Source organism: Polaromonas sp. YR568, assembly GCF_943369675.1.
Taxonomy (GTDB): Bacteria; Pseudomonadota; Gammaproteobacteria; order Burkholderiales; family Burkholderiaceae_C; genus Polaromonas.
Map to the genome: position 1 here is coordinate 1 of NZ_CALROB020000020.1, position 96348 is coordinate 96348.

Here is a 96348-nt window from a genome sequence, read left to right on the forward strand (position 1 = left end):
AAGTGGTGGATGCAGGGGCCGTCGCCGGCCGCGGTGGATTCGGCCGAGGTGGCGTCGTCGTCATAGGTCAGCAGCGTGAAATCGATCTCGCCGTCCGTCATGTGGCGCGAGGTGTGGTCGCGCGTCTTCTTGGTCACGGCGTCCTGGAAGTTGAACATCTTCTGGTAGAAGTCACCGGTTTTCTGGATGTCGTCGACCTTCAGCGACAGATGGACTATTCGGCTCATGGATATCTCCTTTTATGGGGGAGGGGCCGCAGGAGCCCCTTCCAGGTGTTTTTAGGGTGGCAGCAGTCCGGCGGCTTCGGCTCATGGCCGACGGACAGCTTCCGAAAATGGTTTCATGCCTCACCGGAGTTGTCTCACCGCGGGAGATTCCGGCACCTTCGCCGCCCCCGGTGTGCTGTGGCGCATGCGCATGCGGGCAGCAACTTCGGAAACGGCATGCACGAATGATGGGCCAAGACTATTGCTCTGTAAAATGCAATCTTTCTTATGATTAATGCGTGGCACACATGAATTTCGATTTACCCGATTTGCGCGCCTTTGTGGCGGTGGCCAAGCTGGGCAGCTTTCGCGCCGCCGCCGAGGAACTGCACCTGTCCCAGCCCGCGCTGTCGCGGCGGATTGAAAAGCTCGAGGGCGCCCTGGGCGTGCGCCTGTTCCACCGCACCACCCGCAAGGTGGACATGACGACGGTGGGCCGCGAGTTCTCGCACCGGGCCAACGAGCTGCTGAGCAACCTCGAGCAGTCGCTGATGGGCATACGCGACGTGGCCACGCACGTGAGCGGCGAAGTCACCATCGCCTGCATCCCCTCGGCCGTGCGTTACTTCCTGCCCGGCATCCTCAAGGCCTACCATGAGCGCTACCCGCAGATCATGGTGCGCATCATCGACCAGGGCGCCAACGAGGTGCTGACGACATTGCTGCGCAACGAGGCGGATTTCGGGCTCAACTACATCGGCACGCAGGAGCCCGACCTGGAGTTCGAGCCCATTTTGAAAGAACCCTTTGTGGTGGCCTGCCGTGCAGAGCACCCGCTGGCGCGCAAGAAAAAAGTCACCTGGGCAGACCTCACCTCGCATGAATACATGTCGGTCACCAAGAACAGCGGCAACCGTTTTTTGCTGGACCTGGCGCTCAGTGAAAACGCCAACCGGCCGCGCTGGTACTGCGAGGCGCAGCACGTCTCCACCCTGGTCAGCCTGGTGGAAGCCGGCATGGGCGTGGCCGCCGTGCCGCGCCTGTCCATGCCGCCCGACGGCCACCCCATCCTGGTCAGCGTGCCACTGGTGGAGCCGGTGATTTCGCGCACCGTGGGCCTGATACGCCGGCGCGGCCGCCCGCTGTCGTCGGCGGCGCAGCAGCTGTATGACCAGATGTCCGCGCTGGCGCCCAAGGCCAAGCGCAAAAAAGCCGTGCGCTGACTAAGACGCCGTCATCGAGAGCGCATGCGCGCTGTGCAGTTCGAAGACGGCGCCCATCTTCTCCAGCAGCGCCAGCTCGCGGCCAACCGGCGTCAGGTCCTTGACGAGGGCCGCTTTTGTCTTTTGCCAGGCCGGCAAAATGTCCTGCGCCATTTTCCGGAAGCCCTTCAAGGTCTCGGGCAGGCGGAACCCGCAATCCTTGCAGAGGGCTTCCCATGAATGGACGCCCACCGCGTCGAAGTTGTCCTCGTCGCCGATGTACAGCGCCAGGCCGGTGTCGCCGCAAGCGCGCACGCACAGCAGGTCGTAAAACGGCGCCAGGCGGAAACCCTTTTCGTCGACCAGCACCGACAGGTTTTTGGCATGCGCGTCGGCATTGCCGATCAGGTAATTGAACATGACCCACTGCTGCAGCTTGAGCAGTTCGCTGCCGCGCACCGGTAGAGCGCGCAAGGCGGCCACCAGTTTGGGAATGCTTGCCAGGCCGCCCTGCCGCTCGTATTTCCAGCCGGAGCCGTGGCCCAGCAACTGGCAGCCATCGAACTGGTGCAGGCCGACAATGTTGCCGGCCAGGTTAACACGGTCGTAACGCTCGACCAGGTAAACCGGCTCGGGCACACGCAGGAATGCAACCTCATTCACGGGCAGCTTCAAGGCCTTTGCCAGCTTCATGCAGGCATATTCGTTGAGCGCGCTGGGCTGGTAGCGCAGCTGGCGTGTATCGGGCTTGAGGATGTGGGTGGTGGGTGAGGCGCCCACGCTTTCGGACAGCAGCTTCGAGCGTTTGTCGAAGCGCAAGCCCATCTTCTCCTGCGCGCCGGCCAGCGACATGGTGCCCTGTTCGTTGGACACCAGCAGCGGCTTCAGGCTGCGTATGCGCCCGCTCAGTTCTTCATAGGGGAGTGGACGGTATTGCTGGAGCATGGCCGGCTGCGCCTCTTCAGGCAGCAGGGACAACACGCCCGGCAATTCCTTGCCAAGTTGGCCCAGCAGTTCAAACGGCGAAGGGTCGCGCAAGGCCAGCGCGGCGATGACGTCGTCCAGCGCCGTGCCTTCCGGCAGCAGGTTTTCAAAAAAACTGCGGACCAGCGGCCCCGCGAAGCGGATATCCGCCAGCGGGAATTGCGGCGCCAGCACATAGCCGCCGGGCTGCTGCAGCCACTGCGCGTCGTATTCAAAGAAATAGTCGCCGGCCTCATGGCCGAACCAGCCCATGGGCCTGACGTTGGCCCAGACGCGCAGGCGGATCATGCGGCGCGGGCTTTTGCAGGAGCGCCGGCATCGCCGGCGGCTTCCTCAAGCTGCCAGCCCGTCAGCGTGAACGTCAGCCCCATGCCATAGGTCAGCTGCAATAACTTTGCCAGCGAACAGCTGCCGGGGTCGCTTTCAGCGTCGCGAATAAAGGATTCACTCACATTGCAGACCGCGGCGGCCTGCTCGCGCGACAAACCTTGGCGCCTCCGCTCAGCCACAAGCGCTTGCGCCAATCCGGGAAGAGTTTGAGGTTCGAGTTGCATTTTTTTGACCTTATAGGGTCACTTTACTGCAAAACGTCCCTCTTTGTCGTCAATTTGTCCTTAAAAGAACAATTTTTGACATTTAGCTCTCAGGGAGAAGATATTTGTTCTCAAGAGAACAAATAACGCTAAATTACCTGAAATTTAGAGGGATTTGTCCCTATAGGAACAACTATTTAAACCAGCAGCGCATTCACCCGCCGCACATAAGCCGCCGGGTCGTTCGGCATGCCGCCTTCGGCCAGCAAGGCCTGGTCGAACAGGATGTGGGCCAGGTCGTCGAAGTGTTCGCCGCTTTCGAGCTTTTTGACCAGCGGATGCTGGGCGTTGACTTCGAGGATGGGCTTGGATTCGGGCACGGCTTGGCCGGCCCGTTTGAGCATGCGGGCCAGCTGGGTCGACATGTCGCCGTCCTGCACCACCAGGCAGGCCGGTGAGTCGACCAAGCGCGTGGTGGCGCGCACGTCCTTGGCCTTGTCCTTGAGCGCTTCTTTCAGCTTGTCGAGGATGGGCTTGAACTGGGTTTGCGCCTCTTCGGCGGCTTTCTTCTCGTCCTCGTCCTGCAGCTTGCCCAGGTCCACCGCGCCCTTGGCGACGGACTGCAGCGGCGTGCCGTCGAATTCGTTCAGGTAGTTGAGCGCCCATTCGTCGACGCGGTCGGCCATCAGCAGCACTTCAATGCCCTTCTTGCGAAAGATCTCCAGCTGCGGGCTGTTCTTCGCGGCGGCCAGCGTGTCGGCGGTGATGTAGTAGATCGCGTCCTGGCCTTCCTTCATGCGGGCCTTGTAGTCGGCAAAACCCACGCTCACGGTGTCGGTGGTCGATGAGGCGAAGCGCAGCAACTTGGCCAGGCGGTCGCGGTTGGCGAAGTCCTCGCCCAGGCCTTCCTTGAGCACGGCGCCGAACTCGGCGTAAAAGGTCTTGAACTTGTCGGCGTCGTTGGCGGCCAGGTCTTCGATCATGCCCAGCACGCGCTTGGTGCAGCCTTCGCGGATGGCCTTGACGGCGCGGCTTTCCTGCAGCAACTCGCGCGAGACGTTGAGCGGCAGGTCGGACGAGTCCACCACGCCCTTGACGAAGCGCAAATAGGTGGGCATCAGCGCCTGGGCGTCGTCCATGATGAAGACGCGCTTGACGTAGAGCTTCACGCCCGCGGCCTTGTCGCGGTTGAACATGTCCATGGGCGCCTTGGACGGGATGAACAGCAGCTGCGTGTATTCCGTCGAGCCTTCGACGCGGTTGTGCGTGGTGGCCAGCGGCGCTTCGTTGTCGTAGCTGAGCTGGCGGTAGAACTCGTCGTACTGGTCCTGCGTGATGTCTTTCTTGGTGCGCGTCCACAGGGCCGCCGCCTGGTTGACGGTCTCCCACTCGCCGGTGGCCACCATCTCGCCGGGCTGGTCGTTTTCGCCCTCTTTCCATTCCTCTTTGGCCATCAGGATGGGCAGCGAGATGTGGTCGGAATATTTGTTGACGATGCCCTTGAGCTTCCAGGCGTTGAGGTAGTCGAGCGCGTCTTCCTTCAGGTGCAGGATGATGCTGGTGCCGCGTTCCGCGCGCTCAATCTCGCTGACCTCGAACTCGCCGGTGCCGTCGCTGCTCCAGCGCACGCCCTGGCCGGCGGGCAGGCCCGCGCGGCGGCTTTCCACCGTGATCTTGTCGGCCACGATAAAGCCCGAATAAAAACCCACGCCGAACTGGCCTATCAGCTGCGCGTCGTTTTTCTGGTCGCCGGAAAGTTTGGCCATGAAGTCGCGCGTGCCGCTCTTGGCGATGGTGCCCAGGTTGTCGATGGCTTCCTGCTGCGACAGGCCTATGCCGTTGTCGGTGATGGTCAGCGTATTGGCGGCCTTGTCGAAGCTCAGCTTCACCTTGAGTTCGGCGTCGTTTTCGTAGAGCGAGGCCTCGTTCAGCGCCTCGAAGCGCAGCTTGTCGCAGGCGTCCGAGGCGTTGGAAATCAGCTCGCGCAGAAAGATTTCGGGGTTGGAGTACAGGGAGTGCGTGACCAGCTTGAGCAGCTGGGCGACTTCGGCCTGGAAGGAAAGCGTTTGTTTGGACATCGTCTGAGTCTGGATGAGGAAATACAGGGTTGGAAAAAAGGCGGGGCGGGCCGGCGGGAGCCCTGGACGGGCTGCCGCCGGCCTGCAGGTGCGTCATGTTACGTCAAGCGCCGCGCCGGCTTTGCTGCACAGCACATAGGCGCAAAAACCGGATTTTCAACCGAGTTTTCCACGGCGGCGCGCCGCCCGGCGCCTCAATACGTCAGCGTGACGGTGATGGTGTCGGAATAGGCGCCGGTGCGCGTGCCCGGCTGGGCCGGCACCCGGCCGTAGACGCTTTGCGCCACCGGGGTGGACTCGCCCTGGCCGGTGCCGCTGGAGGTGTCGGTGCCGACGGCGTTGCCCCAGCGCTGGGTGCGCACGCTGTCGCGGTAGAGCTCGTAGGTGACGTAGTTGCCCGCCGCATTGCGCATGCGCCGCACCGTGCCGACGGCGTTGCTGCCGTTGCTCAGGCCCAGGCGCCAGGTGGTGCCGGTGGGGCAGCGCACCATGATGGTCGAGGTCTGCTCCCGGGCAACCGTCAGCGCGCCGGTATTGCCGAAGTCGAGGTCCGTCGCCAGCGTGATGCGGCAGGCATTGGAAACGCTGGCCGTGACGCCCTGGTAAAAAGTCGCGTTGCCGGTGCCGCCCGCGCCGCTGTTGCAGTTGGCCGGGTAGCCGGCGTTGCTCCAGCTCCAGTAAATCGTGCCGCCGCCTATCTGCGCCTGGAAGGCGTTGCCGGCCGGCAGGCTCTGGCCCGCGGGCACGCGGGCATAGATGGGCGCCGTGTTCTGCTGTTGCGTGTAGCCGCCGGGCACCACGGCGGTGAAGGTATAGAGGGGAAAGCCGTTGCCGTTGGGCGGCGGGCCGATGATCTGCGTGCGCGCGGCGTCGGAGTACAGGTCGTACTGCATTTCGGCGCCGTTGTAGTTGGTCATGCGCCGCGGGTTGACGCCGGGAATCGGCGCCCCCTCGGGGATGAACATGCAGACGCGGAAGTAAGTGGTGTTTGCGTTGGACTGGCAGGTGTACGGCAGGTTGTTCTGCGTGTCGGTGTTGGCGTCGGGGCTGACGGTGCCCAGCGCAATGCTGCCGGCGTTGCCGATGTAGCAGCTTTGCGCCGCCGCCGGCGCTGCGGGCAGCAACTGCAGCAGCAGCGCGCAGGCGGCCGCCAGCAAGGCGCCGTACAGGCGCCGCGGCGCGAAAAAGGCGGGGGTCATCAGTGGCATGGCGAGTCTTTCATTGACAGGTTAGCACGCCGAGGTCCATCAGACCGCTGGCTTGCAGGCCGGCGGGCAAAGCGGCCCGGCAGCTGCCGCCGGCGAGTTGCACGCGCAGCACGGCGCCCTCGGGCGGGTCTTCAAGGTAGGCCAGGCCGTCGTAGCCGACCACGGTGGCGGCCTTTCCCGTCTCTTTCGTCTCTTTCGCGTCCTTTTCCACAAAAACCTGGCTGCCCGGGGGCAGCCATTCCCCGTCGGCGGCGCGCAGGCTGAACTGAAGCGCCAGGATGCGCCGCATGCTGAAGCGGGCCAGCATGCCGCTGCGGCCTTCGGGCACCGCCTCCAGGGACTCGCGCGAGATGCGCATGTCGCCCGGCAGTTCCAGCGTGTCTATGCTCAGGCGGTTCTTCTGGTAGGCGTTGAGCTGCGTGACGAAGAGCATGCCCTTGGCGTCGGTTTCGCCGACGACGCGGTTTTCCAGCCGCACCGGCACGCCGGCCACGCCGCTGGTGGAAACCAGCGCGAAGGCATCGTCCACCCGGCGCGAAGGGTAGACGCCGCCCTCCATCCAGACGAGGCCGCCGTTGGCGCTGCCGTAGAGCGAGCGGCTGGACGGCGCGCCGTCCTGGCCGCCCAGCTGGCTGATGCCGCCCATCCATTGCCCGTACTTGCCGAACTGGCTGACCTGCCCCTGCGCGCTGTTGCTGTCCCCCAGCCCGGCCTGCACGCGCCAGCCCCAGCCGCCGGCGTCGCCGGGCGGCGTGCGCGCGGCATCCAGCGCCAGGCTGTTGGCGCCGCCGGCGTGGCGCGCGGTGGTGGAGACGTTCAGGTTGCGCTCCAGCGGCATGGACCAGGAGAGGTAGAGGCTGGAACCGTTCGGGTCGTCGAGGTTGCGGTTGAGGCTGAGATTGAGGTTGGCATTGCCCGGCAAGGCGTAAGACCAGCCGATACCGGCAAAACGCACCGGCGGCGCGTTGAAGTACGACTGGCGGATGGCGCTGAAACCAAACTGGCCCCAGCGGGCGGTGCTGACGCCGAAATAGGCCGAGTCGCTGCCGCGCGCCGGCACTTCGCCGGCCTGGCCGGCCACGTCCCGAAAGCCCATGCTTCGCCGCAGCGTGTTGAGCGACAGCGAAAAGCGCTGCGAATTCCACTGGTAGCCGGCCGCATGCTGTTCGCCGCTTGCCGGCGCATTCACCCCCGCGGCCGAAACCGCCGACTGGTGGCTGGCCGCCACCGAAGCGCTGAACAAGCCTGCCTGCGCGCCCAGCAGCCAGACGCCGCCCGCGCCGCCCTGCACCACCCCGGAGCCGGCCTCGGCATGGGCCTCCAGCGTGGTGCTTTCGCTCAGGCCGTAACGCCCGCTGGCGCTGGCCAGCGCGCCGCCGTAGCTGAAGGAGTCGATGCCGTAGTTGCGCCTGACCGTGCCCAGGTCAAGCGACCAGTCGGCCACGCCGGCGGCCAGCAACTGCGGCGCGCCGTACAGGTCGAAACTCACGGTGCGGCTCTGGCCGTTGATGTCGGTGATCACCATCTGCGCCTGGCCCGTGCCGCCCAGCGAGGGAATGCCGCTCAGCTGGAACTGGCCGGGCTGCACGGTTTGTGTCGATTGCTTGAGGCCGTTGACGAACAGGTCCACGGTGGAAGGCAGCACGGCCGAGCCTTCAAACGACGCCAGCGGCGTGGTCACGCGGTAAGGCTGCAGGGCAAAGTTGGTGGACAGGCGCACGCCGGCGACACGCGTGGGGCGCGACCAGGACAGCGAGCCCGTCGTCAGGTCGCCCACCGTCAGCGACCGGGCATCGTCGGGGAAGTTGCGCTGCCAGTAGGTGTCGAGCCGGATGTTGCGGTGCCGGGTGGCGCCCAGCGCGCTTTCGGCGCGGCTGATCATGGTGTTGCTGTAGACGCCTTCGCCCACGCCGAAGAGCCGGGCCTCGGTGAAGGCGCTCACGGATTTCTGGCCGCTGCTTTCCTGCGCGAAAAGGTCGTAGTTGACCACCAGGCCCGGCACCCGGGTGGCCGGGTCGACGACGGCCCGCGGGTCCAGTTGCGCGCCGAAACGGGTCACGGGGCGGTCCAGCAGTTCGATGGGCGCAAGCAGCTCAAGCCGCAGCGCCGTGGCGTCGAAGTGGGTCTTGAGCCCTTGCAGCCCGGCCAGGGCGACCAGGCCGTCGGCGTCGCCGCGGGCCGGCGCCTTGAGGCCGATTTCCTTGAGGGTTTCGGCGCTGGCAAACAGCGCGTTGCCGCGCCGCACGAAGCGCGCCAGCCGGCCCGTGGCCAGGCTGTTGAGGGTGATTTCGAGATAGAGCTCCTCCTCGGGCGCGCCGGCCAGCGCGGCGCCGGCGGGCTTGCCGGGCTCAGGTTGCGCATGGGCGCTGCCGCAGGCCGCGAGGGCCCCCGCGACACTAAGGAAGACGAGTGACCAGCGGCAGCGTTTGCTCTTCCAGGTCCGCATTGAATTTAGCCTTGAGCGTGCCGGCGCCCGGCTCGCCCTGCAGTGTGGAAAGGTTCAGGGGCCACTGCATCTGTTGCCCTGCCAGTACATAACCCAGCAGTCCCGAGGCGAGCGGCGTGCGTTTGCCGGCGGCATCGACATGGACCAGCTGGCTGATCTTGACACGTTTGCGGCCGGTATTTTTGACCGTCAGCGTGGCCGGCTGCGCGGCGGCCTGCAGGCTGGCCGCCAGCTGGGAGATGTCGCTGGGTTTGCCGGTCGCGGGCGCGGGGTCTTCCACCCCGATGAACACCGGCACCGAATAACGCAGCAGGAACTGCAGGCCAGGCGGCATCGAGCCGTCGGCGGTGGCGGCCGGCAGCTCGTCGATGATGAGGCGGTAGGTCTGCTCCAGCGCGGGTTGCGCCGGTTGCAGGCGGATGATGCGGACCAGTTGCTTCTCGCCGGGCGGGATATCGACCGCGGGCGGGCTGGCGGCGAGCTCGCGCGTGGCGGCCAGCTGGTCCTGGTTGTCCGTTTGGCTCCACTGCTGCACACGCACCTGGGCGCGCAGCGGCGTGGTGCCGGAATTGCTGAGCCATATCCCCTGCGCCTGTTCGCGCGGGGAAAACTCGAGTGAAATGGGCGAGACCTGCAGGTTGGCGGCCGTAGCGGAACCGCTGTAGCCGGCCAGCAGGCCGCATGCCGTGGCCATGCCCAAAACGGCCCGGCGCCAGGTGGAAAGCCCACGCGGCGGGGGTGTCTTGCGCATGCTGTTCATCGTCGCGCTATTTTATTAGTAGGTGACCGTGGCGGTCACGGTGTCTTCGTACGCGCCGGCGGGCACGTTGGCGGAGGTCACGCGGCCATACACAGGCACGGCCACTGATGCGCCGGTACCGGTGCCGGTCAGGGTGCTGGTGCCGATGGTGTTGCCCCAGAACGTGGTGCGGGCGGCATTGGAGTACAGCTCGTAAGGCACGTAGTTGGTGGTGGCGCCCAGGCGCATGCGGCGGTTGCCGGCCACAGGAGCGGCGGTGCCGGCGGGAATGGTGGCGTTCAGGCCGCCGTTCAGGCCGATGTTGTAAGCGGTGCCAACCGTGCAGTTCACGTTCAGTTGGCCTGCGGCGTCCAGCGTCAGGGCGGCGGCGGTGCGGGCCTGGTTGGCGAAGCTCACGTCGGTGGGCAGGGTTGCGCCGATCAGGCAGGATTCGGTCACGGTCAGCTTGACCTTGAAGGTGGTGGTGTCGGTAGCGGCTTGCGCAGCACCCATGGCGGCGACAGCGGCAACAGACAGCAGGGCGGCGCGGGCCATACCCAGTTTGGTGCTTCCAGAAGTTACAGATTTGGACATGGTGCTCTCGAAAGTTAAGTGGAAAGACCGCAATTTTAGGTCGCAGGATTCCAACTTGTGACAACACGTTACCAATAATCAGTTTTAGCGTGAGGAATGCCCGCTTTTGGGGCTCAAATCGGTACAAATTCACATAAGTGGGCGACGTCTTGTTGCAATTGAGCTGATTTGTAGGCGCATACCCCGGCGGCCTGTCAGGTTTTAGCCCGGCAACTTCCGGGTGCGGACCAGGGTCTGTAACAGGCCCTAGGCGGCGCGCAGCCAGCGCAGCAACTGCTGAGTCACCTCGGGCCGCCTGAGCAGCTCCATGTGGTTCATGCCCTGCGCGATCCACTGGTTTTCCGGGGAAAAGGCCAGGCAGCGGCCCGGTTCCGCATGCTGGCCCAGCGCGCTTTCCAGCGACACCAGGCCGTCACCCACCATCTTGCGGGCCAGCGCCTCGCGCAGCGCCGGCAGCGGGCCGTTGCCCGGCGCCAGCGTGGTGGCCGCCACGGCGAAACAATCCACGCCGGCCGGAAGGGGCACGGGCTGCCGCGCATCGGGGCCGCGCTCAAAGCGCCCGGCGTCGTGCCAGTCGGCATGCAGCACATTGCCGTGGCGCAGGTCGGTGATGCCGGCGCTGCGCAGCTGGCCGATTTTCGCGAAGGGTTTGGTCACGATGTTGCCGCCCAGCACGCCGTCCACCCAGCTGCCCAGGCGCTCCAGCGGCGCGCCGTGGTGCGGCGTTCCCAGGAACACCAGGGCCTTGAGCTGCGCCGGCCAGCTGTAGCCGGCCTCGGCCGCCTGGTGGCAGGCGCTGCGCGCGACCAGGCCGCCCATGCTGTGCGCCAGCAGCGTGATGGTTTCCACCGGCCGCGGCCAGGCCTTTACCAGTTGCTGCAACAGGCCGGCCAGCTGCTCGCCGTTGGCCGAGGTATGCAGGCCCGTGTTGTAGTGCAGGTAAATGGGGGTGTAGCCCAGTTCGCGCGCGAGTTGCTCGCCGTGGCCCCTGAACGCGCCGGTTGCACTGTTCCATTGCAGGTCGTTCATGCACAGGCCGTGCAGCATCACCAGCAGCTTGCCCGTCGCGCCCGGCAGCCGTGCCGCCAGCGCCTGCGGCTCCAGCGGCAGCGGCAGCGGCAGGCCTTGCGAGCGCAGCCGCATGGAAATCGCCAGCGGGTTGGCCGTCTCCGCCAGCCGGTCGCCGAGCACGCCGTTGAGCGCCGACAGCATGGCCTCGCGCTGCGGTGTCGAGGGCCGCGTATCCGGCCTGGCCGCCGCGCGCGACAGCAGCGCATTGGCCGTGCCGCCGGCCAGCCGTGTCACGCCCCTGATGCCGCCGTAGACCAGGCCGGTGATGCCCAGCGAACGCACGCCGCTGCCGCCCGGCTTGCGGTCAATGAATTTCGCGCCCAGCGGGCCGAAGGGCGCGGCGACGGCCTTGTAGACATTGCCCTGCACGTTTTCGGCCAGGCCCGTGACGCCCAGCGTGGCCTGGGTAGCGAGCTGCGCCAGGCCCTGGATGTCCGAGACATGCAGCCAGGTAGGCAGCAGGCCCGGCGAAAACAGGCCCGGCTTTTCGGGTGGGTCTGGCTGTTCGGGTGGGGTCATGCCCCATTGTGGAGGCGAAGCCGCGCATGCACCAGCTATTTGCAGAGGCTCAACAACTCCGTCGGCGGGGTGGGTTCGATGATGCCGCCGCTGGGCGGCAGCAGCGGCACGGGCTCGGGCACGCCCGGGTTGAGCACGTTGTGGATGCGCGCCGCCAGCACAAAGCGCGGGTAGGCCGCATCGCCGATCGTGTTGCTGCCGTTGGCCAGCAGGACCACGTCGTAGCCGCTGCCGTAGCTCGCGTTGGCGGCCGCGAAGCTGACCGTCTGCCCCGCCGCGCCGTAGCTGCCCGGCCCGCCCAGCGCCGCCAGCCCCATGCCGATGGGCGCCGATTTCCCGCCGGCCAGCGCGGCCGGCGTGCGCATGCGCGCCAGGCTGGCCGCCGAGATCACGGCCCCGCCCTTGAGCGCGCCGTCCCAGCGCACCATGTCGGACGCGGTGGACACCACGCCGCCTGTCGCGTCAAAGCCCGAGTTGAGGTCGGGGCAGACCCGCCAGGCGTCACCCGGCTTCACGCGGTAATGGCCGACGGCGGCGCCGGGCCGGGGCTGCTGCCCCAGCATGTAAGAAGCCGTCATGCCCGCGGGCCTGAACAGCAGTTGTGTGAAGGCCGCCTCCAGCGGCTGCCCGCCGGCGCGCTCGATGACACGGCCCAGCACGATGTAACCGGCGTTCGAATAATCGTAGGCCGTGCCCGGCGGCGCGAACAGGCCGCGCGCCTGCAGGTTGGCAAACAGCTTTTCCCGGGCAATCGGCGGCTCCTGCAGCACGGCCGGCACGCTGCCCAGCAGCACATCGTCGGGGTCTTGCTCGGCGCCGGGAATGCCCGCCACCATGCCCATGACCTGGGCGATCGTCGGGTCCGGCTGGTAGCGCACCTCGGGAATCCAGCGCGACAACGGATCCGACAGCGAAAGTTTGCCCTGCTCCTGCAGCTTCAGCAACGTGGCCGCCGTAAGCTGCTTGGTGACCGAGCCTATCTTCACCGGCGTGGAGGGCGTCATCGCCACGCCGGCGCGCACATCGGCCGCGCCATAGCCGCGCGCATACAGCACCGTGCCGCCCTTGCCGACTGCGAGTTGCAAGCCGGGCAAAGCGCTGGGAACGTATTCGGCCACCAGCGCGTCGATCTGTGCGGCCACGGCGGACGGGATTTGCGCGGGCGCTTCCTGGGCATGGGCGGCGCAGGCGGCCAGCGCGAGGCAGCAGGCCACAGTGAGGCGATAAAGCGGGCGTGTTGAAAAGTCCCTGGCAGGATGGCAAGCATGCATCGTTGATCCCTCCGTGATTGACCAGAGGGCAGCTTACTTTCCGGGGGGCCGCTTGTGCAACACCCAAAGGCCTGTGCGCCCGTTGCAAATGAAATATGGCGGAACGGCCCGGGAGGCTGTTCAACAGGCAAAAAAGGCGGATGAACCCGCGGCGCCTCAGGAACCCGAAGGGGTCCCGCGCCGCGCCTGCGCGGCATGCGCTTCCCGATTCCGTGCGACCGCCGCGCGCTGCGCCTGCTGGTTGGCTGGTTTTCCTTCCTGGGCCGTCTGTTCCGCGCAATAGGCGAACAGGCCGTCCAGCTCGCTGGATTTGTCGAACACCGCGTCGGCGCCCAGGTCCATGGCGCGGCGGCGGATCTCATCGGTGGCGTAATTCGTGAGCACCACCACCTTCTGGTAGGGTTCGCGCTTGCGGCAACCGGCCAGCACGCCCAACCCGCTGCCCTCTTTCAAAAACAGGTCGACGATGGCCAAATGCCATTCACCGTCATGCATGCGCAGCCACTGGCTGGCCTCGGCCTGCGTGGCGCTGTGCCCCGTGATCTCGACAGCGGCGATCTCCTGGAGCGCCTCGACGAGGTTGTCCAGAACGATCTTGTTGTCTTCGACGAGGTAGGTAATGAGTGCCATACGACCTACTTTAGGCCGCGGCAAGGCATTAGCTGCCATCCGTTCGCCTGCATCCGGGTAGGACAGTGCACTACCTGCCGCCCTGAAGGCCATGGGATTAAACCGGCTTCAGAAGTGCTCGTGCGGCGCCAGGTAACGCCATTGGCCTACCGGCAAATGGCCCAGGTTGACCTGGCCTATGCGCACGCGCTTGAGCCCCGTCACAAACAAGCCCACCTGCTCGCACATGCGGCGGATCTGGCGTTTTTTGCCCTCCTTGAGCACAAAACGCAGCTGCTCGGGGTTTTGCCACGATACCTTGGCGGGCCGCAGCGCCTGGCCGTCCAGGCTCAGGCCGTGGTTCAGCAGGGCCAGCTTTTCGGGCGGGAACACCGACTGCACGTCGACCGTTTCCGGGCCGTAGCTAACGCGCACCAAATACTCTTTTTCGATGTCGGAGTCTTCGCCGATCAACTGGCGCGCCACGCGCCCGTCCTGGGTCAGCACCAAGAGGCCAATGGAATCAATGTCCAGCCGCCCCGCCGGCGCCAGGCCGCGCAACTGCTCATGGCCCCAGCGCATGCGGCTGTTGCATTCGCGCCAGCGGTTCTGCGGCTGCACCAGCACCACGGCCGGCTCGTGGCCGTCTTCGGCCTGGCCGCTGACGTAGCCCACCGGCTTGTTGATCAGGATGGTGACCTGCTGGCGCTGCTGCTGCTCGGCCTGGCGGTCGATTTCGATGCGCGCGTCCGGGGCCACCGGCTGGCCCATCACGGCCGGCGCGCCGTTCACACGCACCCAGCCGCGCGCGATCCAGTCGTCGGCCTCGCGGCGCGAACACAGGCCCAGCTCGGCCATGCGTTTGTTCAGCCGCACGGTGGGCGCGGGCGCGCCCGGTGCGGCCGCCGGCGCGGCGGGTTTGGGGATGCGGACGGCGGCGCCCGCGGGTTTGGGGCCGGGTTTGAGGGGGTCTTGCATGGGCGGGGTACTTGATCGAGCTGGGTGCCCGGCTGTTCGGGCGCTATGGTGGCTATTGTCCCACCCAGAGCCGGTAACCGACCCCGGTTTCGGTCAGCAGGTGCTGGGGCTGGGCCGGGTCGGCCTCGAGCTTCTGGCGCAAATGGCCCATGTAGATGCGCAAATAGTGGTTTTGCTCCGCGTGCGACGGGCCCCAGACTTCGCGCAGCAATTGACGGTGCGTCAGCACCCGGCCGGCGTGGCTGGCCAGCACATTGAGCAGGCGGTATTCAATGGGCGTGAGGTGCACCTCCACGCCGGCGCGCCGCACCAGCCGCGCCTGGCGGTCCACCTGCACCTCGCCGAAGCTGAACACCGGCTCCTCGGGCGCGCCGTCGGCGCCGGCCGCGCGCGGACGGCGCAGGTTGGCGCGCACCCGGGCCAGCAGCTCGCCCACGCCGAAGGGTTTGGTCAGGTAGTCGTCGGCGCCGGCGTCCAGCGCGGCGATCTTGTCGGCCTCGTCCACGCGCGCCGACAGCACCACAATCGGCACGGCCGACCAGCCGCGCACGTCGCGGATCACGTCCAGCCCGTCGCCGTCGGGCAGGCCCAGGTCCAGCACCAGCAAATCGGGCTTGCGCGTGCCCGCCTCGATCAACCCGCGCTGGGCGGTGTCTGCCTCGAACACCTGCCAGCCTTCGGCCTCCAGCGCCGCGCGCACAAAGCGGCGTATCTGCGGCTCGTCTTCAATGACGACGGCGACGGGTGCGGACTGTGACATGGCTAAAGAGGAAGGACGTCAGGCGGTTTCGGGCAGGCCCCGGGGCGGCGCGCGCCGCGGCAGGGTGATGCTGAATTCTGCACCACCGCCCGCGGCATTGCTTGCCGTGATCTGCCCACGGTGCGCCTGCACCACCGCCTGGCAGATCGCCAGGCCCAGGCCCACGCCCGGCGTGGCCGACTCGGCCGCGCCGCGCGTGAATTTTTCAAACAGCTCGTGTTCCCGGCCTTTCAGCGCGGCCGGCAGCCCGGGTCCGTGGTCGCGCACCGTGAGCAGCAGCGCCGTGTCCGTCACCTGCGCGCTGATTTCAATCGGCGGCTTGCCGTACTTGGCTGCGTTCTCCAGCAGGTTGACCAGCACGCGTTCCATCAGCACCGCGTCAAATTCGACCAGCGGCAGGTCGGCGGGCAGCGCCGTCACCACGGCCCGGCCGGCCAGCGCGTGCTGCGACTGGCGTATCGCCGAGCCGACGATTTCCTCGACCGACTGCCAGTCGCTGCGCAAATTCACCGCGCCGCTTTGCAGCCGTGCCATGTCCAGCAGGTTGTTGACCAGCGCGCTCAGGTGGCGCGCCTCGCCGGCGATGGCGCGCGCCGCCTGCGACTGCTCGTCGCTCAGCGGCGGCGCCGTGCGCTGCAGGGAATCGGCCAAGCCTATCAGCGCCGTCAACGGCGTGCGCACGTCATGCGAAATCGCCGCCAGCAGCATGTTGCGCAGTTTTTCGGATTCCATCTGCACCACCGCCTGCTGGGCCACCTCCACATAGTGCACGCGTTCCTGCGCAATCGCGATCTGCCGTGCCAGCGTGTCAAGCTGCTGCATCTGCTCCGGAATCAGCAGCCAGCGCGCCTGCGCAGGCTTCACGGCCAGCACGCCGCGCACCCGCATGGGCGCCCTGAGCGGCAGGTAATGCCAGGCCTGGGCCGACAAGGTGGCCGTCGCGAGCCCGGCAGGCTGCTCGTTGCGGAACACCCAGTCGGCCACGCTGGCATCGAAGTCCTCGGGCGGTTTGGCCGGTGGCAGCAGCTGGTCATGGCTGTCGGTCACCATCACCAGCGCCTGCCCGCCGAAGTTGCGCTGCGCCGCCGCCTCGCCGAGTTCCATGACCTGCTCGCTGAGCAGCGCGGCCGACAAATCGCGTGTGAGTTCGAACAGCGACTGCGCGCGGCGCTCGCGGCTGGCCGCGATGCGCGCCTGGAAACGCAGGCCCGCCGTGAGCTGGCCGGTCAACAGGCCCACCACCAGCATCACGCAAAAGGTCACCAGGTACTGCACGTCGCTGACGGCGAACGAAAGCCGCGGCGCCACAAAGAAGTAGTCAAAGGCCGCGACATTCAGGAAAGCCGCCAGCGCCGCGGGCCCGCGCCCGAACTTCAGCGCCACCAGCACCGTGCCCAGCAGGAAGAGCATGACGATGTTGGCCAGGTCGAAGTAGGCCAGCAGCGGCAGCGTCAGCAGCGTGACGGCCGCGCTGCCGGCCGCCGCCCAGGCATAACCCGGCAGCTTGCCGCGCCAGGCCGCAGCCTCGTCGTCTTCGGCCGAACGCTGCACAGCGCGCGCCAGCCGCCGCGCGCTGTCGGCATGGCCCACCTCGACGATGTCCAGCGTGGGCGCCAGCGTCGCGAGGCGGCGCGTCATCGTCGTGCCGGCCCACAGCGCGCGCCAGCCCTGCAACTGCGGGCGGCCCACCACCAGCGTTGCGCAATTGAGCTGCTGGGCCTGCGCCACGAGTTCGGCCGCGGCGTCACTGCCGGTCAGCACCGCCGTGGCCGCGCCCAGTTCCTCGGCCAGCTGGATCACGGCCAGGATGCGGTCGCGCTGCGCGACCTCCAGCAACTGCAGGCGCGGCGTTTCCACATAAGCCGCATGCCAGCGCACATTGAGCTGGCCGGCCAGGCGCGCCGCCGTGCGCACCGTCTGCTCGGCGCCCTCGCGCGGGCCTATGCAGGCCAGGATGGCGCCTTCGGTGTTCCAGACCGGGGCGATGGATTTTTCGACGCGGTAGCTGCGCACGTCGTCTTCCACGTGCTCGGCCGTGCGCCTGAGCGCAATCTCGCGCAGCGCGATCAGGTTGCCCTTGCGGAAAAAATTCTGCGCCGCACGCTCGGCCTGCTGCGGCATGTAGACCTTGCCGGCTTTCAGGCGCGCCATCAGCTCGTCGGGCGTGACGTCGACCAGGATGATTTCATCGGCGCCGTCCAGCACCGTGTCCGGCACGGTTTCATGCACGCGTATGCCGGTGATGGCGCCCACCGTGCCGTTGAGGCTTTCCAGGTGCTGCACGTTGACGGCCGACCAGACGTCGATGCCGGCCTCCAGCAGCTCATGCACGTCCTGCCAGCGCTTGGCGTGGCGCGAGCCTTCGACATTGCTGTGCGCGAGTTCGTCGACCAGCAGCAGCGCCGGCTTGCGCGCCAGCGCCGCGTCCAGGTCGAATTCTTTCAGCGTGTGCCCGCGGTAGGCCACCTCGTGCAAAGGCAGTTGCTCCAGCCCGGCCAGCAGTTCCATGGTTTCGCTGCGGCCGTGGGTTTCGACCACACCGACCAGCACGTCCCGCCCGGCCTTGCGTTCACGCTGCGCGGCGCTCAGCATGGCGTAGGTTTTTCCCACGCCGGCGCTGGCGCCGAAGTAGATGCGCAGGCGGCCGCGGCGCGCTTTTTCTTCCTCGCCGCGCAGGCGATCAAGAAGCTGGTCGGGGTCGGGACGGGCGTCTGGGGAGATGGCCATGCGGCTGCGTTGTTGCTGTGGTTTCAAAAGGCTCAAAGGTCGCTGCGCAAAGGGTAACACCGGGGAGGTTCCGGCTGTGCGTCCGCTCCGTCCTCTTTCTGCGCTGCGGGCCTTTCGTCGCGGCCCGCGATCCACCAGGCCACGGCAAGTGGAATAACGAAGGCGGCCAGCGCGCACAGGGCGTGCAGCAGATCAGCGTCCATGGCTCAGCCCGTGCCGCTGCAGGTGGCGGCACCACGAAATCAGCGGGCCGATCATGCCGCCGGGCACACAGCCCATCACGCAGTCCATCACCTCGGCCGCGCTGTGCGACGGCAGCCGGATCTCCAGCCGCACCTGGTGCTCGTCGAGTTGGGGAATGCAGCGCAGGATGCCGACGCCCTCGCAGTTCACCAGCGCACGCCGCACCCAGATGGCATCGCGGCTTGGCACGGTGAGGTCCATCACGACCCACTTCACCGCGGCGGGACGCGGCACGACAAGAGCAGGAACCAGACCAAACGAATCACAGTAAGCGGCATAGGCCATAACAGGTTCTCAACGAAGAGCCTCCAAAGCAAGATTGAGTTGCAGCACGTTGACGCGGGCCTCGCCCAGGACGGCCAGCAAGGGGCGTTCGGTGCGCTGCTCGACCAGGCTTTGAACTTTCTCCACCGGCAAGTTGCGCGCCTTCGCCACCCGCGCCACCTGGTAGCGCGCCGCGGCCGGGCTGATGTGCGGGTCCAGCCCGCTGGCGGACGCCGTGACCAGGTCCACCGGCACCTGCGCCGTGTTGCCTGGGTCGGCCGCCCTGAGGGCTTCGATACGGCCCTTCACCGCATCCACCAGCGCGGGATTGAGCGGTCCCTGGTTGGCGCCGCTGGAGGCCGCGGCGTTGTAAGGCATGGGACCGGTGGCCGAGGGGCGGCCCCAGAAATGCCCGGGGTCGCTGAAGTTCTGGCCTATCAGCGCGGAGCCGACGGGCTTGCCGTCACGCTGTATCAGGCTGCCACCGGCCTGCGCCGGGAACAGCGATTGCGCGGCGCCTGTCACCACCAGCGGGTAGGCCACGCCGGTGACCAGGGTCAGCACGGTGAACATCACGAGTGCGGGGCGAAGAATGGTTTTCATGAGATTTCCTTGGGATCAGTTCGCGAGGTTGAGGGCGACCAACAACAGGTCAATCGCCTTGATGCCGATAAAGGGCACGATCAGGCCGCCCAGCCCGTAAATCAGCAGGTTGCGGCGCAGCAAGGTGGCGGCGCCCACGGCGCGGTACTTCACGCCCTTGAGCGCCAGCGGGATCAGAAACATGATGATCAGCGCGTTGAAAATCACCGCCGACAAAATCGCCGACGAGGGGCTGCCCAGGCGCATCACATTGAGCGCGGCCAGCTGCGGGTAGGTGCTCACGAAGATGGCCGGAATGATGGCGAAGTACTTGGCCACGTCGTTGGCGATCGAGAACGTGGTGAGCGAGCCGCGTGTCATCAGCAAGGCCTTGCCGGTCTCCACGATCTCCAGCAGCTTGGTGGGGTTGGAATCCAGGTCCACCATGTTGCCGGCCTCCTTGGCGGCTTGCGTGCCGCTGTTCATGGCCACCGCCACGTCGGCCTGGGCCAGGGCAGGCGCGTCGTTGGTGCCGTCGCCCGTCATCGCCACCAGCCGGCCTTCGGCCTGGTACTGGCGTATCAATTTCAGCTTGTCTTCAGGCGTGGCCTCGGCCAGGAAGTCGTCGACACCGGCCTCGGCGGCAATCGCGGCGGCCGTGAGCTTGTTGTCGCCGGTGATCATCACCGTCTTGATGCCCATGCGGCGCAGTTCGCCGAAGCGCTCCTTGATGCCGGCCTTGACGATGTCTTTCAGCTCGACGATGCCCAGCACGATGTTGCCGTCGGCCACCGCCAGCGGCGTGCTGCCGCGGCGCGACACTTCGTCCGACGCGCGCAGCACCTCGGCCGGCACGCTGCCGCCCAGCGCCTCCACATGTTTGCGGATCGCATCGACCGCGCCCTTGCGCAGCTGGCGTGTGCTGCCGTCGGGGCGCTGCACGTCGATGCCGCTCATGCGCGTCTGCGCGGTAAACGGCACTTCATGGCTTTCACCCACCAGGGCCTCGGCGGCGCCCAGGCGCTGGGCCAGCGTGACGATGCTGCGGCCCTCGGGGGTTTCATCGGCCATCGAAGCCTGCATGGCGGCGACGGCCAGTTTGGCACCGGTCACGCCGGGCGCCGGCAAAAAGGTGGACGCCTGGCGGTTGCCGTGGGTGATGGTGCCGGTCTTGTCCAGCAGCAGCACGTCCACGTCGCCGGCGGCTTCCACCGCGCGGCCCGAGGTGGCGATGACATTGGCCTGCATCATGCGGCTCATGCCGGCCACGCCCACGGCCGACAGCAGGCCGCCAATCGTGGTCGGGATCAGGCAAACCAGCAAGGCCACCAGCGCGGTGATGCTGACCACCGTGCCGGCGCCGGCCGCGCCCACGCTGAACATCGAGAAAGGCAGCAGCGTGACCGTGACCACCAGGAAAACGATGGTCAGCGCCACCAGCAAAATCGTCAGCGCGATTTCATTGGGCGTCTTCTGGCGCTTGGCGCCCTCGACCATGCTGATCATGCGGTCCAGGAAGGACTCGCCGGGGTTCACCACGATGCGCACCACCAGCCAGTCGGACAGCACACGCGTGCCGCCGGTCACAGCCGAGAAGTCGCCGCCCGATTCGCGCACCACCGGCGCCGACTCGCCGGTGATGGCGCTCTCGTCGACCGAAGCCACGCCTTCAATCACCTCGCCGTCCAGCGGGATCATGTCGCCGGCCTCGACGAACACCACCGCGCCCTTGCGCAGGTTCTCGGCTTGTTCAGGCAGCCAGGCCGTGCCGTGGAAGAGCTTGCCGTTGGGCGCCTGGAATTTCTTGGCCCAGGTGCTCTTTTTCAGGCTGCGCAGCGACGCGGCTTGCGCCTTGCTGCGGCCTTCGGCCAGCGCTTCCGCGAAGTTCGCAAACAGCACGGTGAACCACAGCCACACAGCCACGGCCAGGATAAAACCCGCGGGCGCCTCACCCTGCCCCTGCAAGGCCTGCAGGCCCAGCAGGGTGGTCAGTATGCTGCCGATGTAGACGACAAACATCACGGGGTTGCGCCACTGCACGCGCGGGCTCAGCTTGGTGAAGGACGCCGCGATCGCGGGTTTGAGCAAAGCGGGGTCCAGCAGCACAAAAGGTTTTTGGGTATTCATATCGATTTCTCTTTGAGCCTCGCGTTTATTGGCCGGGCCAGAGCATCAGGTGCTCGACCACAGGGCCCAGCGCCAGGGCGGGCACGTAATTGAGCAGGCCCACCAGCAGCACCGTGCCTATCAGCAGCGTCACGAACAGCGGGCCGTGCGTGGGCATGGTGCCGGCCGTCACCGGCAGGCGCTTCTTGGCGGCCAGCGCGCCGGCAATCGCCAGCACCGGCACGATGACGCCGAAGCGGCCCAGCCACATGGTGATGCCCAGCAGCGTGTTGTAGAAGGGCGTGTTGGCCGACAGGCCCGCGAAGGCGCTGCCGTTGTTGTTGCCGGCCGAGGTCAGCGCATAGAGGATTTCCGAAAAGCCATGCGCACCGGGGTTGGCGATGCCGGCCTTGCCGGCGCCTGCCAGCACCGCGACGGCCGTGCCGGCCAGCACCAGGATGGGCGTGACCAGGATGGCGATCGAGGTCAGCTTCATCTCATGCGCCTCTATCTTCTTGCCCAGGTATTCCGGCGTGCGGCCTATCATCAGGCCGGCGATGAACACCGCGAGGATGGCGAAGATCAGCATGCCGTAAAGCCCGGTGCCGACACCGCCGAACACCACCTCGCCGAGCTGCATCATCACCATGGGCACCATGCCGCCCAGCGGCGTGAAGGAGTCGTGCATGGCGATGACCGCGCCGCAGGATGCTGCCGTCGTGATGACCGCGAACAGGCTGGAGGCGTCGATGCCGAAGCGGGTTTCCTTGCCTTCCATATTGCCGCCGGCCTGCAGCAAGCTCGCCGTCTGGTCCACCCCCAGGGGCGGCAGCAGCGGGTTGCCGGCGTGTTCGGCCGGCGTGATGGCCACCACGGCGACCACAAACAGCACCGTCATCGCGGCCAGCACGGCCCAGCCCTGGCGCTGGTCGCCCACCGCGCGGCCAAAGGCAAAGCACAGCGCCGCGGGGATCAGGAAGATGGAGAGCATCTGGAAGAAGTTGCTCAGCGCCGTCGGGTTCTCATAAGGGTGGGCCGAGTTGGCGTTGAAGAAACCGCCGCCGTTGGTGCCCAGCATCTTGATGGCCTCCTGCGACGCGACCGGGCCCATGGCCAGGGTCTGCGTGGCAGTCTTCGCGTCTTCCATCACGGCGTTGCCCTTGTCGTCTTTGAGGGCCTGGCCGTCGGCGCCGGTCTTGGCCACTTGGTAAGCCGTGGTCTCCAGCGTCGCGACGTCCTTGTAGCCGTCGAAGTTCTGTATCACGCCCTGCCCCACGAGGAAGATCGCAAACACCAGCGACAGCGGCAGCAGCAGCCAGGCCGTGATGCGCGTGACGTCCACCCAGAAGTTGCCGATGGCGCCCGTGGCCCGCGCGGCAAAGCCGCGGAACAAGGCGAATACCACGGCGATGCCGGTGGCGGCGGAGAAGAAATTCTGCACCGCCAGCGCCAGCATCTGCGTGAGGTAGCTCATGGTCGATTCACCGGCATAACCCTGCCAGTTGGTGTTCGAAACAAAGCTGATGGCGGTGTTGAAAGCCGAATCAGGCGAAATGGCCGCCATGCCGGCCGGGTTCAGCGGCAGCCACACCTGCAGGCGCTGCAAGGCATAGACCGCGACCACACCCAGCGCATTGAAAGCCAGCAAGGCCAGCGCGTACTGCGACCATTTCATGCTGGTATCGGCCGAAGTGCCGGCCAGGCGGTACAGCGGCGCTTCTACGTTGTGCATCCATTTCGGCAGCTGGCCGGCATAGAGGCGAGCAAGCCAGATGCCCAGCGGCCAGGCGGTGACCAGCAGCGCAGCGAGGAAAAGGGCCAGCAGGCCCCATGAAGAATGGCTCATCAGAACTCCTCGGCGCAGATCAGCGCATACACGAGGTAGGTGAGCAGCAAGACGGCGCAGATGCCGCCAAAGCCGTACAGGACGTCAAGGCTGATCATGAGCGGCCTCCTTCAGGCTTTTCAAGCTTCTTGAAGCCCCACACCAGCAAAACCATCACGCCCCACAGGGAGGCGGCACCGAGAATAAACGCAAGATCCATGACTTTCTCCAGCTGACAAACGATGGGAGAAGTTTCGGATTCGGTGCGTAAAAACGGGGATGAAAGACCGGTGGCCGGTATAAAGAAAGCGTAAAAATGCGGGTTTTTGGGCCTGTTCAGGGCAGCACGTGAGGCCGCGTCACGACGCGCAGGTGCAGGGCGCGCAGGGCGTCAATGTCGTCCAGCAGGGACGCGGCCTCGGGCAGCAGAAGATCGCCGGCCTCCTCCAGCCGCAAGGCCAGGCATGCGGCCTTGGCATGAAGCGCCTCCAGGGCCTGCGACACCTCGGCCTGGGTTTCCATTGCCCTAGTGCATTGCGCCGCGCGCCACCATGTAAACGCCGATCAGCAGCAGGCCCGCGAAAAACAGGCGCTTGAAGCCCTTCTCACCCACACGCCCGCGCAACACCTGGCCGGCGGCCATACCCAGCAGTGCGGCCGGCAAGGGCAGCAGCAGGCTCCAGCCGCCGGGCAATTGACCCATGGCAAAAGAGCCCTCCATCACCAGGCGCAAAAACAGCGCAACGGTGGACACCGTGAACGACAGACCCAGCGCCTGCACCAGCTCGTTCTTCCTGAGCGCCAAAGCCTGCAGGTAAGGCACGGCCGGGAACACAAACACGCCGGTGGCCGAGGTGATGGCGCCCGTGAGCAGTCCGGTGACGAAGGAAGAAGCCCGCTCGCCTCGCTGCGGCACCGCCAGCGGCATCGCAAACAGCCCCAGCAGCGCATAGACGATCAGCGCCGCACCCAGGCCCATCGAGGCCAGCCCCGCATTGAGCGTGACCAGGCTGACCGGCGCCCACAGCGTCCCGGCGACCACGCCCAGTTGCAGCGGCCACAGCCGCCGCAGCAGACTGGCCAGCGCGGCCCCGTCCCACATCTGCCAGGCGTTCGTCAGCAACGAAGGCAGGATCAGCAGCACCGCCGCTTGCGCCGGCGGCATCACGCCGGCCAGCAAGCCCATGGACAGCGTCGGCAGCCCCAGCCCGACCACGCCCTTGACCAGGCCGGCCAGCAGGAATACACCGGCGACGATGGCCATCAAGACGGTGTCGTGGCCCGCGCCCATAAAGTTGTTGATCGGGTTCATGCGGCCGATTCTGCGCAACGGCGCGCCGGCGCTCAAGCGGTAATATGCGCTGGCAGCCTTCGTCCTTGCCGAAGCCTCCCACCTCACCATGCCCGCCACCCTCCGCTTTGACCTGATCGACCTGCGGCTCTTCCTGCACGTCATCGACACCGGCAGCATCACGGCCGGCAGCAAGCTGTCGCACCTAGCGCTCGCCTCGGCCAGCGCGCGAATACGCGGCATGGAAGATGGCCTGGGCGTGCCGCTGCTGGAGCGCCTGCGGGCAGGCGTCAAACCGACCAAGGCGGGACTCGCCGTGGCCCACCATGCGCGCCTGGTGCTGCAGCAGATTGATCGCATGCACGGCGAGATTGACGACTATGCCGGCGGCCTGGCCGGCAAGGTGCGCCTGCTGTCCAACACCGCCGCCATCACCGACTACCTGCCGCAAGCGCTCGCGGCCTTCCTCAATGCACACCCCGGCATCGACGTCGAGCTCGAAGAGCGCCCCAGCCACCTGATCGTCTCGCAGCTGCTGGCCCAGGTGGCCGACCTCGGCATCGTGGCCGACTCCGCCGATGTTTCCAGCCTTGAATCCAAACCCTTCCGGCGCGACCAGTTGGCCCTCATCGTTCCGCGATCCATGAGTTTCGGCCGGCAACGCCAGATGGCCTTCGCCCAGGCGCTGGCCCACGACTTTGTCGGCCTGGACGAAGACAGCGCGCTGCACCAGCACCTGGCCCTGCAGGCCGAACGCCTGGGGCTGCGCATGCGCACGCGCATACGGCTGCGCAGTTTCGATGCCGTCTGCCGCATGGTCGAGGCCGGCGTCGGCGTGGCCGTGGTGCCGGCTGTCGCGGCCGAGCGCCATGCCGGTGCGGGCAAGCTGCGCATGCTCACACTGACTGACGCCTGGGCCGACCGGCAGTTGCTGGTCTGCGCGCGCCGCTTCGACCAGCTGTCGGTGCCCGCCCTCAAACTGGTGGAGGCGCTGTGCGCACCCATCGCCGAACCCGCCATCAAAAAACCAAAGCGATAAAGTCATGCCCATGGACACCCCCAACGCACAAACCGACCCCCATGCCGTCACCAGCCTGCCGCAACTGGAGTCGCTGTTCGGCGCCGTCGCCGCACCGTCCTTCCAGAAAGAGGTGGACTACCTGCACCCGGCCTACCAGGCGCTGATCCAGGCCTCGCCTTTCGCGGTGCTGGCGACGTCCGGCCCGGGCGGGCTGGATGCCTCACCGCGCGGAGACCCGCCGGGTTTTGTCGCCATCCAGGACGACAAAACCCTGCTGCTGCCCGAGCGCCGCGGCAACAACCGCATCGACAGCCTGCGCAACCTGCTGGCCGACCCGCGCGTGGCGCTGCTCTTTTTGATTCCCGGCGCAGGCGAGACCCTGCGCGTGAACGGCAGGGCCAGCATCACCACCGCGCCCGACCTGCTGCAACGCTTCGCCGTGGAAGGAAAGCTGCCGCATTGCGTCATCGTGATCCATGTCGAGGCTGTGTTCTTCCAGTGCGCGCGCGCCATCCAGCGCTCACAACTCTGGCAGGCCGCGGCGCAGGGCCGGCCCGACATTCCCACGCCAGGCGCCATGCTGCAGGCGCTGACGGCGGCGGCCGTAGACGGCGACAAATACGACCGTGAACTGCCCGCGCGGCAGAAATCCACGCTGTACTGAAACTACGGGCGCGCCGGCGGCGCACCCTCATCCTTGCCCCCAAACACGCTGGAGCGCAGCGCCTCCAGGTCCAGCACACGCAGGCCGCCGTATTCGATGCGAATAAAACCCCGGGCCTGCAGCGCGCTGAGTGCCTCGTTCACGCGCTGGCGCGACAGGCCCACGAGGTAAGCCATCTCCTGCTGCGTGATGCGCAGGATCTGGCCCACACCCGGGTAGAGCACCGGGTTGAACAGCGCGGCCAGGCTGCGCGCCACGCGGATGTCGGGGTTGTTCATGCGGTCGATTTCGCGCGCGACGATGAACTGGCCCAGGCGTTCGTTGAGCTGGTTCATCACAAAGCGGTTAAAGCCGATGGAGTGGTCCAGCAGCCAGTGGAAGTCTTCGACCGGCAGCCCGGCCACCACCGTCTTGCGCAGCGCCTGGATGTTGTAGCGGTAGGGCTCGCGCTTGAGCACCGTGCCTTCGCCGAACCAGGCGCCCGGCGGCAGGCCGGTGAAGGTCATGGTCGCGCCCTGCTCGCTGTCGGTGCTCATCTTGAGCAGGCCCTCGACCACACCGAACCAGTAGGTCACCGGCTTGCCGACGCGGCAGACGTAGTCGCCGATGTTGGCGTCGCCCACGCGCACGCTGGCCACGGCGCGCTCGCGCTCGGCCGGCTGCAGCTCGGTGAGCCAGTGGATGCCGGCGAGTTCCTGCTCGTCCGGCATGCGGGCGCGGATCTGCATGGACTGGCCGGTCATCGCCGCCATGCGCGCACCTCAGCAAGGCCTAGGGGAAAGTCCGGGGGAGTAATCACCCTTGAATTGTCGTCCGAACGACAAGTTAACGTCAAACACCTGCCTACCATGCACCCAAGAGACAACTTTCGGGCTATGACCCGGAAGCCCAAAAGACGGCGAGACAAGGAATATGCAAACCACGTTCCCGAGACTGTTGCTGAAACATGCGGCCGAGCGCCCCGGCGCCGCCGCCATGCGTGAAAAGGAATACGGCATCTGGCAGGCGCACAGCTGGGCCGCCATGGCGCAGCTGGTGGAACACATCGCCTGCGGCATGCACCAGGCCGGGCTGCAGCGCGGCGAGCACATGGTCATCATCGGCGCCAACCGGCCGCGCCTGTACGCCACCATGCTGGCCGCGCAGGCGCTGGGCGCGGTGCCGATCCCGCTGTACCAGGACGCCGTGGGCGCCGAATGCGTCTTCCCGATCAACAACGCCGACGTGCGCTTCGCGCTGGTGGAAGACCAGGAGCAGGTCGACAAGCTGCTGGAAATACGCGGCCAGTGCCCGCAGCTGTCGCAAGTCATTTATGACGACCCGCGCGGCCTGCGCAACTATGCCGAGCCCGGCCTGCAGTCGCTCGACGCGCTGCTGGAAACGGGCCGCGCCTTTGCCGCCGCGCAGCCGGGCTTCTTCCAGGGCGAAGTCGACAAGGCCCACCCCGACGACGTGGCCGCGATGTTTTTCACCTCGGGCACCACGGGCAACCCCAAGGGCGTGGTCCACACCCACAACACCATGCTGGACCGCGCCAAGGCCGGCGCCGATTTCGACAAGCTGACCTCGGCCGAGGAAGTGCTGGCCTACCTGCCGCCGGCCTGGATAGGCCAGAACATCTTCAGCTACGCGCAGTGGCTGGCCTGCGGCTATGTCGTCAATTGCCCCGAAAGCGCGAGCACGGTGACGATTGACCTCAAGGAAGTCGGGCCGACCTATTACTTCGCGCCGCCGCGCATCTTTGAAGGCCTGCTGACCACGGTGATGATCCGCATGGAAGACGCGGGCCGCATCAAGCGCGGCATGTTCAACTATTTCATGGGCGTGGCCAAACGTGCCGGCCCCGCGCTGATGGACGGCAAGCCCGTGGGCGCGCTGGACCGCGCGCTGTACGCGCTGGGCACCCTGATGGTCTACGGCCCGCTGCGCAACACCCTGGGCTTTTCGCGCGTGCGCGTGGCCTACACCGCCGGTGAAGCCATCGGCCCCGACCTCTTTACCTTTTACCGCTCCATCGGCATCAACCTCAAGCAGCTTTACGGCTCGACCGAGACCGCCGTCTTCGTCTGCCTTCAGCCCGACAACCAGGCGCGCGCCGACACCGTGGGCGTGCCGATCGCGGGCGTGGAGATCAGGGTGGCCGAGAACGGCGAAATCCTCGTGAAGTCGCCCGGCCTGCTCAAGGAATACTACAAAAACCCCACGGCCACCGCCGAGGTGCTGAGCGCCGGCGGCTGGTACCACACCAGCGACGCCGGCTTCCTGGACGCCGCCGGCCACCTGAAGATCATCGACCGCGTGAAAGACGTGGGCCGCATCAAGGGCGGCGCCAACGACGGCGCCATGTTCGCGCCCAAGTATGTGGAAAACAAGCTCAAGTTCTTCCCGCACATCAAGGAAGCCGTGGCCTACGGCGACGGCCGCGAGAAATGCTGCGTCATGATCAACATCGACTTCGACGCCGTGGGCAACTGGGCCGAGCGCCGCAACCTGCCTTACGCCGGCTACACCGACCTGGCGCAAAAGCCCGAGGTCTACCAGCTCATCAAGGAATGCGTCGAGAAGGTCAACGCCGACCTCAGCGTGGACGCCCTGCTGGCCGGCTCGCAGGTCAGCCGCTTCCTGGTGCTGCACAAGGAGCTGGACGCCGACGACGGCGAGCTCACGCGGACCAACAAGGTGCGGCGCGGTTTTATCGCCGAGAAATACCTGCCGCTGGTCGACGCGCTGTACGACGGCAAGACCGAGCAGTTCATCGAAACCGTCGTGAAGTTCGAGGACGGCCGCAGCGGCAGCGTGAGCGCGACGCTCAAGATCGGCGACACCCAGACGTTTGCGCCCGTGAAGGCAGCAGCATGACGAAAAAAATCGGCGACGTCATCCTCGACGTCAAGAACATCTCGCTGAACTTCGGCGGCGTCAAAGCCCTGTCCGACATCTCCTTCAACGTCAAGGAACACGAGATACGCGCCATCATCGGCCCCAACGGCGCCGGCAAAAGCTCCATGCTCAACTGCATCAACGGGGTGTATGCGCCGCAGCAGGGCTCCATCACCTTTCGCGGCCAGACCTTCAAGCACATGAACAGCCACCAGGTGGCGGTGATGGGCGTGGCGCGCACCTTCCAGAACCTGGCGCTGTTCAAGGGCATGAGCGTGCTCGACAACATCATGTCGGGCCGCAACCTGAAGATCAAAAGCAATTTGCTGCTGCAGGCGCTGCGCATAGGCCCGGCGGAAAAAGAAGAAATCAAACACCGCGAGGCGGTCGAAAAAATCATCGACTTCCTGGAAATCCAGGCCTACCGCAAGACACCCGTGGGCCAGCTGCCCTACGGCCTGCAAAAGCGCGTCGACCTGGGCCGCGCGCTGGCGATGGAGCCGCAGGTGCTGCTGCTCGATGAACCCATGGCCGGCATGAACGTCGAGGAAAAGCAGGACATGTGCCGCTTTGTGCTCGACGTCAACGACGAGTTCGGCACCACGGTGGTGCTGATCGAGCACGACATGGGCGTGGTGATGGACATCTCCGACCGCGTGGTGGTGCTGGACTACGGCAAGAAGATTGGCGACGGCACGCCCGACGAAGTACGCAACAACGAAGACGTGATCCGGGCCTATCTGGGCACCAGTCATTAAGCGGCAGGACTAACAAGATGGCTTTTTTCTTAGAGACTCTTCTTGGCGGCCTGATGGCCGGCATGCTGTATTCGCTGGTGGCGCTGGGCTTTGTGCTGATCTTCAAGGCCTCCGGCGTCTTCAACTTCGCGCAGGGCGCGATGGTGCTGTTCGCCGCGCTGGCGATGGCGCGCTTTTCGGAATGGATCCCGCAGTGGACGGGCATCAACAGCCTGCTGCTGGCCAACGTCGCGGCCTTTGTGATTGCCGGCGCCATCATGTTTGTGGTGGCCTGGCTGATCGAGTTCCTGGTGCTGCGCCACCTGGTCAACCAGGAGGGCGCGACCCTGTTGATGGCCACGCTGGGCATTGCCTACTTCCTCGAAGGCCTGGGCCAGACCCTGTTCGGCAGCAGCATCTACAAGATCGACATCGGCATGCCCAAGGAACCCATCTTTGTGCTGGAGTCCGCCTTCCAGGGCGGCGTGCTGATCAACAAGGAAGACCTCTACGCCGCGCTGATCGCCGCGGTGCTGGTGGCCGCGCTCAGCGTGTTCTTCCAGAAGACGGCCATAGGCCGGGCGCTGCGCGCCGTGGCCGACGACCATCAGGCCGCGCAATCCATCGGCATTCCGCTGAACCGCATCTGGGTCATCGTCTGGTGCGTGGCCGGTGTGGTGGCGCTGGTGGCCGGGATGATCTGGGGCAGCAAGCTGGGCGTGCAGTTCTCGCTGGCCACCGTGGCGCTGCGCGCGCTGCCGGTGGTGATCCTGGGCGGGCTGACGTCGGTGCCGGGCGCGATTATTGGCGGGCTGATTATTGGCGTCGGTGAAAAGCTGTCGGAGGTTTATCTGGGGCCGTTTGTTGGTGGAGGTATCGAGATCTGGTTTGCTTATGTGTTGGCCCTCGGCTTCTTGTTGTTTCGCCCCCAAGGTCTCTTTGGCGAAAAAATCATCGATCGCGTATGAAATACGCGATCAACACGCTTGCGGGTTCTTCGCCGGATACGGCGAAGGATGATTTTTCGGTGAAGGCTCACTTGCGCAGCAAGTTAAGCGCAGCGTGCCGTAACCAAAAGATCATCGACCGCGTCTGAACGGAAAAGAACAACATGCTCTACAGAGAAAACGGCCAGTTCAAAACCACCTACCGGGCGGACCAGCAGATCTTCCCCATCCTGCAGGACCGCGTCTTTGTCGGCCTCTTCCTGCTGTTCGCTTTTGTGGCCGTGCCCCTGCTGGCCAGCGACTATTTGTTCCGCGCCATCCTGATTCCGTTTTTGATCATCTCGCTGGCCGCGCTGGGCGTGAACATCCTGGTCGGCTACTGCGGGCAGATCTCGCTGGGCTCGGGCGCCTTCATGGCCGTGGGCGCGTACGGCGCCTACAACTTCTTTGTGCGCATCCCCAACATGCCGCTGATCCCGGCGCTCATCCTGGGCGGCCTGTGCGCGACGGCCTTCGGCATCCTGTTCGGCTTGCCGAGCTTGCGTGTCAAGGGCCTGTACCTGGCGGTCGCCACGCTGGCGGCGCAGTTCTTCAGCGACTGGATGTTTTTGCGCATCAAGTGGTTCACCAACGACTCGCCCTCGGGCTCGGTGTCGGTCAACGGCCTGCAGGTCTTCGGCCTGCCGATTGACAGCGCGGTCTCCAAATACCTGCTGTGCCTGGGCCTGCTGGTGGTGATCGCGCTGCTGGCCAAAAACCTGGTGCGCGGCGCCATAGGCCGCGAATGGATGGCGATACGCGACATGGACGTGGCGGCCGCCGTCATCGGCATACGCCCCATGTACGCCAAGCTCAGCGCCTTCGCGGTCAGCTCTTTCATCATCGGCGTGGCCGGCGCGCTCTGGGCCTTTGTGCACCTGGGCTCGTGGGAGCCTGCCGCCTTCTCGGTGGAGTTCTCCTTCCGGCTGCTGTTCATGGTGATCATCGGCGGCCTGGGCTCCATCCTGGGCGGCTTCCTGGGTGCGGCCTTCATCACCATCCTGCCCATCGTGCTGAGCCAGGCGCTGCCGGCCGTGACACGGCTCTTTGGCTACGAGATGGGCACGGCCGGCGTGTCGCATGCCGAGCTCATGATTTTTGGCGGCCTGATCGTCTGGTTCCTGATTGTGGAACCGCACGGCCTGGCGAAGTTGTGGTCGATCGGCAAACAGAAGTTACGCCTGTGGCCTTTCCCGCATTGAGGTATCCGTTTTCCGGTGTGTTTTGTCAGGTGCTTTGCTTTTAATTCTCAGGAGACAACAATGAAGATTCGCAGTTTGATTCTGGCGGTGGCGGCCATCGCCGCCGGCGCTTCGTCCCTGGTGGCGACCAGCGCTTACGCGCAAGCGAAAGAGCAGTTCTTTCCGCTGCTGTCTTACCGCACCGGCCCCTACGCGCCCAACGGCGTGCCATGGGCCAACGGCAAGCAGGACTACCTCAAGATGGTGAACGCCCGCGACGGCGGCATCAACGGCGTGAAGCTCACGTACGAAGAATGCGAAACCGGCTACGCCACCGACCGCGGCGTGGAATGTTATGAGCGCCTGAAGGGCCGGCCCGGCGTCGCAATTTTCGACCCGCAGGCCACCGGCATCACCTTCGCGCTGACCGAAAAAGTCCCCACCGACAAGGTGCCGCTCATCACGCTGGGCTACGGCCTCTCGGTTGCGCAGGACGGCCAGGCCTTCAAGTGGAACTTCCCGCTGATGGGCAGCTACTGGACGGGCGCCGACATCCTGATCCAGCACATCGGCAAGAAGGAAGGCGGCCTGGACAAGCTCAAGGGCAAGAAGATCGCGCTGGTCTACCACGACTCGCCTTTCGGCAAGGAACCGATCCCGCTGCTGCAGGAACGCGCCCGCATGCACGGCTTTGACCTGCAGCTGATCCCCGTGACCGCGCCCGGCGTCGAGCAGAAATCGGCCTGGCTGCAGGTGCGCCAGACGCGGCCTGACTTTGTGCTGCTGTGGGGCTGGGGCGTGATGAACTCCACCGCCCTGAAGGAAGCGCAAGCCACCGGCTACCCGCGCGACAAGATGTACGGCGTGTGGTGGGCCGGCGCAGAGCCTGACGTGAAAGACGTGGGCGAAGGCGCCAAGGGCTACAACGCGCTGGCGCTGAACACCTCGGGCACGCAGCCCAAGGTCATCCAGGACATCCTCAAGTACGTGCACGAGAAGGGCCAGGGAACCGGCCCGAAAGACGAAGTCGGCCAGGTGCTGTACACCCGCGGCGTGATCATCCAGATGCTGAGCATCGAGGCCGTGCGCCGCGCGCAGGAGCGTTTCGGCAAGGGCAAGGTCATGACCGGCGAGCAGGTGCGCTGGGGCATGGAAAACCTCGCACTGGACCAGAAGCGCCTGGACGCGCTGGGCTTTGCCGGCGTGATGCGGCCCATCAGCACCTCGTGCTCGGACCACATGGGCTCGACCGCCGCGCGCGTGCAGACCTGGACCGGCAGCAAGTGGGAGTTCAGCTCCGACTTCATCCAGGCCGACGAGCAGATCCTGAAACCCATGATCAAGGCCGGCGCCGACAAGTACCTCGCCGACAAGAAGATGACGCGCCGCACCGCGGCTGATTGCCAGTCCTGAAATTGGCTTCGTGAACACCTCCCGCCACGGCGGGAGGGCGGCGGCTCCCCGGAGGAGCCGCCAATTGAAAGGGTCGGCATCCCGGTTCTTTCAATTGGCTTATTAAGGTTTCCATTCATCACGACCTATCTTCACTACCGTTCGCCCTGAGCTTGTCGAATGGCTTCGACAGGGCCTGTCCTGAGCCTGTCGAAGGGCTCAGCCCGAACGGTGTGGTGTCCTGAGTTACGAACATAAATAACGCAATGAATCACACGGATACAAACAATGAGTGACACACCCAACATCGTTCTCAACGTCAACGGCATCGAGGTCATCTACAACCACGTGATCCTGGTGCTCAAGGGCGTCTCGCTGCAGGTCCCGCAGGGCCGCATCGTGGCCATCCTGGGCGGCAACGGCGCGGGCAAGACGACCACGCTGCGCGCGATTTCCAACCTGCTGCGCGGCGAGCGCGGCGAGGTCACCAAGGGCTCCATCGAGCTGCGCGGCGAACGCATCGAAAACCTCTCGCCGGCCGACCTGGTGCAACGCGGCGTGGTGCAGGTGATGGAAGGCCGGCATTGCTTCGCCCACCTGACCATCGAGGAAAACCTGCTGACCGGCGCCTACACGCGCAGCAGCAAGGCCGAAGTCGCCGCCAACCTCGAGAAGGTCTACAACTACTTCCCGCGCCTCAAAACCCGGCGCACCTCCCAGGCAGCCTACACCTCGGGCGGCGAGCAGCAGATGTGCGCCATAGGCCGCGCGCTGATGGCCAGCCCCACCATGGTGCTGCTGGACGAGCCCTCCATGGGCCTGGCGCCGCAAATCGTCGAGGAGGTCTTCAACATCGTCAAAGACCTGAACCAGAAGGAGCAGGTCACCTTCCTGCTGGCCGAGCAGAACACCAACATGGCGCTGAAGTACGCCGACTACGGCTACATCATGGAAAGCGGCCGCGTGGTGATGGACGGCGCCGCCGCAGACCTGGCCAACAACGAGGATGTGAAAGAGTTTTACCTGGGTGTGGGTGGCGGCGAACGCAAGAGTTTTAAAGACGTCAAAAGTTACAAGCGTCGCAAGCGCTGGCTGGCCTGAGGTAGGGACATGAACAATTTCTTCGACACCCTGGAACACCGGCCGCACGCCAGCCGCGAAGCCGCCCAGCTGGCCGCGCTGCCGCAGCAGATCGCGCATGCGCAGTCCCGTGCGCCGGCCTTTGCCGGCATCCTCAAAGGCATCAACGGCGCCGATGTGGCCTCGCGCGCCGCGCTGGCGCGCCTGCCCGTCACCCGCAAATACGAGTTGCTGGCACTTCAGCAGGCCGCGCGCCAGGCCGGCGGCGACCCCTTTGGCGGCTTCAGCGCGCTGCGCTACGGCGCCGCCATGCCGCGCGTGTTTGCCAGCCCCGGCACGATTTACGAACCCGACAGCACCCGCAAGGACTACTGGCGCCTGGCGCGCGCCCTGCACGCGGCCGGCTTCCGGCCCGGCCAGCTGGTGCACAACTGCTTCAGTTACCACTTCGTGCCGGCCGGCGCCATGATGGAAAGCGGCGCTCATGCGCTGGGCTGCACCGTCTTCCCCGGCGGCACCGGCCAGACCGAGCAGCAGGTGCAGGCCATGGCCGAGCTCCAGCCCGCGGGCTACGTCGGCACGCCCAGCTTCCTCAAAATCATCGTCGACAAGGCCGCCGAGATGAAGGTCGCGCTGCCCACGGTGACGCGCGCCATGGTCTCGGGCGAGGCCTTTCCGCCCAGCCTGCGCGACTGGCTGGCCGAGCGCGGCATCAGCGCCTACCAGTGTTATGCCTCGGCCGACCTGGGCCTGATCGCCTATGAAACCGAGGCCCGCGAAGGCCTGGTGCTGGACGAAGGCGTGATCGTGGAGATCGTGCGCCCCGGCACCGGCGACCCGGTGGCCGAAGGCGAGGTCGGCGAGCTGGTCGTCACCACGCTGAACCCCGACTACCCGCTGATCCGCTTCGGCACCGGCGACCTGTCGGCCGTGCTGCCCGGCCACTGCCCCACCGGCCGCACCAACACCCGCATCAAGGGCTGGATGGGCCGGGCCGACCAGACCGTCAAGGTGCGCGGCATGTTTGTGCACCCGGGCCAGGTGGCAGACATCGCCAGGCGCTTCCCCGAGGTGATCAAGGCCAGGCTGGTCGTGAGCGGCGAGATGGCCAACGACAGCATGCACTTCCAGGTCGAGACGGCGACCAGCCCCGACGGGCTGGACCAGCGCATAGGCGAGGTGATACGCGACGTGACCAAGCTGCGCGGCACGGTGCAGCTGGTGGCGCCCGGCAGTCTCCCCAATGACGGCAAGGTCATTGAGGACGCGAGGAGTTACAAGTAAGCGCGGCTCACGCCCCCCCCGGGGCGGCTCTTACTCCTTCCCCCTCTGGGGGAAGGCTGGGATGGGGGCCGGCGGCGGCGGAATTTGCCGTCTCCATGCACAGGCCGCGGCCCCCACCCCAACCCTCCCCCAGCGGGGGAGGGAGCAAAACCGCCTGGCGTTGTAGCGCCACCTGGCCAGGATCGCTTCGCCGGGTTTTGTGAACAGCTCCGGGCACCTATAAGTTAAAAGTCGTCGGCAAACACCGACAACCTGGGGCAATGACGGGATAGCCCTTACGTAGTTCCCGCGATGTTGACGCGGCAAGGCGACCTTAAACTTGGCCCGTTCAATCACAAGGAGACGCTCATGAAACGCCTGTTAGTCCTCGCTGCCGCCGCGGCCACCATTTTTGCTGCCCACGCGCAAGCCCCCGCCTTCCCAGGTTCCAAGCCCGTCACCTTTGTGGTGCCCTTCGCCGCCGGCGGCCCGACCGACCGCGTGGCGCGCGATCTGGCCGAGGCCATGCGCAAATCCATGGGTGGCGGCGCCAACTTCGTCGTTGAAAACGTCAACGGCGCCGGCGGCACGATCGGCGCGGCCAAGGTCGCCCGCGCCACACCGGACGGCCACACCCTGCTGCTGCACCACATCGGCATGGCCGCGGCCCCCGGCCTGTACCGCAAGCTGCCTTACAAGGTGCTGGAAGACTTCGAATTCCTGGGCATGATCAATGAAGTGCCCATGACCATCATCGGCAAGCCCCAGCTGCCCGCCAACAACTACCGCGACTTCGAGAACTACATCCGCGCCAACGCCGGCAAGCTCAACATCGCCCACGCCGGCCTGGGTTCCGCCTCGCACCTGTGCGGCCTGATGTGGCAAGCGGCCATCAACGCCAAGGACGCGATGACCACCATTCCTTTCGGCGGCACGGCCCCCGCGATGAATGCGCTGGTCGGCGGCCAGGTCGACATGATGTGCGACCAGACCACCAACACCACCGGCCAGATCGAAGCCGGCCGCGTCAAGGCCTTTGCCGTGACCACCGCCAAGCCGCTGTCCAGCAACAAGCTGCTCAAGGACTACCCGACGCTGCAGGAAATGGGCCTGAAAGGCTTTGACCTGACCATCTGGCACGGCCTCTACGCGCCCAAGGGCACGCCGCCCGCCGTGCTCACCCAGATCAACAACGCGCTGAAGATCGCCCTCAAGGACCCTGAATTCATCAAGAAACAGGAAGGCCTGGGCGCCGTCGTGGTGACCGACAAGCGCGTCGACCCCGTCGCCCACAAAGCCTTTGTGGCCGCCGAAATCGCCAAGCTCAAGCCTGTGATCGAAGCTGCCGGCAAGTTCGCCGACTGAACTCTTTACGTTTTTTGATTGCCAGGCCGCCCGGTTCGCCGGGCGGCTTTTTTTATGGGCCGCCGGGTTTTACCCTCTTGAAGGGTGTGCCTTCGCACGCTATGTTCGTGTGACCCCCGGCCGCCTGCCGGCCAGCCATCCCCTGGAGACACCCTTGATGAACAACAACAAACCCATTCTTTCGCCCCGCTACGGCGCCCTCTTCGCCACCGCGCTGACGGCCTTCAGCACCTTCATGGCCACGCCCTCGGCCTGGGCCCAGAGCGCCAGCTGGCCCACCAAGCCCGTGAAAATCGTCGTGCCCTTCGCACCCGGCGGCACCACCGACATCCTGGCCCGCGCCATGGCGCCTGAACTCTCCAAAGCCTTCGGCCAGTCCTTCATCGTCGAAAACCGCGCCGGCGCCGGCGGCAACATAGGCGCCGACATCGTCGCCAAATCCGCGCCCGACGGCTACACGCTGCTGATGGGCACCGTCGGCACCCACGGCATCAACAAGGCCCTCTACTCAAAGATGGCCTACGACCCGCAAAAAGACTTCGCGCCCATCACCCTGGTGGCCGGCGTGCCCAACGTCATGGTCGTCAACACCGACAAAGCCAAAGCCGCCGGCATCAACAACGTCACCGACTTCATACGCGCGGCCAAAGCCAAACCCGGCACCTTCAACATGGCCTCCAGCGGCAACGGCACCTCGATTCACCTGGCAGGCGAGCTCTTCAAAACCATGAGCGGCACCTACATGACCCACTTCCCCTACAGCGGCTCCAGCCCCGCGCTGCTCGCCCTGATGAGCGGCGACATGGACGTCATGTTCGACAACCTGCCCTCCTCGATGGCCCTCATCAAATCCGGCAGGCTCAAAGCACTCGCCGTCACCAGCGCAGAACGCTCAGCCGCCCTGCCCGACGTCCCCACCATAGAACAAGCCGGCGGCCCCGCCATGAAAGGTTTTGAAGCCAGCTCCTGGTTCGGCCTGCTCGCCCCCGCCGGCACCCCACCCGACATCGTCAACCGCATCCAGCAGGAAACCGCCAAAGCGCTGGGCACGCCGGCGATGAAGGAAAAACTGCTGGCGCAGGGCGCGATCCCGAGTGGGAATACGCCCGCACAGTTCACCACCTTTATCAACGCCGAGCACAAGAAGTGGGCGCAGGTGGTGAAGGCTTCTGGGGCGAAGGTGGATTAAGGGGGTTAATGAAGGCCGTCCAGTTTTCGCCAAGACGTCCCGTCATCATTGCTGCTGCGCAAGCTCCCCAAAACGCTGGACGCGAGCTTGATAAGCTAATCTGAGGCACTCGATCGATTTGCATTCATCTCTGACGGTTTTACGCCAATGACTTTGGTCGGAGTCCATGGCCGCCCCGAATTTTGCACGCAAGGCGTTCAAATCTTGAAGCACACGAAGCTCCGAGGTAGCGAGACCCGAATCGCCGCAAATTTGCCTCTCGACCCAGGTCTTCGCACCAGAACACCAAGCCGGTACGTCCGCGCCGGCAAAGGCAACAGGTTCGCCACCCCGGCGACGCAAAATCAACTTGCCTTTAGGGCTGACTGAAGCCAAGCCATCCACAACGCTTACCCACCCATACGCAACAAGAATCCTGTTGAAAACGGTGTCAAATGAGTCCGTACCCTGAAGTCTGGCGCCCCACCGTTCGTTAAACGCAGTCACACCAACGCGATAATTTCTAAGAGCGGAAAGATCCCTGAGCATCTCGGCGGACTGTGGGAGTCCTTGCTCAAAGTACAGGAATTGCCACGCCGCCAGATCCGCCTCGATCTGCCCCAATTTTTGATTGGCATCCTGAAGTGAAGTTGCCTGTTCATAAATTTTGACAGCCTGGTTCTCAACCCTGGCCAGCAAAAGAGGATCTGACCTGGATGGCTCGTTGTACACACGGGCGTCGATATTGAGAGGCGGAAGCGCGGTGCTGGCAGGTATGTCAATGCGAATCTGCCCCGCTCTGCCATCGATTGAGACATGTTGCCGGCCCGCGTAATACCAGGCGCTCAAAGCAGCAAGCCCCAGCCCAAGACTGACAACCAAAAACCACTTCAGAAGAGATGGTGCGTGCACTTTCGATACGAAGGGAATTTTTTCGAGCATCACCTTTGAAATACCGTACATCGTCAGAAAAATAATCGCGCCGGCAGAACCTGCAACTCCAACCGCTTTGAGCACTACTTGACTGTCCATTTATAGCTTTCCCACAATGTCGTGAAAGGTTTGATCAAAGGTTCTCATGCTAATGAATCAAATCCAGTCGAGCGACTTGGTGGAAACCAGGAAATCACTCCAGCGTGCGCCGTTCTTGCCCGAAATCAAGATGTCGTCCAAAATTCCGGGTACCGTCAAGGCGCGCCCGTCGCCGGCCACACCATCACCTTGGCCTTCTCCGGCCCCATCGGCATCAGCTGGCGCACCACCTGTCCGGCAAACACTTTCTCACGCAGGTTCTGGAGCACCTCCTGCGCGCCGCCGTAAGGCGTGAATACGTCAATCAACCAGATCTGGTCGCCTGAGGCCCAGTCGGCCAAGGTGAACTGGTGCGGCGTGGCCTGATAGCGCTGCGCCACTTCCTCACCGAGTTTGGCCCAGGAGACAAACGCCATCGGAGCCTCCTCCTTTAAATACAGCTTGGCTTGATTCAACACCAGCGCCGGCATCACACGCCACTCCAGTTCACTGAGGAGGGTATGCCGATTGGCGGCCTGCTGCAGCATCAGCCAGGTCACAGCACCGAGCATCGGGACCTTGCCCAGCACCTTGCGTGCCTGCTCCTTGGCCAGGGCGGCCAGCTCCGCCAATTCTTCTGGCGGCAAAGGCCCATTGCCCGGCAGGCCGGCATCTGCCGGCGCGAGCGCGGATGCAGATGCAGCTGGCTTGGTTGCCTTGGTTGTTTTGGAGGGGGTAGATGGTTTGGTCATGGTTGTGCTCCGGTTTCGAGCATGTTGTTGATAGCGCTTAAATCTGCTTCGGCCAGAGTGGCATTTGCGGCCTTGAGGCGCAGGCCTTGCATCAGGGTATCGGCCCGCGCCTTGTGCCAGTCACGCTCGGCCGTGTAGAGCTGCTGCTCGGCATTGAGCACGTCGATGTTGATGCGCGAGCCGACACGAAAGCCGATCTTGTTGGAGTCGACCGAGCTTTTGCTGGAGGCAATGGCCGAAGCCAGGGCCTGGACTTGCACCGCGCCGCTAACCACCCCGGTAAAGGCCTGGCTGGCCAGCGCGGCGGCTTGCCGGCGTGCCGCTTCCAGGTCGTCCGCGGCCTTGTCTTTCAAGGCCAGGGCCTCGCGCACGCGGGCCTGCGCACCGCCGCCGGCAAAGAGCGGGATATTCAGGTTCAAGCCGACCTGGCTGGAGCGGGAGCGCACCGAAATATCGGCCGGCGAAGTGATGCTGCCGGATGTGTAGTTGGTGCCGTAGCCTGCCGTCAGGTCCAGGGTCGGGGAATGCGCCGCCCGGCTTTTGGCAATCTCCCGGTCCGCCACATCCAGCATGGCCTGGGCGACGCGTACCGAAATGGACTGTTCGCGAGCGCTGTCCAGCCAGGGCTGTTCATCGTCGGGCTGAATGGTCGGCAAGAGGCTATCCGCGCGCAGGCGGGCCAGATTGGCTTGAGGCTCGCCAAGAATGCGCGTCAGTTCGGCGCGTTTGTTCTTCAGCTCACTGCCCGCCGCAACCGCTTGGGACTGCGACAGATCCAGCCGGGCTTGGGCCTCATGCACGTCCGTCACGATCCCGGTGCCGACCTCAAAATTACGCCGCGCCAGTTCCAACTGCTGGATCACGGCGCCAACCTGCAAACGCGCCACGCGCTGGGCCTCCTGTGCCACCAGCACATCCAGATAGGCCTGCGCGGTGCGCAGGATCAACTCCTGCTCGGCCTGCCGGAACTGCGCCTCGGCAAGCAGCTCCTGCTGCTCGGCCTGGTCCAGCGCCGCCCAGCTGGCCGCGCGCCAGAGCGGCTGTGTCAGTTGCAGGTTCCAGCTGCGATTGCGCACATTCCGGTCTACATACGGTGCTTCGCTGAATGAAGCTTGCCCGGACTGCTGGCTGGTGGCCCCAACCAGGCTTACGGCGGGCAACAGCCCGGCTCGCGCCTGGGGAACCCGCTCACGCGCCGCGCGCAGCGTATTGACTGCGCCGCGGTATGTGGCGTCGCGTTCCTGCGCCTTGCGGTATACATCAAGCAGCGTGTCGGCCTGCGTCCCAAACGACGCCAGCAATAAGGGCAAGCCAAACCACCATAAGCGTCCTTTCCTGCATGGAGGGTTAGCGTTATCGTTCACGCAAAGCCTCCTGCTTGTAGCGCAGCATGGGGGCGATAAAGTATTCGATCATGCGGCGCTCGCCGGTGCGGATGTCGGAGGTCACGCTCATGCCCGCCGTCACCGTGCCATGCTGGCCGTTCACCACGTTCGGCGTCTCCGCCTTGCTCAGCTGGATGCGCACCGGGTAGACCGGCCCCAGCTTGGGGTCGTTGATCGCATCAGTCCCCACCCATTGGACAGTGCCCTCGATATAACCAAAGCGCGTGAAATCAAAGGTTTCCACCTTGTTGATCACTCGTTGGCCCACCTTAATGTGCCCAATGTCGCGGTTCATGACCTGGGCATCGACTTCCAGCACCGCGTTGTGCGGAACAATCGTCATCAGCGGTTGCGCCTGGGTCACCACGCCGCCCACAGTCGTCACGGCCAATTGCTGCACCACGCCGTCAATCGGGCTGTGCAAGGTCTGCAGGTCGCGGCGCTGCGTCGCCTTGATCAGTTCCTGGCGTGCCGCGTCATGTTTGCGCATGGCGTCCACGAGTTCGGCGCTGGTCCGGGCACGGAACTCCGCCTGCGCCTGCTTGCGCTGCTGGACAGCCGCATTGAGGCTGGCCGCCGACTCATTGAGCCGGTTGCCTTGCACGGTAAGTTCTTTCTCCATGTTGAGCAATTCCAGCTGGGTCTCGATCAGGCCGGTCTGCGAGACATGGCCGGTGGTGGCCAGCTCTACGCGCATCGCATGCTTTTGCCGGACCAGCGGCAAGCTGGTGCGCAGCTGGGCGATATTGGCGGCAATGGCGTCACGGTCGGCGGCGCGCCGGGCAATGTCGGCATCGAGCGCGGCCATGCGGGAATCCTGCTCGCTGCGCCGGCCGGCCAGCACGGCTTGCTGGTTGGCGACCATCGCGGCGGGCAAATCAGGCGCCTGCGCCCATTCATCCTTGCCTGAAAGCAAGGCCTTGAGCCGCAGCACGTCGGCCTGGGTTTCCTGGGCTTCGCGTTGCAGCCGGTCGCGGTCGGCCAGAGTAGCCGTGGCGTCCAGTTCCAGCAGCACGTCACCGGCTTTCACGGCCTGTCCATCGCGCACCGCAATGGCCTTGACCACGCCGGTTTCCAGCGGCTGGATCACCTTGCTTTTGCCCGGGGCGCTGACGCGCCCCTGCGCGGTGACCACGATGTCCATGGAAACCAGGGTGGCATAGGCCAGCGTGGCCGCGGCCATGATGCAGATGGCCACGGTGACCATGCGGGCGATGCGGGCCGGCGGCTGCTGACGCAGTGCGATGGCGGCGGTGCTGAATGCGGCGTGCCCGGCTGGATGATCGGATTGGGAATTCATGGGGAGGCTCTTCTTGTTCACCATGCTTGCTCCAGCACCTGGTGCGCCTGGTAGAGCGAGGCGTAACGGCCCTTCTCGTTCATCAATTCACGGTGGTTGCCGGTTTCGATCAGGCGGCCATGGTCCAGCACCAGGATGCGGTCGGCCATGCGCAAGGTGGACAGGCGATGCGCCACGATGAACACCGTGCGGCCTTCGCAGATGTGGGCCATGTTGTCGTGGATCACACGTTCGCTTTCATAGTCCAGCGAGGCCGTGGCCTCGTCCAGCAACAGGATTTGCGGGTTGGTGGCCAATGCCCGCGCAATGGCGATGCGCGCGCGTTGCCCGCCCGAGAGCTTGCTGCCACGCTCGCCGATCACCGTGTCATAGCCATCGGGAAGCTGCAAGATGAAGTCGTGGGCGCCAGCCAGCCTCGCGCTGTCCATCACCGCGTCAATGCCCATGGCCGGGTTGCCCAGCGCGATGTTGTCGCGCACCGAGCGGTTGAACAGGGCCGTGTCCTGGCCCACCACGCCGATCTGGCGGCGCAGCCAGGAGGTGTCCACCATGCTCAGGTCCATGCCGTCGACCAGGATGCGGCCTTTGACGGGGTGGTAAAGGCGCTGCATCAGCCGCATCAAGGTGGTTTTTCCGGCACCGGAAATACCGGTGATGCCGATGACCTCGCCGGGCAGAATGTTGAAGTTCAGGTCGCTCAGCACCTCGGGCGCGTTTGGAGCGTATTGAAATGCGACATGCTCAAAAGTGACGCGGCCTTCCAGGGCCGGCGGTGTGCTGCGCCCCGGCCGGAAGGCCGGTTCGGGCGTGGCGTCCATGATGTCGCCCAGCCGCTTGACGCTGACCTTCATTTGCGTGAACTCCTGCCACAGGGACGCCAGCTTCAGGATGGGCGCATTGACCCGACCCGCCAGCATGTTGAAGGCAATCAGCCCGCCCACCGTCAGGTCGCCGTCTATCACCAGCCGGGCGCCGAAGTAAAGCAGCAGCACTGTCAGCAGCTTGCTGGCCAGGCCAATCAGCTGGTTGGTGGCATTGCCCAGGTGGCCCGATTCAAATGAGGCCGTCACGTAGTCGCACAGGCGGCGCTCCCAATCGCGCTGCCAGGCGCCTTCCACCGCTTGGCTTTTAATCGTTTCCATCGACGTGACGGTTTCCACCAGAAAGGTCTGGTTCTCGGCGCCCAACGCAAACTTGTCTTCGAGCTTTTTTCGCATCAAGGGAGTGATCAGCCAGGACGCCGCGAACAGCAGCGGCAAGGCGGCAATCACGATCAGCGTCAGCGTCACGCTGTAGTAAAACATCACCGCCAGGAACACCACCGCGAACAGCAGGTCGAGCCAGCTCGTCAAAGCCGCGCCGGTCATGAAGTTGCGCGCGTTCTCCAGCTCACGCACCCGGGTCACCGTCTCGCCGCTGCGCCGCGACTCGAAGTAAGGCAGCGGCAGATGCAGCAGGTGCCGAAACAGCTTGGCGCCCAGCTCCACGTCAACGCGATTGGTGGTGTGGCTCAGCAGGTAATGCCGCATGGCGCTGAGCACCACCTCGAAGAGGCCCACCCCCAGCAGCGCAACCACCATCACGTCGAGCGTGCTCATCGAGCGGTGCGTCAGCACCTTGTCGATCACCACCTGAAAGATCAATGGCGTGAGCAGCGCGAAGATTTGGACAAAGAAGGAAGCGACCAGCACCTCACCCAGCATCTGCTTGTACTGGCTCAGCGACTTCCAGAACCAACCCACCCCGAAGCCCGGGCCCGAGGTATCCGCGCCATCCTTGTCCACCGCACCGCGTGGAGGGCTGGCCGTGATCCATTCGAGTTCATCAAGCGGGGACATCTGCTCGGCAAACTGGGACCAGAAAAGTGGCTGCGCCTGGGCGGCAGGATCGGTCTGGATCACCACGCCTTCCTTGCTGGCATGGCCGATGAGCAGCCAGCCGCCGTTCGGGCCCCGCGCGAGTGCGGGCCAGGGGCCTTGCGCCAGCTTGTTCAAGCGCGTGCGGTGGTGCTCCGCCCGAAGCCCCAGGCTTTGCAAGGCCTGGGCCAGCGCGGCGCTGTCCGGGCCTTCAGCGGGCCAGGCATGGTGCCGGGCCAGACGCGACACGTCGGCATGGGTTCCCAGCAGATGTAAAAACGCCGCGATCAGGCTGCAGGCCTTGGGGTTCACTGTGGCAAGAGGATCGGGATCTGGCGGGGGGGTGTTTTGAGGAGATGTGCTGGAATTGAACATAGCTCGAGCCGGGAAAAAGAAAAGAAAAAAAAGAGGGATGGATGCGCTCAAGGGCCGGAGGCGAGGCCTTCAGGACGCGGCACCATGAAGCTGACCAGCTTGCGCCTGCGCGGTCTGCATCCATTCGGCTTGCGCAGCTGCCAGGGACTGGTGAACATCCCGCGGGTCCGAGGTCTCAATCCAGGCCAGCGGCCCGCCCTCGCGCGCGGCTTCCCAGGCGGCGGTGGCTGTGCTGATCACCTGCACCATGAGCAAGGCCATGTGTTCCGGGGTGGGAAGTGCGGGTGCGGCGATGGCCGTCTCGGCGGCCGGTGACGCGGGCGGGTGGTCCGCTTGCTCCACCGCAAACACCACGTCGCCCACCGCGCTCGTGCGGCCATCGGCCCAGGTCATGCGCGACTGGCCCAGCTCGGTAACCCCTTGCGCCGGCTGCCGGACCTGCTGGTCGCTTTGCAGTTCAATCTGCGTGATGCCAATCTCATCGAGTGTCTTGAACTCGCCGGTCTCGCTGATGCCGTTGGAATTTTTGTCCTGCCAGGCGCCGAACTCGTTCCATTTGTCGTCCCCGCGGTCCAGCATATGGTTGTTGTTGCTGTCGAAAGCCGCCAGCCCTTCGAGGTCGGTTTTGGCGCCGGGAAGGTAGCCGGTAAAAGAAATTTCATCGGTACGGTTGATGAGCTTGTCGCCGCCGACGTCGCGCGCCAGCAAGGCATCGGCGGGCGCGACCCAGGCCAGGTGTTCGCTCCCACTCTTTTGGTCGACGTCGAAGTTGGCCCTGGACTCGTCCAGGCTCAGGTATTGCAAACCACCGCCGTCCAGGTCCAGCGCCACCGGTGCAAAGGAGCCAACCTGCGCGGTGTTGATGGTGACGTAGGTCGTGGCACCACCGCCATCGGTCACGGCAACGGTGAAAGGGTCGGCGCCGCTGTAGGGGTCGCCGCGCTGGCTGTAATACTGCCAGGCGCCCGTCTGTCCTACGGCATACCAGTGCGCCACGGAGTAGCTAGAGTCCCGCGGCGTACTGAGGGCGGTGAATTGGTTGGCCCACGCATGGCCATGCTGGGGGCTACCCGCGATCGCAAAGCTGATGGCGGCCGAATTACCGTCGGGATCGTAGGCGACGATATAGCCGTTCTGGCGATAAGGATCATCTGTTGGTCGAGTGCCGTCTCCAGGGTATTTCCACTTCGTTTCGTAATTGTTGAGATCTTGGAACGTCGCGTCCAGGGTTTCAACGAACACCGGCCGCATGTCGCCATTGCGGTAATAGGAGGGAACCACCATCGCATAGTCGTAAACTGTCAACCACAGACCTTCGCTGTCCCCGTCTATGCTTCTATAGGTCCGGCTATACAGCGCCCCACTAATTGCCAATGCGAGTCCCTGCGCCTTGTCGTAGATCGCGATATCCTGCGTGGAGATCGCGCCGGGAAGGTAGCCATAAACCGGCCGGCCATAGATGATGTCGTCGATGATGGGGGCGTCATTGACAGCCTGCACATTGAGCCGGGCCGTGGCCCAGGTCTGGCCGCCGTCGCCGTCACTGACCAGGTAGCTGAAGCCCGCCGCGCCACTGAACTCCGCCCCCGGCACAAAGCGCACCGAGCCGTCCCCCTGCAGGCTCACCGTGCCGTTCGAAGCGCCGCCCACGGCGGTTACGCGCAGGTCGGTACTGGCGTTGTCGGTATCGCTGTCATTGACCAGCAACTGGGCCTGGGTGATGCTGAAGGGAATGTCCTCATAGCCGGTGAAACTGTCGTCGGTGGCCGTGGGGTTGACGTTAACGCGCGAGAAATCGATCTGCGCTGTGGCGCTACTGCTGGCACCAGCAGGGTCTTGCACGAGGTAATCAAAGCTGCCGCGCCCCGCATAGCCGGCCTCAGGCGTGAAGCGCACGCTGCCATCGCCGTTCAATACCGCCGTTCCGTGCTGCACGTTGCTGATCGCATTGACGCGCAAAGCCGTCGGGGATTCGACATCCGTGTCGTTGGCCAGCAAGGCGGCTTGCGTGAGGGTGTAGGTCACGCCCTGCTTGCCCCAGAGCAATTCGCTGTTGGCAACGGGTGCATCGTTGACGGGGTTGAATGTCAGGTTCACCGTGGCCTGGCTGGTGCCGCCTGCGCCGTCGCTCACGGTGTAGGTGAAGTTCGCGGTGCCGTTGTAGTTCAGGTCGGGTGTGAACACAATCTCGCCGGCCACGATTTGCACGCCGCCGTGGCTGGCATTGCCGGCTGCGGTGATGGCCAGGTGTGTATGGGGGTTGTCCACATCGGCATCATTGGCAAGCAAGGCATCTACCGCGAAATGGGCCCCGGTGTCCTCATCGAGCGCAAGCGCTTCGCCCACCAGGCGCGGCGCATCATTGACGGCCGCAATGTCCAGGCTCGCAAGGCCGACCGTGAACCCGCCTGAGCCGTCTGAGACGGTGTAGGTGAACTGCGCGGGGCCAAAGTAATCGGCATCGGGGGCAAACCGGATAGTCCCATTGGGATTGAGCGACACCGCGCCGTGTGTGGCGTTCTCCACCGAAACAATGCGCAGGTCGTTCTGGGGGTTGTCCACGTCGCTGTCGTTGGCCAGGAATCCGGCCTGCGCCAGGGTCTGGATTTCATCTTCATTAAAAGTGACGGTTTCGCCCAGCACGTCAGGCGCATCGTTGATCGGTGCCAGATTCAACGCCACCTGGCCCTGCACCAACCCGCCATGGCCGTCATTCACCGTGTAGCTGAAACCGGCCGCGCCAGCGTAGTTGCGCTCGGGCGTGAACTGCAGAGTGCCGTTCGCCAGCAGCGCAATGCTGCCGTGCTGGGCATTGCCGACAGCGGTGATGGACAGCACCTGGGCCGACTCGGCATTGGTGGTCGCCGTGTCCACGTCCGTGTCGTTCGCCAGCAGCAGGGCCGGGTTGATATTGAGGATGATGTCCTCGTCGCCGTCTATGGTCTCGCCCGTCACCACCGGCAGGTCATTGACCGCGAGGATGGTGAGGTTGACGCTGGCGGCCGTCTCATAGCCTTCGCCCGCCGCAATCTGCGCCGGGTCGCGGTCGCCCACCCAGTAGCTGAACTTTGCCGGGCCGTTGTAATCCGCATCAGGCTCAAAGCGCACTGTGCCGTCGGACTGCAGAAACACCTGGCCATGTTCGGCCATGCCCACGCGCGTGATGCGCAGCACATCGCCATCGACAGCGGTATCGACATCCGAGTCGTTGGCCAGCAGGCGGGCGGCCGTAAACAGCAAAGCGGTGTCTTCATTGCCGCTGGCCGTTTCGCCTTGCGTAACAGGGGCGTCGTTGACGGCGGCCAGCACGACCTGCGCGGTCGCCGTGCTGCTGGCGCCGTCCGGGTCCGTGACGGTGTAGCGAAAGGAGGCCATGCCGTGGTAGTTGGCCTCGGGCGTAAACACGATGCGGCTGCTGCCATCGGCCTGGGTCTGCAGGGCTACGCTGCCGTGAACCGCATCGCTGACCGCGCTGATGCGCAGGTCGGCGTGCAGGTTGTCCACATCGATGTCGTTGGCGAGCAGATCGGCCGGGTTGATGCTCAGCGCCTGGTCTTCCAGCGTGTGGGTGGATTCATCCTGCAGGCGTGGCGCATCATTCACCGGCGCCAGGGACAGCCATACGGTCGCGGGGGTCACGCCGCCCGCACCGTCGCTGACGCTATAAGTGAAGCTCGCCAGCCCGTCTATGCTTTGGTTGTAATCCGCATCGGGCGTAAAGCGGATACGGTCATTGGGCATGAATACCGCCACGCCATGCTGCGCCGCCGTGATGGCGCTGATGGACAGCTGCTGGCCATCGGTCGCAGTGTCTACGTCACTCGCGCTTGCCAGCAGGTCAGCGGGTGCGAAATAGAGCACGGTGTCTTCCACGCTGGACACGTTTCCGTCCTGCGTGACCGGTGCATCGTTGACGGCCCCTATGTCCAGGCTCATGCGCGCGTTGTTGGACAGGCCGTACTGGTCGGTCACCGTGTAATCAAACGAGGCCGGGCCGTGGTAGTTGGCTTCGGGCAGGAACACCACTTCGACCAGGCCCTGCGCATTGGTTTGCAATGACACGCTGCCATGCACCGGCGCGAACACCGAGCTGATGCGCAAGCTGGGTTCATCGGGATGGGCCGGTGCATTGACCGTGCTGTCGTTGGCCAGCAGCAGGGTTTCGAGAAAGCGCAGGCGGGTGTCTTCAAGACTGCCGGCCTGTTCACCGTGCACTTCGGGGTAGTCCAGCAGGGTGCTGGTCGACAGGGCAAGAGGATTCGCAGCGCGGTTCGCCTGGGCCTCGTTGTCGTCCTCACTGGTGGTCGGGGCCGGGGCCGGCGCGGGCAACCGGCCGTTCGTGGCGTTCGCGGGTGGCGTGATCGTGGGCGAGGCCCATTCCAGCGGGGCCGGTGGCTCCGACGCCGCATTCGCGCTGACGCCGACCTGCCCAGGCCTTGGGTCCCAGGTGATGGGCGCGACCGTTTGCTGTAATCCCGGTGTCGGGCTGCCGGGGACGGCGGCGCCGGCCCTGGAACCGCCCCAGGTTTGCCAGTCAATGTGTCCCGCTGCGGTGTGAGCCATCGGCGCCGCGGCGGGGGGCGTATTGGCGTCCAGTGCTTGAGATGCCGCCGACGCCACTGCAGGCCACTGCACGGCCACCGCACCTGCAGCCACCGCGGCAAGCGGCGCGAAGCTGGCCGCATCCGCGCTGCGCACCATGTCCCCGGTCGCTTCACGCATCTGCGCGCCCACGCCGACCGCACCTGCAGGTACAAACACAATGCCGTTGTTGCGCGCCTGAGCCGCGCCGGCTGTTTGGGTAGCACCTTGGCCCGCCAATGAACTGCCGGTAGCACCCACGCGAATGCGCGCATCACCGGTGGCGAGGGTGGCACTGGTTTGCGCGCTCTGGGTGGCGATGGTGTTGGCGGAGGTCGTGACCAGCCGGTCCTCTCCGGCATTCACGGTCTCCTCTCCGCCGTCCGTGTCAGCGGCGCCGCCATGGATGTGGCCGGCCTGGCCGTCAAATTCCCGCGTGTTGACCGCATGCAGGGTCGCCACGGCCGGGCCGCTGGCCTGTTCGTCCAATTGCAGCACGCCGCCTTCAACGGCCTCATATTTGACGCCCAGCACGTCGCCGGTGAGCGTCTGGACGGTCAGCGCCGTGCGCCTGCCGTCCGCGTGCACGACGGCGGGCGGGTTGCTGCCAAAGTCAATCGCCACGATGCCGGTCTGTGCCAGCGTGCGCGTTTCACCGGTGCTGTTCGCATCGGCATTGATGTCCACCCAATAGCGCACTGCCGGAAAGACCGGGTCACGGTTATCGAGAACCTGGTCCCCATTCGCATCGAGCCAGCGCAGGTCGTGCAAGGAGGCGGGACCATCCAGACTCAGCAGCTCATTGACGCCGATCTGGTTGTTGCCGTCGGCATCAATCGCCAATGCCCCCTGGTTGGTCGCTAGCCACTGGGTTCGTTCGAGGTAACCGTCAGCGTCAACATCGATCAGGGCGTCCTGCAGCGCCGGCTCAACCGGCAAAGTCAGGGTGATGGCCTGCAGCGTCTGGTGTATGCCATCGGCGGCTTGCTGAGGCATGCCGGCTGCCGTACCGGGCAAATGAATCCCCTCGCCTTGCTGGTAATGCGCCAGGGCGGTGGCAACAGCCCAGGCCGGCGCAATCGCACCCGCCGCTTGCTGCATGAAATCACCGGCCAGGGTCTCGCCGGTGCCGTCGTTGCGGCCGCCCGTGCCGTCGTAATAGCGTGTTTGCGCCTGGCCGTTCTCGTCGGTCCACTTCAAATAGACAAAGCCCTTTCCGCCGTTGCCCATGTCATAGCCGTCCGGGTTGTACTGGAAGCCAATGGCGGGCAGCAGATCAGGGACCAGGGCGTAGCTGTTGCCGGCCGCATCGTGAACATTGGCCAGCTGGGCTTGCAGGCCATTGACCATGCTGGTCATCCAGGCGGTGGCTGTCGGCCCGCCGCCTTCGATGTCCTGGTCGGTGATGACCAATGTGTTGCCCGCGGCATCCCATTCGGCATGCGCCAGGCCTTCGCGGGTCGGGATGTCGGGTGGGTCGTCACCGAACGCGCTCCCAAAGACGCTGATCGCGACAGACAGAAACTGGCCGTAAATCGGGATGAAGTTGGCTGCTGCCGCCAGCATGGCCCACGGGTCGCCGGTGCTGATGGCCATCACCAAGCCGATACCGGGGACAACGTTGGCAGCGTCCATGCCGAATGCGCTTCCAATGGCCTTGCTGGCCATGTCGTCAGTAACGGAGTTAATCAGGCTGACGCTGCTGACCAGTATGCTGCCCACGTCGCCCTTGTCCAGGGCATTGAGCAGGCCGAGCGCAGAAGCGGCGGTACCCAGGTCGCCGGGCAAGGCGCCTTCGGTGAGTTTGTCGGCAACGTTATAAATACTGGCGATAACAGCGGTGCGCTGCAGGTCGCTCATGTTGTCCCAATGCTGCAGACCGATGATGCTGTTCATCAGGCCGACGGCATTGGCGAGTTGGCCAGCCTGGACGGCCTGAGCTGCGGCCTGGGCTTGCGCCTGCCCGTATTTTTCTTGGGTAAGGACGCTGGCGTCTTTTGCGTTGACGTAGACGGCGTTGCCGCCCAGGTCCTTGACCTGGTAGTAGCCGTTGGGCAGGCGGTTGATTTCGGCGGCGATATCGCCGTCGGCGTTGACGAGGAAGCTGCTGTTTCCGTTGAGCGGCAGGACATCAAAACCGGCGAGCTGGCCTGCGCCATGGGCTCCGCCTGCGTTGCCACCTATGAACTGAGAGGCCAGATCAGAAGCAGAGATACCAGCGACATTAAAAACCGGTGCTATCGGGCCTGCAACCGGCTGCGCAGGCCCAGCCGGTGTGGCGGGATGACTTGCATTCTGCGCGGCGTCGGTTTGAGTCCCCGTGCCCGCATCGGCCACCACGGCCAGAGCATCAGGCAAGGGCTTTTGCAGAAACGCCTTGATTTCATCAACCAGGCTCTTGAAGACGGGGTCGGGCTCCGCGAAGTTCTGTGCCTCTATCTCTGCCTGGCGAAACCCTTCTTGTGCCCGCTGGCTGGCGCGCAGCTCCTGTGTGCTCCTGACCCAATCGGGAAGCGCCAGCGTGTTGCCGGGTTTGAGGTCGTTGATGCTGCCGCCTGCTCCGCTTGCCCGGGCGTTGGCCTCGGTGTCGCGGATGAACAGCGCCGTCTCGCTGTCGCTCAGGCCAATGGACTTGCCAATCTTCCAGAGGCTGTCACCGGGCTGTATGGTGTAGCTGTTGCCCGCGGTGCCGCTACTGGGCAGTGGATTGAACTCAGCCCTGGCAGCGGGCAGGTCGAGCAGACCGCCGAGTTGATATTTCACCATCGCCCACTCCCCTTTGCCGTCGGGTTTGAGCAGGATATCGCTGAGGACACCGTTCTGGTCACGGACGGTCTGCCGCTCCTGGCTGGCAATGACTTCGCCTTTGGCAAAGCTGGTGACGGTGGTCCGGCTACCTTCTGTTCCGTAGTCTTCCTTGAAAGTACGCTCTACGCTGCCGTCTGACAGCACCTTCCAGCTATGACTTTTACCGGGGCCATCACTGATTGTTTCGCCCAAGGGCTCCTTGCCATTGGGAGAAAGATTGTTTTGCAGGTTCTGCGCAACCTGGGCGGCCGTGGGCGGTGCGTTAAGGCTTTCGTCTACGACGGAGTGGCCTACAGGTTTGATGTTCTCACTAACATTACCCGTCGCAGCAACCGGTGGCCCCAGAACCCGCGATACGTCAGAGATCACGCCTTCCAGGCCGTTTTGAGCACTGCGGAGCAACCCCTCGAAAAGCTGGCCGGCGCCTTGAGTAATGCCGATGGGAGATGGCGCATTGCTTGACACGCCTTCTGGCACGGCACCCTCAAGGCGGATAACGCCGTCGATGTATAGCTGCTCGTATTTGCCGTCTGCGTTCAATCCCCGGACCCATGAAGCGCCTATCCCTGGGTCCCCTGCGCGGGGGTCACTCATTGCATAGCCATTGGAGCCAAGACCAAATAGCTTTTGCACTCCGTCTGTGACTTGCAGCACGCCGCCTGCCATCAATTGAACCTGCGTAGCTGCGCCGGATGCAAACAAAAAGCTTTCGCTGGGCGCACCTTTGGGGTCGGTATATGAAAACACTTCACCCGAACCATTGCTGCGGACCAAAATGACGCGCTCTGCTCCGCGATCACTGATGAGCTTGGTGCCGTCGGATTTGTTCTCCCACATCACCGTGCGTCCACCGTCGATGGGGGTCTTTATCCACTCGCCCGTGTTGTTGCGTATGGCCGTTTCTGCCGTTTCGGCAAGGGCAAATACCTCAGCGGTTCTGAGATTGGTTTTAGATTGCTCTACCTGCGCAAGCCGGCTCTCAGCCGCTTGATAAGCGGGTGAGCCCTGGGCCAGCGTCTTCATGCTGTCCTTGAGGGCATCTGTGTTCAACTCAAGGTCCGCCCGATACTTAGCAAACTCCGCCTGCGTCGACTCCAGCAAGTTATTGCCTAGGGATAGGCCAAAGATGGAGATGGTGCCGACGGTACTGGAGAGGATGGGCGCCGTTTGCGTTTGTAAAGCTTCATTTTCCGCACCGATCCTAATAGCATTACCTTCAGCTTTTCCCTCAATCGCCCCATAACCGACCGTGCCTGTGAGCTTGAGTGATGAACTCAAGGAGGTCTTCCCCATGCTGATGCCGGGGTCTAGCGCAGAGGGCTTATTGCTTTCGTCATACATGACAGTGACGGCAGCTTTAGCAGTCCATTTGACACCCCCGACATCGCCCTCTACTTTTTTTGCCAACTCCGCTTCAAGCGTTGAGCCGCTCTCGCCCGTGGCGCTGTTAGAGGTGTTCCTTACTGAACCACCAATCGTTAGCTTTGGGAGCGTGACTTCAATCTTCTCTTTGACGGCTCCCGTGCCTTGCGCGTCCTTGCTGACTTCTGTGACCGCTTTTACGTTGCCCGATTTAACCTCCCCAACGGAGATCGTTTTACCGTCGGTTTCGTAGGTGGTTTTGCTGCTTGGTTTGGTTGTATCGCCCATATCCTGCTACCTCTTCGCGGTGCCGGCTTTGGCGTTAAAACAATCGACCAACTCTTCAAGCATGAGTCGCTTGGCTTTGAGGAGCGGCATGCCCGAATGGACATGCTTGCCGTACAGGACTCTTAGAAACTGTTTGTCGAAATCGGTGAGTGCGTACACATCTTCATGCAGGATAGTAGGCAGATGCTTGCTGCCACCATACAATTTGGTAGCGAAGGACACTGCTATGGCAAATGAGGCTCTAGCCAACTTATTTGCCTTGCCCTCTAAACCCACGTGTTTCGAGAAATTTGGCTCCAAAATTTGAAGCATGAACACTAATTTATCGGGATCGTAGCTATAGATAAGTCGGGCATCAAAATCTGCATCAGGGGAGACATTTTTAGCGTAGTTCCATTCAGCCAATTCTCGCTTTACCGTTCTGTTAAGCGACTCCACTATTTGGGTTATCAGCGGGGTTTGCACCGTGGTTTTGAAATCTTTGGTGAAGATCACCATTGCATTGGTACTCAACCCTCCTGGCCACTTGCTTTTGTCATTGAGCTTGTCAGACTTGTACGGCAGATAAGGCTTGTCGTGTCGTGCAATGTCCAAGCCTGTGTACTTGGCTACTTGCGCCACCTGCGCTTCAAACAGTTTGGCAAGCTCAGGGTATTCGGGGGGAACTTCGAGGTAGTAGCGCACAGGCCCCTCCCATCGGTAAAACCGCTTGGCCGTGTTTTCTACGGCCAGCACATAGACGAGGTGATCGTTAATGGCCTCCGCACTGTAGATGGGCGTTTTGTATTTTGCGGTGTGGTACGGCGCGCAGCTTGGGTCGCGCGTTCCATTCCAGGGAACAGGCGGCGTTTGCGCAATCGCCAGCGAGCTGACCAGGAGACTAAGCGCTGCAAATAATCGGATCAATGTGTGCTTCATAACGCCAATAAGTTGCATGGTTTTCCGCGTGGCGGAAGAGGTTTGAAAATTGAACGCATCGCCCATACTCTGCTACCTCTTCCCTGCCCGCCTTGCCACGTACCTCCACTGTGTGATTCATCGTTGAAGACGGCTGGAGTCGCCGCGGCCACGCGGGCCGCTGCTGGATGCTGCGAATTCACGCGCCCTTCCGGTCTTTTTTCGACCCCGAACCTTAAGTGAGGCAGTGAAGTTTTTTCTGGAGAATTGTCCGCAGCCGGACTTTGATTGTTGGAAATATCCTGAGCACTGATTGAATGGGTGACTCAGTAAAGATGAGCACTGAGTTTTCGCCGAAGCACGTGGCGGTCGATGCGCCGCTATCAGCGATTGCTCTGCTGACACTCATTCAAGAAGTTCTTGCCCTCTTCGCAATATCTCCCGGGCATGCCGTTAACGAGCGTCCGGGAGATAAGGGACTCCCTTCCTAGAAGGTCCAACGATAGTTCGCGGCCAGCCAATAGCGTGGTGTTTGACCTTCCGTCGTGGCATTCAGCATGAGCGAGCCGATGCCGCCGCCGAGCTTGCCTTCCAGGCCTGCGGCCGCCCGAGCCCAGGTCTTCCTGTACGTCGGGCCCGCAAGGTCAAACGCAAACAGGCCGAGCACCTGCCCCTTGGCATTGGAACCCTGGCCATCAAAGCGATGGACGGCTTCCAGCCGGCCCAGCAAACTGAGATTGCCGTTGATGCTGTGGACCGCATCGAGCCCCAGCCTGGCTTGTGTCGTCTTCTCTGACCGCGCTTCCCAAGAGGCCGGAAAGCCGCCACCCGTCTCCGTATAAGCATCAAATTTGGAGCGAACATGCGTAAGACTTGCATAGGGGGTGATGTTGGTGTCGCCCCAGGTGGCGGCGTTCAACCAATCCAGCCGCGCGCGCAGTGCCGTGGTGGTGGCCGAGGTTTCGCCGCGCGAGATCACCGGCGTGCCTGCATTGGTGTAGCCGCGTTCAATGGTTGCATTGCCCGCGTTGTAGTAAGCGCTGAAGGTGGCATACAGCGGTGACTCGGAAACCCGCGTGATGAGTTCGGGTAGCAGGTACGTTCCGTTAATGCGTACGCTCCCGTCAAACACGGTGTCTTGCCGGCTGCTCGTGCGGCCCACAGACAGCTTGACCATGGTGTTCTCGGTCAGGCCGCGCCCATAGGAAATCTCCGCGGTGCCCATGTCGCTTTTAAATGGAGAGGCATCACCGCGGCCCACATCCCCGGCCACCGAGAAGCTTTGTCCGCCAGCGGGCAGCAAACCGCGCATCGGGCTGCCGTGAGCGCCGTGCATGGCCATGTCGGCGTCCTGGACGGCGACGGTGGAAGCGCCAGCTGAGGCATCCAGACTCTGGTTGTATTGGGGGAGATCGATCATGCCGCTTGCAGTGTCGGCAGATGTCACTCGGGCCAGAAAGGCGTGGTTGTTGTCCAAGATACCGACCACCACGCTGCCATCCGCGTTGGTTCCAAATGCCACAGCCGTCTTCGCAGCTGCGGGGTTGACCGCAATGCCATTGGCGCTGAGCCAGCCTTCAATGCTTTGCATGCCGGTCGCCTGGGTCCAACGAAAGCCGCGGCTTGCATTGGCGGCATTGCCATCGGCGGCGCGGCCAACAATCACATTGCCGCTGCTATCCACGCCATATCCGCGGGAATAAGTTCCGCCGTTTAAAACCCCAAGGCTGACCATTCCAGTTGCCTGGGTCCAGCGGAAAGCTCTGTCTGCATTACCGGCAGCGCCATCAGCAGCGGCTCCCACCACCACATCGCCGGCTGCATTGGTCGCTCTGGCGAAAGAAGTAAGCCCGCCATTTAATAGCCCAAGACTGACCATGCCTGTTGCTTGTGTCCAGCGAAAACCGCGCTGTAGCTTTGCCGGCGTGCCGTCGTCGGACAAACCCACCACCACGTCGCCCGCCGCATTGGTGGCATAAGCAATCGAAAACGTACCACCACTCAATACACCTAAGCCAACCATGCCGGCTGGTGTCCACCGAAATGCGCGAGTGTTGACCGCCACAGCATCCTGCGCGCCGCCAACCACTACATTGCCTGCTGCATTGACACCAAATGCCTGGCCATCGCTTCCGCCATTCAATCCGCCCAGGCTGACCATGCCCGTAGCCTGTGTCCATCGGAAAGCCTGGGTGGCACTACCAACGCCTCCGATTGCCGCCTGTCCCACCACGACATCTCCCGATGCATTGGTCTGGTTGGCAATCGAGTAAATCCCCCCGGGGAAGGTACCCAGATCGGTCATTCCACCGGTAGCTGTCCAGCGGAAGGCGCGGCCTGAGTTAGAGGCGACGCCGCTGGCGGTGCGGCTGTCCGCAGCAGCGGTACCGCCTACAACAACGTCGCCAGTTGCGTTGATGGCATACCCCTGTGACCCAGTGGTGCCGCTCAGCACGCCAAGGTCAGTCAAGCCGCCAGCTTGCGCCGCCGAGCCTAAGCTCAATAAAAAGGCCAGAAGAATGCGGTTAACGGGTTGGGGAGGTAAAAAGTTGCTTGTTGAATATTTGGAAGAGCTGATCATTTTTAGTTTCGATGCAATGGTTACGGATAAGGCTGCGCCGGTGCCAGGTGGACTAGCCGCTGGCTTCCCCAGACACCCGGCGAGATTGGGAAACGGGACTTGCTAGTCATCACGGAAGTGATGAGCTTTAGTAGCGGAAAGCGCAGTGCGGGATGGACTCAGGCAAAAGAGTCGCCGGACCTTGAACCGACGTTTCAGCGTGAACACATATGCCTGGGAATTGATGCTGAAAATTCACTTGGACCTCCGTGCTACTTTTTTTAAGCACGAACGATACGTGGGCAGAGCAGGATTTTTTCGGCGAATTGTCCGCAACTGGACATTGATTGTTCGAATGGCCAAATAATTGAGTGGACTGCGGCCTGCTACTGGTGAGCCCAGGGGGTTCTAAACCCGTGCGCAAGTGGTTTTTAGTCGTTCATCAAGCATTTGCGAGAACGCTCGCTCGTAGCTGCGTACAAGCTGGCGATTTTCAAAAAGCACACCGCTGGACTCGTGAATGCGCGCACTGCAGTAGCTTCGGAATCCGGAGTCATTGGCGACCTGCACGGCGATATCGATATATCGGGCGGCCGAGTTTGCGACCAGTTCCATGAACTCCATCGCCAGGTACATGCCATAGGTGTAGCGCTCCCGTTGCATCACACCGGGCATGGTCACGATAGGCACATCCATGGCGAAAATTTCAAGACTGGTGTTCTGCCCATTGAAGTGCAAGGTATCGAGCACGACATCCGCGCAGTTGATCAGACCAAGGTAGCGCTCATATGTCAGGAACTGCAAGAAGACAATTCGGCTTGCCACCGCCGGCATGGCAGCGGCCCAGCGGCGCTCCAGCGCGGGCCGCATGGTTTCTTGCCCCGTGTCAACCACGACGATTTTTGCCGCAGCGTCTTTCTCCAGAATGCCCTTGAACAGGGCATCCATGGCGGGGGGCATTTTGTAGAGGGTCTGCGGGCAGGCATAAATGCGGTCTGATGCGGTGAACCCGAAATCCTCCCGGGTGCAGGCCGGCGGTGGCGGAGGGCGGTAATAGTAAGCGAGGGTGCCCGCGGCCGGGAGCTGGATCAATCGTTCCGAGTAGTGATCTTGCGCGCCCTCGATTTCGTAGTTTTCGGAAGAGATCACATAGTCAAGGTTGGGGATGCCGGTCGTGTCGGGGTGACCGAACGATGTGAGCTGAACTGGCGCCAGGCGGCTGAAAGCCAGCAAAAGACTCAAGGGCTCCATTCCGATGTCTTGAAAAAACAGGACATCAAGACCCAGGCCTGCAATCGTTTCCCTTGCCGCCTGGAGGTTGTGCGAAACCGTCACGACGGCATCTGCGGAGCTATCAATCAGCCGCGCCACCGGATCTCTGGGCGAACTGCCCAGCCTGATCACAAAGACTTCGTGGGTGCTTCGGTCTATGTGCTTTATCAGGCCGCGTGAAACGTTGCCGATACTGTGCTCGTAAAAGAATGCCGAGGCGAATCCCACCCTGATGCGGCCACGAGGGCCTGCCCATGTACGCGTATGGGGTGCAACCCAGGCGAGTGACGGCGCTGCTTTGAGATGCAGTTGCGCTATTCGCTCAACCAGGTCCTTGTTGTTAACGCCATGGTAAGAAAGCGGGAAGTGTGTTGACGGGCACCGTAAGGGGTCGGCAATGGTGGCGCTGCCGGCTTCGAGGGCTTGCAAGGTGTTTGCCAGGTCGGCTCTTGCTTCGGCGATATAGGCCTGGCTTGGGGCAATCTTTTGGATCAGAAGGGCTTGCCGGAGAAGGTAAGCCATTGCGTTCTCAGGCGCAACCTGGGCAAGCCTGTTCAAGGTCTTTGAGGCGCCGGCCATGTCCTGGGAGAACTCCTGGAGTTTGGCCAGGCTTTCCAGTGCACCTACGTTTTCGGGCTCGATCTTTATGGCATTGCCAAATAATTCAGCGGCTTCGCCATGCTCACCGCGGATGAACAAGGCTGAGCCCAGATTGCACAGGGCACCCATGTGGCGAGGCTGGACTTTGAGCGCGGCCCGGAAGTGCTCCTCCGCTGTCGTGAGGTCAGCAATTTGCGTAGCGCGTATGCCTTGATTGTGCAAGCAGTCGGCGAGAAGCCCTCTCGCATAAAAGACATCCTTGCTGTACTTGATCGCCTTCCTGCACAGTTCCGCAGCACCCAGAAAATCACCCGAACGAGCAAGCGATTGAGCCTGCGCTACGTAGGCATGCATCAATACTTCAATCTGAATGAAGAGTGCTTCAGAGGTGACGCGCCTTGCGTGGCAGGGTGCGTCGTAGCTGGCGCAATGGCACAGGCTGCGATGTCATGCAGAAAACTCACGTTGACTCCTCGAATTTTTTCAAGGGTCAGACCTTAAGTGAGGCAATGACGAATTTTTTGACGGATTGTCCGCAGCCGGACTTTGATTGTTGGAAATGTCCAGGCAATTGATCCGATGAAGGCTCAGTAATCATGAGCACTGCTGTGCCCACGCCATGAGTGGCGGCGGCGTGCGTTGCGAGTGTGAACGCGGAATGTGGCTCAGCGCTGCCCCAAGTCACGAGTCTGCGGCGGCTATCCTTGAGTAGGAGCGGCGGAGTAGCCAAGAAAAAAGCCCTGTTTCCAGGGCTTCATATATAGAGGTAGGGCCGCGCAGCGGCCCACAGCACCTAAACGCCCCAAACCACCTCATGCCCCGACTTCAGGTTGCGCTGCAACATGTCGATGAAGGGCACGGCGCGCTGGCGCAGGCCCAGGCCGTCGCCGGGGACGACGCCGTCTTCGGCGTTGGCGTCGTGGGCTTCTTCATGCGCGATAGCGGCTTGCAGGGCGGCGATGGCGGCGGCCATTTGCTCGGGCAGGATGATGCCTTTGGGGCCGGGGTCTTTGCCGATGATCTCGAGGACCTTGCGGCCGTTGGCTTCGAGCATGATCACGTCGCCGGCGTCTTTGGATTTGAATTTGTAAAGCATGGAGGGCTCCTCTAGTTAGACAGACGGTCCATTATGAAAACTTTTGGGGCCTGTGTATGTAGGCTGGTTTCACCTCCTGGCCTGCGGTGTTTTCCGGGCAGCGCTGTCTGGCGGGCGGCGCGGCTCAAGCAAAATAGCACCCTATGTTCAATATCGCCACTGTCCCCAAGTCGGCCCGCCAGGCGCTCAGCCAGGACGGCCTGAGCCTGCTGAACCCCACCGAGCTGACGGCCACGCTGGAGCTGGGCGCGGCCTGGGTGCCGGGCTGGAACGCGTTGACGCCTTCGTGGAACCGGCTGCCGCCGGACGCGCACCTGAAGGACGGCGGGCATTACCGCAAGCGCCGGCATTCCTGCTATGTGCAGGAGCTGGCGACGGGCGCCCTGGTGCAAACGCCGCACCGCGCGCACTGGCAACCAACGGATTACAACGCGCTGCACGGCGGCTTTGAGCGCTGGTTCGACCCGGTGGAGCCTGCCGTGGCGACGGCCCCGGCGTGGACTGACTTGATTGCCCGCCTGGGCAGGCTGTTTGCCCAGGTGCAGCCGGCCGAACGCTGGCACATTGAAGCGCACCAGTTCCGCATCGACACGGCGGGCGGCGTGGGCCGGCCGACGCCGGAGGGCGCGCACCGCGACGGGGTGGACTTTGTGGTGGTGATGATGGTGGCGCGGCAGGGCGTGAAGGGCGGCGAGACCCGGGTGTTCGACGCGAACGGGCCGCAGGGCGTGCGGTTTGTGATGCAGGAGCCGCTGACGGCGCTGCTGCTGGACGACGCGCGGGTGATCCATGAGACCACGCCCATCCTGCCGGCGGACGGCCAGCCCGAAGCCGGGTTCCGCGACACGCTAGTGCTCACTTACCGGGCGGCTGCCTTCCAGGCGCCCTGAGCATCTGACGCCAGGCCGGGGGCGGCGCCCGGCCCAACACTTGCATTCCCCCGTCACAAAGTCTTTCAGGCCTTGCGCTGAAATCCGTCTAAACCCGCTTGACGGATTTAGTTTAAACCTAAACAATTAAAGCAAGATTAATCCAGAGAGTACGCAATTCATGCACATTCTTTGCCTGGGCGGCGGTCCCGCAGGTTTGTATTTCGCGCTGCTGATGAAGCTGCAAAACCCGGCCCACCAGGTGACGGTGGTGGAGCGCAACCGGCCGTTCGACACCTTCGGCTGGGGCGTGGTGCTGTCGGACCAGACGCTGGGCAACCTGCGGGTGGCGGACCCGGTGAGCGCGCAACTGATCGGCGACGCCTTCAACCACTGGGATGACGTGGAGGTGTTCTTCAAGGGGCGCTCGGTGCGATCGGGCGGCCACGGCTTTTGCGGCATTGGGCGCAAGCGCCTGCTGAACATCCTGCAGGAGCGCTGCATTGCGCTGGGCGTGGACCTGGTGTTTGAAATGGACGTGCAGGACGACCAGGCGATTGCGGCGCAGTACAACGCCGACGTGGTGGTCGCCAGCGACGGCCTGAACAGCCGCATCCGCAACCGGTATGCGGAGACCTTCAAGCCGGACGTGGAACTGCGCGCCTGTCGCTTTGTCTGGCTGGGCACGCACAAGACCTTTGACGCTTTCACCTTTGCGTTTGAGCAGACGGAGCACGGCTGGTTTGCCGCGCACGCCTACAAGTTTGACGAGAACACCTCGACCTTTATCGTGGAGACGCCGGAAGCGGTGTGGAAGGCGCACGGCCTGGACCAGATGAGCCAGGAGGAAGGCATTGCGTTTTGCGAGCGGCTGTTTGCCAAGTACCTGGACGGCAATGCGCTGATGAACAACGCGACGCACGTGCGCGGCTCGGCGATCTGGATACGCTTTCCTCGCGTGGTGTGCGAGCGCTGGGTGCACGAGGCCACCATCAACGGCAAGCAGGTGCCGATTGTGTTGATGGGCGATGCGGCGCACACGGCGCATTTCTCGATCGGCAGCGGGACCAAGCTGGCGCTGGAAGACGCGATCGAGTTGACCAACTGCTTTGCGAAGCACGGCGATGCCACGGCGGCGCTGCAGGCTTATGAAGCGCTACGCTCGGTGGAAGTGCTGAAGATACAGAACGCGGCGCGCAACTCGACCGAATGGTTTGAGAACGTGGACCGCTACAGCGGCATGGAAGCCGAGCAGTTCTTTTATTCGCTGCTGACGCGCTCGCAGCGCATCAGCCATGAAAACCTGCGGGTGCGCGACGCGGCCTGGCTGCAAGGCTATGAACAGTGGCTGGCGAAGAACAATGCGCCGCATGCGCCACCGCCCATGTTGCTGCCGCTGAAAGTGCGCGAGCTTAATTTGAAGAACCGCATCGTCGTTTCGCCCATGGCCACCTACAGCGCGGTGGACGGCGTGCCGCAGGACTTCCACCTGGTGCACCTGGGCGCGCGCGCGCTGGGCGGCGCGGCGCTGGTGTTTGTGGAAATGACATCGCCCTGCCCCGAGGGCCGCATCACCCCGGGCTGCCCGGGCTTGTGGAACGACACGCAGGCCACGGCCTTCAAGCGCATTGTGGATTTTGTGCATGCATCGGGTGCGGGCGCGAAGATCGGCCTGCAGCTGGGCCACAGCGGCCCCAAGGGCTCAACCCAGGTCGGCTGGGAGCAGCCCGATGAGCCGCTCGTCACCGGCAACTGGCCGCTGCTGGCGGCGAGTGCCGTGGCCTACGGCCCGACCAACCAGATCCCCAAGGCGATGACGCGCGCCGACATGGACCGCGTGAAGGCGGAGTTTGTGCAGTCAACGCGCTATGCGGTGGAGGCGGGCTTTGACTGGCTGGAGCTGCATTGCGCGCACGGCTATCTGCTGTCGAGCTTTATCACGCCGCTGACGAACCGGCGAACCGACGAGTACGGCGGCAGCCTGGAAAACCGCTGCCGCTTTCCGCTGGAAGTTTTTGCCGCGATGCGCGCCGTGTGGCCGGCCCACTTGCCGATGAGCGTGCGGATTTCGGCGCACGACTGGGCGCCGGGCGGCAACACGGCGGACGACGCGGTGGAAATTGCGCGCATGTTCAAGGCCGCGGGTTGCGACTTCATCGACGTGTCGTCGGGACAGACCACGCGCGCGGCCAAGCCGGTTTACGGCCGCATGTACCAGACGCCGTTTGCCGACCGCATCCGCAACGAGGTGGGCATACAGACCATCGCGGTGGGCGCGATTTCGGAAGTCGACCACGTCAACAGCATCATCGCGGCGGGCCGCGCCGACCTGTGCGCGATTGCACGCCCGCACCTGGCCGACCCGGCCTGGACGCTGCATGAGGCGGCCAAGCTGCAAAGCCGCCACGTGAACTGGCCCCAACCCTACCTGAGCGGGCGCGACCAGATGTACCGGGAACTCGCCAAGCAGAAGGATCTCGCGGCCCAGACCGCCATGAACAAGTAGCCGGCAAACAGCAAGCACACCAAGGAGACCCACCATGGACATGGAAGCACGAGGCCACAGCGAACACCCCGAAGCATTGCGGCTCTGGCTGCGCATGCTGACCTGCACGCAGCTGGTGGAAAAGCAGGTGCGCACGCAGTTGCGCGAGCAGTTCGACACCACCTTGCCGCGTTTTGACCTGATGGCCCAGCTGGAGCGCAGCCCGGAAGGCCTGAAGATGAACGAGCTGTCGCGCCGCATGATGGTGACGGGCGGCAACGTGACGGGCATCACCGACCAGCTGGTGGCCGAGGGCCTGGTGGAGCGCGTGGACGTGGAAGGCGACCGCCGCGCCTACCGCGTGCGCCTGACGCCGCGCGGGCGCAAGCTCTTCGACGAGATGGCCAGCGAGCATGAAGCCTGGATCGTGGCGGCCTTCGAGGCGCTGTCGGCGCGCGAAGTCGAGTCACTGCACAAGCTGCTGGGCAAGGTCAAGCAGCACCACAACGCCCAACTGGCGGACACAAAACTGGAGACGACATGAAACACTACATTGGCCTGGCCAACCCCATGCGTGCGCATTTCGATGCGATGGCCCACTACCAGGCGGAGCACTTCGCCTATTCCTTCGATGCCGGCGTCGCGACGCTGACGCTGAACCGGCCCGAGCGCAAGAACCCGCTGACCTTTGATTCCTATGCCGAGCTGCGCGATTTGTTCCGCACGCTGAACAGCGCGACGGACGTGAAGACGGTGGTGATCACCGGTTCGGGCGGCAATTTCTGCTCGGGCGGCGACGTGCACGAGATCATCGGTCCGCTGACCAAGATGACCATGCCGGAGCTGCTGGAGTTCACGCGCATGACGGGCGACCTGGTCAAGGCCATGCGCCTGTGCCCGCAACCCATCATCGCGGCGATTGACGGCATTTGCGCCGGCGCGGGCGCCATGATGGCGCTGGCTTCCGACATGCGCCTGGGCACGGCCCAGGCGAAGACGGCATTCCTGTTCACGCGCGTGGGCCTGGCGGGCGCCGACATGGGCGCCTGCGCGCTGCTGCCGCGGCTGATTGGCCAGGGGCGCGCGTCGGAGCTGCTGTTCACCGGCCGGTCGATGAGCGCGCAGGAAGGCCTGGCCTGGGGTTTCTTCAACGCGCTGCATGAGCCGCAGGACGTGCTGGCGCAGGCGCAAAAGCTGGCGCAGGAACTGGCCGAAGGCCCGACCTTTGCGCACGGCATGACCAAGACCATGCTGCACCAGGAGTGGGCAATGACGCTGGACCAGGCGATCGAAGCCGAGGCGCAGGCGCAGGCCATCTGCATGCAGACGCAGGATTTCACGCGCGCCTACAAGGCGTTTTCGGCCAGGCAAAAGCCTGTGTTCCAGGGCGACTGAGCGCGGCAGGACAACAAGGAATTCACGCATGAGATCGACGACCGCCCACCTGGCACTGCCTTTTTTTGACGAAGTTCACCGCGAGCTGGGCCAGCGCCTGGCCGACTGGATGCCGGCGCAGCACATCGACGAGAGCGACGACCGCAAGGCCTGCAAGGAGTGGGTGGCCCTGCTGGGCGCTGAGGGCTGGTTGCGCTACTGCGTGCCGGCGGGCAAGGACGGCGCGCTGGGCGGCGCGCTGGAAAAACTCGACTCGCGCGCGCTGGTGATCCTGCGCGAGACGCTGGCCTTTCATTCGCCGTTGGCCGACTTCGCGTTTGCGATGCAAGGCCTGGGCAGCGGCGCCATCACGCTGGCGGGCACGCCGGCACAACAGGCGGCGTATCTGCCTTTGGTGGCCAGCGGCAAAAAGATCGCGGCCTTTGCCTTGAGCGAGCCCGATGCCGGATCGGACGCGGGCGCCATGGCGACCGCCGCCACGGAGACCGGAGAGGGCTGGGCGCTGAACGGCAGCAAGACCTGGATCAGCAACGGCGGCATCGCGGATTTTTACGTGACCTTCGCCAAGACGGACCCGCAGGCCGGCACGCGCGGCATCACGGCTTTCATCATTGGTGCGGCCAACAAGGGCCTGGACAGCAGCGAGCACATCGCCGTGATGGCGCCGCACCCGCTGGCCACGCTGAAGTTCACCGATTGCAAGCTGCCGCAGGACGCGCAGCTGGGCGCGCTGCACGGCGGCTTCAAGCTGGCGATGCAGACGCTGGACATCTTCCGCGCGTCCGTGGCGGCGGCCGCGCTGGGCATGGCGCGCCGCGCGCTGGCCGAGGCCGTGCGCTTCTCGAAGGAACGAAAAATGTTCGGCCAGACGCTGGCGGACTTCCAGCTCACGCAGGCCAAACTGGGCGAGATGGCGGCGCTGGTCGATGCGGCCGCGCTGCTGACCTACCGCGCCGCCTGGATGCGCGACGAAAGCGAACGCCTGGGCACCGGCGCGCGCATCACCGCCGAGCCGGCCATGGCCAAGATGGCCGCCACCGAGAACGCGCAGAAGGTCATCGACATGGCGCTGCAGATGCACGGCGGCCTGGGCGTGAAGGTAGGCACCAAGGTGGAAAGCCTGTACCGCGACATCCGCTCGCTGCGCATTTACGAAGGCGCGACCGAAGTGCAGCAACTGATTATTGGAAAGGCCGTACTGCAATCATGAGCACCTCTGTCTCCGACCCCATCGAAAGCGTTTCCGCGGCGCCCTCCGCGCAGGCCGACCGTTTTGTGCATGAGCGCCTGCCGGCGCCCGAACAGCTGCCGCGCATGGTGTATGCCATGCCCGAGCTGCGCATCCCGGCGCAAGCCAACCTGGTGCAGGGCCTGTTTGACAAGGCCTTTCGCGAGGGGCGCGCGGACAAGCCGATGCTGCGTTCGGACAAGATCACCCTGACGTACGCCGAGGCGCTGGAGCGCGTGAACCGCGTCGCGCAGGTGCTGACCGAGGACTTCGGCCTGCAGCCCGGCAACCGCGTGCTGCTGCGCGGCGGCAATTCCATCGGCATGGCACTCGCCTGGCTGGGCGTGGTGCAAGCCGGTCTGGTGGCGGTGGCGACCATGCCGCTGCTGCGCGCCAAGGAGCTCGGCGAGATCATCGAAAAGGCCCGGCCCGCGCTGGCCTTGTGCGACGCAACGCTGCTGGAGGAGTTGCAGGCGGCGCAGGCGCAGAGCGACACACTGCCGACCATCGTGCCCTTCAACCTGATGGACGCGCCGGGTTCGCTGGCCGTGCTGTCGGCGCAGAAGGACGGAAAGTTCACGCCCTGCCCGGTGGCGGCCGACGACATTGCCTTGATGGCCTTCACCTCAGGCACTACGGGCAAGCCCAAAGCCGCCGTGCACACGCACCGCGACGTGCTGGCCGCCTGCGAGGCCTGGCCGCGCCATGTGCTCAAGGCAAAGCCCGACGACATCGTGATCGGCTCGCCGCCGCTGGCCTTTACCTTCGGCCTGGGCGGCATGCTGATTTTCCCGATGTGGGCCGGCGCCTCGGTGTATTACCCCTCCATCGGCTACACACCCGAGGCCATGGTCAAGCTGATCAACCAGGTCGGCGCGACGGTCTGCTACACCGCGCCCACGTTTTACCGGCAGATGGCGGCCTTTGCCAAGCAGCACGGTGTGCCCGGCCTGCGCATGTGCGTGAGCGCCGGCGAAAGCCTGCCCGACGCGACGCGCCAGCTGTGGAAAGACGCCACCGGCATCGAGATGATTGACGGCATTGGCGCGACGGAGATGTTCCACATCTTCATCTCGGCCGCCGGCAGCGAGGTGCGCCGTGGCGCCATCGGCAAGGTGGTGCCGGGCTATACCGCCAAGGTGGTGGACGAGACGGGCGCGGAAGTGCCGCGCGGCACCATCGGCAAGCTGGCCGTGGTGGGGCCGACCGGTTGCCGCTACCTGGACGACGCGCGCCAGGGCAACTATGTGAAGGACGGCTGGAACTACCCGGGCGACGCCTTCATGCAGGACGCCGACGGCTACTTCTTCTACCAGGCGCGCGCCGACGACATGATCATCACCGCCGGCTACAACGTGGCCGGCCCCGAAGTGGAAGACGCGCTGCTCAAGCACCCGGCCGTGGCCGAATGCGGCGTGGTGGGCCTGCCCGACGACGACCGCGGCATGGTTGTGAAAGCTTTTATCGTGCTCAAGCCCGACCAGGCGGCCGATGACACGCTGGCCAAGGCCCTGCAGGACCACGTCAAGGCGACGCTGGCGCCCTTCAAGTACCCGCGCCAGGTCGAGTTCGTGGACAAGCTGCCGCGCACCGAAACCGGCAAGCTGCAACGCTTCAAGCTGCGCCAGCCATGAAGTTCAGCGTTCAGAAGCTCGTCCGCTTCCACCACTGCGACCCGGCCGGCATTGTTTTTTACCCGCAGTTCTTTTACCTGCTGCATGAGGTGCAGGAAGACTTCCTGGCCCACATCGGCTTTCCCGAGCATGCGCTGATCGCCGGCGGCACCGGCGTGCCCATCGTGGACCTGAAGACCGAGTTCCTCGGCATGTGCCGCAACGGCGACCAGCTCACGATGACGCTGGAACTCACGCGCATAGGCGGCTCGAGCATGGGCATGCAGTACGAGATCCTCGGGGATACCGGCATCGTCAAGCTCAGGGCGCACGGTGTGGTCGTGTATTCCGAAGTTCCCCATGGCAAGCCTGTGCGCATTCCCGATGACCTGCGCAACGCGCTGCTGCCTTATCTCAAAACACCATCCCCTGGAGACACATGATCAAGAAGCTACAACCCCCTGACTGGGCCGAGCCCAAAGGGTATGCCAACGGCATCCTCGCGCGCGGCGCGCTGCTGTTCGTCGGCGGTCAGATCGGCTGGAATGCGAAGCAGGAGTTCGAGAGCGACGACTTCCTCGCGCAGACAAAGCAGGCCCTGCAAAACATCCTGGCGGTGCTGCAGGCCGGCGGCGCCGGGCCCGAACACATGGTGCGCATGACCTGGTACGTGGTCGATCGCGTGGAGTACGGCGCCAGGCTCAAGGAACTGGGCGGCGCCTACCGCGAGGTCATGGGCAAGAACTTCCCGGCCATGACCTGTGTGGAGGTGGCAGCGCTGGTCGAGGACCGCGCCAAGGTAGAGATTGAAGTGACGGCGGTCGTGCCGGACTGAGTGTGAAGGCCTGTCGGGTGGCGATGCCTGCATCGCTGCCTGAGAGCCTAATCACGGCCACATAAGAATGAATGTGAGCCGGAAAGCAAAACGCCTGCTAGATGCAGGCGTTTTGCTGTGAGTCCGGAGACTCACGTGTTGGTTGCGCGGGCAAGATTTGAACTTACGACCTTTGGGTTATGAGCCCAACGAGCTACCAGGCTGCTCCACCGCGCGGTATGTGTGTATTGTAGCTTACTCTGCGTTGGCCGCGTCAGCTGTAGTGTCTTCCGACACATCAGGGCGGTCCACCAGTTCAACCAGGGCCATCGGTGCATTGTCGCCAACGCGGAAACCCATCTTCAGGATACGCGTGTAGCCGCCGGGACGAGCCTTGTAGCGCGGGCCGATTTCAGCGAACAGCTTGACGACCATGTCGCGATCGCGCAGACGGTCGAATGCCAGGCGCTTGTTGGCCAGCGTGGGTTCTTTGCCCAGGGTGATCATGGGTTCCACCACGCGGCGCAATTCCTTGGCCTTTGGCAGGGTGGTCTTGATGACTTCGTGCTGCAGCAGCGAGTTCATCATGTTGCGCAGCATGGCGAGGCGGTGCTCGCTGGTGCGGTTGAGTTTACGTAGTCCGTGTCCGTGGCGCATGGTGTGTTTCCTTTTTTAAAATCCGGGCAGCCGTATCAGGTACTGCCCGTGCGAGATCCCCGTTCAGGCGGGATCTTGTGGTTTCAATTAACGCTTGTCGAGGCCGGCGGGTGGCCAGCTCTCAAGGCGCATTCCGAGCGTGAGGCCGCGGGAGGCCAGCACTTCCTTGATTTCGTTGAGGGATTTGCGTCCCAGATTGGGGGTCTTGAGCAGCTCGTTTTCAGTGCGCTGGATCAGGTCGCCAATGTAGTAAATGTTTTCCGCTTTGAGGCAGTTCGCCGAACGAACGGTGAGTTCGAGCTCGTCGACAGGACGCAGCAGGATAGGGTCGAACTGCTGCGAGCTGCGCTGAACAGGCGCGTCAAACGCGGCCAGTTCGTTGCCTTCGAGCTGTGCGAACACGGCCAGTTGCTCAACCAGAATTTTTGCCGAGGCACGGACAGCATCTTCAGCCGTCACGGCGCCGTTGGTTTCGATTTCCAGCACGAGCTTGTCAAGGTCGGTGCGCTGCTCAACGCGGGCGCTTTCGACGATGTAGCTCACGCGCTTGACGGGCGAGAACGACGCGTCCAGCACGATGCGGCCGATGGATTTCGGCGACTCGTCGCCGTAGCGGCGCTGGTTGCCCGGCACATAGCCGCGGCCGTTTTCAACCTTGATCTGCATGTCGATCTTGCCGCCGTGCGACAGGTTCACGATCACGTGCTCAGGGTTGATGATTTCCACGTCATGCGGCGTCTGGATGTCGGCGGCGGTGACAGGGCCTTCGCCGTCCTTGCGCAGGCTCAGCGTGACTTCATCGCGGTTGTGGAGCTTGAACACCACACCCTTGAGGTTCAACAGGATGTTGACGACGTCTTCCTGCACACCGTCGATGGACGAGTACTCGTGCAGGACACCCGCGATGGTGACTTCGGTGGCGGCGTGGCCGACCATGGAAGACAACAGGACGCGGCGCAGCGCGTTGCCCAGCGTATGGCCGTAGCCACGCTCGAACGGCTCCAGAGTCACCTTGGCGCGGTTGGCGCCAAGCTGCTCAACATTGATGGTTTTTGGTTTCAACAAATTAGTCTGCATGCAGTCTTCCTCTCAATACCCTCGGTTCGTTACACCGATAAGGCCGGCGAAGCACACCCTGGCGATACGGTGCCCCGTATCGCAGGAACGAAAATTAGCGTGAGTACAACTCGACGATCAACGATTCGTTGACGTCGGCGGCAAACTCATCGCGGTCAGGAACCTTCTTGAAGGTGCCTTCGCCCTTGTCGGCGTTCACATCGACCCAGGCGGGCATGCCGACCTGTTTGGCGAGCTCGAGGGCTTCGGTGATGCGGGTCTGCTTCTTCGACTTGTCGCGCACGGCGATGATGTCGCCGGCCTTGACCATGTACGAAGGAATGTTGACCGAGCCGCCGTTGACCGTGATGGCCTTGTGCGACACGAGCTGGCGCGCTTCGGCGCGGGTCGAACCGAAGCCCATGCGGTACACCACGTTGTCCAGGCGGCATTCCAGGATGAACAACAGATTGGCGCCGGTATTGCCCTTGCGGCGGTCGGCTTCTTCGAAGTAGCGGCGGAATTGCTTTTCGAGCACGCCGTACATGCGCTTGACTTTTTGCTTCTCGCGCAATTGCAGGCCGAAGTCGGACGTACGGGTACCGGAGGTACGGCCGTGCTGACCTGGCTTGGAGTCGAATTTGGCCTTGTCGCTGATGGCGCGGCGTGCGCTCTTCAGGAACAGGTCGGTGCCTTCACGGCGGGAAAGTTTGGCCTTGGGGCCTAGGTAACGTGCCACTTGAGTGTCCTTTTGTCATCTGCTGCAATGAATTGCAGGAGCCGGAGGTCGTAACCTGCGGCGGTGGGCTTGGTGAAAATGCCTGGTATCTGGCGGATTGAAACAACCCGCCGGACAACCAGGCACGGGGGATTTAAATGCGGCGGCGCTTTTGCGGGCGGCAACCGTTGTGCGGAACCGGGGTCACGTCGGCAATGGAATTGATCCGGATGCCGAGTGCGCCCAACGCGCGAACAGACGATTCACGGCCTGGACCAGGACCCTTGATTTCAACGTCAAGGTTCTTGATGCCTTGCTCAATGGCGGCGCGGCCAGCCACTTCGGAAGCGACCTGCGCTGCGAAGGGGGTGGATTTGCGCGAGCCCTTGAAGCCCTGGCCACCGGAGGAAGCCCAGGACAAGGCGTTGCCCTGGCGATCCGTGATGGTGATGATCGTGTTGTTGAAAGAAGCGTGGACGTGGGCGATGCCATCGGCCACGTTCTTGCGAACTTTCTTGCGAACGCGCTGTGCGGCGTTATTGCTGGGTGATTTTGCCATGACGACCTCTCAATTATTTCTTCAAAGCTGCGGCGGCCTTGCGCGGGCCCTTGCGGGTACGGGCATTGGTCCGGGTGCGCTGACCGCGCATGGGCAGGCCACGACGGTGGCGGAAACCGCGGTAGCAGCCGATGTCCATCAGGCGCTTGATGTTCATCGTGGTTTCACGACGCAAGTCACCTTCGATGGTGAACAGGGCGATCTGCTCACGGATTTTTTCCAGGTCGCCATCGGTCAGGTCTTTGACCTTTTTGGCGTAAGCGATGTCACATGCTTCGCAAATTTTGCGAGCGCGTGTGCGACCGATGCCAAAGATAGCAGTCAAGCCGATTTCGGCGTGTTGCTGCGGCGGAATATTGATACCAGCGATACGAGCCATGTTCGTCCTCTAAAACTCTTGAAATCAGCCTTGACGCTGTTTGTGACGCGGATCCGTGCAAATCACACGGACAACGCCCTTGCGACGGATAACTTTGCAGTTACGGCAAATTTTCTTGACCGAAGCTGAAACTCTCATTTCTATTACTCCTAAACTTTCACTCTGTGCTTACTTGGCACGGAAAACAATTCGTGCGCGCGATAAATCGTAAGGCGTCAATTCAACCGTTACCTTGTCACCGGGAAGAATGCGGATGTAGTGCATACGCATTTTCCCCGAGATGTGCCCCAGTACAACGTGTCCATTTTCCAGCTTCACCCTGAAAGTTGCATTGGGAAGGTTTTCTACAACCTCACCTTGCATCTGGATAACATCGTCTTTAGACATATCCCATCAAATACCCAGTTAACCGCCCAGTGACGTCTTGAAGTTCGCCTTTTTAAGCAACGACTCATACTGTTGCGACATCATGTAGTTCTGTACCTGGGCCATGAAATCCATGGTCACCACGACAATAATCATCAACGACGTGCCGCCGAAATAGAAAGGCACGTTGTATTTCAAAATCAGAAACTCAGGCAACAGACACACGAATGTGATGTAAACCGCACCTGCCAGCGTCAAACGCACCAGGATTTTGTCAATGTAGCGGGCCGTCTGGTCCCCTGGACGAATGCCGGGGATGAAGGCGCCACTCTTCTTCAGGTTGTCCGCCGTTTCACGGCTGTTGAACACCAGGGCCGTGTAGAAGAAGCAGAAGAACACGATCGCGCTGGCATACAACATCACATAGATCGGCTGGCCGGGGGTCAGCGTGCTGGCGATGTCCTTGAGCCAGCGCATGCTGTCACCAGCACTGAACCAGCCCACAACCGTCGCCGGCAACAAGATGATCGACGAAGCGAAGATGGGAGGGATCACACCCGCCATGTTCAGCTTCAGCGGCAAGTGCGATGACTGCCCGCCGTAGACCTTGTTGCCCACCTGTCGCCGCGCATAATTCACTAGAATCTTGCGCTGGCCACGTTCCACAAACACCACGAAGTAGGTCACCAGCACGACCACCGCGACGATCAGGATCGCCACCACGATGCTCATGGCGCCGGTGCGCACCAGTTCCAGCAAACCACCCATCGCATTCGGCAGGCCCGCCGCGATACCGGCGAAAATCAGGATAGAAATCCCGTTGCCCAGGCCGCGCTCGGTGATCTGCTCACCCAGCCACATCAAAAACATCGTGCCGGCCGTGAGGCTGAACACCGCCGTCATGCGGAACCCGAAACCGGGCACCAGCACCAGGCCAGGCGAGCTTTCCAGCGCCACGGCAATGCCCATGGATTGGAACAGCGCCAGTGCCAACGTGCCGTAGCGCGTGTACTGGGTGATCTTGCGGCGGCCGCTTTCGCCCTCTTTTTTCATCTGCTCAAACGTCGGGACCACATAGGTCATCAACTGCATGATGATCGAGGCCGAGATGTACGGCATGATGCCCAGGGCAAATACCGTGAATCGCGACAGGGCGCCACCCGAGAACATATTGAACAGGTTCAATATGCCGCCTTGCTGACCCTTGAAAAGCTCTTTCAGCTGGCCGGGGTCAATCCCTGGCACCGGGATGTGCGCGCCAATGCGGTACACCACCAGGGCCAGCAGCAAAAACACAAGCCTGCTGCGCAGATCACCGTACTTGCCGGTTTTCGCGATTTGAGCCGAAGTGGTTGCCACTGATTTGATCCAGTCAGGTATTAAGCGACGGAGCCGCCGGCGGCTTCGATCACGGCCTTGGCAGCTGCCGTGGCGGAAATGCCGTTCAGCTTGACTGCCTTGGTCAGTTCACCGGTCTTGATGATCTTGACGTTCTTGGCGAGCTGGCCCACCAGGCCGGCCGTCTTCAGTGCCAGCAAGTCCACTTCGGCCAGGCCGAGCTGCTCCAGCGCGCCAAGGGTGACTTCGGCGTTGAACTTCAGCAGATGCGACTTGAAGCCGCGCTTGGGCAAGCGGCGCTGCATAGGCATTTGACCGCCTTCGAAGCCCACCTTGTGATAACCACCGGAGCGGGACTTCTGGCCTTTATGACCACGTCCTGCTGTTTTGCCCAGGCCAGAGCCGATGCCGCGACCGACGCGTCGTTTGGCATGTTTGGCGCCTTCGCTAGGCTTGATTCCGTTCAATTCCATGATGAGTCTCCGCTCAGACAATCTTGACCAGATAGCTGATCTTGTTGATCATGCCGCGCACTGCGGGCGTGTCCTGCAGTTCGCTGACGCTGTTGACGCCACGAAGGCCCAGACCGCGCACGGTGGCGCGATGCGATTCCTTGGTGCCAATCGGGCTGCGAACCAGCTGGACTTTTACTTTGGTTTCTTTGGTCATTTCAATGCCGCCTTAGCCGAAGATTTCTTCGACTGATTTACCACGCTTGGCCGCAATTTCAGAAGCGGTCGTGGAGTTGTTCAGTGCATCCATGGTGGCGCGCACCATGTTGTAGGGATTGCTCGAACCATGGCTCTTGGCCACGATGTCGGTAATGCCCATGACTTCGAAAACAGCGCGCATCGGGCCGCCGGCAATGATGCCGGTACCCTTGGGAGCCGGCGCCATCATGACGCTGGCTGCACCCCAGTGGCCGAAAACATTGTGGTGGATCGTGCCGTTCTTCAACGAGACCTTGGTCATGTTGCGGCGCGCTTCTTCCATGGCCTTCTGCACGGCTGCAGGCACTTCTTTCGACTTGCCCTTGCCCATGCCGACGCGGCCGTCACCGTCACCAACAACCGTGAGTGCGGCGAAACCGAGGATACGGCCGCCCTTCACGACTTTGGTCACGCGGTTGACCGCGATCATTTTTTCCTTCAGACCATCGTCTGGAGCGTCGTTGTTCGATTTTGCTTGAAACTTAGCCATACTTAATTCCAGTCTGCTTAGAACTGCAAACCAGCTTCGCGAGCCGCATCAGCCAGCGCTTTGACGCGGCCGTGGTACGCAAAACCGGCGCGATCAAACGCCACTTTTTCAACACCTGCCGCTTTTGCCTTTTCGGCAATGCGCTTGCCAATGGCTTGCGCAGCAGCAACGTTTCCGCCTTTACCCGAAGCGCCGATGTCCTTGCGAACTTCGACTTCCGCTGTGGAAGCGGCAGCCAGCACCTTGGTGCCGTCGCCGGAGATAACGGTGGCGTAGATATGCAGATTGGTGCGGTTGACGGTCAGACGGGCAACACCTTGCGTGGCAATGCGGATGCGGGTCTGGCGTGAACGACGAAGGCGCTGCTCTTTTTTGGTCAACATGATGCAGCTCCTTATTTCTTCTTGGTTTCTTTGATCGTGATTTTTTCATCCGAATAACGGATGCCCTTGCCCTTGTAAGGCTCGGGAGGACGAACGGCACGCACTTCGGCGGCGATCTGTCCCACACGCTGGCGATCAGAACCCTTGATGATGACTTCGGTCGGCGTAGGCGTTTCCACCTTGATACCGGCTGGCATGTCCATCACCACCGGGTGGGAGTAACCCACCGTCAGGTTCAGCTTGGCGCCTTGGGCCTGGGCCTTGTAACCCACGCCGATCAGGCTGAGCTTTTTCTCAAAGCCCTTGGTCACGCCGGTCACCATGTTGTTCACGAGCTGGCGCATCGTGCCGCTCATGGCGTTGGCCTCACGCGAATCGTTGGCCGGTGCAAAGGTCAGCTTGCCGGCATCATTCTTGATGGTGACAAGCGCGTTTTGCGTCAGCGCCAGGGTGCCAAGGGTTCCCTTGACATTGATCTGGTCTTCTTTGATGGCCACGTCCACGCCCTGGGGCACGGTCACTGGCATTTTTCCTACACGAGACATTTCAGTTTCTCCTCAATGCCGCCGTTAGGCCACGTAGCAAAGCACTTCACCACCGATACCGGTAGCGCGGGCTTTACGATCAGTCATGACGCCTTGCGGGGTCGTGACAATTGCCACGCCAAGGCCGTTCATGACCTGGGGGATGGCGCCATGGCCTTTGTAGACACGGAGGCCGGGGCGGCTGACGCGCTCGATGCGCTCAATCACGGGGCGGCCTGCGTAATACTTCAGGGCGATTTCCAGCTGGGACTTGCCTTCGTCGGTCTTGACGGAGAAGCCATCGATGTAGCCCTCATCCTTCAGCACCTGCGCGATGGCAACTTTGACTTTCGACGACGGCACCAGCACAACGGCTTTTTCAACCATTTGTGCATTGCGGATGCGGGTCAACATGTCGGCGATAGGATCACTCATGCTCATTTTGTGGTTCTCCTATGCTTACCAGCTTGCCTTGGTGATACCAGGGATATCACCAGCAAAAGCCAACTCGCGGATCTTGGCGCGAGCCAGGCCGAATTGACGGAACGTACCGCGCGGGCGACCCGTGATCGCGCAGCGGTTGCGCTGGCGGGTGGGGTTGGCGTTGCGGGGCAACTTTTGCAGCTCAAGGCGAGCCAGAGCGCGTTCGTCGTCCGAGCGCTTGGCGTCGTTGGACGTCGCCTTGAGTTCAGCGTATTTTTTGGCGAACTTGGCGGCGAGTTTCTCGCGCTTCAGTTCACGTTGCAGTAAAGCTTGTTTTGCCATGTCCCGCCTCAGTTCTTGAACGGAAAACGGAAAGCGGTGAGAAGTGCCTTGCACTCTTCATCGGTCTTTGCCGTGGTGGTGATGCTGATATTGAGACCGCGCAGGGCGTCAACCTTGTCGTACTCGATCTCAGGGAAAATGATCTGCTCTTTCACGCCGATGTTGTAGTTTCCGCGGCCGTCGAAGGCCCGGCCGGAAATACCGCGGAAGTCGCGCACGCGGGGCAGGGCCACGGTGACGAAACGATCGAGGAACTCATACATCTTCACGCCGCGCAGGGTCACCATGCAGCCGATGGGCAGGTCTTCGCGGATCTTGAAACCGGCGATAGCCTTCTTGGCCTTGGTGACGACGGGCTTCTGGCCGGCGATCTTGGTCATGTCGCCGACGGCGTTGTCCATGACCTTCTTGTCGGCGACAGCCTCGCTCACACCCATGTTGAGCGTGATCTTGGTGATGCGGGGAACCTGCATCGGCGACTTGTAGCCGAATTTTTCAATCAGGCCGGGGGCGATTTTTTCGCGGTACTGGGCTTGCAGGCGGGCCTGCGCAGCGGCTTGTTGTACGGGTGCGGTCTTTGCCATGTTATGCAGCCTTGATTTCTTCGCCGCTGGACTTGAAGACGCGCACTTTTTTGCCGTCTGCCAGGAGCTTGATGCCAACGCGATCCGCCTTGCCGGTTGCGGCATTGAAGATTGCCACGTTCGACTGGTGAATCGGCATGCTTTTTTCGACGATGCCGCCGGTGGTACCCTTGAGGGGGTTGGGCTTGGTGTGTTTTTTCACCAGGTTGACCCCATCCACGAGCACGTAGCTGTCGTCTTTGCGCAGCGAAATCTTGCCGCGCTTGCCTTTGTCGCGACCGGCGATCACGATGATCTCGTCGCCTTTACGGATTTTGTTCATGGCGAGTCCTTACAGAACTTCAGGAGCCAGGGACACGATCTTCATGAACTTTTCAGTGCGCAGTTCGCGCGTGACGGGTCCGAAGATGCGGGTGCCGATAGGCTCCAGCTTGGCGTTAAGCAACACTGCTGCGTTGCCGTCGAATTTGACGAGGGAGCCGTCACCGCGGCGGATGCCCTTGGCGGTGCGAACGACCACAGCGCTGTAAACCTCGCCTTTTTTGACGCGGCCACGCGGAGCGGCTTCTTTGATGCTCACCTTGATGACGTCACCAACGCTGGCGTACCGGCGCTTGGAGCCGCCCAGAACCTTGATGCACATCACGGACTTGGCACCCGTGTTGTCAGCAACATCGAGCTTGGATTGCGTTTGAATCATTTAAATGTGTTCCCAACTTGCACCGGAAGACAACCCCTTGGGATCACCAGCCAATCAGTCTTGGGCCTGTCGTCCACACCGCAAACCACTTGCGATGCTTCCTTTAGGCAGAATTCTTCGCCTTTTAGAGCGAAGCCCACGATTATCACTAAATCGCCAGGCACTGTCAACCGGCTGTTGTGAAAATATCCTCGCGCCAGCCGGCAAGCGGCTCTGGCAGTTCAAAAAGCCGCGGAATCGACTTGATGTCGCGCCCAAAAAGGCAGGCGATATCAAATCAAAAGCCAATACAGGATTTGACATGGCGCTATTAAAAACAGAGCAAACCGGCGACAGGTCCGCTTTTCAATCGAACTCGCCGGCGGCGCGGAAAAATCAGGCGGGCAGGCTCAGGTACTGACCACAAAGTGCCAAAAATGCGTCCAGCTGCGGATCCACCGCGTTTTCCTGCAGCAGCAAGGCCGCCACTTCCGGCGCAAGGGTCCTGGCCAGGGCGGCATCCAGGAACAGCAGGCGCGAACGCCGCGCCAGCACGTCTTCAACGGTGCGCGCATATTCATGGCGGGCGGCGAAACGCACCATGGCTTCGGTCAGGCCGCCGCCGAGTTCACGGCCAGCGCCCGGCAGGCTTTCCAGGGAGGGAGCCTCGCTGCCATATAGATGAGGGCCAGGCGCTTCGCTGATCGTATGGCCCGAGTTGTGAGCGCCAACTAACTTTAAATGGGAAGTGGCGCCGCCAGCACGGGACGGCAACAAGGCCGCCTTGAAGCAGTTGTCCAGGACGTCCTCGGCCATGGCCCGGTAGGTCGTCCATTTCCCGCCGGTGACCGTCACCAGCCCGCTTTTGCTGACCAGCACCGTGTGTTCGCGCGACAGCGCCTGGGTGCTGCCGGCGTCGTCGTCGGGCGGCTTGACCAGCGGCCGCAACCCCACCCAGATGCTTTTGATGTCCGCCGGGCCCGGGGCGCGGCTCAGGTATCGGGCCGATTCGCGCAGGATGAAATCGACCTCCTCCCGGAAAGGCAGCGGTTCGCGCGCCAGGTCGTGGCGCGGCGTGTCGGTGGTGCCCAGGATGGTTTTTCCGAGCCAGGGCACGGCGAACAGCACCCGGCCGTCGGCCGTCTTGGGCACAAGCATGGCGTGGTCGGTGGGCAAAAACGAGCGGTCGACCACGATGTGCACGCCCTGGCTGGGCGCCACCATGGGTTTGGCGTCGCGGCCTATGGCCTGGCCGTCCAGCAGGCGCAGCTGGTCCACCCAGACGCCGGCGGCGTTCACCACGCAGTTCGCGCGGATTTCAAAGGCACGGCCTGTTTCCTGGTCGCGGGCGTGCAGGCCGGCCAGCTTGCCGTCCTCATGGATCAGGCCGGTGGCCGCGCAGTAATTGACCAGCAGCGCGCCCTGGCGGGCCGCCGTGCGGGCCAGCGCCATGGCCAGCCGCGCGTCGTCAAACTGGCCGTCCCAGTACTTGACGCCGCCCTTGAGGTCTTGCGGCTGCACCGTCGGCAGGTAAGCGAGGGTTTCCTGCCGGTTGAGGAATTCCGTGGCGCCCAGGCCCGCCTTGCCGGCCAGCGCGTCGTACATCTTGAGCCCGATGCCGTAGAACGGCGCCTCCCAGAATTTGTAGGAAGGCATCACAAAAGGCAGCGGTTGCGCCAGGTGCGGCGCATTGGCCAGCAGCGTGGTGCGCTCGTGCAAGGCCTCGCGCACCAGTGAAATATTGCCCTGCGCGAGGTAGCGCACGCCGCCGTGCACCAGCTTGGTGGCGCGCGAGGAGGTGCCCTTGGCGAAGTCGTGCGATTCCACCAGCACGACGGAAAACCCGCGCGCGGCGGCGTCCAGCGCCACGCCGAGTCCGGTGGCGCCGCCGCCGATGATGGCAACGTCGTACTGGCGAGGCTCGGCCAGCCTGGCCATCAAATCCTGGCGCCGCGTCGCCGCCGGCGCGGATTCAGCCGTCATGGGCTTTGATTCCCGTTCCATACAAACCCATTTTTTTAAAGTGCGCAGAGCTTACCCCAGCGCTATGGCCACAGCCTTCATCGGCCGCCGTCAGTTTCAGCAAAAAACGGGCCGCGCGGCCTGCGGGAGCTCAGCGCACCTTGCCGTCTTTCCAGGCCTGCAGCAGCTTGTCGTAGTTGATGGTCTCGCCCTTGGGCTTTTCATTGGCCAGCTTGGCCCAGGGCGCCGCCTTGTCACTCAGCCACTTGGCGGGGTCTCCCTTGGGGTTGAGCTTGGGCGGGCACTTGGCCATGCCGGCACGCTCCAGGCGGCCCATCACCTGGTCCATCTCGTCGGCCAGTGTGTCCATGGAGGCCTGCGGTGTCTTCTCACCCGTCACGGCCTGCGCCACGTTCTTCCACCAGAGCTGGGCCAGCTTGGGGTAGTCGGGCACGTTGGTGCCGGTGGGCGACCAGGCCACGCGGGCGGGGCTGCGGTAAAACTCCACCAGGCCGCCCAGCTTGGGCGCCATGTCGGTCATGGCCTTGGACTGGATGTCCGACTCGCGAATCGGCGTGAGGCCGACGATGGTCTTCTTCAGCGAGGTGGTCTTGGCGGTGATGAACTGCGCGTACAGCCAGGCGGCGGCCGTCTTGTTCTCGTCATGCGCGGCAAAGAAGGTCCATGAGCCGACGTCCTGGTAGCCGTTTTGCATGCCCTGCTTCCAATAGGGGCCGTTGGGCCCGGGCGCCATGCGCCACTTCGGCGTGCCGTCGGCGTTCACCACGGGCAGGCCCTTCTTGGTCATGTCGGCGGTGAAGGCCGTGTACCAGAAGATCTGCTGGGCGATCTGGCCCTGGGCAGGCACCGGGCCGGCCTCGCCGAAGGTCATGCCGGTGGCCTCTTTGGGCGCGTACTTTTTCATCCAGTCCACGTACTTGGTCAGCGCGTAGACGGCGGCCGGCGAGTTGGTCGCGCCGCCGCGCGATACCGAAGCCCCCACCGGCGTGCACTTGTCGGCCGCCACGCGGATGCCCCATTCGTCGATGGGCAGGCCGTTGGGCGTGCCGATGTCGGCGGTGCCGGCCATGGACAGCCAGGCGTCGGTAAAGCGCCAGCCCAGGGACGGGTCCTTTTTGCCGTAGTCCATGTGGCCGTAGATGGGCTTGCCGTCTATGGTCTTCACGTCGTTGGTGAAGAACTCGGCGATGTCCTCATAGGCGCTCCAGTTCAGCGGCACGCCCAGGTCGTAGCCGTACTTGGCCTTGAACTTGTCCTGCAGGTCCTTGCGCGCGAACAGGTCGGCGCGAAACCAGTAGAGGTTGGCGAACTGCTGGTCGGGCAGCTGGTAGAGCTTGCCGTCGGGCGCGGTGGTGAACTTGGTGCCGATGAAGTCCTTCAGGTCCAGGCCGGGGTTGGTGTACTCCTTGCCCTTGCCCGCCATGTAGTCGGTCAGGTTCAGCACCTTGCCGTAGCGGTAATGGGTGCCTATCAGGTCGGAGTCGGAAATCCAGCCGTCGTAAATCGACTTGCCCGACTGCATGGAGGTCTGCAGCTTCTCGACCACGTCGCCCTCCTGGATCAGGTCGTGCTTGACCTTGATGCCGGTGATCTCCTCGAAGGCCTTGGCCAGCGTCTTCGATTCGTACTCGTGGGTGGTGATGGTCTCGGACACCACCGAGATTTCCTTCACGCCCTTGGCCTGCAGCTTTTTGGCGGTGTCGATGAACCACTTCATCTCCGCCTGCTGCTTGTCCTTGGACAGCGTGGAGGGCTGGAATTCACTGTCAATCCACTTCTTCGCCTCGGCTTCGCCGGCCCAACCGGGGCTGGCCACGGCATATGCAGCCGCCATCGCCAATACCGAATAACGCACTTTCATGACTTGTCTCCTCATTGGTTCACTCCCCGTGGTGGAAGGTGGTTCGGCTCCGGGGAATATGAGCCGGGTTCCTTTTTTTCCGCTTCTTCTTTTTTGCTTGCTAACCCTTGCGCATGATCACGGCCAGCAACACCATGGACAGCACAAAACTGATCCAGATCGACGGGTCGGCCTCCAGCCCCAGCCAGCCGGCCAGCTTGCCGCTGATACCGACAAAAATCAGGTTCACATAGGCCGCACTGAGCAGGCCTATGAACAGCCGGTCGCCGCGCGTGGTTTCCAGCGGCAAAAAGCCGCGCCGCAGCGTCGTCGGCGACTTGAGCTCCCATACCGTCATGCCCGCCAGCATCAGCACGATGCAGCAGAAAAAAACCGCCACCGGCGTTGTCCAGGCCATCCACTCAAACATTTGTCATCTCCTTCTAGACCCTGCCCATCGCGAAACCCTTCGCGATGTAGTTGCGCACGAACCAGATCACGATGGCGCCCGGGACTATGGTCAGCACGCCGGCCGCGGCCAGCGTGGCCCAGTCCATGCCCGAGGCCGACACGGTGCGCGTCATGGTCGCAACGATGGGCTTGGCATTGACGCTGGTCAGCGTGCGCGCCAGCAGCAGTTCCACCCAGCTGAACATGAAGCAGAAAAACGCCGCCACGCCGACACCGGCCTTGATGAGCGGCAGGAAGATGCGCACAAAAAATCGCGGGAAAGAGTAGCCGTCGATGTAGGCGGTCTCGTCGATCTCGCGCGGGATGCCGCTCATGAAGCCTTCGAGGATCCACACCGCCAGCGGCACGTTGAACAGCAGGTGGGCCAGCGCCACCGCGATGTGCGTATCCATCAGCCCCACCGTGGTGTAGAGCTGGAAGAAGGGCAGCAAAAACACCGCCGGCGGCGTCATGCGATTCGTCAGCAGCCAGAAGAACACATGCTTGTCGCCCAGGAAGCTGTAGCGCGAGAACGCATAGGCGGCCGGCAAGGCCACGGTGATGGAGATCACCGTATTGATGGCCACGTAGATCAGGCTGTTGATGTAACCCGAATACCAGGACGGGTCGGTGAAGATGGTCTTGTAGTTGTCCCAGGTGAAATGCTGGGGGAAAAACGAGAAGCTCGACAGGATTTCGGCATTCGTCTTGAAGCTCATGTTGACCATCCAGTAGATGGGCAGGAGCGCGAACACGATGTAGGCAATCAGGAACAGCGTGCGCGCCTGTAATTTCGGCTGGTTCATTCCACGCCCTCCTTCTGTTGCGTGCCGACGCGCTGCATCCAGTTGTAGAGGATGAAGCACAGCAAGAGGATGATCAAAAAGTAAATCAGCGAGAAGGCCGCCGCCGGGCCCAGGTCGAACTGGCCGACGGCTTTTTGCGTGAGGTATTGCGAGAGGAAGGTCGTCGCATTGCCCGGCCCGCCGCCCGTGAGCACAAAGGGTTCGGTGTAGATCATGAAACTGTCCATGAAGCGCAAGAGCACGGCGATCATGAGCACGCCGCGCATCTTGGGCAGCTGGATGTAGCGGAACACCGCGAACTTGCTGGCGCCGTCTATGCGCGCGGCCTGGTAGTAGGCGTCCGGGATGGAGCGCAGGCCGGCGTAGCAGAGCAGCGCCACCAGCGGCGTCCAGTGCCAGACGTCCATCATCAGCACCGTGACCCAGGCATGCGTGGCGTTGCCGGTGTAGCTGTAGTCAAAACCCATCTTCTGCAGCATGGCGCCCAGCAAGCCGATGTCGGCGCGGCCGTAAATCTGCCAGATGGTGCCCACGACGTTCCAGGGGATCAGCAGCGACAGCGCGACCAGCACCAGCACCAGCGATGCCTTCCAGCCCTGCGCCGGCATGGAGAGCGCCAGCGCGATCCCCAGCGGGATCTCGACCGCGAGCACCGCCAGCGAGAAGGTGAGCTGCCGCCACAGCGCCGCATGCAACTCCTCGTCGCGCATCACGGAGGCAAACCACTCGGTGCCGACAAACACGCGGCGCTCGGGCGAGATGATGTCCTGCACCGAGTAGTTGACCACCGTCATGAGCGGCAGGATGGCGGAAAAAGCCACGCAGATGATGACGGGCAGCACCAGCAGCCAGGCCTTTTGATTCACCGGTTTTGTCGTCGTGCTCATGCGTCCACCAGTTCATCGTTGATATACAGGCAGGTGTGCGGCCCCATGACCTGCAGCCAGACTTCCTCGCCGACCTTGGGCGCGCGCGCCGCCGGGTTCAGCCGGGCTTTCAGGGTGTGCTCACCGATCCGGGCCGTCAGCATCCAGTGCGTGCCGATGTCCTGCACCAGCGTGACGGTGCAGGGCAGCGCCGCCGGGTCGCCGGGCGCGGTCTTCACCACGTATTCGGGGCGCACGCCCAGTTTGAGTTCACCGTCGGGCATGGCGCGTTCGGGCGGCAGCGCCAGCGGCCGGTCCGCGACGCGCAGCGCGCCGCCCGTCACCGTGGCCGGTAAAAAATTCATGCCGGGCGAGCCGATGAAGTGGCCCACAAAGGTGTGGCGGGGCCGCTCGAACAGCGCGTCGGCCGAGCCTGTCTGCACCGCGCGGCCGCGCGTCATCACCACCACCTCTTCGGCAAAGGTCAGCGCCTCCACCTGGTCGTGCGTGACGTAAATCAGCGTGAGCTTGAGTTCGTGGTGGATCTGCTTGAGCTTGCGCCGCAGCTGCCATTTGAGGTGGGGGTCGATGACCGTGAGGGGTTCGTCGAACAGCACGGCCGACACGTCGGGCCGCACCAGGCCGCGGCCCAGCGAGATTTTCTGCTTGGCGTCCGCCGCCAGCCCGGCCGCGCGGTGGTTGAGCTGGCCGCTCATGTCCAGCATCTCGGCGATTTCGCCCACGCGTTTTTTGATCTGGTCTTCCGGCACCTTGCGGTTGCGCAGCGGGAAGGCCAGGTTTTCGGCCACCGTCATGGTGTCGTAGATCACCGGGAACTGGAAGACCTGCGCAATGTTGCGCTGCTGCGGTGTGGCGTGCGTCACGTCCACGCCGTCGAATTTGACCGTACCCTGGGACGGCACCAGCAGGCCGGACATGATGTTGAGCATGGTGGTCTTGCCGCAGCCCGAGGGGCCCAGCAGCGCGTAGGCGCCGCCGTCGCGAAAGCTCATCGTCAGCGGCAGCAGCGCGTAGTCGCTGTCTTCGCGCGGGTGGGGCCGGTAGGCATGGGCCAGGTCCAGGTCAATGCGCGCCATAAGCCCTCCTTGGCGCCAGCAGCAGCGCGCCTTCCGCATCAAACACATAGACCTGCGCCGGATCGAGGTACAGGGTAACGGGCGCGCCCAGTTCGAAGTAGTGCACGCCGGTGAGCTGGGCCACCAGTTCGCCCACGGACGTCGCCACGTGGACAAAGGTGTCGGAGCCCGAAATTTCGGCCAGCTCGACCTTGCCCGGTAACGCCACGTCGCCATCCCGCGCCGCGATGCGCAAGGCGCTGCCGCGCACCCCCGCCGTGAAGGAGGCCAGGCGCTGGGCCGACGCTTCGGGCAGTTGCAGCGCCAGCGCCGGGCCGCCCGCCAGCTGCAGGCCCTGCGCGGCGGGCAGCGCGGCCATCAGGTTCATGGGCGGGTCGCTGAAGGCCCGCGCCACGCGCAGGGACTGCGGCGTGTGGAAGACCTCGGCCGTCGGGCCGTATTGCAGCAGTTCGCCGCCATCCATCACGGCGGTGTAGCCGCCCAGCAGCAGGGCTTCACCCGGCTCTGTTGTGGCGTATATCACCGTGGAGTCGCCGGCGGCGAAGAGCTGGGTCAGCTCTTCGCGCAGTTCCTCGCGCAGCTTGTAGTCAAGGTTGACCAGCGGTTCATCGAGCAGCATCAGCGGCGCGCCCTTGGCCAGCGCGCGCGCCAGGGCCACGCGCTGCTGCTGCCCGCCGGAAAGCTCGGCCGGGTAGCGGTCCAGGAAGCTGTCGATGTGCAGGCGCGCGGCCAGGCTGCGCACCTTTTGGTGGATGTCTTTTTCGCCGCGCAGCTTGAGCGGCGAGCCGATGTTGTCGGCTACGCGCAGCGAGGGGTAGTTGATGAACTGCTGGTAGACCATGGCGACGTTGCGCTCGCGCACCGGCGTGCCGGTCACATCGGCGCCGTTGACCAGCACCTTGCCCTGCGTGGGGACGTCCAGCCCCGCCATGATGCGCATCAGGCTGGTCTTGCCGGCCTGCGTGGCACCCAGCAGCACCGTGACTTCCCCGCTGCGCGGCGCGAGGGTCATGCCGTACAGCCACTGCTCGGCGCCGACTTTTTTGCTGATGTTGTCCAGGGCCAGCTGCATCACGCCGCTCCCCTGCCCTGGATGGGCTGGAACAAGGGATTTCGCGGCTCGGCCAGGGCGGCGGCGGGCAAGAGATTGAAGTCAATGCGCAAGAAAAACTCCCCTCGAAACGTGTGAACAAAACCTTGTTGAAGTTCGGTTTTTTTCTATTTTTCTTCTTTCATGATTGTTTGATCTACTTGTTTTCCCTTATCTGTTTCCTTTTGTTTCGATATAAAGTTTCTTCGAGGCCTATCCTTAAGTCCTTCTAATTGCCTGCCTTCCCAGACCTGGACCCGCGTGAACTCCAACCCCCGGCAAATCAAGCTTCTTGACGTGGTGCGCACCCATGGGTCGGCCTCGGTTGAGCAGCTTGCCGACAAGCTCAACGTCACCCTGCAGACCGTCAGGCGGGATGTGCAGCGGCTGTCCGAAGCCGGGCTGCTGACACGCTTTCACGGCGGCGTGCGGGTGCCGAACTCCACCATTGAAAACATCGCGCACCGCCAGCGTGAAAGCCTCAACGCCGAGGGCAAGGCGCGCATCGCGCGGGCCGTGGCCAGGCGCATCCCCAATGACTGCTCGCTGATCCTCAACATCGGCACCACCACCGAAGCCATCGCCAAGGCCTTGCTGAACCACAAGGGGCTGCGCGTCATCACCAACAATCTCAATGTGGCGGCCGTGCTCTGCGGCAACACGGATTGCGAAGTCATCGTGGCCGGCGGCGTGGTGCGCGCGCGGGACCGCGGCATCGTGGGCGAGGCGGCGGTCGACTTCATCCGCCAGTTCCGCGTCGACATCGCCGTCATCGGCATCTCGGGCATAGAGCCCGACGGCTCGCTGCGCGACTTCGACTACCGCGAGGTCAAGGTTGCACAAACCATCATCGGCCACGCCCGCGAAGTCTGGCTGGCCGCCGACAGCAGCAAATTCAACCGCCCGGCCATGGTGGAGCTGGCCACGCTCTCGCAAATCGACCGCCTGTTCACCGACATGCCGCCGCCCGATCCCTTCCTGGCCCTGCTGGAGGAAGCCGACGTGAGCTGCGAGGTGGCGCACTCCTGAACATAGTGGCGGCCAGGTTTTCATACACTCCAGCGCATGACCTACCTTCTTGCCCTTGACCAGGGAACCTCCAGTTCCCGCAGCATCGTGTTCGACGAACACGGCCACATCGTGGCCCTGGCCCAGCAGGAGCTGCCGCAGCTCTACCCCCGGCCCGGCTGGGTCGAGCACGACCTGATGGAAATCTGGCGCACCCAGCTGGCCACGGCGCGCGAGGTGCTGGCCAAAGCGAACATCAAGGCCGGCGACATACGCGCGCTGGGCATCACCAATCAGCGCGAGACCACGGCCGTCTGGAACCGCAAGACCGGCCAGCCCATCCACCACGCCATCGTCTGGCAGGACAGGCGCGCCGAAGCCACCTGCGCCGCCTTGCGCGAGCAGGGCAAGGAAAGCCTGATCCGGTCCAAAACCGGGCTGCTGGTCGACGCCTATTTTTCAGGCACCAAACTCAAGTGGCTGCTCGACAACGTGCCCGGCGCGCGCGCACAGGCCGAGCGCGGCGAACTGGCCTTCGGCACCATCGACAGCTGGCTGATGTGGCAGCTCACGGGCGGCGCGCTGCACGCCACCGACGTCAGCAACGCTTCGCGCACCATGCTGTTCAATGTGCACACCAACCAGTGGGACGATGAACTGCTGGCGCTGCTGGGCATCCCGGCCTCGTTGATGCCCAAGGTCTTGCCCTCCAGCGCACATTACGGCGAAGTACGGCCCGACCTGCTGGGCCAGGCGATCGCCATAGGCGGCGTCGCCGGCGACCAGCAAAGCGCCCTCTTCGGCCAGGCCTGCTTCAAGGCCGGCATGGCGAAAAACACCTATGGCACCGGCTGTTTCATGCTGATGCACACCGGCGGGCAGTTCCAGACCTCGCACAACGGCTTGCTGACCACCAGCGCCGCACAGATTTCGGCGCAAACCCAGTTCGCCATCGAGGGCAGCGTGTTTGTCGGCGGCGCCGTGGTGCAGTGGCTGCGCGACGGCCTGCACGCCATCAAGGGCAGCGCAGAAGTGCAAGGACTGGCCGAAAGCGTTCCCGACTCGGGCGGCGTGATGATGGTGCCGGCCTTCACCGGCCTGGGCGCGCCCTACTGGAAACCCGACGCGCGCGGCACCATCACCGGCCTCACGCGCGGCACCACCGTCGCCCATATCGCGCGCGCCGCGCTCGAAAGCATCGCCTACCAGAGCGCCGCCTTGCTGCAGGCCATGAGCCGCGACGCGGTCGGCGCCGGCGCGGCTCCCGTGGCCGAGTTGCGCGTGGACGGCGGCGCCTGCGTCAACGATTTGCTGATGCAGTTCCAGGCCGACCTGCTGGGTATCCCGGTGATACGCCCGGCGGTGATCGAAACCACCGCGCTGGGCGCCGCCTACCTGGCGGGGCTGTCCAGCGGCGTCTACGGCAGCATCGACGAACTGTCGGGCATGTGGCGGGCCGAGCGCAAGTTTTTGCCGACGCTGGGCGCGGACCGGGCTGCCGAACTGATGGCTCGCTGGGAGCAGGCAGTGCGGCAGGCCGTGGCGCAGTAAACGCGACCGCTGTCACATTTCCCGCAGGCGCGGCCGCTAGACTGGCCGCATGAATACGCATCCCGCTCCCCTCTCCAGGCGCAGCCTCGTTCTCGGAGCCGGCGCGGCCGTCGTGCTGGGCCTGGCCGGTTGCGCGGTACCGCTGCCGATGGCCGCGCCAGCCCAGCCGCCGCGCGCTCGCCTGCGCCTGATCGGTGAATCGCGCTTTGCGCACCGCCTGCAGTTTCAGGGCAGCACGGTCGGCGGCCTGTCGGGCATGGATTACGACCCTGCCGCCGACCTGTACTACCTGGTCAGCGACGACGGCGCGAACTCCAGCACCAGCCCCGCGCGCTTTTACACCGCGCGCATGGCGCTGGGCGCGGACGGCCTGGGCGAGCCCGAATTGCTGGGCGTCTCCACACTGCGGCAGGCCGACGGCAAGCCCTATCCCTCTGCGCTGCAGGGCGGCCCCGTGCCCGACCCGGAAGCCATTCGCTGGCGCGCGGCCAGCAACACCCTGCTCTGGACCAGCGAAGGCCACGCGCTCACGGGCGCCGCGCCGTGGCTGCGCGAAGCACGCCCCGACGGCAGCTTTGTGCGTGAGTTCGCGCTGCCGGCGATGTTCAACTTCCAGGCCGGCGCGGGGCCGCGCGGCAACCTCACGCTGGAAGGCCTGGCGCTGGCGCCCGACGGCCAGACCGCCTGGATCGCCATGGAAAACGCCTTGCTGCAGGACGGCCCCATGCCCACGGTAGGGGCACCGGGTGGGCCCTGCCGATTCACGCAAATCGACATCAACAGCGGCAAAGCCCTGCGGCAGATCGCCTATGTGCCCGACGCGATCCCGCGCGCGCCCGTGCCGCCCACCGCCTTCGCCGACAACGGCGTGTCGGAAATCCTGATGCTGGACGCCGAACGCATGCTGGTGCTGGAGCGCGCCTATATGGCCGGCTGGGGCACCGAGGCGGGCAATTCGCTGCGCCTGTACTTGGTCGACACGGGCCAGGCTTCCGACACGCTCGCGCTTCCCGTCCTCCAGCCGGGCGCGTACCGCGCGGCCGCCAAAACCCTGCTGGCCGATTTTTCGGCCTTTACCGGCGCGGGCACCGGCCCACGGCTTAAACGGCTGGACAATACCGAAGGCATGAGCTGGGGCCCGGTGCTTCCCAATGGGCGCCGCAGCCTCATGTTCATCAGCGACGACAATTTCAGCGCGCGGCAAACCAGCCAGTGGCTGGCCTTTGAATTTTTGGACTGACAACGCATGACTCCCTCTTCCACCACCTCTACCACCAGCATCGAACACATCGCCTTCGTGGGCGGCGGCAACATGGCCAGCGCCATCCTGGGCGGCCTGCTCAAGCAGGGGTTGCCGGCCAGCCAGATCCAGGTGGTCGAGCCCTTGGCCGAACAGCGCGCCAAACTCACCCAGCAATTCGGCGTGCAGGTGCATGAAGGCCCGGGCGCCTGGCTGGCCGCCGCGAGCCTGGTGGTGTGGGCGGTCAAGCCGCAGGTCTTCAAGGATGCGGCGCTGCAAACGCGCTTTCACACCAAAAACGCCCTGCACCTGAGCGTGGCCGCCGGCGTGCGTTCCAGCAGCATCGCGCGCTGGCTGGGCACCGAGCGCGTCGTGCGCGCCATGCCCAACACACCGGCGCTGGTCGGCAAGGGCATGACGGCCCTGTTCGCGCGCGAAGCCGCCACCGATGCCGACAAAGTGGCGATTGAAAAAGTCCTCAAACCCACGGGCGACTTCCTGTGGCTGGCCGAAGAAGCCCAGCTCGACGCGGTGACCGCGCTGTCCGGCTCGGGCCCGGCCTATGTGTTCTATTTCATCGAGGCCATGATCGAGGCCGGCACCGACATGGGCCTGCCCCTGGCGCAGGCGCGCCAGCTCGCAATCGGCACCTTTGTGGGCGCCTCGGCCCTGGCGCAGGCCTCGGACGAGCCGCCGCAGGAGCTGCGCGCGCGGGTCACCTCCAAAGGCGGCACCACTTACGCTGCGCTGACATCCATGGAACAGGACCGCGTCAAGATGCAGTTCATGCGCGCCATCCACGCCGCCCGCCAGCGCGCCGCGGAACTGGGCGATGAGTTCGGCGGCGCGTGATCAACCTTGCAGCCTCAAGGGCGGCGTCAACCGCCCGGCGAGGGCAAACGTTGAACATGGGCGTACGTGCAGCTTGTCTTGATCCACCCTCTCGTGGGAAACCCCGGCAGCATCCGCGTTACAACTTTCTCTAACATCCGGAGCCTCACATGAACAAACTTCTGTCCACCCTCATCAGCGCAGCCGTCCTCGCCATGCCCCTGGCCGTGATTTCCACGTCCGCATCGGCCCAGGCGCCTGCCGCCGCACCCGCGGCAGCTCCCGCCGCCGCGCCAGCCGCCGCACCTGCGCAAAAAGCAGCCACCGCCACCAAGGCAAAAGCCAAGAAAGCCAAGCGCAAAGTCAAAGCCAAGGCCAAAAAAGCCGCAGCCTGATCAGCCTTCGCTGACACAAAAAAGCCCGCTTCAAGCGGGCTTTTTCATGGGCGACTTCCGGGCGGTATTTGCCGGGTCAACGCCCCAGGTAAGACAGCGCAATGCCCGCGAACAGCGTAAAGCCCAGCCAGTGGTTCAGGCGAAAAGCCTTGAAGCAGTCCTCGCGTTCGCGCTTGCGGATCAGCCAGCCATGCCACAGCGCCTGCAGCAACGCCGCACCCATCGCGATCCAGTAAAGCGGTGACTGCACGATGCCCGCCAGCGCCCAGGCCCAGATCGCCAGATAGGCCAGGTAGCAAAACATCACCGCAGCCACATCGAAACGGCCCAGCGTGATGGCTGAGGTTTTCATGCCGATCTTCAGGTCGTCGTCGCGGTCCACCATGGCGTATTCGGTGTCATAAGCCACCACCCAGAACAGGTTGCCCAGCAACAGCACCCAGGCCAGCAGCGGCACGCGCGACTGCACGGCGGCAAAAGCCATGGGAATGCCGAAGCTGAAGGCAACACCCAGCACGGCCTGCGGCATGGACACATAACGCTTGGCAAACGGGTAGGCCAGCGTGATGGCCAGCGCGGCGAAGGACCAGGCGATGGTGGCGGTGTTGGTCGTCAACACCAGGCCGAAGGCCAGCAACGCCAGCACGGCGCCGACGACGAGCGCCTCGCGCACCGACACCGCGCCGCTGGTCACCGGCCGCTGGGCCGTGCGTTTGACGTGGCGGTCAAAGTCCCGGTCGGCCACGTCGTTGACACAGCAGCCGGCGCTGCGCATCAGGACGGTTCCCAAGGTAAAGACAGCAATCAGGTGCCAGCCCGGAAAGCCATGCGAAGCCACCCACAGCGCCGACAGCGTGGGCCAGAGCAGCAGCAACCAGCCCGCCGGACGGTTCCAGCGGATCAGCTGGAGGTAGAGAGCCCCCACGCTTTTCACTTCGTGTAATACGCTGCCCCCCGAGGGGGCGCTGCGCCTGCGGCCCGGCAAAGCCGGTTCCGCGGCCCCTGCTGGAGAAGAAGCGTCCGTCACGCTGTTTGCCTGCAGCGGTGCTGATCTGCCGTTATCAGCCTCGTCCGAAACGCTCATGCAAGACTTACTCTTCCAGCAAAGAGCGCAACATCCAGGCGGTTTGTTCGTGCACGGTCAGCCGCTGCGTCAGCAAGTCAGCCGTCGGCTCGTCGCTGGCCTTGTCGGCCAGCGGGAACAGCTCGCGCGCGGTGCGCGCCACGGCTTCATGGCCTTGCACCAGGATGCGCACCATTTCGAGTGCTTTGGGCGGCACCACCGGCACGTCCGGAATCGAGGCCAGCTTGCTGAACTGGGCGTAGGAGCCCGGCGCGGGATGGCCCAGCGAGCGGATGCGTTCGGCGACGGGATCCACGGCCGCCCAGAGCTCGGTGTACTGCGTCATGAACATCAGGTGCAGCGTATTGAACATCGGCCCCGTCACATTCCAGTGGAAGTTGTGGGTGGTCAGGTAGAGCGTGTAGGTGTCGGCCAGCAGGCGGCTCAGGCCCTTGGCGATGGCCGCGCGGTCTTTTTCGCTGATGCCGATGTTGATGGAGGGGGCTGGTTTTCCGGCGGGTTTGGCAGAGGTCTTGGCCATGGTGTTTCCTTTTTAAAGATTCAGGGACAACTTTACGAAATCAGGGCGGGCGCCGCAACAGCCGCGCTCAATGCACGCCATAGACGGCATTCACGACAGGCGGTTTACGCCGGGCAACTCGCAGGCATAAATGGCATTGCGCAGCGCGGCAATGGCTTCATAGCGCGTGAAGCTGCGCCGCCAGGCCAGCACCACGCGCCGGCTCGGCACCTCGCCTTCGAAAGGCAGGTACTTGATGAAGGAAGGCTGCTCGGCCGCGCCATTGCGAACCGGGGCGGCTTTTCCCTTGGCGGTTTTTTTGGCGGCGGCCTGTTCCAGCAAGGCCTCTTTGGGGACGCCCAGGCGCGGCACCAGCGTGATGCCCATGCCTGCGGCCACCATGTGCTTGATGGTTTCCAGCGAGGAGCCTTCAAAACTCTTGCGTATGCCCTCGGTGCTGCTGGAAAAGCGCGCGAACTCGGGGCAGACCTCGAGCACGTGGTCGCGAAAGCAGTGGCCGGTGCCCAAGAGCAGCATGGTTTCCTTCTTGAGCTCCTCGGCCGTCACGCCCTTGAGCGCGGCCAGCGGGTGCCCGCTGGGCACGGCCGCCATGAAAGGCTCGTCATACAGCGGCGCGATCGCCAGGTTGGCATCGGGAAAGGGCTCGGCCAGGATGGCGCAGTCGATCTCGCCGGTGCGCAGCTCTTCGAGCAGCTTGACGGTGAAGTTCTCCTGCAGCATCAGCGGCATCTGCGGCGTCATCGCGATGGCCTGGCGCACCAGGTCGGGCAACAGGTAGGGGCCGATGGTGTAGATCACGCCCAGGCGCAGCGGGCCGGCCAGCGGGTCCTTGCCGCGCTTGGCGATTTCACGGATGTTGTCGGCCTGCTCGAGCACGCTCTGGGCCTGGCGCACGATCTCTTCGCCCAGCGGCGTCACGGTGATTTCGTTGGCATTGCGCTCAAAGAGCTTGACCTGCAGTTCTTCCTCAAGCTTCTTGATGGCCACGCTGAGCGTGGGCTGCGAAACGTGGCAGGCATCGGCGCCCTTGCCGAAATGCTTCTCGCGGGCCACGGCGACGATGTATTTGAGTTCGGTCAGCGTCATGGGCTTATTGTGCTGCTTTTCTCAATCGCCGTGCCGCAAGGTGACTCTCAGGCCTTCAGGTACTCGGCTTTGCCACCCAGCCAGCGCAGGATGTGCCGGTGCGCGAGCTCCGCATGCCGGTCCAGCATGGTGGGCGCCAGGCCCCGCGCCCAGGCCAGCAGCTCGGTGTCCGTCGCCAGGTCGGCAAACCGCAGCAGCGGCGCGCCGGACTGGCGCGCGCCCAGGAACTCGCCGGGCCCGCGGATTTCGAGGTCGCGCCGGGCGATCTCAAAACCGTCATTGGTCTCCACCATGGCTCTCAGGCGCTCGCGCGCCATCTCGCCGAGCCGGGGCGCATCGCCGGTCGAATACAGCAGCACGCAGGCCGATGCCGCCGCGCCGCGCCCGACGCGGCCGCGTAGCTGGTGCAGCTGGCTCAGGCCGAAGCGCTCGGCGTGTTCGATCACCATCAGCGAGGCGTTGGGCACGTCCACACCGACCTCGATGACCGTGGTGCTGACCAGCACGCCCATCACGCCGCTGGTGAACAAGGCCATCACCGCCTTCTTTTCGGCCACCGGCATGCGCGAATGCAGCAGGCCGACCATCACGCCGGGCAGGGCCGCGCCCAGCGCTTCGTGGGTTTGCGTGGCGTTGACGAGGTCGATCGACTCGCTTTCCTCGATCAGCGGGCAAACCCAGTAGATTTGCCGGCCCTCGGCGAGCTGGCCGCGTATGCGCGCGACCACCTCGTCGCGCCGCGCGTCGCTGACCACCTTGGTCACGATGGGCGTGCGGCCGGGCGGCAGCTCGTCGATGGTGGAGACGTCGAGGTCGGCGTAATAGCTCATGGCCAGGGTGCGCGGAATCGGCGTGGCGGTCATCATGAGCAAATGCGGTTCTTCCCCGCCTTCGGTCATCTTGCTGCGCAGCGCCAGGCGCTGCGCCACGCCGAAGCGGTGCTGCTCGTCGATGATGGCCAGCGCCAGGTTTTTGAACTTCACTTTGTCCTGGATCACGGCATGTGTGCCTATGACAAGGCCGGCGTCGCCGCTCTCAATCATGGCCAGCATCTCGCGCCGCTCCTTGGCTTTCTGGCTACCGGTCAGCCAGGCGGTCTTGATGCCCAGGGGTTCCAGCCAGCCGAGCAACTTGCGGAAATGCTGCTCGGCCAGGATTTCGGTGGGCGCCATCAGCGCGCACTGCCAGCCGGCGTCCATGCAGCGGGCCGCGGCCAGCGCCGCCACCACGGTCTTGCCGGCGCCCACATCGCCCTGCAGCAGGCGGTGCATGGGGATGTTTTTTTTCAGGTCCACCTCAATCTCGGCGCACACGCGCTGCTGCGCGGGGGTGAGGCGAAAGGGCAGGCGCTCCAGCAATTGTTCTTCCAGCGTGCACTGCGTGCCGCGCATGGGCGGGCCCGTGAGCGCCGGCGCGCGCATGGCCGCGCGTATGCGCCTGGCCTGCAGCTGCGACAGCTGCTGGGCCAGCAGCTCCTCGGCCTTCAGACGCTGCCAGGCCGGGTGGCTGCGGTCTTCCAGCGTGGCCAGCGATACGTCGGGCGTCGGATGGTGCAGGAACTGCAGCGAATCGCGCAGGCTCCACAGGGGCTGCGGCAGGCTTTTGCCCAGCACCTCCTCGGGCAGTGTCTCGCGCAGGTCGGCGCGGAACAAGCCGCTGAGAACCGCCTTGCGCAGGTAGTTCTGCGGCAGTCCGGCCACCGTGGGATAGACCGGCGTCAGTGCGCCGGGCAGATCGCCCTCGGCCAGCCTGAAACTGGGGTGGATCATCTCGCGGCCGACAAAACCGCCGCGTATCTCGCCGCGCACCCGCACCCGCGCGCCTACGCTCAGGGTTTTCTGGTGGGCCGGATAGAAATTGATGAAGCGCAGCACGCAGGTGTCGCTGCCGTCGTCCACCGTCACCCTGAGTTGCCGGCGCGGGCGGAATGCAATGTCGCTGTGCGTCACCACGCCTTCGATCTGCACCAGGTCGCCGTCACGGGCGTCGGCCAGGCGCACGATGCGGGTTTCGTCCTCATAACGCAGGGGTAAATGCAGGGCCAGGTCGATGTCGCGGCGCAAGCCCAGTTTTTCCAGGGCTTTCTGGGCCGGAGATTTGGCCAGGGCCTTTTCAGGCTTGGCCTGCGGCGCGGCCTGCTCCCCGGCCGCAGCCTCGGGCGGGACGGTTTTGCGGGCGGAGGCACCTGTAGGCGACATGGGACAATTGTGCCTTCATGAACAAGCATTTCACCCTCAGCGATTTTGATTTCACGCTGCCCGAAGAACTCATAGCCCAGCACCCCGCCGCCCAGCGCAGCGCCTCGCGCCTGCTCGACGGACGCAAAAGCCCGCCGGTGGACCGGCGTTTCACCGAACTCCCCGGCCTGCTGCTGCCGGGCGACCTGCTGGTCTTCAACGACACCAAGGTGGTCAAGGCCCGCCTCTTCGGCCAGAAAACCAGCGGCGGCAAGCTGGAGCTGCTGATTGAGCGCGTGCTGTCGCCGCATGCGGACCAGGGCCATGAGGTTGCCGCCCACATGAAGGTCAGCAAAAAACCGCTGCCGGGCGCGGTGCTGCAGATGGACGGCGGCTTCACCGCCACCCTGCTGGGCCGCTGGCCCGAAGAAAGCGGGCCGCTGTACCGATTTCGCCTGAGCAGTGACCCTTACGCGCTGATGGCGCAGCACGGCCACGTGCCGCTGCCGCCCTACATCACGCACACCGATTCCGCCGACGACGAGCAGCGCTACCAGACGGTGTTCGCCAAAAACCCGGGCGCCGTGGCCGCGCCC

The 96348-nt window shown here is 63.9% G+C and carries 89 protein-coding genes and 1 tRNA gene; 28 read left to right on the forward strand and 62 right to left on the reverse strand.

The window, feature by feature from the left end; genetic code table 11:
* Positions 1-227: VOC family protein (locus ACLV8F_RS12395; RefSeq protein ID WP_411884526.1), on the reverse strand; the 227-nt coding region annotated here is incomplete at its 3' end.
* Positions 228-514: 287 nt separating this feature from the next.
* Here ACLV8F_RS12395 and ACLV8F_RS12400 point away from each other — a divergent pair.
* The gene (locus tag ACLV8F_RS12400) at positions 515-1429 is read left to right on the forward strand and encodes a LysR family transcriptional regulator (RefSeq protein WP_411884527.1); all 915 of its coding nucleotides are present in this window, start codon (positions 515-517) and stop codon (positions 1427-1429) included.
* On the opposite strand, the gene ACLV8F_RS12405 is transcribed toward ACLV8F_RS12400, so the two are convergent.
* From ACLV8F_RS12405 to ACLV8F_RS12500, 20 genes are all read right to left on the reverse strand, one after another.
* Positions 1430-2680, reverse strand: coding sequence for a HipA domain-containing protein (locus ACLV8F_RS12405; protein WP_411884528.1), 1251 nt, complete (start codon positions 2678-2680; stop codon positions 1430-1432).
* On the reverse strand, positions 2677-2946 hold the full coding sequence (locus tag ACLV8F_RS12410) for a helix-turn-helix domain-containing protein (RefSeq protein WP_411884529.1): 270 nt from the start codon (positions 2944-2946) through the stop codon (positions 2677-2679). The genes ACLV8F_RS12405 and ACLV8F_RS12410 overlap by 4 nt, the downstream gene beginning before the upstream one ends.
* Positions 2947-3122: 176 nt before the next feature.
* Positions 3123-5003 carry a molecular chaperone HtpG gene (htpG, locus tag ACLV8F_RS12415; protein ID WP_411884530.1) on the reverse strand — a complete coding sequence of 627 codons (1881 nt, stop codon included), beginning with the start codon at positions 5001-5003 and terminating at the stop codon, positions 3123-3125.
* 194 nt (positions 5004-5197) lie between these two features.
* Positions 5198-6211 carry a spore coat protein U domain-containing protein gene (locus tag ACLV8F_RS12420; RefSeq protein WP_411884531.1) on the reverse strand — a complete coding sequence of 338 codons (1014 nt, stop codon included), beginning with the start codon at positions 6209-6211 and terminating at the stop codon, positions 5198-5200.
* Between the two features lie 10 nt (positions 6212-6221).
* Positions 6222-8657 carry a fimbria/pilus outer membrane usher protein gene (locus ACLV8F_RS12425; protein WP_411884532.1) on the reverse strand — a complete coding sequence of 812 codons (2436 nt, stop codon included), beginning with the start codon at positions 8655-8657 and terminating at the stop codon, positions 6222-6224.
* Positions 8608-9408, reverse strand: coding sequence for a molecular chaperone (locus ACLV8F_RS12430; protein WP_411884533.1), 801 nt, complete (start codon positions 9406-9408; stop codon positions 8608-8610). Before ACLV8F_RS12430 ends, ACLV8F_RS12425 begins: the two co-directional genes overlap by 50 nt.
* A gap of 24 nt (positions 9409-9432) precedes the next feature.
* Positions 9433-9990, reverse strand: coding sequence for a spore coat U domain-containing protein (locus tag ACLV8F_RS12435; RefSeq protein ID WP_411884534.1), 558 nt, complete (start codon positions 9988-9990; stop codon positions 9433-9435).
* 246 nt (positions 9991-10236) lie between these two features.
* On the reverse strand, positions 10237-11580 hold the full coding sequence (locus ACLV8F_RS12440; protein WP_411884535.1) for an esterase/lipase family protein: 1344 nt from the start codon (positions 11578-11580) through the stop codon (positions 10237-10239).
* A gap of 35 nt (positions 11581-11615) precedes the next feature.
* A complete protein-coding gene (locus tag ACLV8F_RS12445; protein WP_411884536.1) occupies positions 11616-12794 on the reverse strand; it encodes a serine hydrolase domain-containing protein in 1179 nt (392 codons plus the stop codon).
* 213 nt (positions 12795-13007) lie between these two features.
* Positions 13008-13481: a response regulator gene (locus tag ACLV8F_RS12450; RefSeq protein WP_411884537.1), complete on the reverse strand. Its 474-nt coding sequence runs from the start codon at positions 13479-13481 to the stop codon at positions 13008-13010.
* Positions 13482-13589: 108 nt separating this feature from the next.
* A complete protein-coding gene (locus ACLV8F_RS12455; protein ID WP_411884538.1) occupies positions 13590-14438 on the reverse strand; it encodes a pseudouridine synthase in 849 nt (282 codons plus the stop codon).
* A 52-nt stretch (positions 14439-14490) separates the two neighbouring features.
* Entirely contained in the window at positions 14491-15198 is a 708-nt protein-coding gene (gene kdpE / locus ACLV8F_RS12460) for a two-component system response regulator KdpE (RefSeq protein WP_411884539.1), read from the reverse strand.
* Between the two features lie 18 nt (positions 15199-15216).
* A complete protein-coding gene (locus ACLV8F_RS12465; protein ID WP_411884540.1) occupies positions 15217-17925 on the reverse strand; it encodes a DUF4118 domain-containing protein in 2709 nt (902 codons plus the stop codon).
* A 192-nt stretch (positions 17926-18117) separates the two neighbouring features.
* Positions 18118-18357, reverse strand: a complete 240-nt coding sequence (locus tag ACLV8F_RS12470; RefSeq protein ID WP_411884541.1) for a hypothetical protein — start codon at positions 18355-18357, stop codon at positions 18118-18120.
* A 105-nt stretch (positions 18358-18462) separates the two neighbouring features.
* Entirely contained in the window at positions 18463-19035 is a 573-nt protein-coding gene (gene kdpC / locus ACLV8F_RS12475; protein WP_411884542.1) for a potassium-transporting ATPase subunit KdpC, read from the reverse strand.
* Between the two features lie 15 nt (positions 19036-19050).
* Positions 19051-21141, reverse strand: coding sequence for a potassium-transporting ATPase subunit KdpB (gene kdpB / locus ACLV8F_RS12480; protein WP_411884543.1), 2091 nt, complete (start codon positions 21139-21141; stop codon positions 19051-19053).
* Positions 21142-21166: 25 nt separating this feature from the next.
* Positions 21167-22966: a potassium-transporting ATPase subunit KdpA gene (gene kdpA, locus ACLV8F_RS12485; protein WP_411884544.1), complete on the reverse strand. Its 1800-nt coding sequence runs from the start codon at positions 22964-22966 to the stop codon at positions 21167-21169.
* Positions 22966-23064, reverse strand: a complete 99-nt coding sequence (locus tag ACLV8F_RS12490) for a potassium-transporting ATPase subunit F (protein WP_007865713.1) — start codon at positions 23062-23064, stop codon at positions 22966-22968. The genes kdpA and ACLV8F_RS12490 overlap by 1 nt, the downstream gene beginning before the upstream one ends.
* Before the next feature lie 217 nt (positions 23065-23281).
* Positions 23282-23467 carry a hypothetical protein gene (locus ACLV8F_RS12495; RefSeq protein ID WP_411884545.1) on the reverse strand — a complete coding sequence of 62 codons (186 nt, stop codon included), beginning with the start codon at positions 23465-23467 and terminating at the stop codon, positions 23282-23284.
* 4 nt (positions 23468-23471) lie between these two features.
* On the reverse strand, positions 23472-24257 hold the full coding sequence (locus tag ACLV8F_RS12500) for a sulfite exporter TauE/SafE family protein (RefSeq protein ID WP_411884546.1): 786 nt from the start codon (positions 24255-24257) through the stop codon (positions 23472-23474).
* Positions 24258-24345: 88 nt separating this feature from the next.
* Between ACLV8F_RS12500 and ACLV8F_RS12505 the strand changes: the two genes are divergently transcribed.
* Positions 24346-25275 carry a LysR family transcriptional regulator gene (locus ACLV8F_RS12505; protein ID WP_411884547.1) on the forward strand — a complete coding sequence of 310 codons (930 nt, stop codon included), beginning with the start codon at positions 24346-24348 and terminating at the stop codon, positions 25273-25275.
* A 10-nt stretch (positions 25276-25285) separates the two neighbouring features.
* Complete coding sequence (locus ACLV8F_RS12510; protein ID WP_411884548.1) at positions 25286-25921, forward strand: pyridoxamine 5'-phosphate oxidase family protein; 636 nt, start codon at positions 25286-25288, stop codon at positions 25919-25921.
* 2 nt (positions 25922-25923) lie between these two features.
* On the opposite strand, the gene ACLV8F_RS12515 is transcribed toward ACLV8F_RS12510, so the two are convergent.
* The gene (locus tag ACLV8F_RS12515; RefSeq protein ID WP_411884601.1) at positions 25924-26664 is read right to left on the reverse strand and encodes a Crp/Fnr family transcriptional regulator; all 741 of its coding nucleotides are present in this window, start codon (positions 26662-26664) and stop codon (positions 25924-25926) included.
* Positions 26665-26833: 169 nt separating this feature from the next.
* Between ACLV8F_RS12515 and ACLV8F_RS12520 the strand changes: the two genes are divergently transcribed.
* From ACLV8F_RS12520 to ACLV8F_RS12565, 10 genes are all read left to right on the forward strand, one after another.
* A complete protein-coding gene (locus ACLV8F_RS12520; RefSeq protein WP_411884549.1) occupies positions 26834-28780 on the forward strand; it encodes an AMP-binding protein in 1947 nt (648 codons plus the stop codon).
* Complete coding sequence (locus ACLV8F_RS12525) at positions 28777-29559, forward strand: ABC transporter ATP-binding protein (protein WP_411884550.1); 783 nt, start codon at positions 28777-28779, stop codon at positions 29557-29559. Before ACLV8F_RS12520 ends, ACLV8F_RS12525 begins: the two co-directional genes overlap by 4 nt.
* Positions 29560-29576: 17 nt before the next feature.
* Entirely contained in the window at positions 29577-30506 is a 930-nt protein-coding gene (locus ACLV8F_RS12530; protein WP_411884551.1) for a branched-chain amino acid ABC transporter permease, read from the forward strand.
* Positions 30503-30634 (forward strand): hypothetical protein, encoded by a 132-nt coding sequence (locus ACLV8F_RS12535; protein WP_411884552.1) that lies wholly within the window; start codon positions 30503-30505, stop codon positions 30632-30634. Before ACLV8F_RS12530 ends, ACLV8F_RS12535 begins: the two co-directional genes overlap by 4 nt.
* A gap of 15 nt (positions 30635-30649) precedes the next feature.
* Positions 30650-31726: a branched-chain amino acid ABC transporter permease gene (locus ACLV8F_RS12540; protein ID WP_411884553.1), complete on the forward strand. Its 1077-nt coding sequence runs from the start codon at positions 30650-30652 to the stop codon at positions 31724-31726.
* A gap of 60 nt (positions 31727-31786) precedes the next feature.
* Positions 31787-33118: an ABC transporter substrate-binding protein gene (locus tag ACLV8F_RS12545; RefSeq protein ID WP_411884554.1), complete on the forward strand. Its 1332-nt coding sequence runs from the start codon at positions 31787-31789 to the stop codon at positions 33116-33118.
* Positions 33119-33385: 267 nt separating this feature from the next.
* Positions 33386-34198 (forward strand): ABC transporter ATP-binding protein, encoded by an 813-nt coding sequence (locus ACLV8F_RS12550; protein ID WP_411884555.1) that lies wholly within the window; start codon positions 33386-33388, stop codon positions 34196-34198.
* 9 nt (positions 34199-34207) lie between these two features.
* The gene (locus tag ACLV8F_RS12555; protein WP_411884556.1) at positions 34208-35461 is read left to right on the forward strand and encodes a phenylacetate--CoA ligase family protein; all 1254 of its coding nucleotides are present in this window, start codon (positions 34208-34210) and stop codon (positions 35459-35461) included.
* A 348-nt stretch (positions 35462-35809) separates the two neighbouring features.
* Positions 35810-36805: a tripartite tricarboxylate transporter substrate-binding protein gene (locus tag ACLV8F_RS12560; RefSeq protein WP_411884557.1), complete on the forward strand. Its 996-nt coding sequence runs from the start codon at positions 35810-35812 to the stop codon at positions 36803-36805.
* A gap of 157 nt (positions 36806-36962) precedes the next feature.
* Entirely contained in the window at positions 36963-37994 is a 1032-nt protein-coding gene (locus ACLV8F_RS12565) for a Bug family tripartite tricarboxylate transporter substrate binding protein (protein WP_411884602.1), read from the forward strand.
* A gap of 45 nt (positions 37995-38039) precedes the next feature.
* On the opposite strand, the gene ACLV8F_RS12570 is transcribed toward ACLV8F_RS12565, so the two are convergent.
* From ACLV8F_RS12570 to ACLV8F_RS12615, 10 genes are all read right to left on the reverse strand, one after another.
* On the reverse strand, positions 38040-39005 hold the full coding sequence (locus ACLV8F_RS12570) for a hypothetical protein (protein WP_411884558.1): 966 nt from the start codon (positions 39003-39005) through the stop codon (positions 38040-38042).
* Between the two features lie 155 nt (positions 39006-39160).
* The gene (locus tag ACLV8F_RS12575) at positions 39161-39736 is read right to left on the reverse strand and encodes a toxin-activating lysine-acyltransferase (protein WP_411884559.1); all 576 of its coding nucleotides are present in this window, start codon (positions 39734-39736) and stop codon (positions 39161-39163) included.
* Positions 39733-41100, reverse strand: coding sequence for a TolC family outer membrane protein (locus tag ACLV8F_RS12580; RefSeq protein WP_411884560.1), 1368 nt, complete (start codon positions 41098-41100; stop codon positions 39733-39735). The genes ACLV8F_RS12575 and ACLV8F_RS12580 overlap by 4 nt, the downstream gene beginning before the upstream one ends.
* A complete protein-coding gene (locus ACLV8F_RS12585; protein WP_411884561.1) occupies positions 41090-42421 on the reverse strand; it encodes an HlyD family type I secretion periplasmic adaptor subunit in 1332 nt (443 codons plus the stop codon). Before ACLV8F_RS12585 ends, ACLV8F_RS12580 begins: the two co-directional genes overlap by 11 nt.
* A 17-nt stretch (positions 42422-42438) precedes the next feature.
* Positions 42439-44589 (reverse strand): peptidase domain-containing ABC transporter, encoded by a 2151-nt coding sequence (locus tag ACLV8F_RS12590; RefSeq protein ID WP_411884562.1) that lies wholly within the window; start codon positions 44587-44589, stop codon positions 42439-42441.
* 132 nt (positions 44590-44721) lie between these two features.
* A complete protein-coding gene (locus ACLV8F_RS12595; protein ID WP_411884563.1) occupies positions 44722-52233 on the reverse strand; it encodes a cadherin-like domain-containing protein in 7512 nt (2503 codons plus the stop codon).
* Between the two features lie 1464 nt (positions 52234-53697).
* Entirely contained in the window at positions 53698-54675 is a 978-nt protein-coding gene (locus ACLV8F_RS12600; protein WP_411884564.1) for a hypothetical protein, read from the reverse strand.
* A 400-nt stretch (positions 54676-55075) separates the two neighbouring features.
* Positions 55076-57169 carry an autotransporter domain-containing protein gene (locus ACLV8F_RS12605; RefSeq protein WP_411884565.1) on the reverse strand — a complete coding sequence of 698 codons (2094 nt, stop codon included), beginning with the start codon at positions 57167-57169 and terminating at the stop codon, positions 55076-55078.
* Positions 57170-57556: 387 nt separating this feature from the next.
* Positions 57557-59374 carry a tetratricopeptide repeat protein gene (locus ACLV8F_RS12610; RefSeq protein WP_411884566.1) on the reverse strand — a complete coding sequence of 606 codons (1818 nt, stop codon included), beginning with the start codon at positions 59372-59374 and terminating at the stop codon, positions 57557-57559.
* A gap of 439 nt (positions 59375-59813) precedes the next feature.
* Positions 59814-60116: a DUF1840 domain-containing protein gene (locus tag ACLV8F_RS12615; RefSeq protein WP_411884567.1), complete on the reverse strand. Its 303-nt coding sequence runs from the start codon at positions 60114-60116 to the stop codon at positions 59814-59816.
* Positions 60117-60259: 143 nt separating this feature from the next.
* On the opposite strand from ACLV8F_RS12615, the gene ACLV8F_RS12620 reads away from it, so the two are divergent.
* The 8 genes from ACLV8F_RS12620 to ACLV8F_RS12655 all read left to right on the forward strand — a co-directional run bounded on the left by ACLV8F_RS12620 (position 60260) and on the right by ACLV8F_RS12655 (position 68541).
* Positions 60260-61006, forward strand: a complete 747-nt coding sequence (locus ACLV8F_RS12620; RefSeq protein WP_411884568.1) for a 2OG-Fe dioxygenase family protein — start codon at positions 60260-60262, stop codon at positions 61004-61006.
* A gap of 160 nt (positions 61007-61166) precedes the next feature.
* Positions 61167-63491: a bifunctional salicylyl-CoA 5-hydroxylase/oxidoreductase gene (locus tag ACLV8F_RS12625; protein ID WP_411884569.1), complete on the forward strand. Its 2325-nt coding sequence runs from the start codon at positions 61167-61169 to the stop codon at positions 63489-63491.
* Between the two features lie 34 nt (positions 63492-63525).
* Positions 63526-64014 (forward strand): MarR family winged helix-turn-helix transcriptional regulator, encoded by a 489-nt coding sequence (locus ACLV8F_RS12630; protein ID WP_411884570.1) that lies wholly within the window; start codon positions 63526-63528, stop codon positions 64012-64014.
* Positions 64011-64865, forward strand: coding sequence for an enoyl-CoA hydratase family protein (locus tag ACLV8F_RS12635; protein ID WP_411884571.1), 855 nt, complete (start codon positions 64011-64013; stop codon positions 64863-64865). The genes ACLV8F_RS12630 and ACLV8F_RS12635 overlap by 4 nt, the downstream gene beginning before the upstream one ends.
* Positions 64866-64893: 28 nt before the next feature.
* Positions 64894-66075: an acyl-CoA dehydrogenase family protein gene (locus ACLV8F_RS12640; RefSeq protein ID WP_411884572.1), complete on the forward strand. Its 1182-nt coding sequence runs from the start codon at positions 64894-64896 to the stop codon at positions 66073-66075.
* Complete coding sequence (locus ACLV8F_RS12645) at positions 66072-67727, forward strand: benzoate-CoA ligase family protein (RefSeq protein WP_411884573.1); 1656 nt, start codon at positions 66072-66074, stop codon at positions 67725-67727. The genes ACLV8F_RS12640 and ACLV8F_RS12645 overlap by 4 nt, the downstream gene beginning before the upstream one ends.
* Entirely contained in the window at positions 67724-68149 is a 426-nt protein-coding gene (locus ACLV8F_RS12650) for an acyl-CoA thioesterase (RefSeq protein WP_411884574.1), read from the forward strand. The genes ACLV8F_RS12645 and ACLV8F_RS12650 overlap by 4 nt, the downstream gene beginning before the upstream one ends.
* Positions 68146-68541 (forward strand): RidA family protein, encoded by a 396-nt coding sequence (locus ACLV8F_RS12655; protein WP_411884575.1) that lies wholly within the window; start codon positions 68146-68148, stop codon positions 68539-68541. The genes ACLV8F_RS12650 and ACLV8F_RS12655 overlap by 4 nt, the downstream gene beginning before the upstream one ends.
* Before the next feature lie 139 nt (positions 68542-68680).
* Here ACLV8F_RS12655 and ACLV8F_RS12660 read toward each other — a convergent pair.
* The 19 genes from ACLV8F_RS12660 to rplN form a co-directional block, all read right to left on the reverse strand.
* Positions 68681-68757, reverse strand: a tRNA-Met gene (locus ACLV8F_RS12660).
* 18 nt (positions 68758-68775) lie between these two features.
* A complete protein-coding gene (gene rplQ, locus ACLV8F_RS12665; RefSeq protein WP_411884576.1) occupies positions 68776-69177 on the reverse strand; it encodes a 50S ribosomal protein L17 in 402 nt (133 codons plus the stop codon).
* An 87-nt stretch (positions 69178-69264) separates the two neighbouring features.
* Positions 69265-70254, reverse strand: a complete 990-nt coding sequence (locus tag ACLV8F_RS12670) for a DNA-directed RNA polymerase subunit alpha (protein WP_122954336.1) — start codon at positions 70252-70254, stop codon at positions 69265-69267.
* 94 nt (positions 70255-70348) lie between these two features.
* Positions 70349-70972 carry a 30S ribosomal protein S4 gene (rpsD, locus tag ACLV8F_RS12675; RefSeq protein ID WP_411878479.1) on the reverse strand — a complete coding sequence of 208 codons (624 nt, stop codon included), beginning with the start codon at positions 70970-70972 and terminating at the stop codon, positions 70349-70351.
* 133 nt (positions 70973-71105) lie between these two features.
* A complete protein-coding gene (rpsK, locus tag ACLV8F_RS12680; RefSeq protein ID WP_007869288.1) occupies positions 71106-71510 on the reverse strand; it encodes a 30S ribosomal protein S11 in 405 nt (134 codons plus the stop codon).
* A gap of 13 nt (positions 71511-71523) precedes the next feature.
* Positions 71524-71889, reverse strand: a complete 366-nt coding sequence (gene rpsM, locus ACLV8F_RS12685) for a 30S ribosomal protein S13 (protein ID WP_074579313.1) — start codon at positions 71887-71889, stop codon at positions 71524-71526.
* A 24-nt stretch (positions 71890-71913) separates the two neighbouring features.
* Positions 71914-72027, reverse strand: coding sequence for a 50S ribosomal protein L36 (gene rpmJ, locus ACLV8F_RS12690; RefSeq protein WP_028820150.1), 114 nt, complete (start codon positions 72025-72027; stop codon positions 71914-71916).
* A 30-nt stretch (positions 72028-72057) separates the two neighbouring features.
* Entirely contained in the window at positions 72058-72276 is a 219-nt protein-coding gene (gene infA / locus ACLV8F_RS12695; RefSeq protein WP_007869286.1) for a translation initiation factor IF-1, read from the reverse strand.
* Positions 72277-72294: 18 nt separating this feature from the next.
* A complete protein-coding gene (secY, locus tag ACLV8F_RS12700; protein ID WP_411884577.1) occupies positions 72295-73614 on the reverse strand; it encodes a preprotein translocase subunit SecY in 1320 nt (439 codons plus the stop codon).
* A 20-nt stretch (positions 73615-73634) separates the two neighbouring features.
* A complete protein-coding gene (gene rplO / locus ACLV8F_RS12705; RefSeq protein WP_411878481.1) occupies positions 73635-74066 on the reverse strand; it encodes a 50S ribosomal protein L15 in 432 nt (143 codons plus the stop codon).
* Between the two features lie 13 nt (positions 74067-74079).
* Positions 74080-74262 carry a 50S ribosomal protein L30 gene (gene rpmD / locus ACLV8F_RS12710; protein ID WP_122954340.1) on the reverse strand — a complete coding sequence of 61 codons (183 nt, stop codon included), beginning with the start codon at positions 74260-74262 and terminating at the stop codon, positions 74080-74082.
* A gap of 12 nt (positions 74263-74274) precedes the next feature.
* On the reverse strand, positions 74275-74793 hold the full coding sequence (gene rpsE, locus ACLV8F_RS12715; protein WP_411884578.1) for a 30S ribosomal protein S5: 519 nt from the start codon (positions 74791-74793) through the stop codon (positions 74275-74277).
* Between the two features lie 17 nt (positions 74794-74810).
* Positions 74811-75176 (reverse strand): 50S ribosomal protein L18, encoded by a 366-nt coding sequence (gene rplR / locus ACLV8F_RS12720; protein WP_411884579.1) that lies wholly within the window; start codon positions 75174-75176, stop codon positions 74811-74813.
* 11 nt (positions 75177-75187) lie between these two features.
* Entirely contained in the window at positions 75188-75721 is a 534-nt protein-coding gene (rplF, locus tag ACLV8F_RS12725) for a 50S ribosomal protein L6 (protein WP_411884580.1), read from the reverse strand.
* 24 nt (positions 75722-75745) lie between these two features.
* Positions 75746-76141: a 30S ribosomal protein S8 gene (rpsH, locus tag ACLV8F_RS12730; RefSeq protein ID WP_122954342.1), complete on the reverse strand. Its 396-nt coding sequence runs from the start codon at positions 76139-76141 to the stop codon at positions 75746-75748.
* Positions 76142-76159: 18 nt separating this feature from the next.
* Entirely contained in the window at positions 76160-76465 is a 306-nt protein-coding gene (gene rpsN, locus ACLV8F_RS12735) for a 30S ribosomal protein S14 (protein WP_411878484.1), read from the reverse strand.
* A gap of 8 nt (positions 76466-76473) precedes the next feature.
* Positions 76474-77049 (reverse strand): 50S ribosomal protein L5, encoded by a 576-nt coding sequence (gene rplE, locus ACLV8F_RS12740; RefSeq protein ID WP_411884581.1) that lies wholly within the window; start codon positions 77047-77049, stop codon positions 76474-76476.
* Between the two features lies 1 nt (position 77050).
* On the reverse strand, positions 77051-77371 hold the full coding sequence (rplX, locus tag ACLV8F_RS12745) for a 50S ribosomal protein L24 (RefSeq protein WP_411884582.1): 321 nt from the start codon (positions 77369-77371) through the stop codon (positions 77051-77053).
* A gap of 9 nt (positions 77372-77380) precedes the next feature.
* Positions 77381-77749: a 50S ribosomal protein L14 gene (gene rplN, locus ACLV8F_RS12750; protein WP_007869247.1), complete on the reverse strand. Its 369-nt coding sequence runs from the start codon at positions 77747-77749 to the stop codon at positions 77381-77383.
* A gap of 94 nt (positions 77750-77843) precedes the next feature.
* Between rplN and ACLV8F_RS12755 the strand changes: the two genes are divergently transcribed.
* Positions 77844-78149, forward strand: a complete 306-nt coding sequence (locus tag ACLV8F_RS12755; protein WP_411884583.1) for a hypothetical protein — start codon at positions 77844-77846, stop codon at positions 78147-78149.
* Here ACLV8F_RS12755 and ACLV8F_RS12760 read toward each other — a convergent pair.
* The 7 genes from ACLV8F_RS12760 to ACLV8F_RS12790 form a co-directional block, all read right to left on the reverse strand.
* Complete coding sequence (locus tag ACLV8F_RS12760; protein ID WP_411884584.1) at positions 78125-79711, reverse strand: FAD-dependent oxidoreductase; 1587 nt, start codon at positions 79709-79711, stop codon at positions 78125-78127. The genes ACLV8F_RS12755 and ACLV8F_RS12760 overlap by 25 nt on opposite strands.
* 130 nt (positions 79712-79841) lie before the next feature.
* A complete protein-coding gene (locus ACLV8F_RS12765; protein WP_411884585.1) occupies positions 79842-81572 on the reverse strand; it encodes an ABC transporter substrate-binding protein in 1731 nt (576 codons plus the stop codon).
* A 100-nt stretch (positions 81573-81672) separates the two neighbouring features.
* Entirely contained in the window at positions 81673-81981 is a 309-nt protein-coding gene (locus ACLV8F_RS12770) for a DUF2160 domain-containing protein (protein WP_411884586.1), read from the reverse strand.
* A 13-nt stretch (positions 81982-81994) separates the two neighbouring features.
* The gene (locus ACLV8F_RS12775; protein ID WP_411884587.1) at positions 81995-82807 is read right to left on the reverse strand and encodes a carbohydrate ABC transporter permease; all 813 of its coding nucleotides are present in this window, start codon (positions 82805-82807) and stop codon (positions 81995-81997) included.
* Positions 82804-83694, reverse strand: coding sequence for a carbohydrate ABC transporter permease (locus ACLV8F_RS12780; protein ID WP_411884588.1), 891 nt, complete (start codon positions 83692-83694; stop codon positions 82804-82806). Before ACLV8F_RS12780 ends, ACLV8F_RS12775 begins: the two co-directional genes overlap by 4 nt.
* Positions 83691-84770 carry an ABC transporter ATP-binding protein gene (locus ACLV8F_RS12785; RefSeq protein ID WP_411884589.1) on the reverse strand — a complete coding sequence of 360 codons (1080 nt, stop codon included), beginning with the start codon at positions 84768-84770 and terminating at the stop codon, positions 83691-83693. The genes ACLV8F_RS12780 and ACLV8F_RS12785 overlap by 4 nt, the downstream gene beginning before the upstream one ends.
* Positions 84757-85842 (reverse strand): ABC transporter ATP-binding protein, encoded by a 1086-nt coding sequence (locus tag ACLV8F_RS12790; RefSeq protein WP_411884590.1) that lies wholly within the window; start codon positions 85840-85842, stop codon positions 84757-84759. The genes ACLV8F_RS12785 and ACLV8F_RS12790 overlap by 14 nt, the downstream gene beginning before the upstream one ends.
* Before the next feature lie 279 nt (positions 85843-86121).
* Here ACLV8F_RS12790 and ACLV8F_RS12795 point away from each other — a divergent pair, with 279 nt between their 5' ends.
* From ACLV8F_RS12795 to ACLV8F_RS12815, 5 genes are all read left to right on the forward strand, one after another.
* Positions 86122-86889 carry a DeoR/GlpR family DNA-binding transcription regulator gene (locus ACLV8F_RS12795; protein ID WP_411884591.1) on the forward strand — a complete coding sequence of 256 codons (768 nt, stop codon included), beginning with the start codon at positions 86122-86124 and terminating at the stop codon, positions 86887-86889.
* 36 nt (positions 86890-86925) lie between these two features.
* Positions 86926-88419, forward strand: coding sequence for a glycerol kinase GlpK (gene glpK / locus ACLV8F_RS12800; protein ID WP_411884592.1), 1494 nt, complete (start codon positions 86926-86928; stop codon positions 88417-88419).
* Positions 88420-88468: 49 nt separating this feature from the next.
* Entirely contained in the window at positions 88469-89659 is a 1191-nt protein-coding gene (locus ACLV8F_RS12805) for an esterase-like activity of phytase family protein (protein WP_411884593.1), read from the forward strand.
* Positions 89660-89665: 6 nt separating this feature from the next.
* On the forward strand, positions 89666-90511 hold the full coding sequence (gene proC, locus ACLV8F_RS12810; protein WP_411884594.1) for a pyrroline-5-carboxylate reductase: 846 nt from the start codon (positions 89666-89668) through the stop codon (positions 90509-90511).
* A 149-nt stretch (positions 90512-90660) separates the two neighbouring features.
* Positions 90661-90885: a hypothetical protein gene (locus ACLV8F_RS12815; RefSeq protein ID WP_411884595.1), complete on the forward strand. Its 225-nt coding sequence runs from the start codon at positions 90661-90663 to the stop codon at positions 90883-90885.
* Positions 90886-90961: 76 nt separating this feature from the next.
* Here ACLV8F_RS12815 and ubiA read toward each other — a convergent pair whose 3' ends face one another.
* From ubiA to recG, 4 genes are all read right to left on the reverse strand, one after another.
* A complete protein-coding gene (gene ubiA / locus ACLV8F_RS12820) occupies positions 90962-91819 on the reverse strand; it encodes a 4-hydroxybenzoate octaprenyltransferase (RefSeq protein WP_411884596.1) in 858 nt (285 codons plus the stop codon).
* A 157-nt stretch (positions 91820-91976) separates the two neighbouring features.
* On the reverse strand, positions 91977-92489 hold the full coding sequence (locus tag ACLV8F_RS12825) for a Dps family protein (RefSeq protein ID WP_411884597.1): 513 nt from the start codon (positions 92487-92489) through the stop codon (positions 91977-91979).
* A 90-nt stretch (positions 92490-92579) separates the two neighbouring features.
* The gene (locus ACLV8F_RS12830; RefSeq protein ID WP_411884598.1) at positions 92580-93575 is read right to left on the reverse strand and encodes a LysR substrate-binding domain-containing protein; all 996 of its coding nucleotides are present in this window, start codon (positions 93573-93575) and stop codon (positions 92580-92582) included.
* A 47-nt stretch (positions 93576-93622) separates the two neighbouring features.
* Positions 93623-95773, reverse strand: coding sequence for an ATP-dependent DNA helicase RecG (gene recG / locus ACLV8F_RS12835; protein ID WP_411884599.1), 2151 nt, complete (start codon positions 95771-95773; stop codon positions 93623-93625).
* A gap of 17 nt (positions 95774-95790) precedes the next feature.
* Here recG and ACLV8F_RS12840 point away from each other — a divergent pair.
* The coding region (locus tag ACLV8F_RS12840; protein ID WP_411884600.1) for an S-adenosylmethionine:tRNA ribosyltransferase-isomerase at positions 95791-96348 on the forward strand (558 nt) is incomplete at its 3' end.

Coding starts and splice junctions, on each gene's coding strand:
- ACLV8F_RS12400 (WP_411884527.1), top strand. CDS start 515: ATGAATTTCGATTTACCCGATTTGCGCGCCTTTGTGGCGGTGGCCAAG.
- ACLV8F_RS12405 (WP_411884528.1), bottom strand. CDS start 2,680: ATGATCCGCCTGCGCGTCTGGGCCAACGTCAGGCCCATGGGCTGGTTC.
- ACLV8F_RS12410 (WP_411884529.1), bottom strand. CDS start 2,946: ATGCAACTCGAACCTCAAACTCTTCCCGGATTGGCGCAAGCGCTTGTG.
- htpG (WP_411884530.1), bottom strand. CDS start 5,003: ATGTCCAAACAAACGCTTTCCTTCCAGGCCGAAGTCGCCCAGCTGCTC.
- ACLV8F_RS12420 (WP_411884531.1), bottom strand. CDS start 6,211: ATGCCACTGATGACCCCCGCCTTTTTCGCGCCGCGGCGCCTGTACGGC.
- ACLV8F_RS12425 (WP_411884532.1), bottom strand. CDS start 8,657: ATGCGGACCTGGAAGAGCAAACGCTGCCGCTGGTCACTCGTCTTCCTT.
- ACLV8F_RS12430 (WP_411884533.1), bottom strand. CDS start 9,408: ATGCGCAAGACACCCCCGCCGCGTGGGCTTTCCACCTGGCGCCGGGCC.
- ACLV8F_RS12435 (WP_411884534.1), bottom strand. CDS start 9,990: ATGTCCAAATCTGTAACTTCTGGAAGCACCAAACTGGGTATGGCCCGC.
- ACLV8F_RS12440 (WP_411884535.1), bottom strand. CDS start 11,580: ATGACCCCACCCGAACAGCCAGACCCACCCGAAAAGCCGGGCCTGTTT.
- ACLV8F_RS12450 (WP_411884537.1), bottom strand. CDS start 13,481: ATGGCACTCATTACCTACCTCGTCGAAGACAACAAGATCGTTCTGGAC.
- ACLV8F_RS12455 (WP_411884538.1), bottom strand. CDS start 14,438: ATGCAAGACCCCCTCAAACCCGGCCCCAAACCCGCGGGCGCCGCCGTC.
- kdpE (WP_411884539.1), bottom strand. CDS start 15,198: ATGTCACAGTCCGCACCCGTCGCCGTCGTCATTGAAGACGAGCCGCAG.
- ACLV8F_RS12465 (WP_411884540.1), bottom strand. CDS start 17,925: ATGGCCATCTCCCCAGACGCCCGTCCCGACCCCGACCAGCTTCTTGAT.
- kdpC (WP_411884542.1), bottom strand. CDS start 19,035: ATGAAAACCATTCTTCGCCCCGCACTCGTGATGTTCACCGTGCTGACC.
- kdpB (WP_411884543.1), bottom strand. CDS start 21,141: ATGAATACCCAAAAACCTTTTGTGCTGCTGGACCCCGCTTTGCTCAAA.
- kdpA (WP_411884544.1), bottom strand. CDS start 22,966: ATGAGCCATTCTTCATGGGGCCTGCTGGCCCTTTTCCTCGCTGCGCTG.
- ACLV8F_RS12490 (WP_007865713.1), bottom strand. CDS start 23,064: ATGATCAGCCTTGACGTCCTGTACGGCTTTGGCGGCATCTGCGCCGTC.
- ACLV8F_RS12495 (WP_411884545.1), bottom strand. CDS start 23,467: ATGGAAACCCAGGCCGAGGTGTCGCAGGCCCTGGAGGCGCTTCATGCC.
- ACLV8F_RS12500 (WP_411884546.1), bottom strand. CDS start 24,257: ATGAACCCGATCAACAACTTTATGGGCGCGGGCCACGACACCGTCTTG.
- ACLV8F_RS12505 (WP_411884547.1), top strand. CDS start 24,346: ATGCCCGCCACCCTCCGCTTTGACCTGATCGACCTGCGGCTCTTCCTG.
- ACLV8F_RS12510 (WP_411884548.1), top strand. CDS start 25,286: ATGGACACCCCCAACGCACAAACCGACCCCCATGCCGTCACCAGCCTG.
- ACLV8F_RS12515 (WP_411884601.1), bottom strand. CDS start 26,664: ATGACCGGCCAGTCCATGCAGATCCGCGCCCGCATGCCGGACGAGCAG.
- ACLV8F_RS12520 (WP_411884549.1), top strand. CDS start 26,834: ATGCAAACCACGTTCCCGAGACTGTTGCTGAAACATGCGGCCGAGCGC.
- ACLV8F_RS12525 (WP_411884550.1), top strand. CDS start 28,777: ATGACGAAAAAAATCGGCGACGTCATCCTCGACGTCAAGAACATCTCG.
- ACLV8F_RS12530 (WP_411884551.1), top strand. CDS start 29,577: ATGGCTTTTTTCTTAGAGACTCTTCTTGGCGGCCTGATGGCCGGCATG.
- ACLV8F_RS12535 (WP_411884552.1), top strand. CDS start 30,503: ATGAAATACGCGATCAACACGCTTGCGGGTTCTTCGCCGGATACGGCG.
- ACLV8F_RS12540 (WP_411884553.1), top strand. CDS start 30,650: ATGCTCTACAGAGAAAACGGCCAGTTCAAAACCACCTACCGGGCGGAC.
- ACLV8F_RS12545 (WP_411884554.1), top strand. CDS start 31,787: ATGAAGATTCGCAGTTTGATTCTGGCGGTGGCGGCCATCGCCGCCGGC.
- ACLV8F_RS12550 (WP_411884555.1), top strand. CDS start 33,386: ATGAGTGACACACCCAACATCGTTCTCAACGTCAACGGCATCGAGGTC.
- ACLV8F_RS12555 (WP_411884556.1), top strand. CDS start 34,208: ATGAACAATTTCTTCGACACCCTGGAACACCGGCCGCACGCCAGCCGC.
- ACLV8F_RS12560 (WP_411884557.1), top strand. CDS start 35,810: ATGAAACGCCTGTTAGTCCTCGCTGCCGCCGCGGCCACCATTTTTGCT.
- ACLV8F_RS12565 (WP_411884602.1), top strand. CDS start 36,963: ATGAACAACAACAAACCCATTCTTTCGCCCCGCTACGGCGCCCTCTTC.
- ACLV8F_RS12570 (WP_411884558.1), bottom strand. CDS start 39,005: ATGGACAGTCAAGTAGTGCTCAAAGCGGTTGGAGTTGCAGGTTCTGCC.
- ACLV8F_RS12575 (WP_411884559.1), bottom strand. CDS start 39,736: ATGACCAAACCATCTACCCCCTCCAAAACAACCAAGGCAACCAAGCCA.
- ACLV8F_RS12585 (WP_411884561.1), bottom strand. CDS start 42,421: ATGAATTCCCAATCCGATCATCCAGCCGGGCACGCCGCATTCAGCACC.
- ACLV8F_RS12600 (WP_411884564.1), bottom strand. CDS start 54,675: ATGGGCGATGCGTTCAATTTTCAAACCTCTTCCGCCACGCGGAAAACC.
- ACLV8F_RS12605 (WP_411884565.1), bottom strand. CDS start 57,169: ATGATCAGCTCTTCCAAATATTCAACAAGCAACTTTTTACCTCCCCAA.
- ACLV8F_RS12610 (WP_411884566.1), bottom strand. CDS start 59,374: ATGCATGCCTACGTAGCGCAGGCTCAATCGCTTGCTCGTTCGGGTGAT.
- ACLV8F_RS12615 (WP_411884567.1), bottom strand. CDS start 60,116: ATGCTTTACAAATTCAAATCCAAAGACGCCGGCGACGTGATCATGCTC.
- ACLV8F_RS12620 (WP_411884568.1), top strand. CDS start 60,260: ATGTTCAATATCGCCACTGTCCCCAAGTCGGCCCGCCAGGCGCTCAGC.
- ACLV8F_RS12625 (WP_411884569.1), top strand. CDS start 61,167: ATGCACATTCTTTGCCTGGGCGGCGGTCCCGCAGGTTTGTATTTCGCG.
- ACLV8F_RS12630 (WP_411884570.1), top strand. CDS start 63,526: ATGGACATGGAAGCACGAGGCCACAGCGAACACCCCGAAGCATTGCGG.
- ACLV8F_RS12635 (WP_411884571.1), top strand. CDS start 64,011: ATGAAACACTACATTGGCCTGGCCAACCCCATGCGTGCGCATTTCGAT.
- ACLV8F_RS12640 (WP_411884572.1), top strand. CDS start 64,894: ATGAGATCGACGACCGCCCACCTGGCACTGCCTTTTTTTGACGAAGTT.
- ACLV8F_RS12645 (WP_411884573.1), top strand. CDS start 66,072: ATGAGCACCTCTGTCTCCGACCCCATCGAAAGCGTTTCCGCGGCGCCC.
- ACLV8F_RS12650 (WP_411884574.1), top strand. CDS start 67,724: ATGAAGTTCAGCGTTCAGAAGCTCGTCCGCTTCCACCACTGCGACCCG.
- ACLV8F_RS12655 (WP_411884575.1), top strand. CDS start 68,146: ATGATCAAGAAGCTACAACCCCCTGACTGGGCCGAGCCCAAAGGGTAT.
- rplQ (WP_411884576.1), bottom strand. CDS start 69,177: ATGCGCCACGGACACGGACTACGTAAACTCAACCGCACCAGCGAGCAC.
- ACLV8F_RS12670 (WP_122954336.1), bottom strand. CDS start 70,254: ATGCAGACTAATTTGTTGAAACCAAAAACCATCAATGTTGAGCAGCTT.
- rpsK (WP_007869288.1), bottom strand. CDS start 71,510: ATGGCAAAATCACCCAGCAATAACGCCGCACAGCGCGTTCGCAAGAAA.
- rpsM (WP_074579313.1), bottom strand. CDS start 71,889: ATGGCTCGTATCGCTGGTATCAATATTCCGCCGCAGCAACACGCCGAA.
- rpmJ (WP_028820150.1), bottom strand. CDS start 72,027: ATGAGAGTTTCAGCTTCGGTCAAGAAAATTTGCCGTAACTGCAAAGTT.
- infA (WP_007869286.1), bottom strand. CDS start 72,276: ATGTCTAAAGACGATGTTATCCAGATGCAAGGTGAGGTTGTAGAAAAC.
- rplO (WP_411878481.1), bottom strand. CDS start 74,066: ATGGAATTGAACGGAATCAAGCCTAGCGAAGGCGCCAAACATGCCAAA.
- rpmD (WP_122954340.1), bottom strand. CDS start 74,262: ATGACCAAAGAAACCAAAGTAAAAGTCCAGCTGGTTCGCAGCCCGATT.
- rpsE (WP_411884578.1), bottom strand. CDS start 74,793: ATGGCTAAGTTTCAAGCAAAATCGAACAACGACGCTCCAGACGATGGT.
- rplR (WP_411884579.1), bottom strand. CDS start 75,176: ATGTTGACCAAAAAAGAGCAGCGCCTTCGTCGTTCACGCCAGACCCGC.
- rplF (WP_411884580.1), bottom strand. CDS start 75,721: ATGTCTCGTGTAGGAAAAATGCCAGTGACCGTGCCCCAGGGCGTGGAC.
- rpsH (WP_122954342.1), bottom strand. CDS start 76,141: ATGAGCATGAGTGATCCTATCGCCGACATGTTGACCCGCATCCGCAAT.
- rpsN (WP_411878484.1), bottom strand. CDS start 76,465: ATGGCAAAACAAGCTTTACTGCAACGTGAACTGAAGCGCGAGAAACTC.
- rplE (WP_411884581.1), bottom strand. CDS start 77,049: ATGGCAAAGACCGCACCCGTACAACAAGCCGCTGCGCAGGCCCGCCTG.
- rplX (WP_411884582.1), bottom strand. CDS start 77,371: ATGAACAAAATCCGTAAAGGCGACGAGATCATCGTGATCGCCGGTCGC.
- rplN (WP_007869247.1), bottom strand. CDS start 77,749: ATGATTCAAACGCAATCCAAGCTCGATGTTGCTGACAACACGGGTGCC.
- ACLV8F_RS12755 (WP_411884583.1), top strand. CDS start 77,844: ATGCTTCCTTTAGGCAGAATTCTTCGCCTTTTAGAGCGAAGCCCACGA.
- ACLV8F_RS12760 (WP_411884584.1), bottom strand. CDS start 79,711: ATGACGGCTGAATCCGCGCCGGCGGCGACGCGGCGCCAGGATTTGATG.
- ACLV8F_RS12765 (WP_411884585.1), bottom strand. CDS start 81,572: ATGAAAGTGCGTTATTCGGTATTGGCGATGGCGGCTGCATATGCCGTG.
- ACLV8F_RS12770 (WP_411884586.1), bottom strand. CDS start 81,981: ATGTTTGAGTGGATGGCCTGGACAACGCCGGTGGCGGTTTTTTTCTGC.
- ACLV8F_RS12775 (WP_411884587.1), bottom strand. CDS start 82,807: ATGAACCAGCCGAAATTACAGGCGCGCACGCTGTTCCTGATTGCCTAC.
- ACLV8F_RS12780 (WP_411884588.1), bottom strand. CDS start 83,694: ATGAGCACGACGACAAAACCGGTGAATCAAAAGGCCTGGCTGCTGGTG.
- ACLV8F_RS12785 (WP_411884589.1), bottom strand. CDS start 84,770: ATGGCGCGCATTGACCTGGACCTGGCCCATGCCTACCGGCCCCACCCG.
- ACLV8F_RS12790 (WP_411884590.1), bottom strand. CDS start 85,842: ATGCAGCTGGCCCTGGACAACATCAGCAAAAAAGTCGGCGCCGAGCAG.
- glpK (WP_411884592.1), top strand. CDS start 86,926: ATGACCTACCTTCTTGCCCTTGACCAGGGAACCTCCAGTTCCCGCAGC.
- ACLV8F_RS12805 (WP_411884593.1), top strand. CDS start 88,469: ATGAATACGCATCCCGCTCCCCTCTCCAGGCGCAGCCTCGTTCTCGGA.
- proC (WP_411884594.1), top strand. CDS start 89,666: ATGACTCCCTCTTCCACCACCTCTACCACCAGCATCGAACACATCGCC.
- ACLV8F_RS12815 (WP_411884595.1), top strand. CDS start 90,661: ATGAACAAACTTCTGTCCACCCTCATCAGCGCAGCCGTCCTCGCCATG.
- ACLV8F_RS12825 (WP_411884597.1), bottom strand. CDS start 92,489: ATGGCCAAGACCTCTGCCAAACCCGCCGGAAAACCAGCCCCCTCCATC.
- ACLV8F_RS12830 (WP_411884598.1), bottom strand. CDS start 93,575: ATGACGCTGACCGAACTCAAATACATCGTCGCCGTGGCCCGCGAGAAG.
- recG (WP_411884599.1), bottom strand. CDS start 95,773: ATGTCGCCTACAGGTGCCTCCGCCCGCAAAACCGTCCCGCCCGAGGCT.